Source organism: Curtobacterium sp. MCPF17_046 (assembly GCF_003224295.1).
GTDB lineage: Bacteria > Actinomycetota > Actinomycetes > Actinomycetales > Microbacteriaceae > Curtobacterium.
The window spans coordinates 1-115,343 of record NZ_QKLB01000002.1 but is presented as its reverse complement, the minus strand read 5'-3'; the positions used below and the strand labels follow the sequence as shown (position 1 = coordinate 115,343).

The window sequence follows — 115,343 nt, the reverse complement described above, 5'->3', positions numbered from 1 at the left end:
CCGAGGACCTCGAAGGTGGCCTCGTCCAGGGACTCGGTCGCGGTCGCCATCTCACCGAGGTGGAACAGCACCGTCACCAGGTTGCCGGGGCTCGCGTCGATCTTGTCCGCGAAGTCCGAGATGCTCGCACCGCGACGGAGGCGGATGACCGTGTTGCCGTCACCGCGCGGGACCTGCACGCCGCCGAGCGACGGCGCCTGCCGCATCTCGTACTCGGCGCGCTTCGTCCGCTTCGACTTGCGGGCACGGCTCTTGCCGCCACCACGACCGAACGCACCAGCGGTACCACCGCCGGGGCCACGACCACGGCCGCCACCACCTGCGGGGCGCGGACCCGTGAACGCGGGACGGGCGAAGCCGCCACCGGCGCCGGCACCGGCACCACCGGGACGGTTGAACCCGCCACCGGCGCCACCACGACCGCCACCGCCCTGACCCGGGCGCTGCCCGAAGCCGTTCGGTCGGTTGTTCTGGCCGGGACCGCCGGGACGCGGGGCACCCGGGCGGGGCGCACCGGGACGCGGCGGCTGGGGACGGGGGATGCCGTTCCCGCCACCCGCACCGGCGGCCGGGCGCTGGCCCATGCCCTGGTTCGAGGCGAAGGGGTTGTTGCCGGGGCGCGGCGGACGTGCGCCCATGCCCTGGCTCGACGCGTAGGGGTTGTTGCCGGGACGCGCGCCGGGCTTCGGGCCACCCGGCTTCGGGGCGGCACCGGAGGGCTTCGAGGCGCCGGGCTTCACGGCGTCGCTCGGCCCGGAGTCCTTCGGGGCGTCACCGCCCTGCTGGCCCTTCTGCTCGGCGGCCTTCTGCTCCGCGGCGGCCTTGCGGGCGGCCTCGGCCTCGGCCTGGCGCTGCGCGACCGACTTCGGTGCAGCGGGCACCGGCGCGCCGTCGACGGCGGGGGCAGCGGGTGCTGCCTCGACGACGGGCTCGGGCTCGGGGGCGGGTGCCGGACGCTTCGGGCCGGGCTTGGGGCCACCGGGCTTCGGGGCACCGGAACGCGGTGCCGCGGGGGCCTTGGCGGCGGGGGCTGCGGGCGTCGACGACGCGGACGCGCCCTCGGCCTGCAGGGCTGCACGGAGCTTCCGTGCGACGGGGGGCTCGATGCTCGAGCTCGGGCCCTTGACGAACTCGCCGAGCTGCTTGAGCTTCTCGAGTGCGGTCTTGCTGTCGACGCCGAGCTCGCTTGCGATCTCGTGTACGCGTGGTTTAGCCACTGTTCTCCTTCACGGGTCCCACCCCGTCAAGGGGCAGGACTCACTGGATGACGGGTCTCATTTCGAGCCGCTCATCAGTTGTCCATAAGCCGTTCAGCCTGTTCTGTCATGTCCGGGTGCTCGGGTTCCGTGCCGTTCGGGCTCTGCAGCCCGGCGAGGTACTCGCGCACCGCGGACGTGTCGGGATCACGCTCCAGCCGGAGCGCACGGCGGAATGCCCTGCGCTTGACGGCCAGTTCGTACGCTTCGACGGTCGGTGTGAGCCATGCCCCCCGGCCCGGCATGACTGCCTTCGGATCCGCCACGACGGAACCGTCGCTCAGGGCGACGACTCGGAGGAGGGAGGATCGGGTTGCACGACGACGACTGCCGATGCACGTTCTGACGGCGTCCACTCTACTCCTTGACTCCGACGACCGCGATCCGGCGCGCCCGAGGCCTCTCGCCACGAGCGAACCGGACCGCGTCGATGGGGTTGTCGCTCAGTCGTCGCCGTCGAGGATCGAGTCCGGCTGGATGTCGATCCGGGCGCCGGTGAGCTTCGCGGCGAGGCGGGCGTTCTGCCCTTCCTTGCCGATGGCGAGCGACAGCTGGTAGTCCGGCACGAGGGCCCGGACGGCCTTGGTCGAGGCGTCGAGCACGAACGCGCTCGTCACCTTCGCCGGTGACAGGGCGCTCGCGACGAAGGTCGAGAGGTCCGAGGACCAGTCGACGATGTCGATCTTCTCGGCGCCGAGCTCGTTGGTGACCGAGCGCACGCGGGCTCCGAGCTCGCCGATGCAGGCCCCCTTGGCGTTGACCCCGGGCTCGTTCGCCTTGACCGCCATCTTCGTGCGGTGTCCGGCCTCGCGCGCCAGGGAGGTGATCTCCACGACGCCCGACGCGATCTCGGGGACCTCGAGTGCGAAGAGCTTGCGCACGAGGCCCGGGTGCGTGCGGGACACGGTGATCTGCGGACCCTTGTTGCCGCGGCCGACGCTCGTCACGTACACACGGAGTCGCATGCCGTGCGTGTAGGTCTCCCCCGGGACCTGTTCCTCCGGGGGCAGGATCGCCTCGACGGTGCCGAGGTCGACCATGACCATCTTCGGGTTCGGGCCCTGCTGCACGATGCCGGCGACGATGTCGCCCTCCTTGCCGCGGAACTCGCCGAGGATCTTGTCGTCGCCGATGTCGCGGAGACGCTGGTTGATGACCTGCTTGGCCGCGAAGGCCGCGATCCGACCGAAGTCGCTCGGCTGGTCCACGGACTCGCCGATGACGTTGTCGTCCTCGTCGCGCTCGGGGACGAACACCGAGACCTCGCCGGACTTCCGGTCGAGCTCGACCCGGGCCTGGGCGTCGACGGGCTCGTCGTTCTCGGCGCGGTGCTTCTGGTAGGCGGTCAGGATGGCAGATTCGATGATCTGGACGAGCTCGTCGAACGGGATCTCCCGTTCACGCTCCATGAGTCGCAGGACTGCGAGGTCGATCTTCACCGAGGTGCCTCCGTATTCAGATGAGTCGCTCCCGCGGATGGGACCACGCGGAAGCCGTCGTCGATCGTACCGCAGGAACGACGCAAGGCCCGTGGCGGATCCGCCACGGGCCTTGCGTCGGGCGTCCGGCTGGACGCTGGCGCTCAGATCGCGCGCACGGCCTCCAGCAGGTCCGCGACGGGGACCTCCCGGCGGTCGCCGGTCGCCCGGTCCCAGAGTTCGACGATGCCGTCGGCGGCGTTCCGGCCCGCGACGACGACGACCGGCATGCCGAGCAGCTCGGCGTCCCGGAGCTTCACGCCGGGCGAGACCTTCGGGCGGTCGTCGTACACGACCTCGTACCGTTCCGCCTCGAGCTGCGCGACGATCGACTCGGCCAGGTCGAACGCGGTCGCGTCCTTGCCGGTCGCGACGACGTGCACGTCGAACGGTGCGACGTGCTTCGGCCAGGCCAGGCCCTTCTCGTCGTTGTGCGCCTCGGCCAGGATCGCCAGGATGCGCGTCACGCCGATGCCGTACGAGCCCATCGTGACGGTGGCGAGCTTGCCGTTCTCGTCCTGCACCTTGAGACCGAGCGCCTCGGCGTACTTGCGCCCGAGCTGGAAGACGTGGCCGATCTCCATGCCGCGGGCGGTCTCGAGCGGGCCGGAACCGTCGGGGGCCGGGTCGCCGGCGCGGACGTCGGACACCTCGGCGACACCGTCGGCGACGAAGTCACGCCCGGCGACGAGACCGGAGACGTGCACACCGCGCTCGTTCGCGCCCGTGACCCAGCTCGTGCCGTCGACCACGCGCGGGTCGACGAAGTAGCGCAGGCCGGTCGCGCTGTCGGCGCCGAGGACCTGCGGGCCGATGTAGCCCTTCACCAGGCCGCGGTGCTTCCGGAAGTCGTCGTCACCGGCGGCCTCGACCTCGGCCGGGGCGAACGCGACCTCGGCGCGCTTGAGGTCGACGTCGCGGTCCCCGGGGAGTCCGACGACCACGACCTCGCGCGTGCCGTCCAGGTGCGTCAGTGCGAGCACGACGTTCTTCAGCGTGTCCGCCGCGGTCCAGGGCGCACCGGCACGCGGGGCGACCTCGTTGGCGTGCGCGACGAGCGACTCGATCGTCGGGGTGTCCGCCGCGGGCAGGAGCACGGGCTCCGGGAGCCCCTCGGTCGACCGCGCCTCGGGCACCGGCGTCACGTAGGCCTCGACGTTGGCCGCGTAGCCACCGGCGCTCCGGACGAACGTGTCCTCGCCGACCGCGATCGGGTGCAGGAACTCCTCGGACTTCGACCCGCCCATCGCGCCGGCGTCCGCCTTCACGATGACGTACTCGAGGCCGAGCCGGGTGAAGATCCGCTCGTAGGCGTCGCGCATCACCTGGTAGCTGCGCTCCAGGCCGGCGTCGTCGAGGTCGAACGAGTACGCGTCCTTCATGGTGAACTCGCGCCCACGCAGCAGACCGGCGCGGGGCCGGGCCTCGTCGCGGTACTTGTCCTGGATCTGGAACAGCGTGACCGGCAGGTCCTTGTAGGAGGAGTACAGGTCCTTCACCAGGAGCGCGAACATCTCCTCGTGCGTGGGCGCGAGGAGGTAGTCGGAGCCCTTGCGGTCCTGCAGGCGGAACATGCCGTCGCCGTACTCGGTCCAGCGGTTCGTCGCCTCGTAGGGCTCGCGCGGCAGCAGCGCCGGCAGCAGGACCTCCTGCGCCCCGGCGGCGACCATCTCGTCGCGGATGATGCCCTCGATCTTCGCGCGGACCTTCAGGCCCAGCGGCAGCCAGGCGAAGATGCCCGGCGACTGGCGGCGGACGTAGCCGGCGCGGACGAGCAGCTTGTGGCTCGTCACCTCGGCGTCGGAGGGGTCGTCGCGGAGCGTGCGGAGGAAGAGGTGAGAGAGCCGTGTGACCACGCCGCAAGCCTAGCGGCGCGCGGTCGCGGTCCGCCGCGCCTGTGGACGGGAGGCTCCCCCGCCGCCGGTTCCGGGCCGTGCGTCCGGAACGGGGCCAGGACCTAGGAGGTGACGACGAGCGGCTTGCCGGTGCCCGCCGCCGGTCCCATCTCCGCGGCGAGGCGGTTCGCCTCGTCGATGAGGGTCGCGACGATCTCGGCCTCGGGGACGGTCTTGATGACCTGGCCCTTCACGAAGATCTGCCCCTTGCCGTTGCCGGAGGCGACACCGAGGTCGGCCTCGCGTGCCTCGCCCGGACCGTTCACGACGCACCCCATGACGGCGACGCGGAGCGGGACGGTCATGCCCTCGAGCCCGGACGTGACGTCGTTCGCGAGCTGGTAGACGTCCACCTGCGCACGGCCACAGCTCGGGCAGGAGACGATCTCGAGCTTGCGCTCGCGGAGGTTGAGCGACTGCAGGATCTGCAGCCCGACCTTCACCTCCTGTGCCGGCGGAGCCGACAGCGACACGCGGATGGTGTCACCGATGCCCTCGCCGAGCAGGATGCCGAACGCGGTGGCGCTCTTGATCGTGCCCTGGAACTCCGGGCCGGCCTCGGTCACGCCGAGGTGCAGCGGCCAGTCGCCGCGCTCCGCGAGCTGCCGGTACGCCTTCACCATGATGATCGGGTCGTTGTGCTTGACCGAGATCTTGAAGTCGTGGAAGTCGTGCTCCTCGAACAGACTGGCCTCCCACACGGCGGACTCGACGAGCGCCTCCGGTGTGGCCTTCCCGTACTTCTGCAGCAGGCTCGGCTCGAGCGACCCGGCGTTGACGCCGATCCGCAGGCTCACACCCGCGTCCTTCGCGGCCTTGGCGATCGCACCGACCTGGTCGTCGAACTTCCGGATGTTGCCCGGGTTCACGCGCACCGCGGCACACCCGGCGTCGATGGCCTGGAAGACGTACTTGGGCTGGAAGTGGATGTCCGCGATCACCGGGATCTGCGACTTCTTCGCGATGATCGGCAGCGCGTCGGCGTCGTCCTGGCTCGGCACGGCCACGCGGACGATGTCGCACCCGGACGCGGTGAGCTCGGCGATCTGCTGGAGGGTCGCGTTGATGTTCGTGGTCGGCGTCGTGGTCATCGACTGCACGGACACCGGGGCGTCACCACCGACCAGGACCTTGCCGACCCGGATCTGCCGGGACTTGCGACGCGGGGCCAGGGTTTCGGGGGCCTTCGGCATTCCGAGGTTCACTGCGGGCACGGTGGGAACTCTACGCGCTCGTCCACGGAACGCGGTGCGGCCTGCTCACAGGGAGTCGACGACGGTGACGAGCGGGGCGTACAGGCGCATCGCATCGAGCGCGCGGGCGTGGTCGTCGTCGCTCGCGCCGGCGCACGCCTCGGCCACGACCGTGACGCGGACGCCGGCGTCGGCCGCAGCGAGCGCGGTCGACAGCACACAGCAGTCCGTGGAGACCCCGGTGAGCACGAGGTGCGGCTGCTCCCCCGTCACCCGTCGGAGGTCCGTCCCCCACTTCCCGAAGGTCGGCACGGTGACGACCGGGGCGCCACCCGCCGCGAGTGCTGCGAACGGCTCCGTGAGCGCGTACAACGGGTCGGCGTCGGGAACGAGGGCGAAGGGCCAGTCGCGGTAGTACGGCTGCCACGCGCCGGACGGGTGCTCCGGGGCGACGAACCGGGTGAGCACCGTGCGGTCGCGGAAGCGCGGGAGGAGCCGCTCGACCGCCGCGGACGCCTCGGCGTAGCGCGGTGCCGCCCAGGGGCTGTCACCCGTGAAGACGTGCTGCATGTCGATGACGACGAGCCACGCGTCGGCGGTGTCGGGTGCGTCGGACGTGCCCGTTGCGTCGGCGGCGTCCGGACCGTCGGGAGCCGCTGCGTCCGCGCGTGCCGGTCCGGCCGTCACGGGCGCAGCTCGTCCGCGGGGACGCGGGACACCGGCTCGGTGACGGGCAGCGCCTCCTGGCGGCGGATCGCGCGTCGGCCGAGCAACACCGTCCCGAGGAACCCGACGAGCAGCGCGACGAGGACGCCGAGGTTCGCGTAGGCCCAGGCGCCGTCACGTCCCCCGAGGCCGAACGGGCCGAGCAGGAAGCCCTGCCAGTTGAGCCAGGCCGGGACGCCGTAGGTGTTCGTGACGAGCCCCCACCCGAGCACGGTGCCGACGACCACCAGCGCGATCGCGGTCCAGCGGACGTCGCCGTAGCGGCCGCGCGGGGTGTCCAGCTCGTCCTCCGCGTACGCCCGCCGCCGGAGCAGCACGTCCGCGACGAACACACCGCACCAGGCTGCGACGGGCACACCGAGCGTCACAAGGAAGGCCTGGAACGGCTGGATGAAGCTCGTCGCGAAGAACACCACGTAGACCGCGCCCGCGATCATGAACACGCCGTCGACGCCCGCCGCGACCGGTCGCGGGATCCGCACACCCGCGCTGAGCAGGGCGAGACCCGACGAGTAGATGTCGAGGACGGCACCACCGACGAGACCGAGGATCGCGACCACCGCGAAGGGGACGAGGAACCAGACCGGCAGCAGGGTCGTCAGCGCGCCGATCGGGTCGGCACCGATCGCGGCGTCCAGGTCCGTCGACGAGCCGGCGAGCATGACGCCGATGACGACGAGGACCGCGGGGGCCAGCGCGCCACCGAACGTCGTCCAGCCGACGACGCCGCGCGTCGAGGCGGACCGCGGCAGGTACCGGGAGTAGTCGGCGGCCGCGTTCACCCAGCCGAGCCCGAAGCCGGTCATCACGAGCACCAGGGCGCCGATGACGTTCTGGGCGCTGCCGGACGGCAGGTCGGCGAGGGTCCCGAGGTCGATCGACGGCGCGGCCAACACCACGTAGACCACCGTCAGCACCGCGGTGACCACCGTGATCCACGTCTGCAGGCGCATGATCACGTCGAACCCGGCGATCCCCGCCCCGATGACGAGTGCCGCGACCACCACCAGGGCGACCGCCTTCGTGACGACGCCGTCGTCCCACCCGAGCTCGCGGAACACCGTGGACGTCGCGAGGACCGCCAGCGAGGCGAGGGCGGTCTCCCACCCGACAGTGAGGACCCAGCTGAGGAAGGACGGCAACCGGTTGCCCCGGACGCCGAACGCCGCGCGGCTCAGCACCATCGTCGGGGCGGACCCGCGCTTGCCGGCGATCGCGACGATGCCACAGAGCAGGAACGAGAACACGACGCCGATGACCGACACCACCGTCGCCTGCGCGAGCGAGATGCCGAAGCCGAGGACGAACGAGCCGTAGGCCAGTCCGAGCACCGAGATGTTCGCGGCGAACCACGGCCAGAAGAGACCGCGGGGACGGCCCTTGCGCTCGGCCTCACCGATGACGTCGGTGCCCTGCTGTTCGACGGTCCGGGTCCGCCCGGCGGTCGACGCCTTCGACGGCTCCGGTCGGGCGACGGGTTCTGCGCTCATGCGCGCCAGCGTAGTGGTCCGACGCGCGGCTCCGGCGCTACCCGAACAGGTCCACCGGTCGGACCAGGTCGGCGTAGATGAGCAGCGCGCTCATGCCGGCGAGCAGGACGACCACGACCATCGTGAGCGGCATCGTCTTCGCCAGGTCGATCGGCCCCGGGTCGGCCTTGCCGAACAGCCGGAAGGCACGACGCTTGACCGCTTCCCAGATGGCGCCGGCGATGTGGCCGCCGTCCAGCGGGAGCAGCGGCACCATGTTCAGCACGAACAGCCCGATGTTGAGCGAGGCCAGCAGCCCCAGGATCGTGTACACCTTGTCGACCACGGGCACGCCGCTCATCGAGGACACCGTGCCGATCGCCCGGCCGACGCCGACGACCGACACCGGACTGTCCTGCGAGCGTTCCTGCGCCCCGAACGCGGCGTTCCAGACGGCGACGAGCCGCTGCGGCAGGTCGACGATGAGGTGCGCCGAGGCAGCGATCTGTGCACCGGTCGCGGGGAGCACCGCGGCGGGCGACTGCCGGACGAGCGTCTGTCCGATGCTCACCCCGACGACGCCGACGCGCTCGGTCTTCGTGGTCCCGTCGCTGTCCTTCGCGACGGTGCCGTCCTCCGTGTACACATCGCGGGTGGCGAGCTGCGGGGTGACCTGCAGGGTGCGCTCGGTGCCGTCCCGCTCGACGACCACGGTGACCTGCTCGCCCGCGGAGCGCTGGAAGAGGTCGGAGACCTGGATGATCGTGGGGTTGCGTCGGCCGTCGACGGCGACCACCACGTCGCCCGCGCGGATGCCGGCCTCCTTCGCCGGGGACACCGCGTCGCCGTCGGCGCAGGTCGTCCGGGCACTCGTGGGCAGGACGCAGTCGACACTCGAGGTGAACGTCGTGGTCGGTGCACCGAAGCCGACGAGCAGCACCCCGAACAGCAGGATCCCGATCACCAGGTTCATCGCCGGCCCGGCGACCATCACGATGATCCGCTTCCAGGGGGTGAGCCGGTAGAAGGCCCGGGAGTCGTCGCCGCCGGACTCCGCGATCTGCTCGGCACTCGCGGCCCGGGCGTCCTGCACGAATGCCGAGTACATGCCCGTGTTCGTGATCTCCCGTCCGGAGGCACGCGGCTTGAGCATGCCGACCATGGAGATGTACCCGCCGAGCAGGATCGGCCGGATGCCGTACTCGGTCTCACCGCGCCGGAAGGACCAGATCGCCTTGCCGAACCCGAGCGAGTACTGGGTCACCTTGACGTTGAAGAGCTTCGCGAAGGCCAGGTGGCCGAGCTCGTGGAGGCCGATCGACACCAGCAGCCCGATGACGAAGACGACGACGCCGAGGACGAAGAGCAGGACGGTTCCGACGGTCACCGGGAAAGGGTACGGGACGCTCGCCATGACGAAAGCCGTGAGCGACCTGGGTGGTGCTGCGTGCCTCCCGGTCGGAGCGACCGACGGGAGGCCCGACGCGCGTCAGCGGGCGAGGATGCGGTCGGCCTGCTGGCGGGCCCACCGCTCCGCGGCGAGGACGCCGTCGAGCGACGGCTCCCCCGCCGTGTGGTCGTCGACGACCCGCGCCACCGTGTCGACGATGTCGAGGAACCCGATCGCCCCCGCGTGGAAGGCGGCGACGGCCTGCTCGTTGGCGGCGTTGAACACGGCGGGGAAGGTGCCGCCGAGCGAGCCCACCCGCTTGGCGAGGTCGACGGCGCCGAAGGCGGCGGCGTCGAGCGGCTCGAACGTCCACGTGCTCGCGGTCGTCCAGTCCAGCGGCACGCCGACGTGCGGGACCCTGTGGGGCCAGGCGAGGCCGAGGGCGATCGGCAGCCGCATGTCCGGCGGAGACGCCTGCGCGATGGTCGAGCCGTCGACGAACTCCACCATCGAGTGCACGACCGACTGCGCGTGCACGGTGACGTCGATGCGGTCGTAGGGGACGCCGAAGAGCAGGTGCGCCTCGATGACCTCGAGGCCCTTGTTCACCAGGGTCGCCGAGTTCGTGGTCACCACGAGGCCCATGTCCCACGTCGGGTGGGCGAGCGCCTGCGCCGGTGTGACGTCCACGAGGTCGTTCCGCGAGCGCCCGCGGAACGGACCGCCGCTCGCGGTGAGGACGAGCCGACGGACCTCGGCGTCGGTGCCCGATCGGAGTGCCTGGGCGATCGCGGAGTGCTCGCTGTCGACCGGGACGATCTGCCCGGGTGCCGCGGCGGCCTGCACGAGCGGGCCCCCGACGATGAGGCTCTCCTTGTTCGCCAGCGCGAGCGTCGCGCCGGTCTCGAGGACCGCGAGGGTCGGACCGAGCCCGACGGATCCGGTGATCCCGTTGAGCACGACGTCGGCCTCGACGCTGCGGACGAGTCGTTCCGCGTCGGCGGCCCCGAGCGCGGTGTCGCGGACCCCGTACCGGTCGGCCTGCTCGGCGAGGGTGGCGGTGTCCGTGCCCGCGGTCAGGCCGACGAGCTCGAAGCGGTCGGGGTTCCGCTCGATGACGTCGAGCGCCTGCGTGCCGATCGACCCCGTGCTGCCGAGGAGGACGACCCGGCGGCGGCCCGACACCGGGCTCAGCCCTTGGCCAGCAGGTCGACGACGAACACGAGGGTCGCGTTCGCGGGGATGCCCGAGCCCTCCGGCGGGTTGGCGCCGTAGCCGTCCTCCGGCGTGACGACGATCATGACCTGCGAGCCGATCTTCTGCCCGACCAGTCCCTTGACGAACCCGGGGATGAGCCCGCTGTTCGAGATCGTGAAGGTCGTCGGCGAGCCCTTCGACCACGAGGAGTCGAACTCCTTGCCGCCCTTGTACGCGACCCCCTTGTACTGCACGAGCGCGGTGTCGCCGTCCTCGATGACGTCACCGTCACCCTGCTTGATGACCTCGGCCGTGGTCTTCGTGGGTGCGTCGGTGTCCGGGATGGTGATCTCGGGCTCGCCGTCCGCCTTGTCCTCGACCGTGGGGAGCGCCGGGTCCTGGTCCTGCGGCGTGCCGGTCGACTTGGTCGGGGTCTGCTCGACGACGTCCGCGACGACGACGATCGACCCGCTCGTGTTGAAGCCGAGTGCGGCGGCCTGACCGACGACGGCGACGCGGTCACCGACGTGCGCGCAGGCGAGGAGGGCGCCGAAGCCGGTGCCGCCCACGGAGAGGACCTGGGGGTTCCCCTGGTCGAAGCCGACGGTCACGAGGTTCTTCGCGTCCTTCGCGTCGTACGCGGAGTACGCGACCTGGACGAAGTCGCCCTCGGCGAGTGCGGCGCCCGTGCCCTTCACGGTGCGGGTCGCCTGCGGCGGGTCGGCGGTGAGGCCGTCGTCGAACGTCACCTTCGGCGCCCGGGAACCGCCGACGTCACCCGTGGCGTCGATCGAGTCCGACGCTCCGCCCGGCTTCGGGCACGACGTGATCGGCGCGGCCGTGGCCTTCGGGGTGGACGATGCGGAGGCCGAGGCGTCCGAGGAGCCGGACCCCGAGCAGGCGGCGAGGCCGAGGATCACGGCGGGCACGAGGGCGATCGGGAGCAGGCGGAGACGCTTCACACGGGTCATCCTGCCGTACCCACCGATGCGTCGGCTCCGAGGACGACGATCTCGGGCTCGTGGTGGACGGGGAACGCGACGGACCGCGCGATGAAGCACAGCCGGTTCGCTTCGGCGTGTGCCGCCCGTGCGTCCTCCACCCGGTCCGCCTCGCGGATCGTCACGACGGGGCGGAGGACCGCACCCGTGAGTTCGCCCGAGCCGTCGCGGTGGAGGTCGAGACCGGCCGCGGCACGGTCCTCGTACGCGACCACCGTGAAGCCCGAGGTCACGGCGACGTGCAGGTAGCTGAGCATGTGGCACTGGCTCAGGGCGGCGAGGACGAGCTCCTCGGGGTTCCACCGGTCGCGGTCCCCGCGGAACGTCGGGTCGGCACTGCCGGGGACGTCCGGCTTGCCCGCGGCGCTGACGACGTGCTCGCGTCCGTAGTCGCGGTGCCCGCTCGTGCCGGTCCCCCGGTCGCCGGTCCAGTGGACGGAGACCTCGTAGGAGTGGTCGTTCATCGCGGTCCTCTCGTCGTGTGGGTCGTCGGTAGGATCGCGCCATGCGCACGGCCACCAGCACCGACCGTCATCCTCTCACCGCCGACGGCTCGGTCGAGCTGGCCGTCCTCGAACGGTCCGGCTTCGACGAGAGCCGCCACGTCGGCGCGGGCGTCGTCGTCGGCGCGGACGGTTCCGTGCTCGACGCCGTCGGCGACGTGGGCGCCAGCATCTACCCCCGATCGACGATGAAGCCCCTGCAGGCGCTGGCGGTCCGACGTGCCGGGGCGCTCTTCTCGGGCGCGGAGCTGGTGATGACGACGGCGAGTCACGCCGGGACACCGTCCCACCAGTCCCTCGCGATGCGGATGCTCGAGCGCTTCGACCACGTCGAGGAGGACCTCGGGTGCCCGCCCGACCTGCCGTTCGACCGGGACACCGCCCGGAGCATGACGGGTCCCCGTCGGCTGGCGATGAACTGCTCGGGCAAGCACGCGGGCATGCTCGCCGCCTGCCGGGTGCACGGGTGGGACGAGGCGACGTACCTCGACATCGAGCACCCGCTGCAGCAGGCGGTCCGGAGCACGGTGGAGGACGCCACCGGCGAGGTCGTCGACGTCGTCGGGACCGACGGCTGCGGCGCACCGGTGTTCCCGCTCACCCTCACCGGACTGGCGCGGGGCATCGCCGGGGTCGTGGCGCGTGCCGACGAGGACTCCGCCGCCCTGACCGACGCGGTCCTGGCGGATCCGTGGGCGATCGACGGCGTCGGGCGGGCGAACACCGTCACCATCGAACGACTCGGTCTCCTCGCGAAGCTCGGGGCGGAGGGCGTCATGGTGATGGGTGTGCCGGGCGGACCGGCCGTCGCCGTCAAGGTGCTCGACGGAGCCCTGCGTGCCGGGACGCTCGCGGCCCTGACGTTGCTGGTCCGCAACGACCTGGTCGACGCCGTCGCCGCGGACGAGGTGCTGCAGGCGACCGGCGAGCGTGTCCTCGGTGGCGGTCTGCCGGTCGGCGCGGTCCGCGTCGGAGCGGGTCTCCGCTGAGCTGACCGGGGGCGACAAGACCGGCCCTCCGGACGCACCGGGCCGGATGGACACGTCCCGGACCGGACCGGGGAAGCCGATGCCCTCTCGGTCCCCCGCCCGGGCCCGCTGTGGTCGTCGGCGAGGGACGAGCGCTCGTCCGCGGAGAGCACGAGCAGCGGCAGCGTCGGCATGATGACCGTCCCGACGTCGTCGTCCTCGGCGGTGTCCGCGGTGCCCCCGGCCCGGTGTCTCCCGGTCAGCCGGCACCCGTAGCGCATCACGTCCACGACGGCACCCGTCCGGCGCGGGGTGGCCGCGAGCCCGGGGACCAGGACGACGGTCCCGAGCAGGGCACCGTCGTCGGTGACCGCCGCCGCCGCCGCGTGCCCCTCGGGGAGCCCGGCGCGGACGGTGCGGCGGCCGAGCACGCCCGTGTCCGACGCGACACGGAGCTCTGCGCCGGGCACGTCCGGTCCGGCGCGCGGCACGAGGCCCTCGAGCTGGTCGACGAGGGCTTCGAAGACGGCGCGGGCCAGCGCGCCGCGACCACGCACGACGACTCCGCCGGCAGCGCCGACCGTGACGATCCGGCCCGCGGGGTCCCGCCCGACGAGCAGTTCCCCACCCGGTGTCGGCGGGAACGAGCAGACGTCCGCGTCTGGCCCGGTCGCGCCGCACCGGTCGTCCGCGGGACCGGCCGGCGGCGCCTCGCCGCCGCATCGGTCGCCAGCGGCACCGGCCGCCTGCGCTTCGCCGCACCGGTCGGCCGCGGGACCGGCAGCCGGGCCCGGCGGGACGACGATCGTCGGTGCTCGCGGAGAACCGTCAGCCGGTCGCACCGCGAGACCGAGCACCGCGACGACGGCCGCCGCCACGAGCAGCACCGTCCGGTCGTCGCCGGTGGACACGACGGCCCAGACCGTCACGAGGATGGCGACGGCCGAGGCGACGCTCCGAGCGGTCCGCGGGTCCATGCACCCATCGCACCGCACCTGACCATCGCGCGGTGCTTGCTCCGGGCCGCTGTGGAGAACCGGCGCGGAGCAGGTCGGTCGTGGACGAGCGGTCCCGACACGAGGCGGTGCTGCGCGCGCACCGGCCCGACCTCACTGGACGAGGAAGAACTGCTCCCCGATGTCGACGCGTGCGCCGCGCTCGACGCGGTACCGCCGTCCGGGCTCGCACCGCCGGATCGATCCGTCGATGTGCCGGATCATCGTGCCGTTGCCCGAGTAGCGGTCGGAGACCCAGAGGTCGTCACCGTCCCGCCCGAGTTCCAGGTGGGTCTTCGAGACGGACTTGCCCGGGTCGCGGATCGTCAGCAGGCCGTCGAACTGCTCGTCGGCTTCGGGGCGCGGGAGTCGGCCGAGCAGCGCGGACCCGTGCACGCCGAGGCGCTCGCCCGTGCTGAAGTGCAGCAGGAACGGAGCCTGCGCGGGTGCGCGGGACACGATCCGGGTCTCCTCGACGTCCTCGTCCGGGCCCGCGTCGTGGTCCGTCCGAACGGCGGCACCGGTCGCCTCGGTCCCGCCGGACCGCGGCGGGGCGACCGGCGGGAGCGGGGCGGCGACCGGCGGGAGCGGGGCGGCGGCCGGTGGGACGGGAGCACCGTCGGTCGTGAGCCGGGGGCTCGTGCCGGGCAGGGCCTCCGCGCCGGGTCCGCCGGCATCGTCGACGGACGGCGCACCGACCGACTCATCGGGCTGTGCGCCGGACGCTCCAGCCGGACGGGCCGCACCGCGGTCGTCGGCGGCGTCGCCCGGCACGACGTCCGTCGTCCCGTGGGTCCCGGCCTGGCCGGCGCCGTCATCGTGACCAGCGCCGTCATCGTGACCAGCGCCGTCGTCGTGACCAGCGGCGCCGTCGTCGTGAGCGTCGTCGGAGGTGGAGGAGGGGCGACCAGCCGCATCCGAGTCCGCGGCGGCAGGGGCTCGCGGGGTGCTCGTGCTCACCGGACCGCTGTCCGGACCGCGGTCGTCGAGCTCCTCGTGGCCGTCGCGACCCGCCGACGCGTCCCGGTCGTCGGACGGGTCGACAGCACCGGAGGCATCGGGTGTCTCGGCGCCGTCGCGCCCACCAGGGGCGACGTCGTCCCGGCCGTCCGCGTCCGGACCGCTGCGGGCGGCGTCGTCGTCCGCGTCGGGGAGCTCGCCGGAGTCCGCGTCCGGCAGTCCGTCCGACTCCTCGGTCAGGTCGTGGGCGTCGGAGACGGCGCTGCGGAGGGCGTCCTCGTCGGCGGCCCAGTCCGGGCGGGCGAGCGGGAGGGGCATCACCGGCCCCGTGAAGGCGGCGGTCACGGCGGGGCGGACCGATCCGCACTCCTCACAGAAGATGTCGTCCGGCTCGAGGGTGTGGCCGCAGACGTGGCAGACCGTGCTCTGGCTGCCCGGGGCGACGAGCGGTGTGGGGCGCGGAGCCCGGCGCTCGGCCGGCAGCTGGAAGACCGCGGTGTCGCCCGGCCGCGGCGCATCGTCCGTCCGCTGCACGCCCGCGTCGTCGCCGGTCCCCCCGGGAGTCGTCTGCTCGCTCGTCGCCTCGGCGGACGGGGCGCGACCGATCCACCAGGACGGTCCGGTCGGAGGGGCGGCGGGCGTCGACGGCGGTGACCAGACCGGCTCGACGACGGCCGACCCGGCCCCTGTCGACGGGGGCGTGTCCCCCTGGTCCGCCGCTCCGCGCTCGTCCCAGGCGTCGGCGCGCTGGACCTCCGGGTCGTCCTGCGGCGCGAGCGTCTCGGCGGGGAAGGCATCGGGGTCGAGCGTCGGTTCGACGGGTTCCGCTCCGGGACCCTCGGTCGAGCGTCCGGTCCAGTCGCCGAGACCGGTTCCGGAACCGTGCACGTGCGACGGCGCGCTCCGCGGGGCGAGGTCGTCCGCTGCGGGAGTGCCCCGATCGACGGAGGCGGCTGGCTGCCCGGAGCCCGATCGCGGGGAGGCGGGAGCGTCGTGGTCCTGGTGCTCCGTCCCGGTCCGGTCCTGGCGACCCGCCGTCGTGGCGTCCGCGACCGGGGACGCGCCGTGGTCGGCACCGGTCAGCCATGCGCGCGTGGCCGGGTCGAGGGTGGACTCGGGCAGCCAGCCGTCGGCAGCGGGATCGACCCCGCGTCCGGGGACGCCGGGCTGCTGCAACGGGGGTGGGGTGCCACGGTCGACGGCTTCCGCGGGTGCGGTGCGACGCGCTGCCGAGGTCGTGACGGCTCGTCCGCACTCACCGCAGAAGATCGCTCCGTCCGGGAGCGTCGATCCGCAGTGTTCGCATCTGATCACAGGGTGCCTCTGTCCTCGTCCGACCGTCCGTCAGGTGGTTCCGGCCTCCCGACATCGTAGTCACCGCCGCTCCGAGCGCCCTCCGCTCGTCCGGAGTCAGCGGACCCAGCGGCCGGAGCGGAGTGAACGCAACGAGACGGCGGCGCGGAACCGCTCCCGTCGCGTCCGCCCGGACCGCAGCTCGGCCACGGCCGCGTCGGTCGCGTCCCACATCCGGTCCGCCGTCCGGTCGTCGACGTCCGACGGCCCGAAGACCGCCCGGTCCGCCAGGGCCGAGAGGCCGGTTGCGGCGTCACCCGGTGCCGCCACCGCGACCTCGCGCCGGGTGGCGGTGGCGGCGACCGCATGACCGTTGTCGAGCAGGGCGTCCCGGTACTCGTCCCAGGCGCCGACGACCCGGGCCCGTGCGGCCGGGGCACGGCGGCGACGACGACGGCGGAGGCGCTTCAGGACGAGCACGACGACGATCGGCAAGAGCACGAGCGCCGCGACCCCGAGCACGCCCAGCGCCCACGGCAGCACCGCGAGGAGCAGCTGCAGCCAGAACGGGCGCGCGGGCGGGGCGTCCGGGTCGGCCTGCGGCGGCGTCTGCTGCTCCTGCACCTGGGGTTCCGCGGGCGGCGGCGGGACGATGGTCTCGGGACGGGTGACGGGCTGCGGCGTCTGGTCGGACTCCTCGGGGATCTCCCGGACGACGGGGTTCGGGTCGAGCAGGACCCACCCGTACTCGGCCGTGTCCACCTCGATGCGTGCCGTGACGTCACTCCCCCGGAACGTCGTGCGGCCACCGGCACCGGTGGCGGGCGTCGTCCCGGAGTCACCGCCCGCCGTGAACCCCATGACGACCCGCGCCGGGAAGCCGATCTGCTGCGCCATGAGCGCGGCCGCGACGGCGTACTGCTCCTGGTCCCCCACCACGGGCTGGCCGGTGAGCAGCTCCTCGATGCGGTCGGCCCCGTGCCCGGACCGGCTCGCGCGGTCGTCGCCGACGCCGTGGCTCACGTACCCGGTGCGGGCCAGGGCCGAGAGCGCTGCGACGAGTCGGGCCCCGTCGGACGCGCCGGGCTCGGACACGGCCTGCACGGCGTCCCGGACCGCGTCCGGCACGGCCCGTGGCGTCGGCACCGACGCCGTCCCGGGCCGGGCCGCCGTGAGCTGGCGCTCGGTCGGCTGGGCGGGCAGGACCGCGGAGAGCGTGTAGCGGGTGCCCGCGGAGACGCCGCCGACGAGCGCACCCGTGCTGGTCGCGCGGTCGTAGAAGAACCCGGTGCGGTCCCGGTCCGCGGTGCGTCCCTGGAAGGTCACCGTCTCGAGGTCGCCGACGGTGGGCAGCCAGACGTCCCGGTACCCGTCGACCGTGACGCCCACCCTGACGCGCGTGCCGCGGACACCGGACACGTCGACCGAGGTCGGGACGCGCTCGAACGTCCCGGACGCGGTGGCGCCGTCCGGGCCACCCACGCGGTAGACGACGCCGTCGTAGGTGTCGAGGGTCGCGATCCGGACGAAGCCGCCGCGCGGCAGGCCGGTGACGGTGAGCTGCGGGACGTCGACCTGGTCGTCCTCCTGGTAGGCGCGGAAGCCGCTCAGCGGGCTGACGTGGTCGCGCGGGTCGAACGGCCGCACGACGTCGGTCCGTGCCACGGTCCGGCCCGCCGACGGCGGGACGAGGAGCCCGAGCCCGGTCGCGACGAGGGCCGCCGCCGCGATCGTCGCGGTCCCGACGAGCGCCGGCCGCACGACCGCCCGGAGCACCGGGACGGTCTGGCCGACGGTCTCGGCGACCGTCGTGGCCCGCCGGACGTGCCGGACGCTGAGCGCCCAGACCAGCGCGGCACCCACGAGCGCGACCGCCAGGGCGACCGAGGTGGCCAACCGGGTCGGTCCGACCGCCACCCCCGTGGCGAAGACCACGAGCGGTGCCAGCCCCGCCGCCTCCGGACGGGAGGCCCGGGTCGCGACCGTCACGCCGACCACCGTCGCGAGGAGGGCCGTCACGAAGTACGGCACGAGCAGCGCCTCGTAGGACCCGACCGGCAGGCTGACGGTCACGAGCTGCCGCCACCCGAGCGCGACGCCGGCGAGGAGGTCCACGACACCCGGTCCGGTCGGGAGGACCCCGTCCGCGCGGTCCGGGACGGCCGCGGGCACCCCGGTCACGACGAAGCCGACGACGGTGAGCACCGCCACCGCGGCCGCCGGCAGCCGGAGGACGAGGCCGAGGACCGCCACGAGGGTCCCGACAATCACGGCCGTCGTGCCGGCGACGACCATCGCACCGTCGCGGTGCACGGGCCACCAGGCGACGCTCGCCAGGGCGACGAGGACCCAGACGGCCCCGGTGCCCGCGACGAGGCGCACGACGGGACGACGACGACGCGCCGGCGGTCGACGTGCGGCGCCGCGGGGCCGTTCGCGGAGGGGCGTCGTCGTCATGCGGCAGCCGACCGGTGCAGCGCGTGCCGGAGGTCCTCGAGGTACCCGATCGTCAGCACGGTCAGTCCGGCGACCCGGACCGAGCGCGGGACGGCCTCGGGCGCGCACACGACGGCGACGACCTCGACTCCGACCGGGAACCGCGTCGCCGCGAGGCGGAGGGCGGGCAGGCCGACCGCGCTGCCGACGACCAGGAAGGCGACCGAGATGCCAGCCGCGTCCCGCCCGACGAGTCGCGCGACCTCGGCGACCGGCAGGCATGCCTCGGCGAGGCCGACGCTCGCGAAGGCGTCGAGCAGCCGCGTCGGCGTGACGGTCGGCAGTGACTCGAGCGCGTACACCGGCCGCTTCGCGAACTCGGGGGTGCGTTCGGACACCACGACGGTGACCTCGCGGCCGTCCCGGACCGCTCGAGTGCCGAGCGAGGCGGCGGCGCTGACGGCCAGCTCGAACTCGTCCTCGTCGCGGTACTCGGTGTCCGAGACACCGAGGGCGACGACGAGGTGCGACCGACGCGTGTCCTCGAACTGCCGCACCATGAACGCACCGGTCTTCGCCGTCGACTTCCAGTGGATGGTGCGCGGGTCGTCTCCGGGCATGTACTCGCGGACGGCGTGGAAGGCGATGTCGGCCGGGGACAGGTCGTTCGTCGCCTGCCCCTCGAGGTCCCGTACCAGGCCGGTGCTCGTGGAGGGGATCGCAACCGTGCGCGGGTGGACGATGACCTGTTCCTGCTCGGCCCAGACGAGCTCCCGTCGGACGAGCCCGACCGGGTCGGCACGGACGCCGGTGACCGGACCGACGTCGAGGACACCGCGGCGCGTGGTCGACACCGGCACCCGGCGGACGTGGGTCCCGTGCGGCGCGACGACCGGCACCGCCACGTCGACGAGCCCGTTGCCGACCGGCAGTTCGAGCGTCGTGGGCACGGACGGGAGGCGCGTGGGGTTCTCGGCGGTGACGGTCACCTCGGCGGGGTCGCCGACCGCGACGCGGTGCTGCGGGAGGGTCATGCCCACGACGAGGCGCGACCGCCCGACGAGCGCCACCGCCGCCACGACGGCGAGGACCGCGCCGGCCCACCCGACGACGACGACCTCACGGAGGCCGAACCGGTACCCGACGACGAACGCGACGACGGTCAGTGCGAGCACGGTCCAGCCGAGCCCGGTGACGACGGCGGCGACCTCGTCCCGGACACGCGTGACGAGCCTCCCGGCCGTGCGCCACACGCGGACGACACCGACGACCGCCTCGGCGGCGACGCCGTCACGGTCACCGACCAGACGCGTCCGGACGTTCGTCATGCCGGCGACCGTCCCGGTGCGACCGTCGACCGTGGCACGACGCGACCGCGTCGCGGACGGGCGACGCGAGCGCGTGGCGACGGGCCGGCGGTCGGTCACCGCGGCGTCCGGTCCGCGGGCGGCGGCGTCTCGACGAGGATCTGTCCGATGACGCTCGACGCGCTGACGCCGTCGAACTCCGCCTCGGCGTCCAGGACGAGGCGGTGGGCGAGCACCGGCTCGGCCAACGCCTTGACGTCGTCCGGTGTGACGTAGTGGCGCCCCTGCACCGCGGCGTAGACGCGTGCGGCGCGGACGAGGCCCATGGCACCGCGGACGCTGACGCCGAGTCGGACCTCGCCGGCGGCGCGGGTCGCGTCGACCAGACGGGCGACGTAGTCGGCGATGACCGGGTCGACGTGCACGGTTCGGGCGAGCGCGGCGAGCTCGGTGACGCTGGCGGCGGGGACGACGCTCGCGAGCGGGACGGCGGCGGACGGCGCCGAGGACGTCTCGAGGATGCGGACGGTCGCAGCGTGGTCCGGGTAGCCGATCGAGGTCTTCATGAGGAAGCGGTCGAGCTGCGCCTCGGGGAGCCGGTACGTGCCGGCCTGCTCGACCGGGTTCTGTGTGGCGATCACCATGAACGGCGCGCCGAGGCGGTGGCTGACGCCGTCGACCGTGACGGCGGACTCCTCCATCGCCTCGAGGAGTGCGGACTGGGTCTTCGGGCTGGCGCGGTTGATCTCGTCCGCGAGGACGACGTTGGCGAAGACGGGCCCGCGGTGGAACTCGAACTCCTGCGCGCGCTGGTCGTAGACGCTGATGCCGGTGATGTCGCCGGGCAGCAGGTCGGGCGTGAACTGGATGCGGCTCGTCACGCCCTGCACGCTCTGGGCGAGGGCTCGGGCGAGACTCGTCTTGCCGGTGCCCGGGACGTCCTCGAGCAGCAGGTGCCCCTCGCTGAGCATCGCGGTGACCGCCAGGCGGATCACGAAGGCCTTGCCGAGGAGCACCTGCTCGACGTTCGTCACGATGCGGGCGGCGACGTCGGCGAAGCGGGTGGCCTGCTCCGGGGTCATGGTCATGCGGGTCGTTCCTCGTCGGGTCGGGCGGGGTGCGGGCTGGCGGGGTGCGGACTGGCGGGGTGCGGACTGGCGGAGTGCGGTTGGCGGGGTGCTGCGGGCCGGGTCGGTGGGGTCTGGGTCGTCGCGGTCTGGATCGTCGCGGCCTGGCGGGGCACGGCTGACGAGCCGTGTCTGCCCGCGGGGCGGCCCGGCGGTCAGCCGGACGCGCCCTGGCCGGGCGGGTCGCCCGTCCCCGGTGGTTCGCCCTGTCCCGGGATCGGTGCGGGGTCGGGCGCGGGAGCGTCCGGGTCGGGGCCGACGTCGACGGAGTCGGAGTCGGTGCCTGTACGGGTCAGGTCCGCGTCGAACGACGTGGTCACGGACGCCCGGACCGACACCGTCGAGGCGTCCGTCGGCGGGGTGGGCCCGACGCTGGACCCGTCCCACAGGTTGCCGTCCCCTGCGGGCAGGACCGTGCCGTCCGCGTCGTACCAGGTGGCTGTGTAGCGGACCGATCCGACGGCGCTGCCGTCCGGGCCGCTCACCACGATCGGGTGCCCGTGCGCCGCCGTCGTCACGGACGCGGCCAGGTCGAGGGCGCCCGCGGTCGCGGAGGTCCGGTCCGAGCAGAACGCGTCACCAGGGGCACCACACGCCTGCAGGGCGACCTTCACGGCGGTGTTGCGCGACCCGGCACCGGGGACACCGGTCCAGGAGTCCCCGGGCGCCAGGTCGACCGTCCCGCTCCCGGTGTCGAGGCGGTAGTGGTCGACCTTCGTGGTCGGGGCCGTGACGCGCGCGTCGACGCGGTTCGGCTGGCCTGACGCGACGAGGCCGACCGACGGAGCGACCGGAGCCGCGGGCCGTTCGTAGGCGACCGTGTCCGTGACGGCCACGCTGCAGAACAGGCCGTTGTCGGCGACGACCGCGTACCGCGTCACGCCGGCCGGCACGCCCCGGTCGACGGCGCCGGACGCCGTCCCGACGGGCGTCTCCCCGGCGAGGCTCCGGCAGGTCGGCGTCGAGCCCGCCGCGATCCGGTACGCGGCGTACGACGGCCCGCTGCCACCTTGGCCGTCGGCCGCGCCCCAGGTCACGGTCACGGTGGACCGCCCGTCGGTGTCGGGCGTGCTGCCGGTCGAGGCGCTGAGGGCGGTGACGGTCCCGGGCGTCCCGACCGCGGCGCCCGTCGCGGAACCGGTGTTCCACTGCACGGCGGTGCCGTCGCGGGTCGCGTCGTTCCGTGCCGAGACCGTGACCGCGTACGTCGCACCGCTGAGGGCACCGTCGAAGGTCGTGGCGGTGGCACCGCGGACGGTCTTCGTGGTGCTGAGTCCCGGCCCGGCGACGGTGACCACGTACTGGTCGACGAGGCTCCCCCGCGACGGACGCGGCACGGCGTCCCAGCGGACGTCGAGCCGGTTCGGCGTGGTGCGGTCCGGGCCGACCGTCGTGCCGGTCGGTGCCGCGGGCACGAAGTCCGCGCTCATCGCGGCCGACTGCGCGGACGGGTCCGACCGACCGACGGCGTTCGCGGCGGTGACGGAGAACCGGTAGGACGCCATCGGGTCGAGCCCCGTGACCGTGCAGACGGTCGCGGTGCCGCAGTCCTGTGAGACGCCGTTCGTCCCCGTCACCCGGTAGCCGGTGATCGCCGAGTTGTTCGCCCGCGGGGTCGACCAGGAGAGCGTCACGCGGCCGCCCTCGGACGACCCGGTCCGGGTCGGGGTCCCGGGCGCGTCGGGCACGTCCTGCACGGAGATCGTGACGTCGCCCCACACGGACCGTGCCGTGTCCCCGGTGACGTCGGCGACGCGGTACTGCAGGTGCGCGTCGACCGGCCTCGCGTCACGCGCGACCGTCACGCGGAGGCGCGAGCGGTCGGCACTCGGGGTCACCGAGACGCCGGACGGCAGCCCGCCGCCGAGCCCGCGGATGTCGGTCACGCGGAGCGGCTCGCCGGGGAACGGGTTCGTCGGCCGGTCGTTCGCCAGGACGTCGACCGTCGTGGTCGTGCCACGGGCGACGACGGCGCTGTCCGGCGCGGGCTGCACGAGCGGTCGGGTCGAGGTCACGACGTCGACGACGATCCGGCCCGCGCGACCGGCGTTGGTCGCGTCCGCGACGCCGACGCCGACGGAGGTGCTCGTCCCGGTCCGTGCGGACTCCGGCACCCGCACGGTGAGGCGCTGCCCGGTCACCGAGGCGGTGGTGCCGCCACCCGGTCGGTCGACCACCGAGTACCGCAGCTCCGGCAGGTCGGCCGGGTACGGGTAGTCGGTGAGCTTCGTGAGGTCGAGTGTGCGGGTGTCGCCCGGCTGGAGCTCGAGCGTGGTCCCGCTCAGCGACGGCGGCTGGTTCGACCGGGGCGTGACGGTGATCGGCAGGACCAGGGTCGCCACCCGCCCCTTGCCGCCGTCGGCGTCCGAGCCGTCGGTGACCTCGAACGAGATCGACGCGTTGCCGTAGTACAGCTCGGCGGAGGTGAACTGCAGCGTCGAGCTGTCGACCACGAGCGAGCCGCCGCTGGCGTGGGTGGCCTTCACGGCACCGCGGTCGGTCAGCGTGGCGGTGCGGCCGGTGGCGGTCACGACGTAGCGGTCGAGCGGGATCCGCACCGTCGACTCGCTCCGCACCGTGACGGCGGGCGCGGACCGGTCGACCTGGGGCAGGGCGTCGTCGGTGCCGGGCACGTGGACGAAGCCGAGCGAGACGACGTCCGGCTGGTCGCGCAGGGCCACCGAGAACGGGATCACCTGCGACCGTGCCGTGATCCGCACCGCGACCCGGTCGTCGTCGGTGACGCGGGCGCCGCTCCGGTGGCCACCGACGAGGCCGACCCGGAGGTCCGCGCGCGTGCCCTCGGCCGCGAACACGTTCCGGAGCACGTCGATCGTGACGGAGTCGCGCCCGAGGACGTCCTGCAGGTCGAGCACGGTGTCGTCGACCTCGGGCCGGAGCGGCGACGCGTCGGGGTCCACCGTGACGGTGAGGAAGGCGGTGCTGGACCCGGCCCGCTCGTTCGTCACGGTGTACAGGACGGCGAAGTCACCCTCGCGCGCGGACGCGGGCGGAGTGACGCGCACCGTCTCGCCGCCGAGGACCCGGGCCCGCACGCCCGACCCCGTCGGCTCGGCGGACGCGACGCGGAGCCGCCCGCCCTCGGGGTCCGAGTCGTTCTGCAGGACCCGGACCGTCACGGTGCCACCGGGCCGGATCGTGACGCGATCGGCCTGCGCGACCGGGTCGGACGCCTGGTCGGCACGCGGCGCGATGCCGACGCGGACCGTTCCGGTGGCGCGGGCGCCGAGGGCGTCGACCACCGTGTACGTGAACTCGTCCGTGCCGGCGGAGTAGTCGCCGGCCTCGTACGTCAGCGCTTCCGTCGTGACCTCGGTGACAGCGCCCTTCTCCGGGTTCGACCCGACGCCGACGAGCTGCACGGAGTCGCCGTCCGGGTCGGTGTCGGCGAGGGGCACTGCGATCCGGACCGTCTGCCCGGCGACGACGCGGGCCGTCACCGTCTGGGGCACCGGGGCGCTGTTCGTCGTCCGGTCGCGGTCGCGGACCGAGATGGAGACGGTCGCGTCGGCGGTCTGCCCGTCCGGGCCGGCGACACGGTAGGCCGCCGTGTACGTGCCCGGCGTGGTCGGCGCGAGGTACCGGAGCCGGTCACCCGACACGAACAGCAGGCCGCTGCCGCCCGGGACGTCCTGCACCAGGTCGGGCAGCAGCGTCAGCGAGCCGCCCTCGGGCTGGGTGTCGTTCGCGAGGACGTCGATGTCCGTCACGTCCCCGACGCGGACCGTCGCCGTGTCCGGCTGGGCCACCGGCGGCTGGATGCGGTCCGGCTCCGGGATCTCGACGACGGTCACCGTGCCGGTCGCCGAGGCCAGTCCGTTCGACACCGTGTACCGGAAGGACACCGGGCCGGCCAGCGGGGCGGTCAGCGTCACGCGGACCACGTGCTGGTCGAGGACGCTCGCCTGCACGCCCGATCCGTCCGCGGGGCCGTCGAGCCCGGTCACGAGGAGGACGCCGCCGGACGGGTCGGAGTCGGTCGCCGTGACGTCGGTGTCCTTCGTGCCGAGGGTGTTGACGAACACGGTCTTCGGCGTCGTGACCGGGGCGCTCGAGGCGTCGGGCGGCGCGAGCACCGTGACCCGGACGACGCCGCTCGTGGTCTTGACGCCGTCGGTGACCGTGTACTCGAGCTGGGCGTCGCCGGCGGCCCGCGCGACGACCCGGAAGGTGCCGGCGTCGTAGGACGGGGTGACGGTCAGGCCGGACGCCGACGACACGCTCGTCAGCGTCACCGTGCCGTTCCCGCCGCGGACGTGGTCGAGCGGGTCGACCGTGAAGGGCTTGCCGGCGTACCCGGAGACGGGGAACGAGTCGGCGCGGAGCGGGACGTCCCCGGGCGCGGCGACGTCGACCGTGACCGAGCCCCGACCCTGGTCGCGGCCGTCGCTCACGACGACCCGCTGCGTCCGCTCGCCGGTGCGGCCGCTGTCGTTGCGGTAGTCGAGCAGCCCGTCCGGCGTCGTCGAGGCCGCGTCCCCGTCGGACGGCGTCGCCGAGCGGAGGAACACGGGGTCGCCGTCGGGGTCGATCCAGTCCCCGAGGACGTTCGTCGTGACGTGACCGCCGCGCACGACGTCGGCCCGCGTGTCCCGGACCTGCCGCGGCGGCTCGTTGACCGAGTCGGAGCGGACCGTGACGCGCACGGCGGCCGTGTCCGAGCCTCCGTTACCATCCGTGATCGTGTACGGGAAGGTCAGGACGCCGGACGCGTCGTCGGGCAGGGTGACCTGCAGCCGCTGCCCGTCCGACACGATCGCGACGGTGCCGCGAGCCGCCGGGACCGTGCCGACCTCGCTCACGACGAGCGGGTCGCCGTTCGGGTCGTGGTCGTTGAGGAGGACCGGGAGGGTCGTGGTGCGTCCGGGACGCGCCCCGAGGTCGTCGTCGACGGCGACCGGCGGCGCCTGGTCCTCCTGCACCTCGGGGTCGTCCTCGGCGATGCGCTCCTGCTGGCGGTCGTCGGCGCGGTCGACCAGGTCCGCCCAGTTGTCGATGAGCTGCCCGCTCCGCCCGACCGCCCACGTCCGGCCGCTTTCCGGGTCGTTCGCGACCACCGCGGCGCCGTTGTGCACGATCCGGAGGGCGGCACCCCCCGGGACGCGGTCGAGGTCCTGCACGGCCCGGCCGGCGCACGTGTCGACGGCCTGACCACCGTTCCAGGCGCCGTACGTGCACGAGCCGCTGACGAGGGGTCGTGCGGCCCGCCCGGAGACGGCGAGCGGGACGGCGTCGACGGAACCCGACGGCCCGACCCGGACGAGGCCGGTCGCACCGGCGACGGTGACGCTCGCACCGCCGTCCGACGACCGCTGGAGCGCGGGTGCCGCACCGAGACGGCTCGCGAGGTCGACCCGGCGCCCGTCCACCGCGAGCACACCGTCGGTCTGGTCGAGCACGGCGACGTGGTCGCCGAACGCGGCGACCTGCAGGTCGTGCGTGCGGTCCATCCGGACCGTCCACCGGTGCGCGACGGTCGGCGTGGCACCGAGGTCGACGAGGGACGCGGTCGACGTGCGGGGCGAGTAGACGGCGACGCGGTCGTCGGCGGCGTCGAACACCGCGTCGGCGCCGAGCGTCAGGTCGGCCTTCGTCGAGGCGTCGAAGTCCTCGAGCGCGGACGCGGGCGTGGTCCAGAGCTCGCCGGTGTCGCCGTTCCCGACGACCGCGGTGCGCCCCGCGAAGAAGACGTCCGGGCTGCCCGCGGGCAGCGTGACGGCGTCACCCAGGGTGGCGTCCGCGACGTCGACCCGTGCGACCGTCCCCTTCGTCCGGTCGACGCTGTACACGGTCGACCCGTGCTGCAGGACGTCGACGGCGTCGGAGGACGTCGACACCGCGGTGTTGAGCTCGAGCACCCCGGGGTTCGCGCGACCGACCGCGCCGTACTCCGCGGACGGCACCCAGACCGTGCCGTCACCGAGGTCGACACGCTGCGTGTGGTACCCGGTCGACACGAGAGCCGTACCGGTGACGACCGCGCCGACGACGACGGCGACCACGGACGTCAGCGCCGCCGACCGGTGCGCGCGGAACAGCCGCCGGATCACGAGGCGCCGCCGATCGTCGCGCACCGCTGGTCGCTCACGGCCCCGGTACGCCCGTCCCGGTTCACCGCGACGGTGACGCACTCCTCGACACCCGAGCGTCCGGTGACCACGAAGGACGTGCCGGACTGCTGGCTCGTCGACCCGCCCGAGGTGACGACGTACGTGTCCCCGGGGCGCAGGCCCGGGTCGTCCCAGCGGAACGTGACCGACGACCCGGTCGTGCTCGTGCTGATCCCGGCCACGGTGGGGATGGACGCGTCGGCGTCGCGGGTGACGACCACGACGGCCGTCACCGCCAGTGCGGCGACGACGACGGCGGACGCCACGGAGGCCCACACGACGGTCGTGCGCGGGCCGCGTCGGGCGCGGGCGGACGAGCCGGTGCGGTGCACCGTCCCGACGCTCCGCGAACCGGTGCCGTCGACGCCACCGAGGACGGCTCGGCGCCGACGCCGTCGGCGACCGGCACGGACGGGAGGCTGGAGGGCGCGGACCACGGTCCGGTCACCCTCTGCCGTCGGTGTCGTCACGGCCCAGCTCTCCACGGCGACGTCGGCATGCGTCTGCGGGAGGCCGAGCTCGGCCTCGACCTGCTGGAACCCACGCACGAGGTCGAGGACGGTCGCGGGGCGGTCCGCGGGACGACGGGCCATGCCGGCGGCGAGGACGCGCTCGAGGGTCGGGGGGACGTCCGGCCGTCCGGTGGGGCGTGGGCCGCCCTTGTCGATGCGGGCCATGAGGTCGGCGGCGCCGTTCGCACCGCCGGGCACCTCGAACGGGCTCCGCCCGGCGAGCAGGGTCGAGATCGTGGCCGCCAGCGAGTAGACCTCGGACTGGATCGACCCGCGGGACTCGTCGGACAGCACCTCGGGTGCCGACCACGGGATGGACATGCCGATCGGCTCGTCGGGGTCGGCCTCACCGAGGGACGCGGCGATGCCGAAGTCGCTGAGGACCGGGTTGCCGTAGGCCGTCATGAGGATGTTCGACGGCTTGACGTCCCGGTGCAGCACGCCCTCGCGGTGCGCGGTCTCGAGCGCGGCACCGATGCGCACACCGATCGAGAGGACCTGCGACACCGGGACCGGCTCGCGCCGGTAGCGGTCGCTCAGCGACGACGAGCACAGCTCCATGACGAGGTAGGGCCGTCCGTCCGCCGCGACGCTCGCCTGGAAGACGGTGAGGATCGAGGGGTGGGTGCTCAACCGGGCCATGAGGTTGGCCTCGAGCTGGAACATCTGGCGGACGCGGTCGTCGACGACCTCGTCGAGGAGGACCTTCACCGCGACCTGTCGACGCGGCATGTCCTGCTCGTAGAGGAAGACGTCGGCGAAGCCGCCCGACCCGAGCACGTGCACGGCGGTGAAGCCGGGCAGGACGGGAGGGCTCGACGGCAGCCGGCGGGCCATGGTCGCTCCTTCCCGGCCGGACGGCCTGCTCTCGACACGGTCAGGACAGTCTACGAAGCAGCGGTGACGGCTCGGGGCCGGTCGCCGGAGGCGGACACGCGCCGGACCCCCAGTTCGGGGGCCTGCGTGACCGGACAGGGCGCACCCGGGCCCTCGCGGCTCAGTGGCGCGGGAGGGTGTCGTCCACGTCGTCCGGACCCGCCGGTGCAGCGTCGACCTGCAGCACGACGACCGTGACGTTGTCACGCCCGCCCGCGATGACCGCGTCGCCCACCAGGCGCTCGGCGAGCTCCTGCGGGTCCGCGACCTTCGCGGCGATGCGCGAGATGCCGACGTCGCCGATCTCCTTGGTCAGGCCGTCCGAGCACACCAGGTACCGGTCGCCGGTCCGCAGCGGGATCGTCCACCAGTCCGGCTCCGGCGGCTCGCCGAACCCGACGGCGCGCGTGATGACGTTGCTGTCGGGGTGCGACTCGGCGTCCTCGGCGCGGAGCACGCCGGCGTCGACCATCTCCTGCACGACCGAGTGGTCGACCGTCAGACGACGCAACGGGCCTCCGGCCTCGCTCCGGTAGGTGCGGGAGTCCCCCACGTTGAAGACGAGCGCCGCGGGCTGCCCCTGGGGGGCGACGAGTGCGACACCGGTCACCGTCGTCCCCGCCCCGAGGGCGTTCCCGCCCGCTGCGCGCTCGATGTCCGCCGTCGCGAGCAGCAGCGCGTGCTGGATCGTCTGGCGCGATGCGAACGACTCGTCGGTCGACGCACCGAGCCGCCGGACGACGGCGTCACTGGCGCGGTCCCCCGCGAGGTGCCCGCCCATGCCGTCCGCGACGACGAAGAACGGCGCTGCGACGATGTAGCTGTCCTCGTTGTGGTCCCGGCGTCGACCGACGTCGGTCGCCGCACCCCAGGAGAGCGTGAGGGTCTCACCCCCGGCACCGGGGACGTCGATCGCGTGGGCGGAGGCTGCTCGGCCGAGTTCGGTCACGGTTCAGGATCGCTCTCTGGTGTTCGGGACGGACCGGGGTCCGGGGAGGGACCGGGGGACGACGTGTCGGACGGCCACCGGTCGGACGGGCGTGCGACGACGGGCGGCACCGCCCGCGTGAACGGCGACAGCACCTCGATCCCGTTGCCGTCACCGATGTCGACAACCGTACCGGTCAGCACGACCATCGACGCGCCGGACGGCATCCGGTGCGGCGGAGCGCCCGCGGGCCGGATGACCGTGCCGTTGGTCGACCCGAGGTCGTCGACGACCGTGGAGGTCCCGGCGGCGGAGAAGCGCACGTGTGACGACGAGACGAGGCCGGTCGGCGACGCCACCGTGACGAGCTCCGGCGCCGCGCCCGGGACCACGCGCGGCGATGTCGGGCGTCGCCCGACGACCACCGGTCGGTCGAGGCGGTGCACGCGGTCGCCGATGCGGACGGCGGGCACCGGGACGGACGGCGTCCACCGAGCTGCCGGGTTTGACCTCTGAGCGGACGCGGACGCCGATGCTCCGTCCGACCCGGCCGCCGATGCTCCGTCGGACCCGGCCGGCGCACCGGGGAGTCCGCTGCCGACGCTCCCCCAGGTGCCCGCAGCCGGGCGGGCAGCGCTGCCGACGGTGTCACCGAGGTCGTCCGGCTCCGCAGCCCGCCGGCGCGCAGGACGGACCACGGTGTCGTCGAGGTCGTCCTCGTGGTGCACGTGCGGCTCCTCCCGTCGGCACCCCCACCGTAGACGATGCGGTGCACCGGGGCTTCACCTCCGCCACGCCGCGCGGGCGCCGGCGCGACAGGTCCGCAGCACGAGCCCGGCGAGCGGGTCGTCCGCCCGGACCGCGAGGGCGTGGCGCGCCCGGGTCGTCGCCCGGAGCTCGGAGCCGAGGGCCCACGAACACCAGGCTCCGAGTGCGAGGGCACCGGCGACACCGATCTCGGACAGCCCGGAGTCCGATGACCGCGTCCACCGACGCCACGCCTCGACGCACCGGTCCCCCGCGGTCCGCACCCGGTCCCGATCCGGTTCCGGACCCGAACCGTGCAGCGCCGACGGCGTCGGCTCGCTGAACGGGTCGAGCGGCCGGACGTCCGCGGCGTCCACCGGACCCGGATCGGCGAGGAACCGGACGAGGGCGAGCCGGGTCGCGAGCGCCCCGCAGGCGGTCGTGACCGCGACTGCTCCCGACGCACTGAGGTCCTCCGGAGCGACGAGGGCACGGGCGGCTGCCGGCAGGGTCACGGCAGCGGCGATCTCGCGGGTGTGTCGTGTGTACGGGTCGGTCGTGGTGCTGATCGTGGTGGTCTCCATGCCGACAGCCTGCCGACCGGCGACCACCGCATCGTCACTCCCGGCCCGACCCGTGGACGTGCCTGCCGCGTCCGCACCCTGTGGACGAACGGTCGGGACGGCAGGGGACGGCGGTCAGGCCGTCGCCGGCTCGAGGCTCTCCGCGACGAGGTCCCATGCGTCCCCGCGGCGTTCGAGGTCGACCCCGTTCCCCGCTGCCCAGTCGACGAGGTCCGCCGTCGACGAGACCGCTGCACCGGTCCGACCGAGCAGCGCGACGAGCCGTCCCTTCGCGGTCTTGTTCCAGTGGTTCAGCGCCTTCCGCCGCCCGTCCGCGGTGACGGACACCACCCGCAGGACCACGGCGCCCTCGACCGGCCCGAGTGCCCGGTACCCCTCCGAGCGGAGGTCGAGCACGAGCCCCCCGGTGCGGCCCGTCAGGGCAGCACCCGCCGGGGCTGGCCAATGCGTCGCGAGCCGGAGGCCCGGCAGTCGGGAGTCGTGCGACAAACGGTACGCGGGCACCGGGTCCGCTGCCCCGACCGGCCCGAACATCGCCGACTGCACGACGACGTGTTCCGCCCACCACGCACGCGTGGTGGCGTCGGCCGCCGGCACGTCGAGCGGGTCGTAGAGCACGCCCGTGTAGCGCTCGATCGCCGGCATCGTCGGACTCTCGTGCAGCACGAGGTTCCGGAGCCGTTCCGCGACCGACCTCGGTCCGAGCTTGAGCGCCGCCCGCGCGGTGGACTCCTCGGAACTGACGGAGCGGGCCGCGGTGATCACCGCGGCCCGCTCTGTGGCCAGTTCCGGGAAGGAGAGCGCCCTCAGGTCGAGGGTGCGCTCCGGGTCCCCGCCCTCCCGCTTCGTCTCGGACGGCGGGAGGAGGACGGTCAGTCCGGTCAGGACGCGAGCGCGGCCTGCCGCGCCACGATCGTGACCGTGTCGTGCTCGACGGAGAGGAAGCCGTCCTCCGCGTCGACCGCGACGGTCGAGCCGTCGGCCCGCGTGATGCGGACCTGACCCTGCGCGAGGGTGGCGAGCATCGGCTCGTGTCCCGCGAGGATGCCGATCTGGCCCTCCGTCGTCCGTGCGACGACCATGGTGGTGTCGCCCGACCAGACCTCGCGGTCAGCCGAGACGACACTCACGGTGAGACCCGCCATCTCAGCGGTTCTCCTTCTGGATCTGTGCCCACTTCTCTTCGACGTCGTTGATGCCACCGACGTTGAAGAACGCCTGCGTCGCAACGTGGTCGAACTGGCCGTCGGCGATGGCGCGGAAGGACTCGATGGTGTCCTTCAGCGGGACGGTCGAACCCTCGACGCCCGTGAACTTCTTCGCCATGTACGTGTTCTGCGAGAGGAACTGCTGGATCCGGCGAGCACGCTCGACGGTGATCTTGTCCTCTTCGGAGAGCTCGTCCACACCGAGGATCGCGATGATCTCCTGCAGTTCCTTGTTCTTCTGCAGGATCGCCTTGACGCGGGTCGCGGTCTCGTAGTGGTCAGCACCCAGGTACCGGGGGTCCATGATCCGCGAGGTCGACGTCAGCGGGTCGATCGCCGGGTACAGACCCTGCGACGCGATCTCACGCGACAGCTCGGTCGTGGCGTCGAGGTGCGCGAACGTCGTGGCCGGCGCCGGGTCGGTGTAGTCGTCGGCCGGCACGTAGATCGCCTGCAGCGAGGTGATCGAGTGACCACGCGTCGAGGTGATGCGCTCCTGGAGCACACCCATCTCGTCGGCGAGGTTCGGCTGGTAGCCCACCGCGGACGGCATGCGGCCGAGCAGCGTGGAGACCTCGGAACCGGCCTGCGTGAAGCGGAAGATGTTGTCGATGAAGAGCAGGACGTCCTGCTTCTGCACGTCGCGGAAGTACTCCGCCATCGTCAGCGCCGACAGGGCCACGCGGAGGCGCGTTCCCGGCGGCTCGTCCATCTGGCCGAACACGAGGGCCGTCTTGTCGAAGACCCCCGCCTCTTCCATCTCACCGATGAGGTCGTTGCCCTCACGGGTGCGCTCACCGACACCGGCGAACACCGACACACCACCGTGGTCCTGCGCGACGCGCTGGATCATCTCCTGGATGAGGACGGTCTTGCCGACGCCCGCACCACCGAAGAGGCCGATCTTGCCACCCTGCACGTACGGCGTGAGGAGGTCGATCGACTTGATGCCGGTCTCGAACATCGAGGTCTTGGACTCGAGCTGGTCGAAGGCCGGGGCCTTGCGGTGGATCGGCCAGCGCTCGGTGATCTCGAGCTTCTCGTCCGTGTTCAGCACGTTGCCGAGCACGTCGAAGACCTTGCCCTTGGTCACGTCGCCCACGGGCACCGAGATCGGGGCGCCGGAGTCGCGGACTTCCTGGCCGCGGACGAGACCGTCGGTCGGCTTCAGCGAGATCGCACGGACGAGGTCGTCACCGAGGTGCTGCGCGACCTCGAGACCGATCTCCTGCGACGAGTCACCGATCGTGATCGTGGTGAACAGGAGGTTGTACATCTCGGGGATGGCGTCGTGCGGGAACTCGATGTCGACGACGGGACCCGTGACACGGGCGATCCGGCCGACACCGGGCGCCGACGACGTCTCGACCGCGGTGGTGGCGGTGTCGGTCATGGCTGGTGCCTTCCTGAGGGTGGGTTCTGTCCGCGAGCTGCGCGGACCACTACTTCTTCTTCGACGAGAGTGCGTCGGCGCCGCCGACGATCTCGGAGATCTGCTGCGTGATCTCGGCCTGACGCGCGTTGTTGGCGAGTCGGGTGAAGTCGCGGATCAGCGAGTCGGCGTTGTCGCTCGCCGACTTCATCGCCTTCTGGCGGGCGGCGTGCTCGGAAGCGGCCGACTGCAGCATGGCGTTGAAGATGCGGCTCTCGATGTAGACCGGGAGCAGGGCGTCGAGGACTGCGTCCGCGTCCGGCTCGAACTCGTACAGCGGGAGGGGCTCGTCGTTCGACGGGGCCTCGACCCCGTCGACGACCTCGAGCGGGAGCAACCGGACGACCTGCGGCTCCTGCGTGGCGAGGCTGAGGAAGCGGTTGAACACGATGTGGATCTCGTCCACGCCGCCCTCAGCCGTGTCCTGGAGGAACTTCGACACGACCGCGTCGCCGATCTCCTTCGCCGTCGAGAACTCCGGCTGGTCGGTGTTGCCGACCCACTGGCGCTCGGACGGACGCTCGCGGAACGCGAAGTACCCGACGGACTTGCGTCCGACCAGGTAGAAGACGACGTCCTTGCCCTCGCTGCGGAGCAGGGAGGCGAGCTCCTCGCCCTGCTTGAGGACGTTCGTGCTGAACGCGCCGTTCAGGCCCCGGTCCGACGTGAACAGCACCACGGCTGCACGCGTCGACGTCGCCGGCTCGGTGGTCAGCACGTGGTCGACGTTCGAGAACGTCGCCACGGCCGACACCGCCCGCGTCACGGCCCGCGAGTACGGGCCAGACGCGGCCATGCGGGCCTGGGCCTTCTGGATCCGCGACGCCGAGATCAACTCCATCGCGCGGGTGACCTTCTTGGTGGTCTTCGCCGACTTGATGCGCTGTCGGTAGACCCGGACCTGTGCCGCCATCTAGCGACGACCCTTGACGATCTGCTCCTGGTCGACGTCGTCGGCCGAAGCGGACTCGACGTTCTCGGAGCCCAGGGTCTTGCCGTCGCTGGTCTGGAAGCCCTTCGTGAAGGCGTCGATCTGCTTCGACATCTCGGCGACGGTCTCGTCGCTGAGCTGGTTCGTCTCACGCAGCGTGGTGAGCACGTCCGAGTTGCGACGCAGGTGCTCGAGCAGCTCGCCCTCGAAGCGCAGCACGTCGGAGACGGGGACCTCGTCGAGCTTGCCGTTGGTGCCGGCCCAGATCGAGACGACCTGCTCCTCGACGGGGTACGGCGAGTACTGCGGCTGCTTGAGCAGCTCGGTCAGACGCGCACCACGGTCGAGCTGACGGCGCGACGCCTGGTCGAGGTCGGACGCGAACATCGCGAATGCCTCGAGCGAGCGGTACTGCGCCAGCTCGAGCTTCAGCGTGCCGGAGACCTTCTTGATCGACTTCACCTGCGCGTCACCACCGACGCGGGACACCGAGATGCCCACGTCGACGGCCGGACGCTGGTTCGCGTTGAACAGGTCCGACTGCAGGAAGATCTGGCCGTCGGTGATCGAGATCACGTTGGTGGGGATGTACGCCGAGACGTCGTTCGCCTTGGTCTCGATGATCGGGAGGCCCGTCATCGAACCGGCGCCGAGCTCGTCGGACAGCTTGGCGCAACGCTCCAGCAGGCGGGAGTGCAGGTAGAAGACGTCGCCCGGGTAGGCCTCGCGTCCCGGCGGACGACGGAGGAGGAGGGACACGGCTCGGTACGCCTCGGCCTGCTTGGACAGGTCGTCGAAGATGATCAGGACGTGCTTGCCCTGGTACATCCAGTGCTGACCGATGGCGGAACCGGTGTACGGGGCGAGGTACTTGAAGCCGGCCGGGTCGGATGCCGGGGCGGCGACGATGGTGGTGTACTCCATCGCGCCGGCGTCCTCGAGCGCACCCTTGACGGACGCGATCGTCGAGCCCTTCTGGCCGATCGCGACGTAGATGCAGCGGACCTGCTTGTCGACGTCGCCGGACTCCCAGTTGGCCTTCTGGTTGATGATCGTGTCGATCGCGATGGCCGTCTTGCCGGTCTGGCGGTCACCGATGATCAGCTGACGCTGACCGCGGCCGACGGGGATCATCGCGTCGATCGCCTTGATGCCGGTCTGGAGCGGCTCGTGCACCGACTTGCGGGACATGACGCCCGGGGCCTGGAGCTCGAGGGCGCGACGGCCTTCCGCAGCGATCTCGCCGAGACCGTCGATCGGAGCGCCGAGCGGGTCGACCACGCGGCCGAGGAAGGCGTCGCCGACGGGCGCGGAGAGGACCTCGCCGGTGCGGGTGACCTCCTGGCCCTCCTCGACGCCGCCGAACTCGCCGAGCACGATGGCGCCGATCTCGTCCTCGTCCAGGTTCTGCGCCAGGCCGAGCGTGCCGTCCGCGAAGCGGATGAGCTCGTTGGCCATGACGCCGGGGAGGCCTTCGACGTGGGCGATTCCGTCACCGGCGTCGGTGACGTGCCCGACCTCGGCCGTGGAGGCCTTCGTCGGCTCGTAGTTCGAGACGAAGTCCTTCAGGGCATCACGGATCTCATCGGGGCTGATGGTGATGTCTGCCATGGGATTTTCCTTGTGGTTTTCCGGGGCCCTTCGGCTCCGAGAGGGTGATGCTGCCGCGGACGACAGTTCCCGTTGTGGACTTGGGTGGGGCGTCTTCGACCGTACGCTCAGCGCGCGAGCTGGAGACGGAGGTCGGCGAGCCGGGACGTGACGGTGCCGTCGATGACGTCGCCGCCGACCTGCACCCGGACCCCGCCGAGGACGGTGGGGTCGACGACCTGGTTGACGCTGATGTCCCGGCCGTACCGCTCGCCGATGCCGCGGGCGACGCGAGCCGCCTGTTCGTCGGACAGCGGGGCTGCCGTGATGACCGTGGCGACGAGCTTGTCCGCCTGGTCGGCGACGATCCGCGAGGCGTCACGGACGATCTCACCGATGCGGCGGCCGCGGGGCTGCTGCACGAGGTTCGACACGATCGTGATCGTCTGCACGGAGACCTTGCCGCCCAGGAGACGCTCGGCCAGCGAGCCCTTCTGGTCGGGGCTGCCGAGCTTGGTCCCGAGCGCGAGCTCGAGGCCGGCGTCCGAACGGACCGCGGTCTCGAAGGCGAACAGTTCGGCCTCGATGGAGGTCGACTGGTCCGCCGTCGCTGCCACGGCCCGGACGGCCGCGTCCTCGATGCCGGCGAGCAGGTCCCCCTGGGAGGACCAGCGCGATCCGGCCACCGCGCTCAGGACGGCGCGCGAGGCGTCGCTCTGACCGGCGAAGACGCGGTCGATGAGGACCTTCTTGCCGGCGGTGTCGGCGGTCGGGTCCGCGAGCAGGTTGAGCAGCTGCGGCGCACGGGCGATCGCACGCCCTGCGGCGAAGATCTCCGTCCCGACCGTGAGGTCGACGGCGCCGCCGAGGTCTGCGAGGGCCGCCCGGGTGGACGACATCGCTTCGCGGGTGGCGCTACGCATGCTCAGTGCTCCGTTCCGGCAGCCGTCTGGGCGCCCTTCGACGACTCGAGGTCGGCGAGGAAGCGGTCGACGACGGCGGTCGCCTTGGCGTCGTCCCGGAGGGACTCGCCGATGACACCCGACGCGAGGTCGAGTGCGAGCGTGCCGACCTCGGTGCGGAGCGACTGGAGCGCGCTCTGGCGCTCGGACTCGATCTGCGCCTGGGCGTTCGCGGTGATGCGTGCGGCATCGGCCGTGGCCTGCTCGCGGACCTCGTTGCCGATCGCGGTCGCGTCGGCACGGGCCTGCTCACGGATGCGCGATGCCTCGGCACGCGCGTCCGCCAGCTGCTTGTTGTACTCGTCGAGCGCAGCAGCGGCCTGTTGCTGGGCGGCTTCGGCCTTCTTGATGCCGCCCTCGATGGCCTCGGTGCGCTCATCGAGCATCTTCGTGATGCGCGGCGTGACGACACGCCACATCACGATGAAGATGATGACGAAGGCCACCGCGGACCACACGATGTCGTACACCGGTGGGATCAGCGGATTGTGGGTCTCCTCCGCCGCGATGATGAGTGCAGTCTGCATCGAAGAGCCTTACGCGGTGAAGATGAAGTACGTCGCGATGCCGATGAAGGCCAGGGCCTCCGTGAAGGCGATACCGATGTACATGAGGGTCGTCAGGCGGCCCTGGAGCTCGGGCTGGCGAGCGACGGACTCGATCGTCTTGCCGACGACGATGCCGACGCCGATGGCCGGACCGATCGCAGCGAGGCCGTAGCCAACCGTCGCGATGTTGCCGTTGATCTCCGCGAGAACGGTCGTTGCGTCCACGTGTTTTCCTTTCGAGGTGCGGGTCCGACGGTCGCCGGCCCCGTAGGGGGTCAGAAGGGTGTCAGTGCTCGTCAGCCAGCGCGAGCTGGATGTAGACGGCCGTCAGCAGCATGAAGACGTACGCCTGCAGGAGCGCGACGAGGATCTCGAAGAAGCTGAACGCGATGCCGAACGCGAGCGTCCCGACGCCGAACAGCTTGAAGAGGCTCTCCGCGTCGAAGAAGAAGAACCAGGTCGCCGAGAAGAACAGGACGAGGAGCAGGTGGCCGACGACCATGTTCATCAGGAGTCGCAGCGTCAGCGTGATCGGACGCAGGACGAAGGTCGAGACGAGCTCGATCGGCGTCACGATCAGGTAGAGCGGCCACGGGACACCGGGCGGGAAGAGCGAGTTCCGGAGGAACGTGCCCGGGTGCTTGCGCAGGCCCGCGTAGATGAAGGCGACGTACGCGACGATCGCCAGGATCATCGGCATCGCGATGCGGCTGGTGCCGGCGATGTTCATGAACGGGACGAGACCCGTGAGGTTCATGAACAGGACGCCGAAGAAGATCGTCGCGAGGAGCGGCAGGAAGCGCTTGCCGTCCTTCTCGCCCAGGTTGTCGAAGGTGTTGCGACGGACGACGTCGAAGGCGTACTCGATGAAGGCCTGTCCACGGTTGGGGACCAGCTTGAGCGCGCGGGTTCCGGCGAACGCGAAGACGAGGAGCACGGCCACCGCGAAGAAGCGGATGAGGACGATGCGGTCCATCTCGAACGCAGTACCGGCGAAGAAGATCGGGTCCGGGAAGAACTCGTTGATCGACGGACCATGGAACTCGGCGGCCTTGCTGCTCCCCGCCGCGACGGGGTTACCCGCAGCGATGAGGGACAGGGGAAGAGCGTGGGATAGCAGCGCTGTCTCCTGTGTCGGGGCGCGCACGCATGGCACGCGGAGGTGGACTGAAGTGGAGGCTTGCCCGTCCGAGCTCGTGCTCCGGCAGCGGGCTCCAGAAGCGTATCAGGTGTGCGCGGCTTCTCGGGCTCTCAGGCAGCCGGGTCGCGATCCCCAGCGTCCGTCCGGTCTCCGGGGAGGGACACCCCGATCGGGACCCGGGACCGCGCGATGACCGTGACGTCGATCACGAGGGAGCCGATGACGCCGACGATGATCGCGACGGCCAACACCGGGGTGTCCACCCAGTCCCGGTCCTTGAGCGTGACGAGGACGACGATGAAGAGCACGAACTTGACCAGGAACGTCCCCATGATCGTGCCGAAGAACGCACCAGAGACCATCTGTCCGCCCGAGAACCGGATCGCGAGGAGGACGCTCACCGCGGTCAGACCGCAGAAGACGACGCTCATCACGGCGCCGATGAGCCCGCCGGTCAGGCCGGGGCCACCGGCGACGAACCACCCGACGACACCGCCGACGAGCGCGAGGGCGGCGGCGAGGCCGGCACCCTGCACGAGGATGCGGCGGAACACCGGCCGGACGTGGTCGAGCGCGTTCGGTGCGGTCACGATGGGTCTCCAGGGGTCGAGCGGGGCCGGGGCCGCGGTCGCGGGTCCCGGACGGCGGCGGCACGGTCGAGCGGGTCGTAGCTGGCGTCGAACGGCGCACCGGCGGACGCGGTGGTCTGCGCCGCGATCTCGACCCGCTTCCGGCCGAGTGGGGCGAACGTCACGATGGCACACACCGTGAACCCGACCGCGACGAACGCCGCGACCCACCACCAGTTCACGAAGAGGAAGAGCAGGCAGCCGAAGGCGACCACTGCCGTCCACGCGTAGAAGATGAGCACCGCGTGGAAGTGCGAGTGCCCCATGTCGAGCAGGCGGTGGTGCAGGTGCTTCCGGTCCGCGGAGAACGGCGACTTCCCGGCGCTCACCCGTCGGATCACGGCCAGGCCGAAGTCGAGGATCGGCACGACGAGGATGGCGAACGGCAGCAGGATCGGGATGAACGCCGGCAGCAGGTCGGTCCGGGTCCGGACGGCTGCGGGGTCGATGTTGCCCGTGATCGACACCGCGCTCGTCGCCATCAGGAACCCGACCAGCAGCGCGCCGGCGTCCCCCATGAAGAGCTTCGCGGGGTGCCAGTTGAGCACGAGGAACCCGGCGCAGGCGCCGACGAGCACCGCGGTGAGCAGCGACGGCAGGTTGAAGAAGAACTCCGTCTCCACGACCACGCGGTTGATGAAGAACGTGTAGAGGAAGAACACCCCGCCCGCGATGATCGCGACCCCGGCCACGAGTCCGTCGAGCCCGTCGATGAAGTTCACCGCGTTCATGACGAGCACGACCGCGAGCACCGTGAAGATGAGGCTCATGTAGGACGAGCCGACGCCGAGCGTGTTGCCGATCGGCAGCGAGACGATCGCGACGCCCTGCCAGGCGAGGATCCCCGCGGCGATGATCTGTCCGGCGAGCTTCGTCATCCAGTCGAGGTCCCAGATGTCGTCCGCGACGCCGAGCACGACGATGATGGTCGCGCCCGCCAGGACGGCGATCACCCGCCCCGGCTCGCCGAAGACGAGCCGGAAGTAGTCCTGTCCCGCGATCGCCGGGAAGAGGAACCACGCGCAGAGCAGGGAGACGATCACGCCGAGGAACATCGCGATGCCCCCGAGACGCGGGGTGGGCGTCCGGTGCACGTCTCGCTCACGGACCTTCGGGTACCACTTGTACTTGATCCCGAGCTTCCACACGAGCCAACTGACGAGGAAGCTCACGACCGCCGAGATGACCCCCGCGAGCAGGTAGAACTTCACCGGACGAGGTCGTCCCCGACGACCCGTCTGATCTCGTCGTCCGGGATCACACCGTGGCGGACGATGCGGAGGCCCTCCCCCGCGGACAGACCGGTCGCGTCCACGATGGTGGAACCGGTCGACGCTGCAGCACCGTCGTGCGGCGCCAGCGCTCCGCCGTCGAGGTAGACCGCGACGCTGTCACCGAGCATGCGCTCAGCGTCGTCGACGTCCATCGCGGCCGGGTCGCCGGTGGAGTTCGCCGAGGAGACCGCGAGCGGACCGACCTCGCGCAGGAGCTCGAGGGCGATGCGCGAGTCCGGCATCCGGAGCGCGACGGTCCCCCGCGTCTCACCGAGGTCCCAGTCGAGCGACGGCTGCGCACGGAGGATCACGGTGAGACCACCGGGCCAGAACGCATCGACGAGCTGGCGCACCGGCTCGGGGACCTCGCTGGCGAGCGCGTCGAGCGTCGCGACGCCCGGGATGAGCACCGGCGGCGGCGACTGCCGCGTCCGGCCCTTCGCGTCGAGCAGGCGCTGCACGGCCGAGGCGCTGAACGCGTCCGCCGCGACGCCGTAGACGGTGTCGGTGGGCACGACGACGAGTTCGCCCCGACCGAGGGCGGTCCGTGCGAGCCGCATGCCGGTCAGGAGCCCGTCGGGGTCGGAACAGTCGTATCGGGAAGCCATGACCTGCACGATGATAGTGCGCGAGGATAGGAGGCATCGTGAACGAGACGCCCGCGCCCCCACTCCTGTTCCTCTTCGACATGGACGACGTCCTCGTCCGCTACGACTGGACGACCCGGATGGCCGGGCTGACCGAGCTGACCGGGCACGACTTCACCGAGCTCCGCCGCCGCTGGTGGGACACCGGGAACGAGCAGCGGGCCGAGGCCGGGCACTTCGCGGACGCCGACGCCTACCTCGCCGCCTTCGAGGAGGCCATGGGGTGCCCGGTCCCCGAGACGGAGTGGGCACGCGTCCGCGGAGCGGCGATGACCGAGCTGCCGGACCGGGTCGAGGCGGTGCGGATCGCCAAGCAGCACGGTCGGGTCGCGCTGCTCACGAACAACGGTCCGCTCGCCGGTCGGTGGCTGCACGAATGGGTCCCGTCGCTGCCGCCGCTGTTCGAGGAGCACCTGGACACCACGAGCGCGTTCGGCGCACGGAAGCCCGATCCGGAGGTGTTCCGGCGCGTGCTCGCCCACCACGGTGTCCCGGCCGAGCGCACCTTCTTCGCCGACGACATGCCCGAGAACGTCGCCGGGGCACGGAGCGTCGGCATCACCGCCGTGCTCGTCGAGCACGACACCGACCTGCGGGGTGCGGTGCGGACGTTCGTCGCGGCCCACGAGACGGCACCGGTCGTCTAGGAGCCGCCGCCCGGCACACGCCGGTCAGCGCGTCGCGGTGGTCGTGCGGTCGCGTCCGGTGAGGTCGACGTGCGTCTCCGGGGACCGGAAGCCCCGGCCGGCGAGCACCGCGCGGACGCCGGCGCCCTGCTGCTCGGCGTGCTCGACGACGAGCAGTCCGCCGGGCACGAGCAGGCGCCACGCGGTCTCGGTCAGGGCCCGCACGGCGTCGAGCCCGTCCGGTCCGCCGTACAGCGCGAGCGCCGGGTCGTGGTCGCGGACCTCGGGGTCGATCGGGACCGCGTCGTCGGGCACGTACGGCGGGTTCGACACGACGACCGACACCCGGCCGTCGAGCTCCGGCAGCGCGTCGGCGAGGTCGCCCTCGACGAGGTGCACCGTCCCGCCGTGTGCGTCCACGTTGCGACGCGTCCAGGGCAGGGCCTCGGGCGAGCGTTCGACGGCGTACACCACGGCGTTCGCCACCTCGGTGTCCATCGCGATGGCGATCGCACCGCTCCCGGACCCGAGGTCGACGGCGATCGGCTCGGGCACCGCGGTCGCCCGGAGCGCGTCGATGCCGAACTGGACGACCGACTCGGTCTCCGGCCGCGGGACGAACACGCCCGGGCCGACCGACAGGGTCAGCGCGCGGAAGTGCGCCTCGCCGGTGACGTGCTGGAGCGGTTCACGGGTGACGCGACGGGCGACGGCGTGCCGGAAGCGCTCGACGTGTCCCTCGGCGATCGCTCCCCCGGTCATCGCACGCGCCTGCACGGCACCCCGCGACGTGTCCGTCGCCCAGGCCAACAGGAGTTCCGCGTCGACCTGCGGCGTCGGGACGCCTGCCGCGGCCAGGGCCGCTGCCGCCTCGCGCAGGAGCCGGTCGGCGGCGAACGCGGGCCGGGGACCCGAGGTGGGGCGGGCCTCCCGGCCGGACACGCCGATCAGGCGTCCTGGTCGCCGAGGGCGGCCAGGCGCGCCTCTTCGTCGGCCTGGATGGCGGACTGCACGACCGGTTCGAGTGCGCCGTTCATGACACGGTCGAGGTCGTACGCCTTGTAGCCGGTGCGGTGGTCCGCGATCCGGTTCTCCGGGAAGTTGTACGTCCGGATGCGCTCCGAACGGTCCATCCCGCGGATCTGCGACTTGCGGGCGTCGGAGGCGATCGCGTCACGCTCCTCCTGCTGGCGCGCGAGGATGCGGGCCCGCAGGACGCGCATGCCGGCCTCGCGGTTCTGCAGCTGCGACTTCTCGTTCTGCATCGCGACCGTGATCCCCGTCGGGAGGTGCGTGATGCGGACCGCGGAGTCCGTCGTGTTGACCGACTGTCCGCCGGGACCGGAGGAGCGGTACACGTCGATCTTCAGGTCGTTCTGGTTGATCTCGACCTCCTCCGGCTCGTCCACCTCGGGGAAGACGAGCACGCCGGTCGTCGACGTGTGGATGCGCCCCTGCGACTCGGTCGCCGGGACGCGCTGGACGCGGTGCACACCGCCCTCGTACTTGAGGTGTGCCCACACGCCCTGCGACGGGTCGGTCGCGTTCGACTTGATCGCGACCTGCACGTCCTTGTAGCCACCGAGGTCGGACTCGGTGCGCTCGAGCATCTCGACCTTCCAGCCCTTGCCCTCGGCGTAGTGCGAGTACATGCGGAGCAGGTCGGCCGCGAACAGCGCGGACTCCTCGCCGCCCTCGCCGCCCTTGATCTCCATGATGACGTCACGGCCGTCGTCGGGGTCGCGCGGGATGAGGAGCCGGCGGAGGCGCTCCTGGCGCTCCGCCAGCTGCTCCTCGAGCCCCGGGACCTCGTCCGCGAACGCCTCGTCCTCGCGCGCGAGCTCGCGGGCGGCGGCGAGGTCGTCCCCCGCCGCCTGCCAGCCCTCGTACGCGGCCTTGATCTGGCTCAGCTCGGCGTACCGCCGGTTGACCTTCTTGGCGCGGGCCGGGTCGGCGTGGAGCGCGGGGTCCGACAGCTGCTGCGTCAGTTCCTCGTGTTCCGCCAGCAGCCCTGCCACCGACTCGAACACGCGTTACTCCTGGTGGCCGCTGCCGTGGTGACCGTTGGTCGCCGGCACCGACTTCTGGATCTGGACGAGGAACTCCACGTTCGACTGCGTCTCCTTGAGGTTCCGGAGGACGACGTCGAGCGCCTGCTGCGGGTCGAGCCCGGCGAGGGCCCGACGGAGACGCCAGGTGATCGCGACCTCGTCGGCGGAGAGCAGCTGCTCCTCGCGACGGGTGCCGGACGCGTTGATGTCGACGGCCGGGAAGATCCGCTTGTCGGCGAGGTGCCGGTTGAGGCGGAGCTCCATGTTGCCGGTGCCCTTGAACTCCTCGAAGATCACCTCGTCCATCTTCGACCCGGTCTCGACGAGCGCCGTGGCGAGGATGGTCAGCGAGCCGCCGTTCTCGATGTTGCGGGCGGCGCCGAAGAAGCGCTTGACCGGGTAGAGCGCGGCGGAGTCGACGCCACCGGAGAGCACGCGACCCGACGGCGGCGTGGCCAGGTTGTACGCGCGGCCCAGTCGGGTGATCGAGTCGAGCAGCACGACGACGTCGTGGCCCAGCTCGACCAGGCGCTTCGCACGCTCGATGGCGAGCTCGGCGACCGTGGTGTGGTCCTCGGCGGGACGGTCGAAGGTCGAGGCGATGACCTCGCCCTTCACCGTGCGCTGCATGTCGGTGACCTCTTCGGGACGCTCGTCCACCAGGACGACCATGAGGTGGGCCTCGGGGTTGTTCTTCGAGACGGCGTTCGCGATCGCCTGCAGGACGACGGTCTTGCCGGCCTTCGGCGGGGAGACGATGAGACCGCGCTGGCCCTTGCCGATCGGCGACACGAGGTCGATGATGCGGGTCGAGATCTTCGCGGGCTCCGTCTCGAGGCGCAGGCGCTCGTTCGGGTACAGCGGGGTGAGGTCCTGGAAGTCGACCCGGGCCGCGGCCTCGTCGGCGGTCTGACCGTTGATCGTGTCGATCTTGACGAGCGCGTTGTACTTCTGACGGCTCTGCTGCTCGTCGTTCCGCGGCTGCTTGATCGCGCCGACGACCGCATCGCCCTTGCGCAGGTGGTACTTCTTCACCTGACCGAGGGAGACGTAGACGTCCTCCGGCCCCGGCAGGTAGCCGGTGGTGCGCACGAACGCGTAGTTGTCGAGGACGTCGAGGATGCCGGCGATCGGGATGAGGACGTCGTCCTCGGTGACCTCGGGCTCGAACTCGTCGTTCTGGCCGCCGCGACCACGCTTGCGGTCACGCTGGCGACGGGTCCGACCGTTCTCGGCCTCCTGCTCGGCGGCGCGCTGCTGGTCGGCACGCTGCTGGTCGCCGCGCTGCTGGTCGCCACGCTGCTGCTCGGCCTGCTTCTGCTGGCCGTTCTGCTTCTGCTCGCCCTTGTCGGCGTTCTGCTGCTTGCCGTTCTGCTGCTGCTTCGGCTCGGCCTTGTCGGACTCGGGCTGCTGGCCGTTCTGCTCGGCCTGGTCGCCGTTCTGACCGCGACCACGACCGCGACCGCGACTGCGACGGCCGCGACGAGCGCCGCCCTCGGCCTGGTCGCCCTGGTCGGACTGGTCGGCCTGCTGGCCGTCGTTCTGCTGCGCGACGTCCTGGTCGCCCTGCTCGGCGGCGTCCGCGGCCGGGACCTGGACCTCCGCGGTGGCGCCCCGGGCCTCCTGGCCGTCGGCCTGCTGCGCCTGGCGGTCGCGACCGCGACCACGACGCTGACCGGTCTGGGCGGCCTCCTGCGCGTCCTTCTCGGCGCGGACCTGGTCCAGCCCGGCGAGGAGGTCCTCGGTGCCGGTGTGGCCGGCGTTCGTGTGCGAGGCCGCGGCGGTCGGCTCGGCGCTGACGGTGCCACCGGAGGAGGCACGGCGGTTGCGGCGGCCGCGGGCCGGCGCCTCGGCGACCGGTGCGGCGGGCTGCTCGTCGCGCTCCGCCGGCGCCTGCTGCGCGGGCTCCGCGGCAGCGACCTGCTCGGTGGTGTCCGCGACCGGGGTGCCGGTGCCGGCACCGTCGAGGGTCGGCGTGACCGTGGCGGGCGCCTCGGCCGGACGCTTGTCCTCGATCGAGGCGATGAGGTCGCCCTTGCGGAGCTTCGAGAGCCCGGTGATGCCGAGGGACGAGGCGATGCGCTGGAGCTCCGGGAGACGGAGCGCGCGCAGGTCAGTGGGGATCTCCACCGAACCGGTGGAGGTGGTGACGTCGGTCACGATGCTGATGGTTCCTTCCGACCGCAGAACGCGGAGAGTTTCCACCGTTCCCGTCGCGGATGTGCAACGGCCGTCGTTCAGACGACGGACCGGGAACGGTGATCTGGAGAGAGTGCCCCACGCACCGGATCAGCGTGGCGGTCGACCTGGGGTGGTCGACGCCTCCGCGAGTTCGGCTTCGAGCGTCGGGTGCGGCTTCACTGTAGCACCACCGAGGTCGACGGCCAGCATGAGCGCACGCCAGGTGGACTCGGCGTGTCGCTCGACCAGTCCGGCCGCCGCGAGCCGCTGTGCCGGGTCGCTCCCCATCACCAGGAGGCTCGGCCCGGCGCCCGAGACGACGGCCGCCAGACCGTGCTGCCGGAGGAGCCCGATCAGGGCGTCCGTCTCGGGCATCGCGCTCGCGCGGTAGGCCTGGTGGAGCCGGTCCTCGGTGGCCGCGAGCAGCAGTTCCGGGCTCTGGATGAGCGCCGCCACGAGCAGCGCCGACCGCGACACGTTGAAAGCGGCGTCCTCGTGCGGCACCGTCATCGGCTGCAGGGACCGCGCGAGCTTCGTCGAGAGCGTCGACGTCGGGACGAAGACGACGGGCGACACCCCGCGGTGCACGAGCAACCGCTTGTACGCCGGGCCGTCGGCGGTCATCCACGCGATCGTCAGACCACCGAAGAGCGCGGGGGCGACGTTGTCCGGGTGCCCCTCCATCTCGGTGGCGAGACTCAGCAGCGTGGACGCGTCGAGGTCGACCACGCCGGCGAGCAGCCCACGCGCGGCCATCAGCCCGGCGACGATCGCGGCGGCGGACGACCCCATGCCGCGGCCGTGTGGGATGGCGTTCGTGGCGCGCAGCTCGAGCCCGGGCTGCGGGACGCCGGCGTGCTCGAAACCACGGCGGACGGCCCGGACGACCAGGTTCGTGTCGTCGGTCGGCACCTCACCGGTGCCGACGCCGTCGATCGTCACGGTCGCGCCCGGCTCGGGCCGGACGCGGACGTCGACCTCGTCGTAGAGCGACAGCGCGAGTCCGAGGGAGTCGAACCCCGGGCCGAGGTTCGCGGAGGTCGCCGGGACGCGCACCCGGACCGCCCGTCCGGCCGGTACAGCTTCCAGGGCGGTCGCGCCCTCCCCCGGTCCGGACGAGCGGTCGACGCTCACCGCGCGCTGACCAGTCCGAGCACGTCCGCGATCGCGGCGGTGTCCACGGGCACGCTGGTCGGGGCGACCTCACCGCCGTCCTGCGTGCGGAGCGCCCACTGCGGGTCCTTCAGGCCGTGGCCCGTCACCGTGATGACGACGGTCGCGCCCTTCGGGACGACGCCCGCGTCGGCGCGCTCGAGGAGCCCGGCGACGCCGATGGCCGACGCCGGCTCGACGAACACGCCGACCTCTGCCGAGAGGATGTGGTGCGCAGCGAGGATCGCCTCGTCGGAGATCGCACCGAAGTAGCCGTCGGTCTCGTCCCGGGCCTCGAGCGCAGGCTGCCACGACGCCGGGTTGCCGATCCGGATCGCCGAGGCGATGGTCTCCGGGTGCCGGACGACCTCACCGTGCACGATAGGGGCCGAGCCGGCTGCCTGGAAGCCGAACATCCGCGGCATCCGCGACGAACGGCCCGAGGCGACGTCCTCTCGGTACCCGCGCGAGTACGCGGTGTAGTTGCCCGCGTTGCCGACCGGCAGGAAGTGGAAGTCCGGCGCGTCCCCCAGGACGTCGACGACCTCGAACGCGGCGGTCTTCTGCCCCTCGATGCGGTCGTTGTTGACCGAGTTGACCAGGTGCACCGGGTAGTTCGCCGACAGGTCCCGCGCGATGTCGAGGCAGTCGTCGAAGTTGCCCTGCACCTGCAGCAGCTGTGCGTCGTGCGCGACGGCCTGGCTCAGCTTGCCCATCGCGATCTTGCCCTCGGGCACGAGCACCGCGGCGGTGATGCCGGCGTGCGTGGCGTACGCGGCCGCCGAGGCGCTCGTGTTGCCGGTGGAGGCGCAGATGACGGCCTTCGCCCCGTGCTCGACGGCCTTCGAGATCGCCATCGTCATGCCGCGGTCCTTGAAGGAGCCGGTCGGGTTCATGCCCTCGTACTTCACGTACACCTGGGCGCCGGTGCGCTCGGAGAGTCGTCGCGCCGGGATGAGCGGGGTGCCGCCCTCACCGAGCGTCACGATCGGGGTCGCGTCGGTCACGTCGAGTCGGTCGGCGTACTCGCGCAGGACTCCCTGCCACTGGTGGGCCATCAGGCTTCTCTCTCTGTCCGGTGGGGCGGTCTGGTCTGGGTCGGCTGGTCGGTCGGGAGGCTCGGGGTCGCGTCAGGTGCCGACGACGCGCAGCACGCTGGTCACGTCGATGACGACGTCCTCGCCGCGGAGCGCGACGACGGTGTCGGCCAGGTCGGCCTCACGGGCGAGGTGCGTGCCGATGACGAGCGTCGCGGTCCCCTCGACGGCACCCGTGGTGGTCTGCTCGACGGTCTCGACGCTGACGCCGTGCGCCGCGAGCACCCCCGCGACGGTCGACAGCACGCCGGGGGCGTCCGACACGTGCAGCGCGATCTGGTAGCGGGTCCGCACCGTCCCGATCGGGAAGACGGGCAGTGCCGACTGCGTCGACTCCGCGACACCCGGACCGCCGATGACGTGGCGACGGGCGGCGGACACGAGGTCACCGAGGACCGCGGAGGCCGTCTCCACCCCGCCGGCGCCGGCGCCGTAGAACATGAGGTCGCCGGCGGCCTCGGCCTCGACGAACACCGCGTTCTTCGCCCCGTGCACGCTCGCGAGCGGGTGCGACTCGGGCACGAGCGCCGGGTAGACGCGGGCGCTGACGCCCTCGCGACCCTCGGCGTCGGTGAGGCGCTCGCACGTGGCGAGGATCTTCACGACGTAGCCGGCCTTGCGGGCGGCGCGGACCTGCTCGATCGTCACCGAGGTGATGCCCTCGCGGTGCACGGCGGCGAGCGGGACCGAGGTGTGGAACGCGAGCGACGCGAGGATCGCCGCCTTCTGCGCGGCGTCGTAGCCCTCGATGTCGGCGGTCGGGTCGGCCTCGGCGTACCCGAGCTCCGTCGCGGTCGCCAGTGCGTCGTCGAAAGTCGCGCCCTCGCGGTCCATCAGGTCGAGGATGAAGTTGGTCGTGCCGTTGACGATGCCCATGATCCGCTCGATGCGGTCCCCCGCGAGCGAGTCGTGCAGCGGTCGGATGATCGGGATCGCGCCGGCGACGGCGGCCTCGTAGTAGAGCTGTGCGCCGACCTGCTCGGCGGCGGCGAAGAGCTCCGGGCCGTGCGTGGCGAGCAGCGCCTTGTTGCCGGTGACGACGTCCGCCCCGGACTGCAGGGCCTGCAGCACGAGGGTGCGCGCCGGCTCGATGCCGCCGATGAGCTCGACCACGATGTCGGCCCCGAGGATGAGCGACTCCGCGTCCGTCGTGAAGAGGTCACGCGGCAGGTCGACGTCCCGCTGCGCCTCGACGTCGCGGACGGCGATCCCGACCAGCTCCAGACCGGCGCCGGCCCGGGTCGCGAGCTCCTCGCCGTGCTCGAGCAGGAGTCGGGCGACCTGGGAACCGACCGAGCCGGCTCCCAGCAGCGCGACGCGGACGTTGCGGTATTCGATCATCGGGTGGGTGTCTCTCCGGGTCGGGTGGTCAGCGTGCGGCACCGGTGTCGGGCACCGGCGCGACGCCGGTGTCACGGGCGAGGAGGTCGTCGACGGTCTCGCCACGCACGAGGATACGGGCCGTGCCGTCCGCCACCGCGACGACCGGCGGACGACCGACGTGGTTGTAGTTGCTCGCGAGACTCCAGCAGTAGGCACCGGTCGCGGCCACCGCGAGCAGGTCGTCCCGCTGCACGTCGCCGGGCAGGTACTCGTCGTGGACCACGACGTCACCGCTCTCGCAGTGCTTCCCGACGACACGGGTCAGCACCGGGTCGGCGTCCGACGTCCGGGCGAGGCGTGCGGTGTAGTCCGCGCCGTACAGCGCCGGCCGCACGTTGTCGCTCATGCCGCCGTCGACCGACACGTAGGTGCGCGTCGCCGACGTGCCCTCGTCCGTCTCGACCGTGACGGGCTTGATCGTGCCGACGCGGTACAGCGTGACGCCGGGCGGGCCGACGATGTAGCGGCCGGGCTCCACCGCGATCTCGGGCACCGGGATGCCGCGGGACGCGCACTCCTCGGCGACGATCGCGGCGAGGGCGTCCGCGACGTCCTCGGGCGCGAGGGCCGCGTCCGCCTCGGTGTAGTCGATGCCCCAGCCGCCGCCGAGGTTGAGTTCCGGCACCGGACCGGTGGCGACGAGCGTGGCGTGCACGTCCATCAGCCGGCGGGCGGCCTCGCGGAAACCGCTGTCGTCGAAGATCTGCGACCCGATGTGCGAGTGCAGCCCCACGAACGCCAGGGACGGCTCGGCACGGACGGCCGTCGCCGCCTGCACGGCCTCGGACAGCGGGATGCCGAACTTCTGGTCCTCGCGCGCGGTGGCCAGGAACTCGTGGGTCGAGGCGTGCACCCCGCTGTTGATCCGGATGCGCACGCGCTGCACGACACCGGCCTCGGCGGCGATGCGGGCGACGCGGCCGATCTCCTCGTGACTGTCGAGCACGACCGTGCCGAGCCCGATCGACACCGCGCGCTCGAGTTCTGCGTCGGACTTGTCGTTGCCGTGGAAGCCCATCAGCGCCGGGTCGACGCCCGCGGCCAGCGCGACGGCGATCTCCCCCATCGTGCAGACGTCGAGACGGAGGTCGGCGTCGGCCATCCACCGGGCGACGTGCGTCGTCCAGAAGGCCTTGGCCGCGTAGTAGACGTGCGCCCGGGTCCCGATCCGCGAGAAGGCGTCGGTGAAGGCGTTCCGTACGCGGACGGCGCGCGACTGGACGTCACGCTCGTCGACGACGTACAGGGGTGAGCCGTACTGCGCCACGAGTGCGTCCGCGGCGACACCGCCGATCGCCAGCATGCCGTCGTCGGTCCGCGTCGCGGACGCGGGCCAGATGCGGTCGACGAGTTCGGACGCGTCCGTCGGGAACCGCAGCCGCGGCGGCGCAAGGGGGTTCTCGCTCACGGGACCCGATCCTATCCGGCCGGGACGGGCCTCCCGGCGCATGTGACGCTCGTCGCCCGCGGGGTCCTCAGCAGCGGCCGGTGGTGCGCAGGCCGTCCTCGCTGAGCGGGAGTTCGTCCGCGGTGACGCGCACCGTCGCCGCCGACTCCGTCACCCGGAGCGACCGGACCCGGAGCTGCTCCGGCAGGAACTGCGCCGTGCAGACCGGGACGGGCACGTCCGAGACGCCCGGGATGTCGTCGAGGTCCAACCCGAGCGAGGAGTTGGTGATGCGGACGGTCTCGGGCGTGATCGTGACGCCCCGACCGTCGGACTGCACCGCGACCGAGCCGTCCGCCGCGTAGCCGATGTCGAAGCCGAGCACCGAGGTGGTGCCCCGCAGCTCGACGCCGCCGTCGATGAGCCTGAGTCGTTCGAACAGCGGTGAGTAGGCCGCCAGGTCCTTGACCGCCCCGGCCGCGAGCCGGACCGTGCCGTCGACGTCGTGCACGGCGCCCTGGCCGTCCACCGGCAGGTCGCGCGCGGTCACGTCCGCCGCGAGCGGGATGCCCGCCACCGTCAACCGGTCCGAGGAGATGTGCACCCGGTCGAAGGTCCCGCCGACCAGCTGCGGGATGACGACGCCGTCCACGTGCGCGTCCACCGTCCCGGTCGTGCCGTCGGGCAGCGACTGCTCGACCTGGTCCGCGATCGTCCGGTCGACGACCCCGCGGAGGACGAACTCGGCGACCACGACGACGACCGCCAGGAGCAGGAGCACGACGACCAGCACGATCGCCAGCGTCCGGCCCCGACGCTTCCGGCCCCGACGCTCCCGACCCCGACCGGTGGCGGGTGCGGACGTCACCGCTACATCCGTTCGGGCGCGCTGACGCCGAGCAGACCGAGGCCGTTCCGGACCACCTGGCCCGTGGCGTCGTTCACCCAGAGACGGGTGCGGTGCAGGTCCGACACGGGCTCGTCACCGAGCGGCGTGACGCGGCAGGAGTCGTACCAGCGGTGGTACAGGCCGGCGAGCTGCTCGATGTACCGGGCGATCCGGTGCGGTTCCCGGAGCTCCGCGGCCTGGCGGACCACCCGCGGGTACTCCGCGATCGCGCCGAGGAGGGCGCTCTCGGACTCGTGGGTGAGCAGCGACGCGTCGAACACCGAGCGGTCGACGCCGGACGCCGCGGCGTTGCGAGCGACGGACTGCGTCCGGGCGTGGGCGTACTGCACGTAGAACACCGGGTTGTCGTTCGTGCGCTTGGTCAGCAGGTCGAGGTCGATGTCGATCGCCGTGTCGCTCGCGAACCGCACGAGCGCGTACCGGCCGGCGTCCACGCCCACGGCGTCGACGAGGTCCTCCATCGTCACGACGGTGCCGTTGCGCTTCGACATCCGGAGCGGCTGGCCGTCCTTGAGCAGGTTCACCAGCTGGCCGATGAGGATCTCGAGGTTCACGCCCGGCTCGTCACCGAACGCCGCACACATCGCCATCATCCGGCCGACGTAGCCGTGGTGGTCCGCGCCGAGCATGATGAGGTTCCGCTCGAAGCCGCGTTCGCGCTTGTCGAGGTAGTAGGCGAGGTCGCCGGCGATGTACGCGGGTTCGCCGTCCGACTTGATGACCACGCGGTCGCGGTCGTCGCCGAAGTCGGTCGTCCGGAGCCACAGGGCGCCGTCCGCCTCGTACATCCGGCCCTGCTCCTGCAGCCGGGCGATCGCGCGGTCCACCGCCTTCGACTCGTGCAGCGAGTTCTCGTGGAAGAAGACGTCGAAGTCGACGCCGAAGTCGTGCAGCGACCGCTTGATGTCCGTGAACATGAACTCGACGCCCTCGCGCCGGAACAGCTCCTGCGCTTCGTCGCGCGGCATGCCCGTGACGTCGACACCCGGCTCGAGCGTCGCGAGCACGCGGGCCGCGATCTCGCCGATGTACGCGCCGCCGTAGCCGTCCTCGGGCGTCGGCTCCCCCAGCGCGGACGCCAGGAGGGAGCGGGCGAACCGGTCGATCTGGTTGCCGTGGTCGTTGAAGTAGTACTCGCGGGTGACGAGGCCGCCCTGCGCCTGGAACACGCGCGCCAGGCTGTCGCCCACCGCGGCCCACCGCACGCCGCCCATGTGGATGGGTCCGGTCGGGTTCGCCGACACGAACTCGAGGTCGATGCGGACCCCGTCGTAGAGGTCGCCGTGCCCGAAGGTCACGCCCTGGTCGACCACGGTGCGTGCTACCTCGCCGGCCGCGGCGGCCTCGAGCGTGATGTTGATGAAGCCCGGCCCGGCGATGTCGACCGAGTCCACGCCGTCGAGCTCGGTCAGCTCGCCGGCGATCTCCGTCGCGAGCTCGCGCGGGTTGGTCCCGAGGCGCTTCGCGAGCTGCATGGCCGCGTTCGACGCCCAGTCGCCGTGCGCCCGGTTCTTCGGCCGTTCCAGGGCCACGTGGGACTCCTGGACCGTCACGGTGTCGGCAGCGCCTCGGCGCTCGACGATGCCCGTGAGGATCGACAGGTACGCGGCGGAGAGTTCGGCAGGAGTCACGGCGATCGAGTCTACCGGGACACCCGGCGACCACCCGGACCACGCCGGGAGGGATGCAGCATCATGGTCCGTCATGACCTCCCGCAGCCTCCGGGCGTCCGGCCTCGCCGCACTCGTCGTCCCCGCCGCGCTCGTGCTCGCGGCCTGCTCGGGCACAGGCGGTGGTGCCCCTTCCGCCTCCCCCACCACCGGGAGCGTCGGCCGTCCGGTGCCGCAGGACTGCGACGAGCTCGTGCCGGCGACGACGTTCACCGTCTACGGGCGGGATTTCGAGCGGGTGCGGACACCGCGTCCCGCATCGGGTTCGGCCGTCGCGCAGATCGCCGGCCAGGACGGTCGCGTGTGCACCTGGCGGTCCACCGCGGACGAGGACGTCACCGTGACCGTCGCCGTGGCACACCTGCCCGCGGCGCAGATCACACAGCTCGAGGACGCCCTCTTCGCGCAGGGCGGGTCCGTCCCCACGTACACGGTGGAGGGCTACTACTCCCTCCGCTCCGGCACCGGTCGCGCCGACGCCTTCGCCGGTCCGTACTGGATCCACACCAGCTCGACGCTCTTCACCGAGCCCGGGACCGCCCAGCCCGTCGTCGACGCCGTCCGGCACGCGGTCGCGCCGGACGCGACCGCGCCGACCGGGTCACCGACGCCCTGACCGGCGCCACGGCGGACGGGAGGCCCGTGTCGGACCGGTGCGGAGCCTCCCGTCCGACACGGCACGCCCGGGGAGGCGCACCGGCGTTCAGGAGGCGGGCGCGGACCTGCTACGGTTGGTGACACCCCGGGCCCCCATAGCTCAGGGGATAGAGCACTGCCCTCCGGAGGCAGGGGCGGAGGTTCGAATCCTCCTGGGGGCACAGTCACATCCCCGCGCAAGCTGTCGTCCTCGCTACGCTCGGTCGGCAGCGCGCGACGTCGCCTGCGGCGACCTTCCCCCGTGGGCACCAGCACGACGTCCGCTGCGGGCACCTTCCCCGTGGGCACCAGCACGACGTCCGCTGCGGGCACCTTCCCCCGTGGGCACCAGCACGACGTCCGCTGCGGCGACCCTCCGTGGTCGCGGCCACGTGCGTTCCCGAGCAGGACACCTCCGGGCCCTAGGATCACGCGGCGTGACGACCTCCACGCAGCAGGAACTCGACCGCGGGGACCGCGCCGCACCGGCCAGGACCCTGCTCGACGTCCTCACCGCCACCGCCGAGGCACACCCCGACGCCCTCGCCCTCGAGACGCCGGAGGGTGCGCTCGACTACCGCGGCCTCCTCGCCCTCGTGCAGGAGCGCGCCGCCGACCTCGCCCGCCACGGCGTCCGACGCGGCGACCGGGTCGGGATCCGCATCCCCTCCGGTGGCCGGGACCTGTCCGTGTCGATCCTCGCCGTCCTCGCCGCCGGCGCCGCCTACGTCCCCGTCGACGCCGACGACCCCGAGGAACGCGCCACCCTCGTCTTCGGCGAAGCACGGGTGGTCGGCGTCATCGGTGCCGGCGGTGTGCTCCGCGACCGCCAGGGCGCTCCGCTGCCGGTCACCGACCCCGCGGCGAGCGCCGAGGCGCCCACGACCGAGGACGACGCGTGGGTCATCTTCACGTCGGGGTCCACCGGCGTGCCGAAGGGCGTGGCCGTCACCCACCGCTCCGCCGCGGCCTTCGTCGACGCCGAGGCCCGGATGTTCCTGCAGGCCGCGCCGCTCGGTCCGGACGACCGGGTGCTCGCGGGCCTCAGCGTGGCGTTCGACGCCTCGTGCGAGGAGATGTGGCTCGCCTGGGGACACGGTGCCTCCCTCGTGCCGGCGCCCCGGTCGCTCGTGAAGAGCGGGGTCGACCTCGGCCCGTGGCTCATCGCGCACGGCATCACCGTCGTCTCGACCGTCCCCACGCTCGCGGCACTGTGGCCCGACGACGCGCTCGAGTCCGTGCGGCTGGTGATCTTCGGCGGTGAGGCCTGCCCGCCGGAGCTCGCCGCCCGCATCGCGTCCCGGGACCGCGAGGTGTGGAACACGTACGGCCCGACCGAGGCGACGGTCGTCGCGTGTGGTGCCCTGCTCGACGGCAGCACCCCGGTGCGGATCGGCCTGCCGCTCGACGGGTGGGACCTCGCGGTCGTCGACGCCGAGGGGCAGCGCGTCGCGCCGGGGCAGGTCGGCGAACTCGTCATCGGGGGCGTCGGCCTCGGCCGGTACCTCGACCCGGCGAAGGACGCCGAGAAGTACGCGCCCTTCCCGCAGCTCGGGTGGGAGCGGGCGTACCGGAGCGGCGACCTGGTCCGGTACGACCCCGAGGGGCTCGTCTTCCAGGGTCGCGCCGACGACCAGGTGAAGCTGGGCGGCCGGCGCATCGAACTCGGCGAGATCGACGCGGCCCTGCAGTCCCTCGACGACGTCGCCGCGGGTGCCGCGGTCGTGCAGCGCACCCCGGCGGGCAACCAGGTGCTCGTCGGCTACATCGCCCCGGTCGCCGGCGCGGTCGTCGACACGGCCGCGGCGAACACCCGTCTCCGCGAGGAACTGCCCGCCGCGCTCGTGCCGCTCCTCGCCGTCGTCGACTCCCTGCCGACGCGGACGTCCGGCAAGGTCGACCGGGCGGCGCTGCCGTGGCCCCTCGAGGGCGCGATCGGGACGGACCTGCCGCCGACCGTCGCATGGATCGCCGAGCGGTGGTCGGCGATCCTCGGTGTCCCGGTCGCCGACGTCGACGACGACTTCTTCGCGCACGGCGGCGGTTCCCTGACCGCCGCGCAGCTCGTGTCGGCGGTCCGCGAGCGCTACCCCACGACCACCGTGGCCGACGTCTACGACCACCCGCGGATCGGCGCACTCGCGGCAGCGCTCGACGCGTCCGGGCCGGTGGCGGCGGCACGACGGGACGTCCGGCCGGTGCCGCCGCGCACCGGGCTGCTCCTGACGGTGCTCGGCCTGCCGCTCCAGGTGCTCCGTGGGCTGCGCCTGCTGAGCTGGACGGCACTCGTCGCGGCGGTGCTGCACGCCACCACGATGCCGTTCCTGCCCGTGCTGCCGTGGCCGCTCCTGGTGATCGCCCTCGTGCTGTTCGTCACCCCGGCCGGCAAGATGACGATCACGGTCGTCGCCGCCCGCCTGCTCCTGGCCGGGGTCCGTCCCGGCGACCACCCGCGCGGCGGCTCGGTGCACGTCCGGGTCTGGCTCGCGGAACGGATCGCGGAGGCCGTGGACGGTCCGTCGACCGCGGGTGCCCCGTGGATCAGCTACTACGCCCGGGCCCTCGGTGCGAGGATCGGCCGGGACGTCGACCTGCACACGCTGCCGCCGGTCACCGGGATGCTCACGATCGGGAAGCGGGCCGCAGTGGAGCCCGAGGTGGACCTCGCCGGACACTGGGTGGACGGCGACGTGTTCCGCCTGGGTCCCGTGCACGTCGGCACGGACGCGGTCGTGCACAGCCGCTCGACCCTGATGCCCGGAGCACACGTGGGCGACGGCGCCGAGGTCGAGGCCGGCTCGGCGGTGGCCGGCGCGGTCCCGGCGGGTGAGCGCTGGGCGGGCTCGCCGGCCGAGCGCATCGGGTCGGCACGCCACGGCCGGGAGGCCCGCCCCGCGTCCCCGAAGCGGTGGCTGCTCGCGTACGGGGCCGGGTCGGTCGCCGTCGCCGGGCTCCCCGTCGTCGGCGTCACTGCCGGACTGGCCGTCGCGGCGCTCGTCGTCGGGCGCCCGACCTCGCTCGGGGCCGCGGTCGGCCCCACGCTGCTGAGCGTGCCGCTCGCCACGGTCGTCGCGGGCCTCGTGTACGCGGGCCTCGTCGTCGCCGCGGTCCGGCTGCTCGGGCTCGGGCTCGTCGAGGGTCGGCACCCCGTGCGGTCCCGGACCGGGTGGCAGGTGTGGTGCACCGAACGGGTCCTCGACGCTGCCCGCACGCTGCTGTTCCCGCTGTACGCGAGCCTCGTCACCCCGCTCTGGCTCCGCCTGCTCGGCGCGCGGGTCGGCCGGGACACCGAGATCTCCACCGTGCTGCTCATCCCCGCGCTGACACAGATCGCGTCCGGGGCGTTCCTGGCCGACGACACCATGGTCGCCACCTACGAGCTCGGCGGCGGTCGGGTGAGGATCGGTCGGTCGAAGGTGGGCCGCCGGGCGTTCCTCGGCAACAGCGGCATGACCGGCGCCGGTCGGTCGGTGCCGCGCGAGGCCCTCGTCGCGGTGCTGTCCGCCGTGCCGAAGAAGGCCAAGCGCGGGTCCTCGTGGCTCGGCAGTCCCCCGGTCCGGCTCCGACGGGCGGCGGCGCACTTCGACGAGGAGCGCACGTTCCGGCCGCCGACCCGGCTGAAGGTCGCCCGCGGCGCGTGGGAGGTGCTGCGTCTCGTGGCACCCATGGTGTCCGCCGCGATCGGGGTGGCCGTCGCCGCCACCTTCCTGGCCCTGTGGACCACGGTGGGGCTCGGCTGGACGGTGCTGCTCGCCGGCCCGGTCCTCATCGCCGCCGGTGCGGTCGCGGCGGCCGTCTCGACCGTGGCGAAGTGGGCCTTCGTCGGGCGCATCACCGCCACCGAGCACCCGCTCTGGTCGTCGTTCGTCTGGCGCAACGAGGTGCAGGACACCTTCGTCGAGACCGTCGCACGCCCCTGGTTCGCCGAGCAGGCCATCGGCACCCCGGCCCTGGCGGCGTGGTTGCGGAGCCTCGGTGCGACGATCGGCCGCGGCGTCTGGTGCGAGACCTACTGGCTGCCGGAGGCCGACCTCGTCACGATCGGCGACGGGGCGACCGTCGCCCGCGGCACCGTGGTGCAGACGCACCTGTTCCACGACCGCGTCATGCAGCTCGACACCGTGACGCTCGACGCCGGCGCGACGCTCGGGCCGCACGGTGTGGTCCTGCCCGCTGCCGGCATCGGCCCGGGAGCGACCGTCGGGCCCGCCTCGCTCGTGATGCGCGGCGAGCAGGTCCCGGGCGGCACGCTCTGGGCCGGCAACCCGATCGGCCCGTGGGAGCACCCGCCGTGGCGCACCGCGGCGTCCACCACCGGGCACGACGGGGCGAGCGGGTCCGGCGACGCCGACGGACCACGCGACGCCAGTGGGTCCGGCGAGCGCACCGAGCACCCGGGGCCGGTCGGCGCCGTGGCAGACTGACCGGCACCGTGAAGCAGACCGACCCCACCGCCGACCCGTACACCCCGCACAGCGGCGACCGGCGGTGGACGACCCGCCACCACGACCTGCGACTCGACTACCGCGTCGCCACGAACCGGCTCGACGCGACCGCGACGATCAGCGCGACCGCCGACGAGCCGCTCGAGAAGGTCGTGCTCGACCTGCACGGGCTGAGCGTCGACCGGGTCCACGTCGACGGCGTGCGCGCGAAGAAGGTCTCGGTCGGGACACACAAGACGACCGTGACACCCGCCGCACCGATCGCTGCGGGCGACGAGTTCACGGTGCACGTGCGGTACCGCGGCGCACCCCGACCACTCCGGAGCCCCTGGGGCACGCTCGGCTGGGAGGAACTGACCGACGGCGTGATCGTCGCGAGCCAGCCCGTCGGCGCACCGTCGTGGTTCCCCTGCAACGACCGCCCTGACGACAAGGCGACCTACCGCATCGAGGTGACGTGCGAAGCGGGGTACGAGGTCATCGCGAACGGCGCGCTGCTCGGCCGGGAGCGCACTGCTCGTGGCACGCGCTGGACCTACGCCGTCACCGAGCCGATGGCGACCTACCTGGCCACCGTGCAGATCGGTCGGTACCGCGCGACGAAGCTGCGCGGCGGTGCGGTGCCGGTCACCGTGCACCACCCGTCCGACCTGACCGCCGCCGTGCGGACGGACTTCGGCCAGGTGCCCGACATGATCGCCCTGTTCACCGACCGGTTCGGGCCGTACCCGTTCGCCGAGTACGGCGTCGTGGTGACCGACGACGAGCTCGAGATCCCGCTCGAGGCGCACGGCCTCGCGGTCTTCGGGCGGAACCACGTCGACGGGGAGCACGGCACCGACCGGCTCATCGCCCACGAGCTGGCGCACCAGTGGTTCGGCAACTCGGTGACGCTCGGCGTGTGGCGCGACATCTGGCTGCACGAGGGCTTCGCCTGCTACGCCGAGTGGCTCTGGTCCGAGCACCGCGGCGGCCCCACCGCGGACGACCTGGCGGCGACGTACCGTGCCGGGCTGCTCGACCAGCCGGAGGACCTCGTCGTCGCGGACCCCGGCGCCCGGGACATGTTCGACGACCGCGTCTACAAGCGCGGCGCGCTCGCCCTGCACGCCCTGCGACGGACGATCGGCGACGCTGCCTTCACCGACGGTCTCCGCACGGTGACCGGACGGCACCACCACGGCACGGTGACGACGCCAGACGTCGTGGGCGCGTTCGCGACGGCCGCCGGCACCGACCCCGCGCACGTGCTGCGCGCGCTCGGACCCTGGATCGACGAACCGGGCGTCCCCCCGCTGCCCTAGCCCCGGCGCCGCCCTGACACGGCGCCGCCCTGGCGCCCGTGCCGTCGCGGCGTCGGCGTCGTCCCGGTGTCCCCGCCGTCCTGGGGTCCCGGTCCACGGAGGTCCTCGACCCGGACCGGAGCACCGCCCGCGGCGACGGCCACGACCAGGTCCGCGTCGAGCACGACGACCGTGACGAGCTGCTCCATCCCGTCGAACCGCGCGCGGTCCACCTGCCCGTCGCCGACTCGTCCGAGGACGGCCTCCACGCGTGCGGGATCGACCCGGAGCCCCCGTCCGTCACGCTTCAGCACCGCCTCCTTCACCGTCCAGCACGCGGTGAGGTGCACCCCCGCGCACTCCGGTCCGGACGCGACCGCGCGGTGCCGCTCCCCCGCGGTGAAGGCGTCGAGCGGGGCCGCCGTCACCCGGGACGCCCGCTCGACGTCGACACCGAGCGACGCCGGCCCGACGGCGAGGACGACGATCCCCGAGGTCCGCGCCAGACCGACGCCGACCCGACGACCGTCGACCCGGGCTCCCGGCCGACCGTGGTCCGCAGCACCGCAGTGTGGACAGCGCTGCTGCACGGAGACCAGGGCCGGGTCCGATCGGGTGACCTCGGCGACGAACGCGACCAGGGCCTCCCGGTCGGCCGTTCGCGACGCCCCTGCGGCGGCCACCCGCACCGACACGGTCTGGAGGCCCGACTCACCCACGCGAGCAGCCTACGGTCCGCAGTGGGACGGCCGGTGCGGGCACGACGACGGCCCCGGTCGGGACCGACCGGGGCCGTGCTGTCGTCCTGCGGGTCAGGCGTGGGTGAGGGCGATGAGTGCGACGTTCATCGTCGCGTACCGGCCCTCGGACCGGGTCGCCTGACGCACGCGTCCGCGGAGGACCTCGTACCGTCCGTCACGCTCACGCACGAACCCGATCACGCCGCTCGCCGGCGTGGACACGCGGTGGTACCCGTCCTCGAGTGGGACGACTTCTGCGGTGGTCGCTCGCTCCATTGCTGCTCCCCTTCCTTCATTGGCTCAGACCAACTCTACCCCGTTTCGGGGGACATGCCCGCAGCACTGTCCACTGTGTGCGGGCCCCGGGCGATCCCGGTGGGGTACAACCGACGCAGGCCCGCCCTCCCGCTCCACAGCCCCGGCTCGTCCAGGAGGTGCCTGGCTAGACTCCGGACGACGGCCACGGACCAGCTGGACGAGGGCCACGGACGGAGGACGGATGCGCACGGTCGAGGTCAGGACGGACTTCGGGTCGACGGGGGTGCCTGCCCGGGACGACGCGGCGCCACGTCCCCTGCTCGCGCGTCTGCTGGCAGGCGCGACCGCCGCCACCGTCGCCGCGCTGCTCGTCGTCGCCCCGGTCCCGGCCGCGCACGCCACCGAGCCGGTCGACCTCAGCGGCGCGTACGTCCTCGACGACGCGGACGCCCTCACCGACGCCCAGCAGGCCGACGTCGAGCAGGCCGTGCAGGACCTGTACCAGGAGACGCAGACACAGCTGTTCGTCGTCTTCGTGCCGTCCTTCACCGACCCGAGCGACCACACCGCCTGGGGTGCCGCGACCATGCAGCAGAACCAGATCGAGACGGACAGCATCCTGCTCTCCGTCGCGGTCGACGAGCGGAACTACGACGTCCAGCAGACCAACGAGACGGCGATCACCTCGAGCGACGTCGAGCGCGCGGTCGACGGCGACCTGCTCCCCCGCCTCAAGCAGGGCGACTGGGCCGCCGCGGCGACGGCCTTCGCCGGCGGACTCCAGCAGAGCCAGCAGCCCGCCGACCTCACCTGGCTGTGGGTGCTGCTCGGTGTCGCCGTCCTGGCCGCGGTCGTCGCCGTCCTCGTCATCCGGGCCCGCAACCGGCGGCGCACCGTCGCGGCCCGGCGCGAGCAGGAGCAGTCCCTCGCCGAACTCCAGCGACGCGCCGGTGGGGCACTCGTCACGATCGACGACGAACTGCGCACGGCCGAACAAGAGGTCGGCTTCGCTGCGGCGCAGTTCGGCGAGGACGCCGCCACCCCGTTCGCCGAGACCGTGTCGATCGCCAAGCGCGAGGTCCGCAAGGCCTTCGCCCTCCAGCAGCAGCTCGACGACGAGGTCCCGGACACGCCGCAGGAGCGCGCCGAGTGGGCGAACCAGATCATCGCCATCTGCGAGCAGGCGCACGCGGCCATCGAGTCGCAGACCGAGTCGTTCGACCAGCTGCGCTCGCTCGAAGCGGGCGTCGACACCGCCGCTGCCGAGCTGACCGCCGCCCTCGGGACCGCTCCCGCCGCCGTGGCCGCGGCCCGTGCGGCGCTGGAGCGCGTCCGGACGGCGTACACCGGTCGGACGCTCGCGACCGTCGCCGACAACGTCGACCAGGCCGAGCAGGTGCTCGCGTACGCCGACGAGCGTGCCGGTGTCGCTCGGACGGCGCTCGCCGCGGGCGACCGGGGCGAGGCCGTCGTCGCGGTCCGGGACGGGCAGCACGCGCTGGCCCAGGTGCAGCAGCTCACCGGCGCCGTCACGGCAGCGGAGCGCACCTTCGCCGACGCCGCCGAGCGTGCCGAGGCGATGCGCGCCGACATCGAGGGCGACGTCGCCGCGGCCGCCACCCTCCGCACCGGCGGCCCCGACCTCGCGGCCGCGGTCGCGCGGGCGCAGCGGGTCCTCCGTGCCGACGTCGACCCGCGTGACCCCGTCGGGGCGGTCGACGCGCTCACGAAGGCGAACACGGACATCGACGCCGCCCTCGCGACCGCCCGCACCGCCGAGGAGCAGCATCGTCGCGCGACCCAGGCCCTCGACGCCGCCCTCCGGGACGCCCGCTCCCGGATCGGCCAGGCGCGCGAGTTCATCACCGTGCACCGCGGAGCCGTCGGCCCCGCCGCACGCACCCGCCTGTCCGAGGCCGAGCGGGCCTTCGACGACGCCCTCGACCTCGCCACCACCGACCCGCAGCGGGCACTGCAGGCCGCCCGTGCCGCGGAGCAGTACGCGGCAGCGGCCATCGACGAGGCGAACGACGACACCACCGGGTGGCCCGGCGGCGGCATGGGCGGCATGGGCGGCGGCTTCTCCGGCGGCGGCCGCTTCTGACCGGTCAGACCCACCTAGACAACCAACCACGAAAGGGACACAGCAATGGCAAAGCAGACCATCTTCGGCCGGATCTCCTCGCTCGTCCGGGCGAACATCAACCAGATCATCGACGACGCCGAGGACCCGCAGCTGATGCTCGACCAGCTCGTCCGCGACTACTCGAACAACATCGCCGACGCCAAGAGCGCCATCGCGCAGACGATCGGCAACCTCCGCCTGCTCGAGCAGGACAACGAGGAGGACGTCCGCGCCGCCCAGGAGTGGGGCCAGAAGGCGGGCAACGCCTCCGCCGCAGCGGACAAGTACCGCGCCGAGGGCAAGACGGCCGAGGCCGACAAGTTCGACAACCTCGCCAAGATCGCCATCGGCAAGCAGATCGCCGCCGAGCAGGAGGTCAAGGACAACGCCGCACCGCTCGCCACGCAGAACGAGCAGGTCGAGAAGCTCAAGCAGGGCCTCGCCGGCATGGAGCAGAAGCTCGAGGAGCTCCGCGCCAAGCGCAACAGCCTCGTCGCCCGCGCCAAGACCGCGGAGGCGCAGTCGAAGGTGAACGACGCCATCGGCACGATCGACATCACCGACCCGACGAGCGACCTCGCGCGCTTCGAGGAGAAGGTCCGTCGCGAAGAGGCGAAGGTCATCGGCCAGCAGGAGCTGCAGGCGTCGAGCCTCGACGCGCAGTTCGAGAGCCTCGAGGACGTCGGCCGCGACGCCGAGGTGGAGGCCCGTCTCGCAGCCCTCAAGTCCGGCGGGGCGTCCGCGGTCTGACACCGCGCACCACCGGCAGCTCCGGACGACGTCGGACCCGGCTGACAGACTGACAGGATGCGCTTCCTCGTGGTCGGTCAATGGCAGGGTTCGGCGTCGTCTCGCGCCATGCGGCTCGCGGACGGAGCCGCCGCCGTCGCCGCGGACCTCCCCCGAGCCGCGACGACGACGATCGCCGTCCCACCCGGTGCGGGCGACCGGCTCGACACTGCGGTCGCCCGCTACACCTCGGTCCTCTCCGTCTCCGGATCCGTCGCCGAGGAGTGCGCCGTCGCGAGCGAACCCGTGCTCGTCATCGGCGGGGACGGCTCGACCGTCCTCGGTGCCTCGGTCCTCGTCGGCCCCGACACCACCGTCGTCCGGTTGTCCGGCTCGAGCGGCTACCGAGCGCTGAACCGCGCGCAGCCGGTCGCCGCCGAGACGGCCGCGCTGCGCCTGCTGGTCGACCGCCCGGCAGACCTGTTCCCGGAGCTCCCGGTCGTCCCCGCCGCGTCCGTCGTCGTCGCGGGCACCCGCGGGACCGAGGGGGCCGAGGCGGCCGCCCTCGAGCGCGCCGGCGTCGCACACCTCGACGTGGACGCGGCCACGCCCGACGCGCTCGCAGCCGCCGTCGAGCGGACCGGGGCCACCGGGGTCTTCGTCCACGTCGACCTCGACGTGCTCGACCCCTCCGAGGTCGACGGCCTGCTGGAACCCGTGCCGTTCGGACTCGACGGCGCCGCCCTGGTCGCCCTCGTCCAGGCGGCCACCGCCGGCCGACGGCTCGTCGGCGCCGCACTCACCGGCTTCGCACCCGTCGACCCGGAGCGGGCCGTCGACGACCTCGGCGTGATCCTCCGGATCGTCGGCGCACTCTCCACCGCAGCACGGGCCTCCTGACCCGCCCGTCCACACCGGACGCTCCACACAGCGCAGCGCTCCCGGCCGGGACCCCACCCCGGGCGGCTACGCTCGGCCCCATGACGGACTACGACCTCATCGTGATCGGAGCCGGCGCTGTCGGCGAGAACGTGGCGGACTACGCCCACAAGCGCGGCCTGTCGGTCGCGGTCGTCGAAGCCGAGCTCGTGGGCGGTGAGTGCTCGTACTGGGCCTGCATGCCGTCCAAGGCCCTCCTGCGCAGCAGCCACGCGGTCGCCGCGGCCAAGCGCCTCGGCGGAGCGGAGGAAGCCGTCACCGGCTCCGTCGACGCTGCCGCCGTCCTGGCCCGTCGCAACTCGTTCACGAGCAACTGGGACGACGCGTCGCAGGTGCAGTGGCTCGAGTCGTCCGACATCGCGCTGATCCGCGGGTACGCGAAGTTCACCGGCGCGAAGACCATCGAGGTCGACGGGACCTCGTACACGGCCGGGGCCGTCGCCGTCGCGACCGGCTCGCTGCACACGCTGCCGCCGGTCCCCGGACTCGAAGCGGCGAAGCCCTGGGGCACGCGCGAGGGCACGAGTGCGCAGGAGGTCCCGGAGAGCCTGCTCGTCATCGGCGGCGGTGTCGCCGGGTCCGAGCTCGCCACCGCGTGGGCGGCCCTCGGCGCGAAGGTGACACTCGTCGCCCGCCACGGCCTGCTCGGCGGGATGGAACCGTTCGCCGGTGAACTCGTCGGCGACGCCATGCGCGAGGCCGGCATCGACGTCCGCACCGGCGTCAACCCGACGCGCGTGGACCGCGACGAGCACGGCCTCGTCACGACGACCTTCGACGACGGCACGACCCTCGTCACGAGCGAGGTCCTCGCCGCGACGGGCCGCGCCCCGGGCACCGGCAACCTCGGGCTCGAGGCCGTCGGACTCACCCCGGGCGAGTGGCTCGAGGTCGACGACACCATGCTCGTCACCGGCACCGACTGGCTCTACGGCGTCGGTGACGTGAACCACCGCGCCCTCCTCACCCACCAGGGCAAGTACCAGGCCCGCGCCGCCGGTGAGGCGATCGCCGCCCGCCTCCAGGGGAAGCCCGTGCACGCGGAACCGTGGGGCGCCCATGTCGCCACGGCCGACCACGCCGCGGTCCCCCAGGTGACGTTCACCGACCCCGAAGTCGCGAGCGTCGGCCTCACCGAGGAGCAGGCCCGGCAGCAGGGCATCGACGTCCGTGCGGTCGAGTACGACCTCGGCGCCGTCGCCGGCTCAGCACTGCAGGCCGACGGCTACACCGGGCGCGCCAAGATGGTCGTCGACGAGTCCCGCGGGGTCGTCGTCGGCGTGACCTTCGTCGGGCAGGACGTCGCCGAGATGCTGCAGGCCGCGACGGTCGCCGTGGTCGGCGAGGTCCCCGTGGACCGGCTCTGGCACGCCGTCCCCGCCTACCCGACGATGAACGAGATCTGGCTCCGCCTGCTCGAGACGTACGGCCGCCCCGAGTAGCCGGTGCCGAACCCGCTCGTCGACTCGCCGGTGTCCCGCGCCGGGTGGGCGTTCGCGACGGCCGTCGGCCTCGCGATCGGCCTGACGCTGTCGACGGGGCCCGTGCGGGTCGTCGACGGGCTCGTCGTCTGTCGGGGCCTGCCCCGCTGGGTCTTCCGGCGTGGCGGGACCTGCGTCGGCTCGGTGTACCTCACCCGGGACAACGACGGCGACCGGGTCCTGCGGCACGAGCGGGTGCACGTCGACCAGTGGCGGCGGTACGGCATGCTCATGCCGCTGCTGTACGCGCTGGCGGGGCGCGACCCGCTGCACAACCGCTTCGAGGTCGAGGCCGGACTCGAGGACGGCGGCTACCGCTGAGCGCCGAGCGCTCAGCGCCGAGCGCCGGCCCGCGCCCGGCTCGGCGTCAGCCGCGGCGTCCGCCGGTCACGCACAACGGAAACCGGCTCGAACCACGGACTCCCGTGGTTCGAGCCGGTTTCCGTTGTGCGGCGCCGGACCGCGCCGGCCCCGTCGGCCCCGGACCGCGTCGGCCCCGGACCGCGCCGATGCGCGCAGCGCGCAGCGCGCAGCGCGCCCGTCAGCGCGCGCGACGCGGCACGACGAGCGGCGTGCCGGTCTCCGGGTCCGGCACGACCACGCACGGCAGGCCGAAGACGTCCTCGACGAGCTCCGCGGTCACGACCGTCGCCGGCGGCCCCTGCGCCACGATCACCCCGTCGCGCATCGCGATCATGTGCGTCGCGTACCGCGCAGCCTGGTTGAGGTCGTGCAGGACCGCCACGACCGTGCGACCGGCCGCGTGCAGCGTCGAGGCGAGTTCGAGCACGTCGTACTGGTGCGCGATGTCGAGGAACGTGGTGGGTTCGTCGAGCAGCACGATGTCGGTCTCCTGCGCGAGCACCATCGCGATCCAGACGCGCTGCCGCTGGCCACCGGACAGCTCGTCGACGCCGCGGTCGGCGAGGCCCACGATGTCCGTCTGCGCCAGGGCGGCCTGCACGACCTGCCGGTCGGTGCCGCTCGAGGGGTGCAGCAGGTCCTGGTGCGGGAAGCGTCCGCGGGACACGAGGTCGCGCACGCTGATGCCGTCCGGGGCGATCGGCGTCTGCGGCAGCATCGCGACGCGCCGGGCCACTGCCTTCGGGCGGTACGACGTGATCGGACGGCCGTCCAGGTAGACCGTCCCGGCGGTGGGCTTGAGCGTCCGCGCCAGCGCCTTGAGGAGCGTCGACTTCCCGCAGGCGTTCGGACCCACGATGACGGTGAGCTCACCGTCCGGCACGTCGACGTCGAGCCCGTCGACGACCACGCGGTCGTCGTAGCCGAGCCGCAACCCGCGGGCGCCGAGTGCGGTGACGGGCGCCTCGGGGGTGAGGACGCTGGCAGGGGTCAACACTCCGCCTTGCCGTGGCGCCAGTACCCCATGAACGCGACCTGCTTGCGGTCCAGGCCGACGCCGCGCACGAGGTGGCGTCGGAGCTCCTTGACGCAGCCGGCCTCCCCAGCGATCCAGGCGTAGACCGGCAGGTCGTCGTCCTCGCGCGGGACGTCCCAGAGCACCTGGTGGTCCACGTCGACGTCCGCGAGTTCCACCGGCACCGCCGCGCGCCCATCGGTGAGGACGGGCGCCGGCACCGCGACCGTCGATGCCCAGGCCTGCACGTGGTCGGTCATGCGGACGCCGTGCGACGCGCCGTTGCGGGCGATCCACCGCACCTCGACGCCGGCGGGCGCGGAGACGGGCAGGCGGTCGGCGTCGGTCGGGACCTCGATGAACACGTGTCCGACGGCCGAGACGTCGAGGGCCTCGAGGATCGCGCAGATCGCGGGAGCGGCCGTCTCGTCGCCCGCGAGGAGGATCCGGTTCGCCGACCCGGGCGCGAACTCCGCCGCGCCGGACGGCAGGTCCTCGGGCGACTCCGGCACGCGGGGGCCGACGATCCGCAGTTCGTCGCCGACACGGCACGCGGACACCCAGCGCGAGGCCGGCCCGCCGTCCCCGTGGGCGACGAAGTCGATGTCGAGCTCGTGCGCGTCCGGACGGAAGGAGCGGACGGTGTACGTGCGGATCGGGTTCCGGGTGGCGTCCGGCAGTGCGCGCCACGCCGCGAACCAGTCCTCGCCCTCCGGCAGGTCGGAGAACCCGTGGCCGTCGAGCGGCAGGAGCACCTTGATGCGCTGGTCCAGCCCGACGGCGGAGAACTCCGCGAGTTCGGCACCGGTCAGCGTCACGCGGACGAAGTGCGGGGTGAGCGAGGTGACGGCCGCCACGCGGACGGAGAAGACGCGGTACCGGGCAGCCACACCTCGAGTATGGCATGCCTTACCTAAGGAGAGAAGGACGGTCATCTCACAGCCCGCGTCGGCTGCGACACTGGGACGGTGTCCGTGCACGATGACGAGTTCTCCGACGTCCCCGCCCTGGCCGCCGCGAGCGGCGTGACGGAGCCACTCCGCGCCTCCCGGCAGGTGGTGCCGACCGTCCCCGGTGGTGACGTGTCGGCGATCCGTTGGTCGCGCACCGGTCCGCCGGTCCCCGCTCGGGAGGCCCGGATCACCTACCTGCACGGGCTCGGCATCGACGCGCACAGCTTCGACCAGACCGCGATCGCCGTCGACGAGCCGGCCGTCGCGCTCGACCTGCCCGGGCACGGGCGGTCCGCGTGGCGTGCGGACGCCGACTACGCCGCCACCACCACGGCCCCCACCGTCCTCGCCGCGCTCGACGCACTGGACGTCCCGCCGGGCATCGTCGTCGGGCACTCCCTCGGCGCGATCCTGTCCGCCCGCCTCGCCGCGCTCGCACCGGAGCGGGTCACCGGTCTCGTGCTGGTCGACATGTCCCCGGACTTCGCGCAGCGCGCCGTCGACCGGATCGCCCGCGCACTGGAGGCCGAGGAACCGTTCGCGGACCTCGACGAGGTCGTCGACCGGGCGATCGCGGCCCGCGTCGGCGACGACCGACCCACGCTGCTCCGCGAGGCCCGGCACACCACCCGGGTCGGTGCCGACGGTCGGCTGGTGCGACGCCACCACTTCCCGCACCTCGGCACCGGACGGTCGGCCTCGGTCGGGCGGTTCGCCGACGCCTGGCCGGACCTGGAGCAGCTCGACGTACCGCTGCTGCTCGTGCGCGGGGACCGCGGGTACGTCTCCCCCAGGTTGCACCAGGCCTTCGCCGAACGGCTGCCGGACGCGACGATCGTCACGGTCGCGTCCCGGCACGCGGTGCAGACACAGGCGCCGCTGCCCCTCGCCGCTGCCATCCGGTCCTGGGCGACCACGCACGGTTTGTCGGACCGCGTCGAAGAACCCCCCTCGACTTCGTCGGAGCCCTGACACCGCCGGTGCGACGCATCCCGGTAGCCTCGTCCGAGCGCCGCTGACGACCGTCGTCACGCCGCCCTCGTTCCGGACCCTGCGTGGCCCGGCTCCGGGAAGGAACCCAGCATGCGTCCGCTCCACCGCACCGCACTCGTCGCGACGGCACTCGTCGTCGCGACCTCGGTCGCCCTGGCCGGCTGCTCCGGCAGCCCCGACGAGACCCGTGGCGGTCCCGATGCGACGGTCCGGGTCGGCCTGGTGCTCGAACCGACGAGCCTCGACATCCGCACCCAGTCCGGCAACGCGCTCGACCAGGTCCTCATCGACAACGTCTACCAGGGGCTCGTCGGCCGGACCGCCGACGGCGGGATCCGCGACGTGCTGGCGTCCTCGCACGAGGTCTCGGACGACGGCCTGACGTACACGTTCACGCTCCGCGAGGGCGTCACCTTCCAGGACGGCGAGCCGCTCACGGCGGACGACGTCGTGTCCTCGCTCGAGGACGTCAAGGCGAACGACTCCTACGTCGACGCGGACGACCTCGCCTCGGTCGACACCGTGACGGCGACCGGCGACGACCAGGTGCAGCTCCGGCTCACCCGGCCCGACTCCGAACTCCTGTGGAACCTGACCGGACGCGCCGGGCTCGTGCTCGAGCAGGGCGCGGACGGCGACCGGACGAAGACCGCGAACGGCACCGGGCCGTTCGAGGTCGCGAACTGGAAGCAGGGCGACTCGCTCACCTTCAAGCGGAACCCGGACTACTGGGGTCCGAAGGCGAAGGTCGGCACGGTCGTCTTCCGGTACATCACCGACCCGTCCACGGCCGTCAACGCGATGGCCGGTGGGGACCTCGACGTCCAGACCGCGGTGGACGGCACGCTGAAGGGGCAGCTGGAGGGCACCTCCGGCATCACCCTGCACACCGGCAAGACCACCGACAAGTACACGCTCGCCTTCAACGACCGGAAGGCGCCCTTCGACGACGTCCGCGTGCGCAAGGCGATCCGGCAGGCGATCGACCCCAAGGCGGTCATCACGGCCATCGGCGGCGGCGGCGTCGAGCAGGGCGGCCCCATCCCGGCGCTCGACCCCGGCTACCAGGACCTGACCGACGTCGACGCGTACGACCCCGCGTCGGCGCGGAAGCTCCTGCGGCAGGCCGGCGTCACGAAGCCCACGCTCACCCTCACGTACGCGAACGTCTACCCGACGGCCATCGGCGACGTCCTGACCTCGCAGCTCGCCGACGTCGGCATCACGCTGAAGGTGCGGCGCGTGGACTTCGCCACCTGGCTCGACACGGTGTTCACGAAGAAGGACTTCGACCTCAGCATGGTCAACCACACCGAGGCGCGGGACTTCGGCAACTGGGCGGACCCGGACTACTACTTCGGCTACGACAACGCACAGGTGCAACGGCTGTACGCCGCGGCCCTCGCCACCACCGACCAGGACGAGAAGGTCCAGGCGCTGCGACAGGCCGCCCGGATCGTCAGCGAGGACGCCGCTGCCGAGTGGCTGTACACCGCGACGACGACGACCGCGGTCCGTGACGGCGTCTCGGGCTTCCCGTTCGACAGCACCACGACCCGGCTGGACCTGGCGGACCTCGCGGTCTCGTAGCATCGCACCGTGACCCGATTCCTCGTCGGGCGGGTGCTCCTGCTCGCCGTCGGCCTGCTCGTGGCGAGCCTGATCGTCTTCGGGACGCTGCGCGTGCTCCCCGGGGACGTCGCACAGGTCGTCGCCGGGGCCGAGGCGACGCCCGCGCAGGTCGCAGCGCTCCGGGAGCAGCTCGGGCTCGACCGTCCGGTCGTCCTGCAGTACCTCGACTGGATCGGCGGGCTGTTCCACGGCGACCTCGGGAACTCGCTCGTGACCCGCGGGCCGGTCGCACCGGAGATCGCGGAGAAGCTCGCGGTCACGCTGCCGCTGGCCGGCATGTCCCTGGTCGCCGCCCTCGTGGTCGGCGTCCCGCTCGGGGTCCTCGCCGCGGTCCTCCGCCGCCGTCCGGGTGGGGCGGTGATCTCGTTCGCCGCGCAGGCCGTCGCGGCGGTCCCGGTGGTCTGGGCCGGGCTGCTCCTGGTCGCGCTGTTCGCCGTGACGCTGCACTGGCTGCCGGTGCAGGGCTTCCCGCTCGACGGCTGGCGGACGCCGGGCCGGGCGTTCGCCGCGCTCGTCCTCCCCGCGCTGACGATCGGTGCGGTCGAGGGTGCCGTCATCCTGCGCTTCACCCGCTCGGCGACGCTGTCCGTCCTCGACGCCGACCACGTCCGGACCGCCGCAGCGGTCGGGCTCACGAAGACCCGCGCTCTGCTCCGGCACGGCCTGCCCAGCGTCGCCCTGACCGTGCTCGCCGTCCTCGGGGTGCAGATCGCCGGGCTGCTCGTCGGAGCGGTCGTCGTCGAACAGGTCTTCTCGCTCCCGGGCGTCGGCCGGATGCTCGTCACCGACGTCGGCCGGCGGGACATCACGAAGGTGCAGTCCGAACTCCTCGTCCTCACCGGTCTGGTGCTGCTCGTCGGGTTCGCCGTCGACGTGCTCCACCGTGCGCTCGACCCCCGGCAGCGGGAGGCCGCATCGTGACCGTGCTCCGTCGTCTGCTCCGCACCCCGACCGGGCTCTTCGCCGTGGTCGTCCTCGGGCTGCTCGTCGTCCTCGCAGCCGTGTCGCTCGTCTGGACACCGCAGGACCCGTTCCGCACCGACCCCGCGGCGCAGTGGGGTCGACCGAGCGCCGCGCACTGGTTCGGCACCGACGCCGTCGGCCGCGACATCGCCAGCTACCTGCTCGCCGGGACCCGCACCACGCTCGTCGTCGCGGTCGGCTCCGGCGTCATCGCGAGCGTCGTCGGCGTCGTCCTCACCGCGATCGGGTCGCTCACCGCCCGCTGGGTCCGCGAGGGGACGGCCGTGCTGCTCGACGTGCTCGTCGCCTTCCCCACCCTGCTCACGGCGATGCTCCTCACCGCGGTGTACGGCGGCTCCCTCGGCGTCGTCGTCGTGTCCGTCGGACTCGCCTCCGGTGTGACGATCGCCCGCGTCGCCCGCGGGGAGATCCGCCGCATCGCGCGGAGCGACTACGTCGTCGCAGCGCGGGCCTCCGGCGTCGGTCCGGCCGGCGTGCTCTTCCGGCACCTCGTCCCGAACGCCGCGCCCCTGTTCACCGTGCAGCTGTCCCTCGCGATGGCGACGGCGGTCCTCGCCGAGGCCGGCCTGTCCTACCTGGGCTACGGCGCCGACGCGGGCACGGCCTCGTGGGGACGGTTGCTGTCCGACCTGCAGACCTACATCGGTGTCCACCCCTGGAGCGCGACCTGGCCTGGTGCCGCGATCGCGGTCGTCGTCGCGGCGCTCTCCCTCCTCGGTGACGCCGTCCGCGACGCGACCGACCCCCGGCTCAGCGCCGGCCGACGGGACGGCGACGTCCCCGGTGCCCGCCCTGCTGACCGGGTCCCGGGCGTCACCGGGTCGGAGGGCGTCGCATGACCGCCGACGCCCCCACCTCGCGTGGTCTGGACGTCCGCGGCCTGACGGTCCGGATCGCCGACCGGACGGTGCTCGACGACGTGACGTTCGCCGTGCCTCCCGGCCGTCGCGTCGGCGTCATCGGCGCGTCCGGGTCCGGCAAGTCCATGACGGCGCTCGCGCTGATGGGTCTGGAACCGGCGGGTGCGGCCGTCACCGGCAGCATCCGCCTGGACGGGCGTGAGCTCGTCGGGCTGTCGGACCGCGAGCGCGCGCGGACCCGCGGCGCCGCGATCGGCATGGTGTTCCAGGAGCCCGGCACCGCACTCGACCCGATCCGTCGCGTCGGGAAGCAGATCGCCGAACCGCTGCGCCTGCACCGCGGGCTCGACCGCCGGGCGGCCGCCGAGGCCGCCGTCGGCCTCGCGCGCGACGTCGGCCTGCCCGACCCCGAGCTGCTCCTCCGTCAGTACCCGCACCAGCTGTCCGGCGGCCAACGGCAGCGCGTCTGCATCGCGATGGCGGTGGCGGGGGAACCGGACCTGCTGGTCGCCGACGAGCCGACCACCGCCCTGGACGTCACCACGCAGGCCCGGATCCTCGACCTCTTCGAGTCGCTCACCGCCTCCAGGGGGGCCGGCATGCTCTTCGTGACGCACGACCTGGCGGTGCTGTCCCGGATCGCCGACACCGCGGTCGTGCTGGAGGCCGGACGTGTCGTCGAGCAGGGCCGGGTCGCCGACCTGCTCGCCGCGCCCCGGCACCTCGCCACCGCGGCGCTCGTCGACGCGGCCCGCGCCACCGCCAGGAGGACCCCGTGACCGACCTCCCCGCACCGGCCGCTGCGGGCGCACCCGCACTCGCCGCCGCCGACCTGCACCGCACCTACCGACTCCCCCGCCGCGGACCGTTCGAACCCGGCGCGCTCCGCACCGCCGTCGACGGCGTCGACCTCACCGTCGCCGCCGGTTCCCGGCTCGGCATCGTCGGTGAGTCCGGGTCCGGCAAGTCGACCCTCGTCCGTCTGCTGGCCGGACTGGAGGCCCCCTCCACCGGCACCGTGCACGCCTCCGGCCGCCCCGTGGATGCCCGCGCATCGGCCGCCGCCGGCAGGTGGTACCGGCGGGAGACCGGCGTCGTCCTCCAGGACCCGGTCGCCTCGCTCGACCCGCGGATGCGCGTCGGCGCCATCGTCGCCGAGCCCCTCCGGGCGCTGCGGATCGAGGGCGACCACCGGGCGATGGTCGCCGCCGTGCTCGAACGGGTCGACCTGCCCGCCGACGCCGCGGACCGGTACCCGCACGAGTTCTCCGGCGGGCAGCGGCAGCGCATCGCGATCGCGCGGGCGGTGGTGCACCGTCCGCGGATCCTGTTCGGGGACGAACCGATGAGCGCCCTCGACGTGGTGGTCCGCGCGCGGGTGATCGACCTGTTCCGCTCGTTCGTCGACGACCTCGGCGCGACGCTCGTGCTCGTCTCGCACGACATCGGCGTCGTCCAGCGGCTGTGCGACACCGTCGCCGTGATGAGCGCCGGGCGCATCGTCGAGCACGGGCCGGTGTCCCTGCTCGACGCTCCCGCCCACGAGGTCACGCGGGCGCTGGTCGCGGCGGCACCGACGCTGCCGTAGCGGCGCGCTCCTCCCCCGGGTTCCAGAACCGCGGCATCTCGCGGCGCCGGATGCGACGATCGTGGAACCTGGACGGTGCGCGAGCGGCGGGTTGTGGAACCGCGACGGGCGGCGCAGGGCACTCGGCGCTCGGCGCAGGGGCGTCGACGGCGCTACCAGCCCGCCGGGTGCCTCCGCTGCCAGCGCAGCCGCCGTTCGAGCTGCGCCCCGATCGCCAGCAGCACCCGCTCGCCGCCCGGGCGCCCGATCAGCTGCACGCCCATCGGCAGGCCCGCGCCGTCGGGATGTCCCTCGGCCGTGATCCCGACGGGCAACGTGATCGCGGGCAGACCCGACACGTTCGCCATGGACGTCCACGGCGAGTACGCGCACTGGCGGCGGAAGTCCTCCTCCGGGTCGTCGCCGTACCAGCCGAGGGGCCGCGGGGTCATCGCGAGGGTCGGCGTGAGGACCGCGTCGAACCGGTCGAACGCCCGGATCAGGGCGATCGAGAACGCGTCGAGCCCGGCCATCGCATCGAGGACCTGCGTGCTCGTCAGCGCCCGCCCGCGCTCCACCAACCAGGCGACGAGGGGCGTCAGGGCACGCCGGTCGATGCCCGGGATCCGGGCGATCCCGGCACCGGACGACTCCCAGGCGACCTGGAACGGCTCGGCGTACGGCACGCGCGGCATCGCCACGTCCTCGACCCCGTGCCCGACCTCGCCGAGCACGCGGACGGCGGTGTCGGCCGCATCGCGCGCGGCCGGGTCTACGACCACGTCCACGGAGTCGTCCCACGGCGAGCCCTCGAGCAGGCCCACGACGAAGCGGCCCTCGCCCCGGACGGCGGCCGCGGTGAAGGGGCCGTCGCCGACGTCGGGCGTCACGAGTGCGTACGGCTGGCGCTCCGGCAGCCCGGTCGGTGCCACGAGCGCGTCGAGGAGCATCCCGGCGTCGGCGACCGTCCGGGTGAGCGGTCCGGCGACGGCCAGTCCGCCCAGCCCGGCGCGTCCGGGCATGGACGGCACCCGGCCGCGACTCGGCTTGAGCCCCACCAGGCCGGTGGCCGCCGCGGGGATCCGCACCGAGCCGCCACCGTCCGACCCGACGGCAGCCGGCAGCAGTCCGGCTGCCACGGCGACGGCGGCACCGCTCGACGACCCACCCGGGGCGCGTGTGGTGTCATAGGGGTTCCGCGTCGTGCCGAACCGCGTCTCCGACGAGGACGACATCCCGAACTCGGGCGTGGCCGTCTTGCCGAGGCTGATCGCCCCGGCGTGGTCGAGCGCGGTGACGAGCGGGTGGTCGGCCTCCGCCGGATCTCCCGGCAGGGCGGCGGTGCCCGACCGGGTGGGGACGCCGCGACGGTCCGTCAGGTCCTTGTCCCCGGACGGGAGGCCCCACAGCGGTCGCGACGTCGGCACCAGGTCGCCGAGGTGGTCGGCCCGGGCACGTGCAGCATCGGCGGTGACCGTGACGAACGCGCCGAGCTGCGGGTCGAGCCGCTCGATCCGGGCGAGGTAGTGGTCGGTGACCTCGCGGGCGGTGGCGTCGCCGCGGCGGATCCAGTCCCAGAGTTCCTGCGCGGACAGGTGGTGGAGTTCGAACACGGACCGAGCCTAGGCGGACGCGGTCGGACTCCGTCCTTGACCGTGCCGTGGTCCGGGGCCAGGCTCGCCGCATGGACTTCGGCGGAGTGCTCGGCGTGGACGCGCCCGACCCGGAGCTCGAGCAGCGGGCCGCGGTCCGTGCGCTCGGGTTCGACGTCGCCGGTCTCGTCGCGCAGCGGCACCTCGAGGACTCCGGCTCCCTCGGCGTGCAGACCAGCGAGTCCGACGGTGTGCTCGTCGGTGCGACCGTGTCCCGGCAGTACACGCTCTGGCGGAACCCCGACGACCGCGACGACCCGGTGAACCTGGCGGTGCTGGACGACGAGCGGCGGCGGTCGCTCGAGGAGGTCCCGCCGTGGCCGCGCCCGGACTGGCTCGTCGCGACCGTCGAGCGCCTGCGCTACCCGATGCTCTGGGAGGCGGTCCAGACGCACTGGTCCGCACCCGGTCCGACCCGTCCCACGGCGGCGGAGACCCTCGTCCAGCACGTGCAGAACGTCCTCGTCAACCAGTACCGCGACGAACACGCCCTCCCCGACCTGACCGCCGAGCACACCTGGCCCACCCTGGTCGACGAGCGGAGCGTCCAGTCCGGGCACCCCGTCCTGGTCGACGGCGCCGAACGCCCGGGACTGCTCCTCGACACGGACCCGTTCGTGCTCGGCCTGGCCGCGGAGCTCGACGACGGCCGTCTCCTGACCGCGGTGCTCCCGCGCGACGAGCTGTCCCTGCTCACCATCGCCTTCGACGCGGCGGTGCCGTTGGACGACACTGGTCCGGAACGGCCTGGTGTCACTCCACCCGGCTAGTCCGCGCGCAGCACCTCGAAGCCCCGCAGCACACCCGACGGGAGGCACCGGACGGGCGCGCACCGCGCCTCCCGTCCGGTCCATGGCCGGCCCGACGAGGTGGGACGATGGACGGATGACCGCCACGCTCGTCGCCAAGGGGCTCGCCGGCGGCTACGCCGCCCGCACGCTGTTCGACTCCCTCGACCTCACGGTCGCACCCGGTGACGTGATCGGCGTCGTCGGGGTGAACGGGGCCGGGAAGTCGACGCTGCTGCGCCTGCTCGCCGGGGTCGACGAGCCGCTGGCCGGGACCGTCTCGCTGTCACCGACCGACGCGTTCGTGGGGTGGCTGCCGCAGGAGCACGAGCGCGTGCCCGGCGAGACGGTCGCGGCCTACGTCGCACGACGGACCGGCTGTGCGGAGGCGGCGGCGGAGATGGACGCGACGGCCCTGGCGCTCGGCGAGCCGGACGCCGGTGATGCCGCGGCGGACCGGTACTCGGTCGCGCTCGAGCGCTGGTTGGCCTCGGGTGCCGCCGACCTCGACGAGCGGATGCCGGTGGTGCTCGCCGACCTCGGTCTGACGCTCGACGCGCGTGACGGCTCGGTCACGGCGGACTCGCTCATGACGTCGCTGTCCGGTGGGCAGGCGGCACGGGTCGGCCTCGCGGCACTGCTGCTCTCACGCTTCGACATCGTGCTGCTCGACGAGCCGACGAACGACCTGGACCTGGACGGCCTCGACCGGCTCGAGGAGTTCGTCCGCGGCCTCCGCGGCGGTGTCGTGCTCGTCAGCCACGACCGGGAGTTCCTCGCCCGCTCGGTGACGGCCGTCCTGGAACTCGACCTCGCGCAGTCCTCGAACCGGCTGTTCGGCGGCGGGTACGACGCGTACCTCGAGGAGCGCGAGATCGCCCGCCAGCACAAGCGCGACGCGTACGACGAGTACGCCGCGACGAAGGCCGACCTGGTGTCCCGTGCGCGGACGCAGCGCGAGTGGTCCAGCCAGGGCGTGCGCAACGCGATGAAGAAGGCGCCCGACAACGACAAGATCCGCCGCAAGGCCGCGAGCGAGTCGAGCGAGAAGCAGGCGCAGAAGGTCCGGCAGATGGAGTCGCGCATCGCCCGGCTGGACGAGGTGGAGGAGCCGCGCAAGGAGTGGCAGCTCGCGTTCACCATCGGCCAGGCCCCGCGGTCCTCCGCCGTCGTGGCGACCCTGTCGGACGCCACGTACGTGCAGGGCGACTTCACGCTCGGGCCGGTGTCGCTGCAGGTGAACGGCGGCGACCGGATCGGCATCACGGGCCCGAACGGCGCCGGCAAGTCGACCCTGCTCCGCGCGTTGCTCGGGCGCCAGGAGCCGACGACGGGCACCGCGTCCACCGGGTCGAGCGTCGCGATCGGCGAGGTCGACCAGGCCCGGTCGCTGTTCACGGGGACCGAGTCGCTCGCGGCCGTGTTCGAGGGCCTCGTGCCGGAGATGAACACCGCGGACGTCCGGACCCTGCTCGCGAAGTTCGGGCTGAAGGCGGACCACGTCGGCCGTGCCGCCGGTGAGCTCTCCCCCGGCGAGCGCACCCGCGCCGGACTCGCGCTGCTGCAGGCCCGCGGGGTGAACGTCCTCGTGCTCGACGAACCCACGAACCACCTGGACCTCGTCGCCATCGAACAGCTCGAACAGGCGCTCGAGTCCTACGAGGGCACGCTGCTGCTCGTCACGCACGACCGGCGGATGCTCGACACGGTGCAGCTCGACCGGCAGTGGCGGGTCGAGGCGGGGCGGGTCACCGAGGGCTGAGACCCGCCCTACTGTGGGCTCATGGACCTCGCGGAGTGGGAAGAGCGCGTCGACGCCCTGTGGGCGGACACGCAGGTCGACGACGAGGGCCGGATCCGGCGCATGCGTGCCCTCGCGGCGACGGCACCGCACCCGGCGCTCGGCGCGTTCGAGCTCGGTGGCGCCCACGACTCCGGTGGGCAGGAGGCCGAGGCGGACGTCGAGTACTCCCGCGCCACGGCAGCGGGCCTCGACACCGTCGACCCGACCCGTGCTGCACAGATGGTGATCCAGCACGCCTCGACGCTGCGGAACCTCGGTCGGACGGACGAGGCGATCGCCATGCTCCGGGCCGCACCGGCACACCCGGCCGTCGGCGATGCGCCGGCGGTGTTCCTCGCACTGGCCCTGCACAGCGCAGGACGGTGCGACGAGGCGCTGCGGCTCGCCCTCGAGACCATCGAACCGACGCTGCCGCGCTACAGCCGGTCGGTCCGCGCGTACGCGGCGGCGCTCACCGGCGACTGACCGGGCAGCGCCACACCGCGGTCAGTGTCCGCCGACACGGTGGAACGGGCAGCCGCCCGACCGGGTCGCGCCGCCGTCGGACCGGGAGGCCCGCACCTTCCCTCCGGACGCCGGCTTGGTGGGCAGGCGGCGTCGGTTCACCCCGAGCCCCTCGTCGAGCACGGTCAGTCGCGGGTCGCTGAGGGTCGCCACGGCAGCCGCGAGCCCCGCGATCGCGAGCTTCTCCCCGGGGCACCGGTGGCCGGTCGCCGGGTCCGCTCCGCCGTGCGGGATGAAGGTCGGGATCGCCTCGTAGTCGTCGACGCCGAGGAACCGCGTCGGGTCGAACCGCTCCGGCTCCGCCCAGGACGCCTCGTCGGTGTCGGTCCCGAGGATGTCGAGGACGACCCGACCACCCGCGGCGAGGTGCTCGCCGTCGAGCTCGACGTCCTCGGTCGCCCAGCCGGGCAGCATCGGGACGAAGGGCGCCGTCCGTCGGATCTCCTGCGCGAACGCGGTCGCCACCGGGCCGTCCACGAGGGACTCACGGCTGCGGGCCTCCTCGGCGATGCGCTCGTGCCACTCCGGGCGGTCGTGTAGCTCCGCGGCGGCGAACGCGACGAACCGGGCGACGGCGATCATCGGACGGATGCTGTTCTGCAGCTCGACGCCGGCGGTCGCCGCGGGCAGGAGCAGCGCGGAGCGGTCGCGGTGCCACGCCCACTCGTACAGCGCAGTGCCCTCCGCGGGCTCGAGCTCGCCGGCCCGGACCGCGCGGATGAGTCGCTCGGCGTGCCGGTCGGACCACCAGCGGTTGGCCGCGGCGAGCAGGTACTCCGGCGAGTACGGTGCACCGAACCCGTCGACGATCTGCGCGAGGCGGGCGGCCCAGCGGGTCTTCGCATCGGCGGTCCCGGGCAGTCCCGCCCACCGCATCGACGCACGGCCGAAGGCGCCCACCGCGGCGTCGTAGGCGGACCGGCGCCCACCGGCGAGCCAGTCGTCGAGTTCGCGCTGCCACTCCTCCGCGAAGAGCGGGGTCAGCCGCGCGACCTGCTCGTCCTCGTACGCGACGTCGAGGAACGTGGCCTTGCGGTGCCGGTGCTCGTCCCCGTCGAGGCTGTGCACCGACCCGTCACCGAACAGGGTCTGCTGAACGATCGCGGGCATCGCGCCGTGGCGGGCGATCCGGTCACCGTCGTAGAAGAGGTCGACGGCCTCGCTGCCGCGGACGAGCAGGGCGTCCTTGAACAGGAACCGCATCGGCACCGCCCGGGCGCCGTCCGACGCACGCCGCCAGATGTGGGCGCCGAAGCCGTAACCGCGGGTGAGCAGGGACACGGAGTCGTCGATCGCCATGCGCCCATGCTGCCGGGAGCCGCCCGGCCGTCCTCCCAAGGGCCGCCCAGCCTGCCCGGCACGCGCGGCGGCTCGGAGTGACGGGCGGACCGGTCAGCGCGTGCCGGAGCGCCCGCTGCTCACGCGGCCCGGGGCGCCAGCGCCCGCAGCACCTCGGCGCACTCCTCGGCAGGGGTACGGTCGGCCGCGACGGTGACGTGGACCTCGTCCGCCTGCGGCGGCTCGAGCGTCGCCAGCTGTGAGTCGAGCAACGACGTCGGCATGAAGTGCCCGGACCGTGACGACATGCGCTGTCCGAGGAGCGCCCGGTCCCCCGCGACGTGCACGAAGACCACCCCGGAGGCCCGGAGCACGTCCCGGTAGGACCGCTTGAGTGCGGAGCAGGTCACCACCCCGTTCGTACCGGCGGCGAGGTGTCCGCGGATCCACCCGGCCACGACGTCGAGCCACGGCCACCGGTCCTCGTCGCTCAGGGGCGTCCCGGCCTGCATCTTCGCGACGTTGGTCGCGGGGTGCATGTCGTCGCCCTCGGCGAAGGCCCATCCGAGCTCCTCGGCGAGCATCGCGGCGACCGTCGACTTGCCCGAACCGGACACGCCCATGACCACGAGCACCCGTGCGTCGAGCGGTACCGGCTGCTGGTCGGTCGCGTGTCCGCTCATCGGATGAAGACCCCCGCGACGAGCACACCGACCAGCCCGGTGACCGAGATGAGGCACTCGAGCACCGACCACGTCTTGAAGGTCTGCCCGACGGTCGTGTTGAGGTAGCCCTTGACGAGCCAGAACCCGGCGTCGTTCACGTGCGACAGGAAGACCGACCCGGCACCGATGGCGAGCACGAGCAGCGAGGTCATCGGGGACGAGAGGTCCTGCGCGATCGGGGCCATGATGCCCGCGGCGGTGACCGTCGCGACGGTCGCGGACCCGGTGGCGACCCGGACGAGCGCGGACACCACCCAGGCGACGAGCAGCACCGACACGCCGGACTCCTGGACGGCGTCGGCGATCACGCCGCCGATGCCCGTGTCGATGAGCACCTGCTTGAAGCCGCCGCCCGCGCCGACGATGAGCAGGACGCCGGCCACGGGCGGCAGGGCGCTCTCGAGGGACTTCGCGACGGCCGACCGGTCCATGCCACCGCCGACCGCGAAGAACACCATCGCGTAGACGGTGGCGATGCCGATCGCGATCATCGGCGTGCCGAGGAAGTCGAGCACGCCGACCCACGCGCCGCCGGCGTCCGGCACCGTGGCCTCGCGGATCGCCTGCGCGAGCATGAGCACGACGGGCAGCAGGATGCCGACGAGGGCGACCGCGAAGGACGGGCTGCGCGGTTCGCTGATGACCCGGGTGAAGTCGCTCTTCCCGTTCGGCAGGGACGCCGTGTCCTGCGTGGCGGAGCCGCGGCGTGCCTCCCGGCCGGAGTGCGCGGGGTCCGCGTCCCGTGAGCCGAACATGTCCGGAGCGGGGACGTCGACCCAGCGTGCCGCGAAGCGGGCGAACACCGGACCGGCGACGACGATGACGGGGACCGCGAGCACGATGCCGAAGGCGAGCGTCGTCCCGAGGTCCGCGCCGACCGTCGAGACGGCCACGAGCGGACCGGGGTGTGGTGGGACGAACGCGTGCATGGTCGACAGACCGGCGAGGGCCGGGATCGCGATCTTCATGATCGGGACGCCGCTGCGCTTCGCGACGAGCACGATGATCGGGATGAGGAGCACGAGGCCGACCTCGAAGAACATCGGCAGGCCGATGAGCGCGCCGATGAGCGCCATCGTCCAGGGCAGGGCGGCGGCCGAGGACCGGCGGACCAGCGTGTCGACGACCCGGTCGGCGGCGCCGGAGTCGACGAGCAGCTTGCCGAACATCGACCCGAGCCCGACGAGGATGCCGACGCTCGTCATGGTCGCGCCGAAGCCGTTGCCGAAGCTCGTGACCGTCTGTTCCGGGGCGAGACCCGCGCCGAGACCGACGCCGAGCGCGCCGATCGTCAGGGCGACGAACGGGTGCACCTTGAGCCAGGTGATGAGCGCGATGATCACCACGATGCCGACGAGGGCAGCGATGACGAGCTGTGGGATCGTGCCCGACGGTTCGACCGGCTCGGGGCCCGCCGCGAGCAGGGTGCCCGCCGCCGAGGTCTGGAGGTGAGGCATCTGCGCCCCTTCCTGGTGCAGCTCCTGCGCTGCGCCGTCCTGCTGCTGGTGGCTGGTCCGGGCCGGTCGCAGTCCATCCCGACCGTCGAACCAATAATCTGATTAATCAGACTACATCGTCGACGCCCGCGCGCCAGCTCGTCCTGCGCGCAGTCTGCCGCTGCAATGGGGTCCGCGTCACACACCCGTACCCGACGGTCCGACCAGGAGGAACGATGCCGACACCCCGCGGCCTGCACGCCCACGTGCTCGACACGCTCGGGCAGCGCATCGTCGACGGCGCGGTCGCCCCGGGGACGGTGCTCCGACCGGAGGACGTCGCCGCCGAGTTCGGCGTCTCACGATCGGTCGTCCGCGAGGCACTCCGCGTGCTCCAGTCGCTCAGCATGGTCCGGCCACGCCAACGGGTGGGCACCCAGGTGCTGCCGTCGTCGGACTGGGAGCTCCTCGCCCCCTCGGTGATCCGCTGGCGCGGGGCCTCGGACGCGTACTTCACCCAGCAACGCGAACTGCTCGAACTCCGGCTCGGGATCGAGCCGGTCGCCGCCGCCCTCACCGCGGACCGGGGCGGTCCGGCCGCCGACGCCGTGCTCGTCGCGGCCCGCGAGATGGTCGAGGCCGTCCGACGCGGGGACGGACGTGCCTACCTCGAGGCGGACGTGCGCTTCCACCGTGCCCTGCTCACCGGATCCGGCAACACGGTCTTCGCGCACTTCGCGCACACGGTCGAGGCGCTCCTCCGCACCCGGACGAGCGAGTCCCGTGACACCATCACCCGATGGACCGCCGAGGCCGCCGCCCGACACGAGGCCGTCGGCCAGGCGGTCGTCGACCGGGAGGCCCGACTCGCGTCCGACGCGGCCGCCGCCCTGGTGCGCACCACGCGCGACGAGTTCGTCGCCGAGGCCCGCTGACCGGTGCTCGCTGAGCGGTGCTCGCTGACCGGTGCTCGCTCAGCGCCCGCCGGAGGGCCGCCTGCGCAGACCCCGGAGCCGCAGGCGCATCGTCACCGTGCCGAGCCATCGGTCGTACTTGAAGCCGACCCGTCCCATCCGGCCGATCTCCTCGAAGCCGAGCCGCTCGTGCAACCGGATCGAGGCGTCCGCGGACCGGTCGGCGATCACGGCGATGACCTCGCGCACGCCGGCCGCCCGGCACGCCTCGAGCAGTGCCTCCATGAGTGCCCGGCCGAGGCCCTTCCCGCCCGAGGCCGCCCCGAGGTAGATCGAGTCCTCGACCACGTGGTTCGACCGGTCCCGCGGGTTCCAGGGCTCGACGAGCGCGTAGCCGAGCACCTGCCCGGACGGCGCCTGGGCCACCAGGAACGGCAGCTTCCGCCGCTGGAGGTCGTCGTACCGGCGCTTCCACGCGGCGAAGGTGAAGGCCGCCGCGTCGAACGTCACCGAGGAGTTCCGGACGTAGTGCGTGTGGATCTCGCGCACCTCGGGCAGGTCCGCGGTCGTCGCCGGTCGGATCGCGTACGTGAAGACCGGTTCCGGCGGGGCCGGGGCACGCAGGTGTCGCGGCAGGGTCCGCCGCTGCTGGTATTCCTCCTCGAGCACGGTTCGAGCCTACGGGAGGCCCGTCACGGCTCGGTCGGCAGGGTCCAGTCGACGGGGTCCGCGCCCTGGGCGGCGAGCAGGTCGTCCACGGCGGAGAACGGTCGGCTGCCGAAGAACCCGCGGGACGCGCTCAGCGGGCTCGGGTGGGCCGACGCGACGACCGGGGTGTCGCCGAGGAACGGCCGGACCGACGCCGCCTGCGCGCCCCAGAGCACGGCGACGAGGGGACGGTCGCGGGCGACGAGGGCCCGGACGGCCTGCTCGGTGACCGCTTCCCAGCCCTTGCCGCGGTGACTGGCGGGCGCGCCCACGCCGACGGTGAGCACCCGGTTGAGCAACAGCACGCCCTGCCGGGACCACGCCCGCAGGTCGCCGTGTGGCGGTGGCGTCACGCCGAGGTCGTCGGCGAGCTCGCGGTAGACGTTCTGCAGGCTCCGCGGGACCGGGCGCACGTGCGGGGCGACGGCGAAGGACAGGCCGATCGGGTGCCCGGGTGTCGGGTACGGGTCCTGCCCGACGACGAGCACCTTCACGCGGTCGAACGGGTCCTCGAAGGCACGGAGGACCGCCGGCCCGGGGGGCAGGTACGGTCGGCCCGCCTCGTGTTCGGCACGGAGCCACGCACCGATCCGGTGGACCTCGTCCTCGACCGGGGCGAGCGCCTCGGCCCAGCCGGGGTCGACGAGCTCCGCGAGGGGCTTCGGCTGCACGCTAGGCGCCCATGGTGGCGACCGAGACGAACTCCTCGCCCGCCATCACCCGCCAGACGCTCCCGGTGCCGCGGACCTCGAGCGCACCTTCGCCGACGACGAGCGCGGTGTCCTCGTCGATGGCGAGACCCGCGGTGACGAACTCGGCCTCGGCGCTCGCGACGAGGCGGGCGAGGGTGCCGGCCTGCGCGGCGTGCACGTCGATGGTGAGGTCGACGAGTCCGAGTCCCTCGCGGAGCTCGACCTCGTCCAGGCCCTCGGAGGCATCCTCGGGGCAGACCTCGACGCCGCCGATCCGGTGTCCGCCGACCAGGGCGCGGTCCGCGGCGATCATCGCACCGGCGGAGTACCCGAGGTACGGCAGACCGTCCGACACGAGCAGGCGGATCTGGTCGACGAGCGGCGTGACGGCGTCCAGGTAGTCCGGGGTCCGGCCGCCGCTGACGACCAGGGCGTCGACGTCGCTGAGGACCGTCGTGTCGAAGACCCCGCCGGCGGGGACCTCGGTGACGAGGACCTCGGCCGCACGGGCACCGCCGAGGACCTCGGCGATGTCGGCGGTCGAGCCGGGCGACCTGCCGTCGGCACCGGCGACGGACAGCAGCGCGATGCGGGGGACGGTGCGCCCGACCGCGGCGGAGCGAGCGGTGGCCTCGGCGGTGAAGGCGGCGGCGACGTCCGCGGCGACGAAGGGGCCGCCGCCGACCAGGTGGATGCTCACGACTCGGCCGTCACCGGCGCGAGGGCGCTCCACGGGAACGTGATCCAGCCGTCGACCCGGCGCCACACGTGGTCGGGCTCGAGCACCGTGCCGGGCTTGGAGTAGAGGCAGGCGCTGCGGACGTCGGCACCGGCGTTCCGGATGATGTCGACCACGAGCGCGAGGGTGCGGCCGGAGTCCGACACGTCGTCGACGACCAGGACCCGCTTGCCGGCGAGGCTCGACGCGTCGAGGGCCGGCGCGAGCACGACCGGCTCCTCGAGGCGCTGCTCGACGTCGGTGTAGAACTCGACGTTGATCGAGCCGCACTCCTTGGTGCCGAGCGCGTAGGCCACGGCACCGGCGATGATGAGCCCGCCGCGGGCCACGGCCACGACCACCTCGGGCTCGAACCCGGCGGACAGGACGTCCTTGGCGAGCAGGCGTGCGGCGTCGCCGAACTCGAGCCAGCCGAGCACCTCCGGTCCGCTCGTCACGGTCACGGTCGACGAGGCGGACGGCTCCGCTGGTTCGCTGCTGATCGGCATCCGCCCACGGTACCGGCAGGGATGCGCCGCCCGCGACCCGTCGTCACCGCCCGGGCGCTGCGGCCTGCCCCTTGGGCGTGAGCGGCCCGCGGGCGAGCTTGTGCTGCGCCGACTGCGCCACCGGACGGACCGTCACGAGGTCGAGGTTGACGTGCGGCGGCAGCTCCACGGCGTGCACGATCGCCTCGGCGACGTCGTCCGCCACGAGCGGCGCCTCGACCCCGTCGTAGACGGCCGCGGCCGCCGCGGTGTCGCCGCCGAACCGCACGACGGAGAACTCCTCGGTCTTCACCATGCCGGGGGCGATCTCCACGACGCGGATCGGCTCGCCGTTGAGCTCGAGCCGGAGCACACCGACGAGGGCGTGCTCGGCGTGCTTCGCGGCCACGTAGCCGCCGCCGTTCTCGTAGGTGACGAACCCGGCCGTGCTCGTCACGGTGACGACGTCCGCACCGCCCGTCGCCGCCGCACGGCGGCGCAGCGCCGGCAGCAGCGCCGCGGTGACCCGCTTCGTGCCGAGGACGTTCACCTCGAACATCGCGCGCCAGTCCTCGACGTCGGACTCCTCCACGGACGCCGAGCCGAACGCTCCCCCGGCGTTGTTGACGAGCACGTCCGCCCCGCCGAGCTCGTCCACGCGGGCGGCGAGCGCCGACACGTCCGCGTCCGAGGTGACGTCGACGACGAGCGTGTCCGCACCGGTCTCCGCGGCGAGCGCCTCGAGCCGGTCGGCCCGGCGCGCGACCGCGAGGACGTCCCACCCGTGCTGGCGGAAGCGCCGGACGGTGGCGGCCCCGATCCCCGAACTGGCTCCGGTGACGACGGCTCGACGGTTGCTCATGGTGCTCCTCGTGGTGGTCGGTGGTGCGGGGTGTCGTCAACGCTACCGACACGCCGGGGGCCGCCGGACGGTAACGTGCGGGAGATGACGACGGACGCCGCTCCTCCCGCGCCTTCGGTCCCGGCCGCTCCGCTCGAGGCGGGTCGGTCGAAGCGCCGCATCCCACTGTGGGACACCTCGCGGTTCGTCGCGGTGACCCTCGTGGTGATCGGGCACGCGATCCAGCGGCAGACGACGGGCAGCGAGCACGCTCTGGCGCTGTACACGTTCATCTACGCCTTCCACATGCCGGCGTTCGGCGTGATCAGCGGGTACTTCTCGTCGGCGGACACCCCGACCGCGCAGCGCATGCGGCGGACGTTCACGGACATCGTCGTGCCGTACATCGTCATGCAGACGATCTGGACCGTGGTGCAGGGGATCGTCGAGGGCGGCAAGGAGTTCAACCCGACGAAGCCGACGTGGACGCTGTGGTTCCTGCTCGCGCTGGGGATCTTCCGGCTGATCCTGCCGTACCTCGCGCAGCTGCGGTGGCCGCTGTTCTGGGCGGTGGTGCTGAGCATCGGCGTCGGGTACTTCGACAACGTCGACTCGACGCTCTCGCTGTCGCGCGCGATCAGCCTGCTGCCGTTCTTCCTGCTCGGGTGGCAGGTCAAGCAGTGGGGCGTGTTCGACCGCTGGTACGAGGCGCCCCGCCGGGTCGTGGTCCGGGTGCGGGTCGTCGCGGCGCTGCTCTTCGCCGCGTGGGCGGCAGCGTGCGTGCTGTTCACCCCGCAGTTCGAGCAGTTCGACCTGCACCACTGGTTCTTCTACGACGACTCGTACTCCGGGCTCGGCGAGGACACGTGGTGGGCCGGTGGCGTCCGCTTCGGGCTGATGCTGTTCGCGGCGCTGCTCACGGCGGCGTTCCTGCTGCTCGTGCCCCGCCGGACGGTCTGGCTGACCCGGTTCGGTGCGGCGACGATGTACGTCTACCTCCTGCACACGTTCGTGCTCTACCCCATCCGCGAGTCCGGGATCCTGGCCGGGGAGCACTCGGCGTGGCCGTACGTGCTGCTCATGGTGCTGCTCGCGTGCGCGGTGAGCCTGTTCCTCGCGCAGCCGTTCGTCCGGCGCGGGATGCGGTGGCTGCTCGAGCCGAAGGTCGACTGGTTGTTCCGCAAGGACCCGGCCTGACGCCTGTCCGACGACCCGGCGGTCGCGTTACGTCCGACGTCACGCACGCTGGTGCCTGCCCTGCGGCGTCGTTAGCGTGAGCCGCGACGACCAGGTGTGGTGGGCCTCCCGGCTGCTGCGGGTCGACCCGACGACCGACCGGACGGAACAGGAGCCACGATGACCACGAACGACGCAGCCGCCTGGCGGTTCGAGACCACGCAGGTGCACGCGGGTGCCGCTCCGGACCCGACGACGGGTGCCCGGGCGACGCCGATCTACAAGACGACCTCGTACGTGTTCGAGAACTCGGACCACGCCCGCGACCTGTTCGCGCTGGCGCAGCCGGGCAACATCTACTCGCGGATCATGAACCCGACGAACGACGTCGTCGAACAGCGGGTCGCGGCACTCGAGGGCGGCACCGGCGCCCTCCTCGTGTCGAGCGGCCAGGCGGCGGAGACCTACGCGGTGCTCAACATCGCGGGCGCGGGCGACCACATCGTCTCGTCGTCGTCGATCTACGGCGGCACGTACAACCTGTTCAAGTACACGCTCGCCAAGCTCGGCATCGAGACGACGTTCGTCGAGGACCAGGACGACCCCGAGGAGTGGCGTCGCGCGGTCCGCCCGAACACGAAGCTGTTCTTCGCCGAGACGATCGGCAACCCGCGGATCAACGTGCTCGACATCGAGACCGTCGCGGGCGTCGCGCACGAGTCCGGGGTGCCGCTCATCGTCGACAACACGATCGCGACGCCGTACCTCATCCGGCCGTTCGAGCACGGGGCGGACATCGTCGTGCACTCGGCGACGAAGTTCCTCGGCGGGCACGGCACGGTCATCGGCGGGCTCATCGTGGACGGCGGCACGTTCGCCTGGTCCGAGCACGCCGAGCGGTTCCCGGAGTTCAGCACCCCGGACCCGTCGTACCACGGGGCGGTGTTCTCGCAGGTCGTCGGCGACGCGGTCGCGTACATCGTCAAGGCGCGGGTGCAGCTGCTCCGTGACCTCGGTGCGTCGAACTCCCCTGACACCGCCTTCGCGCTCCTGCAGGGCATCGAGACGCTCAGCCTCCGGATCGAGCGCCACGTCGCGAACGCGCAGGAGATCGCCGAGTGGCTCGACCGGCACCCGGACGTCGCGACGGTGGCGTACGCGGGCCTGCCGACCAGCCCCTGGTACCCCGCCGCGACGAAGTACGCGCCGCGGGGTGTCGGTGCGGTGCTGTCCTTCGAGCTCAAGGGCGGTGTGGACGCGGGCCGCGCGCTCGTGGACGAGCTGCAGCTGTTCTCGCACCTGGCGAACATCGGCGACGTCCGCTCCCTCGTCATCCACCCGGCGTCGACGACGCACTCGCAGCTCACGCCCGAACAGCAGCTCACGACGGGTGTGACGCCGGGGCTCGTCCGCCTGTCGGTCGGGATCGAGAACGTCGAGGACCTCAAGGCCGACCTGGAGGCCGGGCTCGCCGCCGCACGGGCCGTCGCCCAGGCGGGCCTGCGCGCCTAGCCCCGCCGCACGGAACGTGGGCGGTTCCCCGCAGCGGTCCACCGCTGCGCGGAACCGCCCACGTCGCGTTCCGCGGCCCGTCGCGACGTAACACGGCGACGGTGCGGCGGGCCTCCCGGCAGACTGGTCCCCACGATGGACTGGCAGACGACCCCCGAGGACTCCGTGCCGTCCACCCTGGTGCCCGGCGCCGAACTCCGCACGCTCGGCAAACCGCCCGTGACGGGTGCGTGGCGACCGGGTGACCCGCCCGGGGCACGCCGGTTCGAGGACCTCGGCGAGCAGACCGTCCGCGGCGGGCTCGTCCCCGCCGTCCGCGTGGCGTACGAGACCTGGGGGACGCTCTCCCCCGCCCGGGACAACGCCGTCCTGGTGCTGCACGCCCTGACCGGCGACTCGCACGTCACCGGACCCGCCGGCCCCGGCCACCGCACCGCCGGCTGGTGGGGCGATGTGGTCGGGCCGGGGCGGGCGATCGACACCGACCGGTTCTTCGTCGTCGCGCCGAACATGCTCGGCGGGTGCCAGGGCACGACCGGCCCCTCATCGCTGGCACCGGACGGCGTCGAGTGGGGCTCCCGCTTCCCGTTCGTCACCGCCCGCGACCAGGTGGCGACGCAGCTGCGGCTGGCGGACCGACTCGGCATCGACCGGTTCGCGGCCGTCGTCGGCGGCTCGATGGGCGGCATGCACGCGCTGGAACTCGCGGTCACCGCCCCGGAGCGGGTGGCGCGCCTCGCCGTGCTCGCGACGACCGCGCAGACCACCGCGGACCAGATCGCCGCCAACTCCCTGCAGCGGGCGGCGATCCAGATGGACCCGGGCTTCGCCGGCGGCGACCACCACGACGCCGAACCCGGCGAGGGGCCGCACCGGGGGCTGGCGCTCGCGCGACGGATGGCGATGATGACCTACCGCGCCTCGGACGAGCTCAACGGCCGGTTCGCCCGGACGTGGCAGAGCGACGTCTCCCCGCTCGGCGACGACGGCCGGTTCTCGGTGGAGAGCTACCTCGACTTCCACGGCAACAAGTTCACCCGGCGGTTCGACGCGGCCTCGTACGTCGCGCTCACACACGCGATGGACTCGCACGACGTCGGGGCCGGCCGCGGTGGGGTCGCCGCGGCCCTGGCCCGTGTGACCGCACGGACCCTCGTCGTCGGCGTCTCGAGCGACCGTCTGTTCCCGGTCGAGGACCAGCACCGCATCGCCGCCGGGGTGCCCGACACGCTCGACGGTGACCGGGCCGCGGTGATCACGAGCGAGTTCGGCCACGACGGCTTCCTCATCGAGTCCGAGGCCGTCGGCGCGCATCTCCGGCGCCTGCTCGTCTGATCGGGGTGCAGCGCGTGTCCTCGGAAGACGGGACACCCGCAGACCGATCCGTCGACCCCCGCGCGCCGAACACCCCACAACGAGTGTCGCCCGTGGAATGATGCAGAGTGCACGGTCTCGACCAGTGCTCGGTTTCCCAAGACCAACCAGTTTCCCGAACCAGGAACAGCCAGGACCAACGATGGAACTCCTCGCGCAGGAACGCGACCGCCTCCTCCGGTCGACGACGCGTGTCGTGGGCATCGTCTGCGCGCTCGTCAGCGTCGTCGCCGTGGCCACGTCGCTTGCCGTGCCCGCGCTGCCGCTCGTGGTCGGGTTCACGTGCATCGCCGTCATGATCGGTGCACTCGTCGCCTTCGGGTGGAACGGGTCGACCTGGTGGACCGCCCTCACGGTGCTGAGCGGTCTCGGCGCCGTCGCGGTCCTCGCCACCGCCGTCGCCCCCGACGACCGCGGAGTCATCGCGAGCGCGCTCGTGCCGCTCGCCGGCGGCGGACTGGCCTCCCTCCTCATGGCGCAGCGCGGACACCCCGTCGGCCTCGGCATCGCGGCCGCCGCCGGTGTCGTCTCGGTCACCCTGATGTCGTGGGCGAGCGGCACGGTCCTCTCCCTGCCCGTCAGCGGTGTCCTGCTCGGCTGGGTGCTCGTCGCCGTCGTCGCGGTGTGGATCAGCCGGAGCATCCCCCGCGTGGCGCGACGCATCTACACGATCGGGACAGCGCACCGCGCCGAACGGCAGGCCAGCGAGACCGAGGCGCAGCGGCGGCAGGGAGCACGCCTGCTGCACGACACCGTCCTCGCGACCCTGACCCTCCTCGCGCACAGCGGTGTCGGCGTCTCCGAGCACGCGATGCGCGAGCAGGCCGCCGAGGACGCCCGCCTCCTCCGCCACCTCCGCCTCGGCGCGACCCCGCAGCCGCAGCAGTCCGGGGACTACTCGCTCACCCGCACCGAGGAGTCCCCGCTCGGGCAGACCCTCGAGTCGGTCAAGCAGCGGTTCGGCCGGATGGGGCTCGAGGTCGCCTGGCACGGCACCGGACAGGTCCTCCTGCCGACCCACGTCCTCGACGCCTTCCTGCTCGCGCTCGGCGAGTGCCTCGAGAACGTCCGTCGGCACGCCGGGGTCCCCGAGGCGCACGTCACGATCGTGCACGACGAGGCGATGGTCCGCGCCATGGTCACCGACTCCGGCGTCGGCTTCGAACTCGACGCCGTCAGCTCCGAACGACTTGGCTTCAAGGAGAGCGTCGTGAACCGTCTCCGTGAGGTCGGCGGCGACGCCCGGCTCTTCTCCGCGCCGGGCTCCGGCACCACGGTCGTGTTGGAGGCACCGCGGTGAGCCGCATCCCCGAGGACACCATCAGCCGGGCGCTCACCGGTGAACAGGACGCACCCCGTACCCGCCGGGAGGCCCGGGAACGGTACCGGGGCACCGAGCGTCGGCAGGCGCGCGGCCTCCCCTCCACGTCGACCGGTGCACGTTCGCTCCGCCAGGCCGCCCAGCCCGGCGCCTCCCTCGGAGCCGGCCACCTCGGGCTCGGTGCGGCCGTCCTGACCGGTCTCGAGGCACTCGGCGGCATCGTCTTCTTCCTCGTGCACTGGGAGGACTACGGCAACCCCTGGTTCACCGCCAGCGCGTGGCTCCTCTTCGTGGCCGCCGCGACCTGCGTCATCGCCATCGTCCTCACCTACGGCGAGCGGTTGACCGGTCTCGCGTTCGGCCTCATCTGCGTCGTGCTCGCCAGCGTCGTCGCGCTCGACTTCATCGGCATCTGGTCCCAGCACGACCTCGGGCACACCTCGACCGCGTCGATGGCGGCCGGGTTCGCCCTCCTGCCGATCACGACCCTCCGGCCCGCGCGCGAGGTCATCGCGGCGATCGTCGGCCTCGGGCTGGCCTTCGTCGTCTACGCGGTCGTCTCCACGCCGATCAACCCCGAGACGCTCCCCGGCCTCGTGACGCTCCTGTCCGTGACGGTCGTGCCGCCGTCGCTCGCGCTCTTCGTCGTGCACCGGTTCCGCCAGCTCGTGCAGCGCGAACTCGACCGGGTCCTCGTGCAGAGCAACGTCGGTGCGCCGCAGTTCGCCGTCGGGATGCTCGCATCGGACGAACTCGCCCGGCTCGACCTCGCAGCCGAGAAGCTCCTGGACGCCGTCGCGAACGGATCCGACCCGTTGCCATTGTCGGACGCGTCCGCCTCCGTCGCCGCCTCCCTCGCGACCGAACTCCGCCTGCACCTCATCGAGGGCCGTCGCGAGACATGGCTGTACCACGCCATCACCGAGTCGGATCGGCTGGGTCGCGCCGTCGCCGTCGCCGACCCCGGCGCCCTGGCCGGACACCTGTCCCCGGCGCAGCGCGACGGTCTGCTCCAGGCCCTCTGGCTGATGGTCGGCGACGGCCGGAGCCAGCAACCCGGCGCCCCCGTCGTGTCGGTCACCCTCGGACCGGTCGGGACCGACGGGCACCCGGTCAGCGACGACCGGATGGACGTCCCCGTCGTCATCGAGTCCCGCGGGGTCCCCCGTCGGCGCCTCGGGCCCGCAGCGTGGGCCGCCCTCCAGCGCATCGGCCCGTACACCGACAGCGTGCGGGACGGCGTGCTGCACGTCACCGCGCACTGCGTCGTTGACCGGCACCCGCAGATGTGACGCACCCCGCGCCTCCCGGCACCGTCGACGTGCGTCATGCGGACAACCAGGCCAGCCTCCCCAGACCGGACCACCGACCCTCCTAGGATCGGCAGGCCCCGGACGGACACCACGAGAAAGGACGCCGAGCATGGCGACTCCAGCGGAACCGATCAGACTCGCACTCGTCGACGACCACCGGATGCTCCTCAGCGCCCTGACCGAGTGGATCCGCAACGCCGCGGACGACATCCAGATGGTCACCGCGGTCACCACCTGGCCCGAGCTGCTCACCAGCCCGGGGTTCCCGGTCGACGTCGTGCTCCTCGACCTCGACCTCAAGGACTCGATCCCGGTCTCGCTGAAGATCTCGACGCTGAAGACCGCCGGCGTGAAGACCGTCGTGATGAGCACGTACTCGGAGCCGAACGTCGTCCGCGAGGCCCTCGGCGCCGGTGCCCTCGGCTACCTCGTCAAGAGCGAGGACGCGGCCATGATCGTCGAGGCGATCCGGACGGCGCAGCGCGGCGAGCAGTACGTCTCCGCCGAACTCGACCTGGCCATCAACTCCGGGGACGTCGGCGGCGTCCCGAAGCTCAGCGCGCAGGAGCGTCGCGTGATGGCGCTCTACGGCGGCGGCGAGCCCGTGAAGAGCGTGGCGTACCAGCTCGGCATCTCCGAGGAGACCGCGAAGAGCTACCTCAAGCGCATCCGCGAGAAGTACCGCGTCGCCGGCTTCGACGTGGGCACGAAGGTGGCGCTCCGGAAGCGGGCGATCACCGACGGCATCATCCTGCAGGACGGGTCCCCGCACGGGCTGTAGCAGCGCGCCGACCCGCCGCGCCCCGCCAGGTTCCGGCATCGCCGCGCCCTGCCAGGTTCCGGAATCTCGGCATCTCGAGCGTCGAGATGCCGCAATCGTGGAACCGGAACGGTGCACACGCGGCGCGTCGTGGAACCGCGACGACAGCAGCCGGATGCGTCGACATCGCTGTGCGCACGGGAGGCGCGGCACCAGTCAGCGCGCCCCGTCGAGCCCGACGGACGCCGGGTGGGGCCGGGGACGCGTCAGTGCGTGGACACGACCTCGCGGATCGGGCCGGTGCTCGCACCCGCCGTCCGGAGCGCCGCTGCGCGACGCTTCGAGCGGCCCTCCACCGCGTAGCTGATCACCGCGACGACGACGCCGAGCAGCGCCAGACCGATGCCGAGCCAGCCCGGCGCGAGGAACCCGAAGCCGGCCGCGATGACTGCCCCGCCGAGGGCCGCACCGAGCGAGTTGCCGAGGTTGAACGCCGAGTGGTTGAGCGCTGCCGCGATGGTCCGGGCGTCGCCGGCGATGTCCATCAGGCGGGACTGCACCGCCGGCGGGATCGCGGACGAGGTCGCTCCGAGCAGGAACGCGCCGACGAAGAGCCCGACGACCCACTGCGCGGTGAGCACCGTCACGAGCAGCGCGCCGATCAGGGCGAAGAGCCCCACGAAGATGGTGGCCTTCACGCTGTGGTCGGCCAGGAACCCACCGAGCAGGCCGCCGACGACCATCCCGAGCCCGACGACGACGAGCACCAGGGGGACGGTGGACTCCGACAGGCCGGTGACGTTCTGCACGAGCGGCGAGATGTACGAGTAGACGGCGAAGAACCCGCCGAACCCGACCGCGCCGAGGCTCATCACGATCCACGCCTGCGGCAGGCGGAAGACCCGGAGCTCACGGCCGATGGTCGCGTGGACATCCCGCGCGCTGCGGGGGACGAACGCGGAGACCGCGAGGAAGGTCAGGGCGAACAGGGCGGCGACGACGCCGTAAGCGACACGCCAGCTCGCGACCTGCCCGATCCACGTCACCGCGGGCACGCCGACGACGTTCGCGACGGAGAGGCCGAGGAGCACGAGTGCGATGCCCTTGCCCCGCTTGCCCGGACCCATGATGTCGCCGGCGACGATCGAGGCGATGCCGAAGTACGCGCCGTGCGGGAGTCCGGCGACGAAGCGTGCGACGACGACGAGCCCGAAGGACGGCAACACAGCGCTCGCGACCGTCGCGACCGCGAACCCGATCAGCAGCACCATGAGCAGGCCCTTGCGGGGGAACCGGGCCGACATCGCGGCGATCGTCGGCGCTCCGACGACCACACCGAGGGCGTATGCGCTCACGAGCCATCCCGCGTGCGCGACGCCGCCCTCGGGGTCGGCCGCGTACTGCCCGGGCAGGAGCGCCTCGGCGATGTTCGGCAGCAGGCCCATCGCGACGAACTCGGTCGTGCCGATGGCGAACCCACCGAGCGCGAGGGCGAGGATGGCGAGCGTGCGGCGGGCCGGCGTGAGCTGCGACATGGGACCTGTTCTCGTGCCGGAGCACGGTGGGATCGGAGGCGGTGGACGACCGAGGTCGCGGCTGGAACAGTGTAGACCGCTCCAACACGGCGACGGAAGACACCGGTCGGATCGATTCGACCCGCACGCGATGTGGACGACGACCAGACGGCAGAACGCGGCCCTGCCGATCGGGATTCCCGATCGGCAGGGCCGCGGACGCGGGCGCCTCAGGCTGCGCGCTGCTCCGGCGCACGGGAGGCGGTACGCGCCTCCGGCAGGTCGTCGCGGTGCACCCACCCGGAGCCGCACTCGGTGCAGCTCGCCCAGGCGTTGTCGCCCTGGTCGTCGACGTCGATCACGACCGAGCGGAGGTCACAGTCCGGGCACCAACCGTCGTGCATCATGAGCGGGCTCCTTCCGTCGTGGTGCCGGTGCTCGTGCACCGGCTGATGGAGACAGCACACACCCGACCGCCGACATCGCGTCGACGTCGGCGGCGTGTCGGACGGACCCACACCGGGCGCCCACGCGGGGCTGCTCTTCGCCTGTACGGATCGGTCCTCCGAGGGCGGTGCCGAACCTGCTGCATTAGGTTCGAGGTGTACGCGCCGCTTTCCATGGGCGGGGGGGGGAACACAACGGTGACAACTCGTCGGACGGGTATCGCTCGCCTGCTCGCGGCCCTGACACTGACACTGACACTGACGGGCTGCACCGTGCCGGCCGCGCCCGGTCCGCAGGACTACGTCGGGACGTGGCGGCTGCGACCGGAGAGCGGAGACTCTGTGGCGCGGTTCCAGCTCGCCGCCGATCACACCTACACCGCGCACGCCATCCCGGCTTCCATCGCCTGCGGCACAGAGGTCTCCGCGGGCAGCCCTACCGGTTGCGAGGACGGACGGGCTGCCGTGGACTTCTCTGGGAACTGGCGGTTGTCAGCGGACGACCCGCGGGAACTCCGCCTGTACTCCGCGGACCTCCTCGTCCGCAAGGCGTACCTCGACCGCGACGAACTCGGCTTCTTCGTCCGGACGCTCGAGGCGCCCCGGCCTGACTACGTCTTCACCCGCGACTCGTCGCCGGGCCGGACAGACCGGAAGGACGACCAGCAATGACCAGCCGGTGTTCCTGACCGTCCTCGCCGTCCTCGCCGGCTCGACGGCCGCCAGCTCGTGCGCTTCGGCCCGAACCGGACTCCCAGGCCGCGCCGCTCAGTCCCCCAGCGCCGCCTCGAGCCGCTCGAGCTTCCCGTCGATCTCCCCCGTGTGCCCCGGTCGGATGTCCGCCTTGAGCACGAGCGAGATGCGGGTGCCGAACGGTGCGACGGCCTCGGTCGCCCGCTTGACGACGTCGAACACCTCGTCCCACTCCCCCTCGATCTCGGTGAACATCGACGAGGTGCGGTTCGGCAGTCCGGACTCGCGGACGACCCGGACGGCCGCGGCGACGGCGTCGTGCACGGAACCGTCCTCGTTCGCAGCGGGTCCGCCGGACGGGGCGATGGAGAAGGCGACGATCATGCGCCCATCCTGCCCCGCTCGCGGTCCGCGTGCCCGGCTCCGGTGGCCGGACGGGAGGCCCGTGGCTCGATCCCGTCCCGCCACATCCGGACCAGGACGACGACCGACCACACGAGCACCGCGACCTCCAGCAGGTTCCGCAGCGACAGCACGACGAGGATCCACGGCTGCACACCGAGCACCTGGTCGTAGTACGCCGGGTAGACGAGCTGCGTGAGGAAGGCCATCGGCAGCATCGCCCCGGCGACCGGCAGGAACCGCCACGCACTGCCGCGCCCGGCGACGAGCCCCCAGACCACCGGCACGGCGAACCAGCCGATGTACTGCGGTGACCCGACCTTGTTCGTCGCGATGAGCGCCGCCACGAACAGCAGCGCGAGGACCGGAGCCACCCGCGCCCGCTGCGCGCCGGTGCGGACGGCGAGCAGGGCGAGGACGACGCCCACCACGACGACGACGGCCATGAGCGGGGTCGAGAGCGCTGCGACGACCTCCGTCCCGGCACCGGACACCTCGAAGGTCAGGATCTCCTGGTCGTAGAACACCGCGGCGCCCGGCACCCGCGCCGCTGCCGCCCACAGGTACGGCGTCGCGAGCGGCGACTCGATCTGCAGGCCGCGCCCGGTCTGTTCGCCGATGAACGAGAACAGGTACGCGGCGCCGCCGAACAGCACGTCCACGAGCACCACGAGCCCGGTGACCGTGAGTGCTCCCGCGACCACCTCGACACGACGCCCGCGACGGAGGACGACGAGCACGCCGACGAGCGCCGCCGGCCAGACCTTGACCCACGCGGCGACGGTGAACACCGCGGCGGCGATCCCCGGACGGGCCGCGACGGACGCGACCCCGACGAGCGCGACCGCGGTGGCGACGGTGTCCACGCGTCCGAGGCCGATCGGCCCGAGCGCGAGCAGGAACGCCAGCCACCACCAGACGACCCGGACGCCGAACGACCGGTAGCGCCAGAGCACCGCGCAGACGACCGCGTGCAGCAGCACCATGAGCAGCAACCAGCCGGTGCCGATCGCCGCGGTCCCGCCGAGTGATGCGGCAGCCATCGGCACGATCGCCAGGATCGGGTACACCCACGGGGCGTCGATCCCCACCCAGAAGTGCGAGGCGTGCCCGGACTCGATCCAGCGACGGTACGTGATCGTCACGTCGCCGATCGGCTGGTTCGGGACGACGAGGGTCAGGGTCCAGAGCAGCGCGTGCACCGCGGCGAACGCGACCACGAACGCGACGATCTCCGGCCACGGGTTCCTGCGCACCGGATGAGCGTACCGAGTCGGGACGGGCCGACCGCCGCTGTCCACAGGGCCGGTGACGCTGCCACCGCCGTCCGGGCACCACGGCGACCCTGGCCCACAGCCGAGCTGGATCCACAGCCGACCCGGATCCACAGCCGATCCGGAGAGTGACGTGTCACCGTCCTCCTGTGACCCCAGCACCGGACCGTCCCGCGCCCCGCCGCCCGCGCCGCCGTCTCATGACGTGGCTCGTCATCGCCGTCGTCGTCCTGGCCGTCGCGGTCGTCGCCGTCGTGGTCGGCACCCGCGCCTACACGTCCACCGAGAACGCGAAGGCCTCGGCCACACCCAGCGTCGCCGCCACCCGTGCGCCCTCCACGCTCGAGCCGGAGGACCTGTCCGGCGAGTGGACGATCGGCGACGGGTCCGAGGCGGGCTACCGCGTGCACGAGGTCCTCAACGGCTCCGACGTCACCGTCACGGGTCGCACGTCGAGCGTCACCGGCACGGCGACCGTCGACGGGACGACGATCAGCGCGGCCACGATCACGGTGCAGGTCGGCGACATCGCCACCGACTCGGAGCAGCGCGACTCGTACTTCCGCGACTCGGCGCTCGACACCCAGGCGTTCCCGACCGCCACCTTCACGCTCACGGAGCCGATCGAGGACGCGGTCCCGTCGGGCGACGCCACCACCGAGGTGCGGGCCACCGGCACGCTCGACCTGCACGGCGTCACGAAGCCGGTCACCGCGACGCTGCAGGTCGGACTCAGCGGTGACGGCGTCGACGTCTCCGGCTCGATCCCGATCACGTTCTCGGACTACTCGGTGCAGGCCCCGGACCTCGGGTTCGTCAAGGTCGACGACGCAGGCGCGGTCGAGTTCCTCGTGCACGCCACGCCCGCCTCCTGACCACCCGTCTCGAAGGTCGCGACGCGACCACCTGACGGCCGGGAGGCGCGGCACCGGTCGGCACCGCGCCTCCCGTCAGTCCCTCGGTCCAGACCGGCGGCCCGTCAGTCCGCCTGCGCGTCGCCCCGCACCGCGAGGTCCCGCACCACACCCGGCAGTTGCTCCACGAGTCCCGTCATCGGGAACGGGCCGCCACGCGACGCCCGACGTGCCGCGACCCCGTGCACGACCGCAGCGGCGGCGGCGAGGTGCGCCAGCTCCTCCGACCCGACCTCGCTCGTCCCGGCCCGCGCTGCGACGAGGGCTCCGAGCACCCCGCCGAGGACGTCCCCAGCACCGGCCGCGGCGAGCCACGGCGTCGCCGAGGACGCCACCAGCCGGACCCCGCCGTCGGGCGTGACGACGTGCGTGTCCGCACCCTTGAGCAGCACGACGCTCCCGGTCTGTCCGGCGGCACGCAGCGCCGCTGTCTGCGGGTCCCCCTCCACCTCGTCACGGGAGACCCCGAGCAGGGACGCTGCCTCGCCGGCGTGCGGGGTGAGGACCGCGAGCGGCCCGAGGTCGACGAGCGGGATCGCACCGGCGTCGACGACGACCGGCACGCCGTCCTCGGACGCGTGCGCGAAGCCGTCGCGGGTCGTCGCGTCGAGCTCGTCCAGCGAGGCCGCCGAGATGCCCGACCCGACGAGCCACGCCTGCACGCGGCCGACCCCGGCGACGATCTCCGGCCGTCGGGCGAGCACGAAGTCGGTGGCACGGTCGGGTCCGACGTACCGGACCATGCCGAGCCCGGTGTGCACGGCGGCGTCGACGCCCATGACCGCGGCACCCGGGTAGGCGGCGGAACCGGTGGCGACCCCGAGGACCCCGCGCCGGTACTTCGAGGTGTCACCGGTGGGCACGGTGATCCAGGCGGCGGCGTCGGCGGGTCGGACGGAGACGAAGTCGTTCATCGTCCCCACGGTACGGTGACGGGCATGAGCCTGTCCCTGCCCGGCCGTGTCGTCGTCTTCGACTACGGCGAGGTGATCAGCCGCACCCCGCACGCCGCCCGTGCCGCGCTGCTCGAGGCGACGGGGCTCGAGGCCGACGAGCTGTTCCCCGTGTACCAGGAGCTCCGGAACGACCTGGACCGTGGCGACCTCTCCGTGCTCGCCTACTGGCGGGCGATCGGCGAACGGACCGGGCGGTCCTGGTCGGTGACCGAGATCCACCGGTTCTGGGCGCTCGACTACACCGGGTGGTTCGACGTCGACCCCGAGGTCCTGGCGCTCGTCGAGGAACTGCACGACGCCGGCACGCGCCTGGCGCTCCTGTCGAACGCGGGGTTCGACTTCGGCGACCCCTACCGGTACTCGCCGATGGGCTCGATGTTCGAGACCGTCGTGGTGAGCGCGGAGGAGCACGTGCTCAAGCCGGACGCGTCCATCTACCGCGACACGTGCGACCGCCTCGGGATCGAGCCCGCCGCGATGGTGTTCGTCGACAACCGTGCGGAGAACGCCGCCGGCGCGGACGCGGTCGGTGCGGTCGGCGTGCACTTCACCTCGGCGGCGGCCCTGCGGTCGGCGCTCGAGGAACTCGCCGCCCCGACGGGGTGACGGCGACCGACGGAGTGACGGCGGGCCGGGATCGGCCGGGAGGCCCGGCGCACCGACCGGACGCCTCCTCGGTTCCTCCGAGCGAGCGCCCGGTACGATTCCCTCATTGTGGACGACCCTCCTAGTTGCGCTGACCATCACATGCCCGCCGCTCACACAGTGAGCTGCCCGACTCCGAGGTGTGCCTCGTGAGCCCCGTCGACGTCCTCATGCTGATCGGCGGCATCCTGCTGACGCTCGGCACCGGGGTCTTCGTGGCCTCCGAGTTCTCGCTCGTCAACCTCGACCGCGCCGACGTCGAAGCCCGCCGCGACCGCGGCGAATCCGGCCTGAGCCCCGTGATCGGTGCGCTCAAGGTCACGTCGACGCACCTGTCGAGCGCCCAGCTCGGCATCACCCTGACGACCCTGCTCACCGGGTACCTGCTCGAACCGTCGATCGCGAAGCTGCTCGAGGCACCGTTCCTCGCGATGGACCTGCCCGAGGGGGTCGTCGAGACCGTCGGGTCGATCGTCGCCCTCGTCATCGCCACCCTGCTGTCGATGATCCTCGGCGAGCTCGTGCCGAAGAACTTCGCCCTCGCGCTGCCGCTCCAGACCGCGAAGCTCGTCGTGCCGCTCCAGGTGGGCTTCACGACGGTGTTCAAGCCCGCGGTCGCAGTGCTCAACGGCACCGCGAACGCCGTGCTCCGCTCGATCGGCATCGAGCCGCAGGAAGAGCTGTCCGGCGCCCGGAGCGCCGAGGAGCTCACCTCGCTGCTGCGCCGTTCGGCGTCCGAGGGGTCGCTGGAACAGGACACCGCGACGCTCCTCGAGCGGACGCTGGCGTTCTCCGAGCTCAACGCGAGCGACGTCATGACGCCCCGGCCGCGACTGTCGACGATCCGTGTGTCCGACAGCGCCGACGCCGTCATCGCCCTCGCCCGCCGGACCGGCTTCAGCCGCTTCCCGGTGATCGAGGAGGACGCGGACGACGTCGTCGGACTCGTGCACGTCAAGCAGGCCGTCTCGGTCCCGCGCGAGAAGCGCGCCGAGGTCCCGGTCGGCGCGCTGATGACCGACGCCGAGCGCGTCCCCGAGACCATGCCCGGCGACACGCTGCTGACCGAGGTCCGCGGCCGTGGGTACCAGATGGTCATCGTCGTGGACGAGTACGGCGGGACGGCCGGTGTCGTCACGCTCGAGGACCTGGTCGAGGAGATCGTCGGCGAGGTGTCGGACGAGCACGACCGCGCCCGCATCGACGTCGTGCGCAGCCGCGGCTGGCTCACCTTCCCCGGACTGCTCCGTCCGGACGAACTCGAGGACCGCGCGAGCGTCACGGTGCCCGAGGACGGCCCGTACGAGACCGTCGGCGGGTTCCTCATGCAGGAGCTCGGACGGCTCCCGGTGGTGGGTGACGAGGTCGCGATCGACTCGGGCGTGTTCCGCGTCGAGCGCCTCGACGGCCGTCGGATCGACCGCATCCGCTACACGCCGAACCCGGTCGACTCCCCCACCGGGAGCGCCCCCACCCCGACGGGGAGCACCACGAAGACGACGAGCACGACGACGACCGACACCGCGGAGGCCGACCGATGAGTTCCGACTGGTGGGGCATCTTCTGGCTCTTCGTCCTCCTCGGGGGCAACGCGTTCTTCGTCGCCGCCGAGTTCGCCGTCATCTCGGCACGCCGCTCGCAGATCGAGCCGCGGGCCGAGCAGGGCTCCCGTGCCGCGCAGATGACGCTGTGGGCGATGGAGCACGCGACCCGCATGCTCGCGACCACGCAGCTCGGCATCACGGTCTGCTCGCTGCTCATCCTGAACGTGTCCGAGCCGGCGATCCACCACCTGCTCGAGGTCCCGCTGCACCTGACCGGGTGGAGCGCCGAGGTCATCGGCGTCGTGGCGTTCGTGTTCACGCTGCTGCTCGTGTCGTTCCTGCACGTCGTGTTCGGCGAGATGGTCCCGAAGAACATCTCGTTCTCGATGCCGGACCGGGCCGCGCTCATGCTCGTCCCGACGCTCTGGTACATCGGCCACGGCCTGCACTGGGTGGTCGTCGGCCTCAACGAGGTCGCGAACGGCGTCCTGCGGCTCTTCAAGGTGGAGCCGAAGGACGAGGCGGTCAGCGCCTACACGGTCGACGAGGTGCAGACGATCGTCGAGCAGTCCCGGCGCGAGGGCACCCTCGCCGACGACTCGGGCACGCTCCGGATGGCGTTCGAGTTCACCGAGAAGAAGGTCAAGGACGTCGCCGTGCCGATGTCCGGGCTCGTGACGCTGCACGAGGACGCCACCCCGGCGGACGTCGAGCGGATGGTGTCGCAGCGCGGGTTCTCGCGCTACGTGCTCGTCGACGACGCCGGTGACCCGACCGGGTACGTGCACGTCAAGGACGTCATCGACCTGCGGCCGGACGAGTTCGACGACCCGGTGCCGCCGAAGCGCATCCGGCAGCTCATCTCGCTGTACACGGAGATGGACCTCGAGGACGCGCTCGCCACCATGCGCGGGGCCGGGCGCCACGTGGCCCGGGCGTTCGACGCCGAGGGGCGGACGACGGGCGTGCTCTTCCTCGAGGACATCCTCGAGGAGCTCATCGGCACCGTCGAGGACGCCACCCGGCGTCGCTGACGCCGGTCGCTCCCGCGACCCGGGACGGACGGGAGGGTCCCACCTCCCGTCCGTCGTGGCGTCGGCGGCGCGACCGCGCTACCAGCTCACCGGCAGGGGCTTGCCCTCCTCGTACCCGGCGGCGGACTGGATGCCGACCAGCGCGCGGTCGGAGAACTCGGCCAGGCTCGTCGCGCCCGCGTACGTGGCGGAGCTGCGGAGCCCCGTCGTGATCATGTCGAGCAGGTCCTCGACGCTCGGACGCTCCGGGTCGAGGAAGATCGTCGACGACGAGATCCCCTCGGCGAACAGCGCCTTGCGGGCGCGCTCGTACGGGTCGAGTCGCTCGAACCGCTCCCGCACGGCCTTGGCGGACGCCATCCCCCAGCTCTCCTTGTAGGCGCGACCGGCTGCGTCGCGGCGGAGCACGCCGGGTGCCTCGAGCGTGCCGGCGAACCACGAGCCGATCATCACGGCGGACGCCCCGGCGGCCATCGCGAGCGCGACGTCCCGCGGGTAACGGACGCCGCCGTCGGCCCAGACGTGCGCGCCGAGCGACCGGGCGGCCGCGGCGGTCTCGAGCACCGCGGAGAACTGCGGGCGCCCGACGGCGGTCATCATGCGCGTCGTGCACATGGCACCGGGGCCGACACCGACCTTGATGATCGACGCGCCGGCGGCGACCAGGTGCGCGACGGCGTCGGCGGTGACGACGTTGCCGGCGACGAGCGGGATGCCGAGCTGCAGGGCCGACACGGCACGGAGCGCGCGGAGCATGCCCTCCTGGTGGCCGTGGGCGGTGTCGAGGACGAGCACGTCGACCCCGGCGTCGGCGAGGGCCGAGGCCTTCGCGGCGACGTCGCCGTTGATGCCGACGGCCGCCGCCACCCGGAGCCGACCGGACGCGTCCACGGCCGGTCGGTAGATGTCGGAGCGGATGGCGCTCGTCGGGCTCGTCGTGCCGACGACCTTGCCGTGCCGCACGACCGGGGCGAAGTCCACGCCGGCCGCGGTCAGCACGTCGTACACGTGCCGCGGGGTGCCGGCGTCCTCGGCGTCGATCGCGACCGTCGCGCCGTGCAGCAGGTCGCCGAGGACGGCGTCCGCGCCGGCGGTCGCGAGCCGGGTCGCCGGCACGCAGCCGAGGTACTCGCCCGCCGGGTCGCGTACGACGATGCCACGGCCCTCGACCGGCAGGAGCTGCTCGAGCGCCTCGGCCACGGTCGCGTCGGCGCCGAGCTCGAGTGCGGAGTCGTACGCGACCGGCTGCGCCTTCACCCAGCGGATCGCCTCGGCGAGGTCCTGCAGGTGCATGTCCTGCGGCAGCACACCGAGACCACCGCGTCGGGCGAGCGTCGCGGCGAGGCGGGGACCGGTCACCGAGTTCATGTTCGCGCTGACGATCGGGATGGTCGCGCCGGTGCCGTCGTCCGTCGCGAGGTCCACGTCGAAGCGGCTCGTCACGCTCGACCGACTCGGGACGAGGAAGACGTCGGAGTAGGTCAGGTCGTGGGTCGGCCGCGTCTCGTAGAACCTCATGGGGTCAATCGTACGGCGGCGGCGTCAGGCCCGGCCGAGAGGCCCCGCGACGCCCGCCGGGAGGCCCGACTCGCCCGCCCTCTCCCACCTCGCGGCCACGGAGGAGCGGCTAGGGTTGACGGCGTGCGGGACAGGGTTGCCCCGCACGACACACACGAGCATCAATCGACGGAGAGTGGGCGATCGGCTGTGTCGAGCCATCTGACCGGAACGGACGAGACCGCGGGCGATTTCGGCGCGAACGAGTGGCTGGTGGACGAGCTCTACGAGCAGTTCGTGGCCGACAGGAACAGCGTCGACGAGTCCTGGTGGCCCGTCCTCGAGAGCTACCACCGGACGCAGGCCGCCACGACGGACGCCGCCCCCGGTAGCCCGGCCGACACCGGCTCGAGCACCCCGGCCGCCGCCGGCTCGAGCACCCCGGCCGCCGCCGACTCGAGCACCCCGGCTCCGGCGCAGGCAGCCGCCGCGCAGGACGCCCCCGCCGGTCAGCCCGCCGCCGCATCCGGCCCCTCCTCCACGCAGCAGCCCGCCACGGGAGAGGCGAAGACCCCGCTCCAGGCCCGCACCACCTCGCGCCAGCCGTCCCCGCAGCCGATCCCCGCCGAGGCGAACGACGCGGCGGACGACCACGAGGAGACCCACGAGGACGTCGCCACCCCGCTGCGCGGCATGGCGAAGACCCTCGCGTCGAACATGGACGCGTCGCTCACCGTCCCGACCGCGACCAGCGTCCGGACCATCCCGGCGAAGCTGATGATCGACAACCGGATCGTCATCAACAACCACCTGCGTCGTGCCCGCGGCGGCAAGATCTCCTTCACGCACCTGATCGGCTGGGCCATGGTGCAGACGCTCAAGGAGTTCCCGAGCCAGAACGTCTCGTACGAGGAGCGCGACGGCAAGCCCTTCCTCGTCACCCCGGCGCACGTCAACCTCGGCATCGCGATCGACGTCCCGAAGAAGGACGGCACGCGCTCCCTGCTCGTCCCGAGCATCAAGCGCGCCGAGGCCCTGACGTTCGGCCAGTTCCTCTCCGTGTACGAGGACGTCGTCAAGCGCGCCCGGGACAACAAGCTCACCCCGTCGGACTTCCAGGGCACGACGATCTCCCTCACGAACCCGGGCGGCATCGGCACCGAGCACTCGGTCCCGCGTCTCACGAAGGGGCAGGGCTGCATCGTCGGCGCCGGCGCCCTCGAGTACCCGGCGCAGTTCCAGGGGTCGGCGCCGAAGACCCTCATCGAGCTCGGCGTCGGCAAGACCATCACGCTGACGAGCACGTACGACCACCGCGTCATCCAGGGCGCCGGGTCGGGTGAGTTCCTCAAGAAGGTGCACGAGCGGCTCATCGGCCAGCACGGCTTCTACGACGACATCTTCGCCGCGCTCCGGATCCCCTACAAGCCGATCCAGTGGGCGAACGACATCAACGTCGACCTGGCGCACCGGGTGAACAAGACCGCGCGCGTGCAGGAGCTCATCAACAGCTACCGCGTCCGCGGGCACCTGATGGCCGACATCGACCCGCTTGAGTACCGGCAGCGCACGCACCCCGACCTCGAGATCGAGAGCCACGGGCTGACCTTCTGGGACCTCGACCGGGAGTTCGTCACGGGCGGGCTCGCCGGCACGACGACCGCTCCCCTGCGCGACGTCCTCGGGATCCTCCGCGACGCCTACTGCCGCACGGTCGGCATCGAGTACATGCACATCCAGGACCCGGAGCAGCGTCGCTGGGTGCAGGAGCGCATCGAGGTCCCGTACTCGAAGCCGTCGAAGGACGAGCAGCTCCGCGTCCTCGGCAAGCTCAACGAGGCCGAGGCCTTCGAGACCTTCCTGCAGACGAAGTACGTCGGCCAGAAGCGGTTCTCGCTCGAGGGCGGCGAGTCGACCATCGCGTTCCTCGACACGCTCATCCAGCACGCCGCCGTGGACGGTCTCGACGAGGTCGCGATCGGCATGGCGCACCGCGGCCGCCTCAACGTGCTGACGAACATCGCCGGCAAGACCTACGGCCAGATCTTCCGCGAGTTCGAGGGCACCCAGCTCCCGGGCACGGTCTCCGGTCAGGGTTCCGGCGACGTCAAGTACCACGTGGGCACCGAGGGTGTGTTCCGCGCCTCCGACGGGTCCCGCATCCCCGTCACGATCGCCGCCAACCCGTCCCACCTCGAGGCCGTCGACGGCGTGCTCGAGGGCATCGTCCGCGCGAAGCAGGACCGGAAGCCCGCCGGCACGTTCGGCACGCTTCCCGTGCTCGTGCACGGCGACGCGGCGATGGCCGGCCAGGGCGTGGTCGTCGAGACCCTGCAGATGTCGCAGCTGCGGGGCTACCGCACCGGCGGCACCGTGCACCTCGTCATCAACAACCAGGTCGGCTTCACGACGCCGCCCGAGTCGGCGCGCACCTCGGTGTACTCGACCGACGTCGCGAAGACGATCCAGGCGCCGGTCTTCCACGTGAACGGCGACGACCCGGAGGCCGTGGCCCGCGTCGCGGACCTGGCCTACGCGTACCGCGAGGAGTTCCACCGCGACGTCGTCATCGACCTGGTCTGCTACCGCCGCCGCGGTCACAACGAGGGCGACGACCCCTCGATGACGCAGCCGCTCATGTACAACCTCATCGAGGCGAAGCGCTCGGTCCGCACGCTGTACACCGAAGCCCTCGTCGGCCGCGGTGACATCACGCAGCAGGAGTACGACGACGCGCACCGCGACTTCCAGGACCGCCTCGAGCGCGCCTTCGCGGAGACGCACGAGGCGCAGACGGGCTCGGTGTCGACGCCCGCCACGAACGACTCCGGTGCCGTGAACGGCCTCGAGCGCCCGACCTCCCAACGCGACGACTCCGAACTCGAGGTGCACGACACCGCGGTCTCGCAGGAGCTCGTCGAACTCATCGGCGACGCGCACGGGAACCCGCCGTCGGGCTTCTCGATCCACCCGAAGCTGCAGCAGCTCCTCACGAAGCGCCGCGAGATGACCCGGACCGGCGGGATCGACTGGGCCATGGCCGAGCTGATGGCGATCGGTTCGGTCCTGACCGAGGGCAAGCCGGTGCGGCTCGCCGGGCAGGACGCCCGTCGTGGCACGTTCGTCCAGCGCCAGGCGGTCTTCCACGACCGGACCAACGGCCAGGAGTGGCTGCCGCTCGCGAACCTCACCGAGGACCAGGCACGCTTCTTCATCTACGACTCGCTCCTGAGCGAGTACGCGGCGATGGCGTTCGAGTACGGGTACTCGGTCGAGCGTCCCGAGGCCCTCGTGCTCTGGGAGGCGCAGTTCGGCGACTTCGCGAACGGCGCCCAGACCGTGATCGACGAGTTCATCTCGTCCGCCGAGCAGAAGTGGGGCCAGCGCTCCGGCCTGGTGCTCCTGCTCCCGCACGGCTACGAGGGTCAGGGGCCGGACCACTCCTCGGGGCGCATCGAGCGCTACCTGCAGCTGTGCGCGCAGGACAACATGGTGGTGGCGCGCCCGTCGACCCCGGCGTCGTACTTCCACCTGCTCCGGCGCCAGGCGTGGGCGAAGCCGCAGAAGCCGCTCATCGTGTTCTCCCCGAAGGCGATGCTCCGCCTGCGACAGGCGACGAGCGCGGTGACGGACTTCACCTCCGGCACGTTCCAGGAGGTCCTGGACGACGACCGCCTGCAGGCGAACGGTGTCGACCGCGGGTCGGTGCGCCGGGTGGTCCTGCACTCGGGCAAGATCCACCACGACCTGCGTGCCGAGGCGGAGAAGCGCGGTGTGACGGACGTGGCACTGGTCCGGCTGGAGCAGCTCGCCCCGCTCCCGCTCGACCGCATCCTCGAGGTCATCGCGGGCTACCCCGAGGCCGAGGTCGTGTTCGCCCAGGAGGAGCCCGAGAACCAGGGCGCCTGGCCGTTCGTCTGCATGAACCTGTCCCCGCACCTGGACGGTCGGCCGCTGTCCGTCGCGGCCCGGTCCGCGAGTGCGGCGCCGGCGACCGGCTCGTCGAAGCGATCCGCCGCCGAGGCGGCCGAGGTCATCGACCGGGCGTTGAGGGCATGAGCGCTTGAGCGCGTCGGCCTGATGACGAGGGAGCGCCTCGTGCAGGAGTCCGTGGGACTCCAGCACGAGGCGCTCCGACGTCCGCGAGGGATCAGTACAGTTCAAACGAGCCTAGTGTAGCGGACGCCCGCCTCGTGGTAGCCGCGGCGCTGGTAGAACCGGTGCGCGCTGTCCGTCGCGGCGGCGCTCACGGCGCTGAGCTGGCGCGCGCCCTGCTCGACGGCCCACGTCTCGAAGGTGCCCAGGAGCGCAGAGCCCGTGCCGTGCCTCCTGGCCGTGGGGTCCACGACGAGCAGGAGCAACTGCGCGGTCGGCGCGTCGCCGGCGTACGTCCACGTGAGCTGCGCCCCGGCGACCGCGACGGGCCGACCGTCGTCCCCGCGCACGACCCACGTGCGGTGCCCGGCCTCGGCGGTGAGCCGGTCGAGGCGCGAGCGCATCGACGCGGGCTCGACCTGGTGGCCGAGCAGGCGCACCAACTCGGTCACCGCGACGACGTCGGGTTCGGTCCAGGTGCTGATCGGCTCGGCGTCGGTCATGCCCGCACCCTACCCGCTCCCAGCGGCGCTTCCGCCGGTGTGACGCGGCCGGGTGCGGTCAGTGTGTGGACTGCACTGCGCGGAGCCGGGCGAGGACCTCGCCGCGGAGCTGCTCGGGAGCGGTCTCCTGGCAGGCGCGCTTCACGGTCTCCATGAGCACCACGCCGACGCGGTGTTCCGTCAGGCAGTCCTCGCAGCCGTCCATGTGCTCGCGGATGTCCGCGGCGTCCTCGTGACGGAGCTCGTCGTGGAGGAACTCCTCGAGTTCCGCCTTCGCCTTCGAGCAGTCGCACCCGCTCATCGTGCGTCCTTCCGGGTCGTGCGGGCACCGGCCGTCGTGGCCGCCCGCGTACCTGCACCACGGCCTCGCCCGCGCATCGTCGCCGTCGACGCTGCGTCCGGGACGACACCGGTCTCGCGTGCGTGGTCCGCCAGCAGCCCACGCAGGAGCCGGCGTCCACGGTGGAGGCGGCTCATGACCGTCCCCACGGGGGTCTTCATGATGTCGGCGATCTCCTGGTAGGAGAACCCCTCGACATCGGCGAAGTAGACCGCCATCCGGAAGTCCTCCGGGATGGCCTGCAGCGCGTCCTTCACGGCGGAGGACGGCAGATGGTCGATGGCGTCGGCCTCGGCGGACCGGGCCGAGATCGACTGCGTCACGCTCTCCGCGCCGCCGAGCTGCCAGTCCTCGAGCTCGTCGATGGTGCCCTGGTACGGGTTCCGCTGGTTCTTGCGGTACGTGTTGATGAACGTGTTCGTCAGGATCCGGTACAGCCACGCCTTGAGGTTCGTGCCCTGGCGGAACTGCCGGAACGCGGCGAACGCCTTGACGAACGTCTCCTGTACGAGGTCCGAGGCGTCGGCGGGGTTGCGCGTCATCCGCATCGCCGCGCCGTACAGCTGGTCCATGAACGGCAGCGCCTGGTCCTCGAACAGGCGGCGCAGCTCGTGCTCCGAGACCGTCTTCGCGTCGACCGGCTCGTCGTCGGCGGTCGGGTCGTCCGACTCGTCCACCGTGTCCGACGCGGCGAGGTCCTCGTCCTCGACGGCGTCGAGCTGCGCCTCGGTCTCCTCGACCAGGTCGTCCGGTGCGTGCTGCGGTTCGTCGGTCGTCATCGCCCGCCAGTCTAGGCGGACGAGGACGTCCGGGCCCTGCGGCTCGGTCAACGTCGTGACGACCGTCGGCAGCTGGTCCGCGGCGGCCGGTCGTGACGGTGCGAGTGCGATCACCGTGCTCCTCCCGATGGGTTCAGTAGTGTGGTGAACCGATGGCAGCCACGACGCATTCCCGCCCCTGGACCGCCCCCGTCGCGCCGGGCCCGCTCGCCGGGGACGTCGCCCTGCCCGGGTCGAAGTCGCTGACGAACCGCGAGCTCGTCCTCGCCGCGCTCGCCGACGGCCCCTCCACGATCCGGCTGCCCCTGCACTCCCGGGACTCCGCCCTCATGACGACCGCGCTCCGCCAGCTCGGCGTCGGCATCGACGAGGTCGAGCCGGTCGCGGGTGACCCGGCGAACCCGTACGGACCGGACCTCCGCGTGACGCCCGCCGCCATGCACGGCGGTGTCCGTGTCGACTGCGGCCTCGCGGGCACCGTCATGCGCTTCCTGCCGCCCCTGGCGGCACTGGCCGAGGGACCGGTCACGATCGACGGTGACCCCTACGCCCGCAAGCGACCGATGGCTGCGATCATCCGCGCGCTCGTCGACCTCGGCGTGGACGTCACCGACGACGGCGGCGGCGCGATGCCCTTCACCTTCGTCGGCAGCGGTTCGGTCCGGGGTGGGACGCTCGAGATCGACGCCTCGGCGTCCTCCCAGTTCGTCTCCGGCCTGCTGCTCTCCGCGCCCCGCTTCGACGAGGGCCTGCACCTGCGGCACGTCGGCGACAGGCTGCCGAGCATGCCGCACATCGCGATGACGGTCGCGGTCCTCCGTGCCCGCGGCGTCCGCGTCGACGAGCCGGGCGTCGGCGAGTGGGTCGTGCACCCCGGACCCATCGCGGCACGGGACGTGACGATCGAACCGGACCTCTCGAACGCCGCACCCTTCGCGGTCGCCGCACTCGTCGCCGGTGGGACGGTCCGGATCCGGACCTGGCCGACCGAGACGACGCAGGTCGGTGCCGACCTCGAGACGCTCCTGCCGCTGTGGGGCGCGACCGTGACGCGGGACGGTGCGGACCTGGTGTTCGACGGCGGCGTCGGGGTCCGGGGTGGCGCCTCCCTGCCGGGTCTGGAGCTGGACCTGACCCGCGGCGGCGAGCTCGCCCCGGCACTCGTCGCGCTGGCGGCCCTGGCCGGCGGCCCGAGCGAGGTCTCCGGCATCGGGCACCTGCGCGGGCACGAGACGGACCGGCTCGCGGCGCTCGCGGCGGACCTCAACGGGCTCGGAGGCACGGTCACCGAGCGCGAGGAGGGCCTCCGGATCGACCCGGCGCGGCTCTCGGGCGGTGACTGGGCTGCGTACGAGGACCACCGGATGGCCACCGCCGGCGCCGTCGTCGGTCTGGTGACCGAGGGCGTCGCGGTCGACGACATCGGCTCCACCGCGAAGACGTTGCCGCAGTTCCCGGAGCTGTGGGCCGACCTGGTCGCCACGGCGGGCCGGACCGCTCCGGCAGACCGGGACACCGACGTCACGGGAGCAGCGGGTGCGGCCGAGACAGCAGAGGGGGCGCCGGCATGAGCTGGTGGGACGACACCGACGGCGGCGACGAGGACGAGCCGTACGGCCAGTACGACGAGTCGAGCGTCCGCGTCCGGCCGAACCCGAAGGGCAACCGACCCCGGACGAAGACCCGGCCGACGTACGAGGACGCGCCGTCGGGCTGGGTCACCAACGTCGACCGCGGACGCTTCGGCGTGCTCGTCACCGACGCGGACGGGGAGCACGTCATCACCGCGACGAAGGCCCGCGAGCTCGGCCGGAAGTCGGTCGTCACGGGCGACCACGTCTCGCTCACCGGCGACGTCTCCGGCAGCGAGGGCTCGCTGGCCCGCATCGTCCGGGTGGCCGAGCGGACGACCCTGCTCCGGCGGAGTGCGGACGACTCGGACGAGGTCGAGCGCGTCATCGTGGCGAACGCCGACCAGATGCTCATCGTCGTGGCCTCGGCGGACCCGGAACCCCGGCCGCGCCTCATCGACCGGTACCTCGTCGCGGCGTTCGACGCCGGCCTCGACCCGGTCCTCTGCATCACGAAGACCGACCTCGCCGACCCGGCGCCGTTCCTGGCGCACTTCGCCTGCCTCGACCTGCGCATCGTGACGAGCCGGGCCGACGATGTGCCGTTCGAGGCGCTGCACGAGCTCCTCGACGGCAAGGTGACGGTCACCGTCGGCCACTCCGGCGTCGGCAAGTCCACCCTCGTCAACGCGCTGACCGGCTCCACGCGGGCGATCGGCGTCGTCAACTCGGTCACCGGGCGCGGCCGCCACACGTCCTCGTCGTCCGTCGCCCTCCGGGTGCGGGACGGCGGGTGGGTCATCGACACCCCCGGCGTCCGGTCGTTCGGCCTCGGGCACGTGCAGCCGGAGAACGTGTTCCGCGCGTTCGCCTCGCACGCGGTGCCGGTGCAGGACGCCCCGGACGGCATCCCGCTGCACCAGGCGCACGACTGGGAGATCGTCGACCGGGTCGCGGGCGGCGAGCTCGGGCCGACCGGGATCGAGCGGCTCGACTCGTTCCGGGCGCTCCTCACCGGGATGGGCGCGGAGGACCCCGGCACGGCGTGAGCTACCCCGCACGGCGTCCCCCGGCGTCGGGTGGACCCACTCGGCCGGGTCGTGCGGGGGTCCGCCGGACCGCCGCTACGCTCGACCCGTGGACCTCAGCGCCGACCTGGCATTCGCCCGTTCCCTCGCCGACACCGCCGACGCGATCAGCCTCGACCGGTTCCGCGCCGCCGACCTGCACGTCACGGAGAAGGCCGACCACACCGCGGTCACCGACGCCGACCAGGCCGTCGAGCGCGCCCTCCGCGAGCGGCTCGCCGCGGAGCGCCCGGAGGACGCCTTCCTCGGCGAGGAGACCACGGCGGACACCGGCGAGGAGGCCGTGAGCGCCGGACACCGCCAGTGGGTCGTCGACCCGATCGACGGCACCGCCAACTACCTGCGCGGCGTGCCGGTGTGGGCGACGCTCATCGCCCTCGCGGTGGACGGCCGTCCCGTCCTCGGGGTGGTCAGCGCACCGGCCCTCGGCAAGCGGTGGTGGGCGGCGGCGGGCCTCGGCGCGCACTCGTTCGACGGACCGCTGCACGTGTCCGGCGTCGCCGCCCTCGGGGACGCGAGCCTGAGCTACAACTCGCTGCAGCAGTGGGACGACGACGACCGGCTCGACGCCCTCGTCACGCTGTCGCGACGGGTCTGGCGCACCCGCGCCTACGGCGACATGTGGTCGTACATGATGGTCGCGGAAGGGGTCCTCGACGTCGCCGGGGAACCGGACCTCAAGCCGTGGGACATCGCCGCCCTCGTCCCGATCGTGGAGGAGGCCGGCGGCCGCCTCACCTCGCTCGACGGCGACCCCGGTCCGTGGCACGGCAGTGCGCTCGCCTCGAACGGCCTCGTGCACGACGCCGTCGTCGAGGTGATCCGCCGGGCCTGACCGCTGACGGGGCACCTGCGACGCTGCTCGCCCCAGCGCCGCCGTCACCCCCCCCCGTTCTGGGGGCACGCCTATCGGCGCATCGGACTGACGGTTCCTCCAGCACGACCGATGGTGGGTTACCGTTCTCGTGGCGGCAGGTCAGTACTCGTCGGGATCCCTAGTCCCGGTCACCACGGACCCACCGTCATCTCGTCCGACTGCCCTAACCCGAGGGGTGACCACGACGATGGATTCATCGTTCCCGAGCGGGACCGAGCCCACCCAGGCTCGTCGTCCGCGATCCGTCCACACATCGACCCTGCCAGTGTCCCGGGCCACCCACCCGATGCACACCGGCACCTCCCACCGTGGGGCCACCCACCCCGCCGCGGGACTGTCTCTTATACACATCTCCGAGCCCACGAGACATCTC

The 115,343-nt window shown here is 72.8% G+C and carries 98 protein-coding genes, 1 tRNA gene and 1 pseudogene (1 of these 100 running past the window's edge); 36 read left to right on the top strand and 64 right to left on the bottom strand.

Features of this window, described 5'->3' with window-relative positions; translation table 11 throughout:
• From infB to DEJ32_RS02080, 11 genes are all read right to left on the bottom strand, one after another.
• A protein-coding gene (infB, locus tag DEJ32_RS02130) for a translation initiation factor IF-2 (RefSeq protein ID WP_110825087.1) crosses the window boundary here: on the bottom strand, positions 1 to 1,217 show its 5' end (the start). Its footprint begins 1,648 nt before the window's first position; the window shows 1,217 of its 2,865 coding nt (coding positions 1-1,217); the start codon lies at positions 1,215 to 1,217; the stop codon falls past the left edge of the window.
• Between the two features lie 74 nt (positions 1,218 to 1,291).
• Positions 1,292 to 1,612: a YlxR family protein gene (locus DEJ32_RS02125; RefSeq protein ID WP_110825088.1), complete on the bottom strand. Its 321-nt coding sequence runs from the start codon at positions 1,610 to 1,612 to the stop codon at positions 1,292 to 1,294.
• 87 nt (positions 1,613 to 1,699) lie between these two features.
• Entirely contained in the window at positions 1,700 to 2,695 is a 996-nt protein-coding gene (gene nusA, locus DEJ32_RS02120; protein WP_110825089.1) for a transcription termination factor NusA, read from the bottom strand.
• A 143-nt stretch (positions 2,696 to 2,838) separates the two neighbouring features.
• Complete coding sequence (locus DEJ32_RS02115) at positions 2,839 to 4,590, bottom strand: proline--tRNA ligase (RefSeq protein ID WP_110900173.1); 1,752 nt, start codon at positions 4,588 to 4,590, stop codon at positions 2,839 to 2,841.
• A gap of 101 nt (positions 4,591 to 4,691) precedes the next feature.
• Positions 4,692 to 5,822: a flavodoxin-dependent (E)-4-hydroxy-3-methylbut-2-enyl-diphosphate synthase gene (ispG, locus tag DEJ32_RS02110; RefSeq protein WP_110825091.1), complete on the bottom strand. Its 1,131-nt coding sequence runs from the start codon at positions 5,820 to 5,822 to the stop codon at positions 4,692 to 4,694.
• Positions 5,823 to 5,888: 66 nt separating this feature from the next.
• Positions 5,889 to 6,509: a cysteine hydrolase gene (locus tag DEJ32_RS02105; RefSeq protein WP_309146388.1), complete on the bottom strand. Its 621-nt coding sequence runs from the start codon at positions 6,507 to 6,509 to the stop codon at positions 5,889 to 5,891.
• The gene (locus DEJ32_RS02100) at positions 6,506 to 8,038 is read right to left on the bottom strand and encodes a cytosine permease (RefSeq protein WP_110890817.1); all 1,533 of its coding nucleotides are present in this window, start codon (positions 8,036 to 8,038) and stop codon (positions 6,506 to 6,508) included. Before DEJ32_RS02100 ends, DEJ32_RS02105 begins: the two co-directional genes overlap by 4 nt.
• 37 nt (positions 8,039 to 8,075) lie before the next feature.
• Complete coding sequence (locus DEJ32_RS02095) at positions 8,076 to 9,404, bottom strand: RIP metalloprotease (protein WP_181420559.1); 1,329 nt, start codon at positions 9,402 to 9,404, stop codon at positions 8,076 to 8,078.
• Between the two features lie 102 nt (positions 9,405 to 9,506).
• A complete protein-coding gene (locus tag DEJ32_RS02090) occupies positions 9,507 to 10,592 on the bottom strand; it encodes a 1-deoxy-D-xylulose-5-phosphate reductoisomerase (RefSeq protein ID WP_110825094.1) in 1,086 nt (361 codons plus the stop codon).
• Between the two features lie 5 nt (positions 10,593 to 10,597).
• Entirely contained in the window at positions 10,598 to 11,566 is a 969-nt protein-coding gene (locus DEJ32_RS02085) for an FKBP-type peptidyl-prolyl cis-trans isomerase (protein ID WP_110858046.1), read from the bottom strand.
• Positions 11,567 to 11,571: 5 nt separating this feature from the next.
• Entirely contained in the window at positions 11,572 to 12,069 is a 498-nt protein-coding gene (locus DEJ32_RS02080; RefSeq protein ID WP_110900171.1) for an OsmC family protein, read from the bottom strand.
• A gap of 41 nt (positions 12,070 to 12,110) precedes the next feature.
• Here DEJ32_RS02080 and DEJ32_RS02075 point away from each other — a divergent pair, with 41 nt between their 5' ends.
• Positions 12,111 to 13,097 carry an asparaginase gene (locus DEJ32_RS02075; protein WP_110900170.1) on the top strand — a complete coding sequence of 329 codons (987 nt, stop codon included), beginning with the start codon at positions 12,111 to 12,113 and terminating at the stop codon, positions 13,095 to 13,097.
• Between the two features lie 1,088 nt (positions 13,098 to 14,185).
• Here DEJ32_RS02075 and DEJ32_RS02065 read toward each other — a convergent pair.
• The 22 genes and pseudogenes from DEJ32_RS02065 to DEJ32_RS01965 form a co-directional block, all read right to left on the bottom strand.
• The gene (locus tag DEJ32_RS02065) at positions 14,186 to 16,207 is read right to left on the bottom strand and encodes an FHA domain-containing protein (RefSeq protein ID WP_220032986.1); all 2,022 of its coding nucleotides are present in this window, start codon (positions 16,205 to 16,207) and stop codon (positions 14,186 to 14,188) included.
• Positions 16,208 to 16,276: 69 nt separating this feature from the next.
• Positions 16,277 to 16,345 (bottom strand): annotated as a pseudogene (locus DEJ32_RS16640) (zinc-ribbon domain-containing protein); the annotation flags it as partial.
• Positions 16,346 to 16,441: 96 nt separating this feature from the next.
• Positions 16,442 to 18,781, bottom strand: a complete 2,340-nt coding sequence (locus DEJ32_RS02060) for a transglutaminase-like domain-containing protein (protein ID WP_110900167.1) — start codon at positions 18,779 to 18,781, stop codon at positions 16,442 to 16,444.
• Positions 18,778 to 20,088 carry a DUF58 domain-containing protein gene (locus DEJ32_RS02055; protein ID WP_110900270.1) on the bottom strand — a complete coding sequence of 437 codons (1,311 nt, stop codon included), beginning with the start codon at positions 20,086 to 20,088 and terminating at the stop codon, positions 18,778 to 18,780. Before DEJ32_RS02055 ends, DEJ32_RS02060 begins: the two co-directional genes overlap by 4 nt.
• A 95-nt stretch (positions 20,089 to 20,183) precedes the next feature.
• Positions 20,184 to 21,155, bottom strand: a complete 972-nt coding sequence (locus DEJ32_RS02050; protein ID WP_110825101.1) for a MoxR family ATPase — start codon at positions 21,153 to 21,155, stop codon at positions 20,184 to 20,186.
• 194 nt (positions 21,156 to 21,349) lie between these two features.
• The gene (locus tag DEJ32_RS02045) at positions 21,350 to 27,289 is read right to left on the bottom strand and encodes an Ig-like domain-containing protein (protein WP_110900166.1); all 5,940 of its coding nucleotides are present in this window, start codon (positions 27,287 to 27,289) and stop codon (positions 21,350 to 21,352) included.
• Positions 27,262 to 28,674, bottom strand: a complete 1,413-nt coding sequence (locus DEJ32_RS02040; RefSeq protein WP_110825103.1) for a serine/threonine-protein kinase — start codon at positions 28,672 to 28,674, stop codon at positions 27,262 to 27,264. The genes DEJ32_RS02045 and DEJ32_RS02040 overlap by 28 nt, the downstream gene beginning before the upstream one ends.
• Positions 28,675 to 28,834: 160 nt before the next feature.
• Positions 28,835 to 29,662, bottom strand: a complete 828-nt coding sequence (locus DEJ32_RS02035; protein ID WP_110900165.1) for a PP2C family serine/threonine-protein phosphatase — start codon at positions 29,660 to 29,662, stop codon at positions 28,835 to 28,837.
• Positions 29,659 to 30,369, bottom strand: coding sequence for a hypothetical protein (locus DEJ32_RS02030; protein WP_110900164.1), 711 nt, complete (start codon positions 30,367 to 30,369; stop codon positions 29,659 to 29,661). The genes DEJ32_RS02035 and DEJ32_RS02030 overlap by 4 nt, the downstream gene beginning before the upstream one ends.
• A 54-nt stretch (positions 30,370 to 30,423) precedes the next feature.
• Positions 30,424 to 30,972: a hypothetical protein gene (locus DEJ32_RS02025; protein WP_146234058.1), complete on the bottom strand. Its 549-nt coding sequence runs from the start codon at positions 30,970 to 30,972 to the stop codon at positions 30,424 to 30,426.
• Positions 30,973 to 31,086: 114 nt separating this feature from the next.
• Entirely contained in the window at positions 31,087 to 31,848 is a 762-nt protein-coding gene (locus tag DEJ32_RS02020) for a YaaA family protein (RefSeq protein WP_110825107.1), read from the bottom strand.
• 5 nt (positions 31,849 to 31,853) lie between these two features.
• Positions 31,854 to 32,117 (bottom strand): F0F1 ATP synthase subunit epsilon, encoded by a 264-nt coding sequence (locus DEJ32_RS02015; protein WP_110825108.1) that lies wholly within the window; start codon positions 32,115 to 32,117, stop codon positions 31,854 to 31,856.
• A 1-nt stretch (position 32,118) separates the two neighbouring features.
• Positions 32,119 to 33,573 carry a F0F1 ATP synthase subunit beta gene (gene atpD, locus DEJ32_RS02010; RefSeq protein ID WP_110825109.1) on the bottom strand — a complete coding sequence of 485 codons (1,455 nt, stop codon included), beginning with the start codon at positions 33,571 to 33,573 and terminating at the stop codon, positions 32,119 to 32,121.
• A 49-nt stretch (positions 33,574 to 33,622) separates the two neighbouring features.
• A complete protein-coding gene (locus tag DEJ32_RS02005; RefSeq protein WP_110825110.1) occupies positions 33,623 to 34,525 on the bottom strand; it encodes a F0F1 ATP synthase subunit gamma in 903 nt (300 codons plus the stop codon).
• On the bottom strand, positions 34,526 to 36,154 hold the full coding sequence (gene atpA / locus DEJ32_RS02000) for a F0F1 ATP synthase subunit alpha (RefSeq protein WP_110825111.1): 1,629 nt from the start codon (positions 36,152 to 36,154) through the stop codon (positions 34,526 to 34,528).
• A gap of 107 nt (positions 36,155 to 36,261) precedes the next feature.
• Positions 36,262 to 37,056, bottom strand: a complete 795-nt coding sequence (locus tag DEJ32_RS01995; RefSeq protein ID WP_110890829.1) for a F0F1 ATP synthase subunit delta — start codon at positions 37,054 to 37,056, stop codon at positions 36,262 to 36,264.
• Positions 37,057 to 37,058: 2 nt separating this feature from the next.
• A complete protein-coding gene (locus tag DEJ32_RS01990; protein WP_110900162.1) occupies positions 37,059 to 37,622 on the bottom strand; it encodes a F0F1 ATP synthase subunit B in 564 nt (187 codons plus the stop codon).
• A 9-nt stretch (positions 37,623 to 37,631) separates the two neighbouring features.
• Positions 37,632 to 37,868 (bottom strand): ATP synthase F0 subunit C, encoded by a 237-nt coding sequence (gene atpE, locus DEJ32_RS01985; protein WP_058729232.1) that lies wholly within the window; start codon positions 37,866 to 37,868, stop codon positions 37,632 to 37,634.
• A 61-nt stretch (positions 37,869 to 37,929) separates the two neighbouring features.
• Positions 37,930 to 38,790 carry a F0F1 ATP synthase subunit A gene (gene atpB, locus DEJ32_RS01980; protein WP_258367554.1) on the bottom strand — a complete coding sequence of 287 codons (861 nt, stop codon included), beginning with the start codon at positions 38,788 to 38,790 and terminating at the stop codon, positions 37,930 to 37,932.
• Positions 38,791 to 38,894: 104 nt separating this feature from the next.
• A complete protein-coding gene (locus DEJ32_RS01975) occupies positions 38,895 to 39,374 on the bottom strand; it encodes a hypothetical protein (RefSeq protein ID WP_110900161.1) in 480 nt (159 codons plus the stop codon).
• On the bottom strand, positions 39,371 to 40,624 hold the full coding sequence (locus tag DEJ32_RS01970; protein WP_110825116.1) for an MraY family glycosyltransferase: 1,254 nt from the start codon (positions 40,622 to 40,624) through the stop codon (positions 39,371 to 39,373). The genes DEJ32_RS01975 and DEJ32_RS01970 overlap by 4 nt, the downstream gene beginning before the upstream one ends.
• On the bottom strand, positions 40,621 to 41,295 hold the full coding sequence (locus DEJ32_RS01965) for an L-threonylcarbamoyladenylate synthase (RefSeq protein WP_110825226.1): 675 nt from the start codon (positions 41,293 to 41,295) through the stop codon (positions 40,621 to 40,623). Before DEJ32_RS01965 ends, DEJ32_RS01970 begins: the two co-directional genes overlap by 4 nt.
• A 38-nt stretch (positions 41,296 to 41,333) precedes the next feature.
• On the opposite strand from DEJ32_RS01965, the gene DEJ32_RS01960 reads away from it, so the two are divergent.
• Positions 41,334 to 41,981 carry an HAD family phosphatase gene (locus DEJ32_RS01960; protein WP_258367553.1) on the top strand — a complete coding sequence of 216 codons (648 nt, stop codon included), beginning with the start codon at positions 41,334 to 41,336 and terminating at the stop codon, positions 41,979 to 41,981.
• 24 nt (positions 41,982 to 42,005) lie between these two features.
• Here the strand turns inward: DEJ32_RS01960 and prmC are convergent, their stop codons facing one another.
• The 9 genes from prmC to argS form a co-directional block, all read right to left on the bottom strand.
• Positions 42,006 to 42,902 carry a peptide chain release factor N(5)-glutamine methyltransferase gene (prmC, locus tag DEJ32_RS01955; RefSeq protein WP_110900160.1) on the bottom strand — a complete coding sequence of 299 codons (897 nt, stop codon included), beginning with the start codon at positions 42,900 to 42,902 and terminating at the stop codon, positions 42,006 to 42,008.
• A gap of 5 nt (positions 42,903 to 42,907) precedes the next feature.
• Complete coding sequence (gene prfA / locus DEJ32_RS01950) at positions 42,908 to 43,990, bottom strand: peptide chain release factor 1 (RefSeq protein WP_110825118.1); 1,083 nt, start codon at positions 43,988 to 43,990, stop codon at positions 42,908 to 42,910.
• A gap of 3 nt (positions 43,991 to 43,993) precedes the next feature.
• Complete coding sequence (rho, locus tag DEJ32_RS01945) at positions 43,994 to 46,171, bottom strand: transcription termination factor Rho (protein WP_110900159.1); 2,178 nt, start codon at positions 46,169 to 46,171, stop codon at positions 43,994 to 43,996.
• Between the two features lie 129 nt (positions 46,172 to 46,300).
• The gene (thrB, locus tag DEJ32_RS01940) at positions 46,301 to 47,281 is read right to left on the bottom strand and encodes a homoserine kinase (protein ID WP_110900268.1); all 981 of its coding nucleotides are present in this window, start codon (positions 47,279 to 47,281) and stop codon (positions 46,301 to 46,303) included.
• A gap of 41 nt (positions 47,282 to 47,322) precedes the next feature.
• Positions 47,323 to 48,402, bottom strand: a complete 1,080-nt coding sequence (gene thrC / locus DEJ32_RS01935) for a threonine synthase (RefSeq protein ID WP_110890832.1) — start codon at positions 48,400 to 48,402, stop codon at positions 47,323 to 47,325.
• A 72-nt stretch (positions 48,403 to 48,474) separates the two neighbouring features.
• Positions 48,475 to 49,782 (bottom strand): homoserine dehydrogenase, encoded by a 1,308-nt coding sequence (locus DEJ32_RS01930; protein ID WP_110900158.1) that lies wholly within the window; start codon positions 49,780 to 49,782, stop codon positions 48,475 to 48,477.
• A 28-nt stretch (positions 49,783 to 49,810) separates the two neighbouring features.
• On the bottom strand, positions 49,811 to 51,232 hold the full coding sequence (gene lysA / locus DEJ32_RS01925; protein WP_110825122.1) for a diaminopimelate decarboxylase: 1,422 nt from the start codon (positions 51,230 to 51,232) through the stop codon (positions 49,811 to 49,813).
• Between the two features lie 67 nt (positions 51,233 to 51,299).
• Entirely contained in the window at positions 51,300 to 52,079 is a 780-nt protein-coding gene (locus tag DEJ32_RS01920) for a hypothetical protein (RefSeq protein ID WP_110890835.1), read from the bottom strand.
• Positions 52,080 to 52,081: 2 nt separating this feature from the next.
• A complete protein-coding gene (gene argS / locus DEJ32_RS01915) occupies positions 52,082 to 53,752 on the bottom strand; it encodes an arginine--tRNA ligase (RefSeq protein WP_110900157.1) in 1,671 nt (556 codons plus the stop codon).
• Between the two features lie 73 nt (positions 53,753 to 53,825).
• Between argS and DEJ32_RS01910 the strand changes: the two genes are divergently transcribed.
• The 4 genes from DEJ32_RS01910 (at position 53,826) to DEJ32_RS01895 (ending at position 60,176) form a co-directional block, all read left to right on the top strand.
• Positions 53,826 to 54,407: a hypothetical protein gene (locus tag DEJ32_RS01910; protein WP_110900156.1), complete on the top strand. Its 582-nt coding sequence runs from the start codon at positions 53,826 to 53,828 to the stop codon at positions 54,405 to 54,407.
• Between the two features lie 130 nt (positions 54,408 to 54,537).
• Positions 54,538 to 54,609 (top strand) — tRNA-Arg (locus tag DEJ32_RS01905).
• A gap of 255 nt (positions 54,610 to 54,864) precedes the next feature.
• The gene (locus tag DEJ32_RS01900; protein ID WP_110900155.1) at positions 54,865 to 58,851 is read left to right on the top strand and encodes a Pls/PosA family non-ribosomal peptide synthetase; all 3,987 of its coding nucleotides are present in this window, start codon (positions 54,865 to 54,867) and stop codon (positions 58,849 to 58,851) included.
• Positions 58,852 to 58,859: 8 nt separating this feature from the next.
• Positions 58,860 to 60,176 (top strand): M1 family metallopeptidase, encoded by a 1,317-nt coding sequence (locus DEJ32_RS01895; RefSeq protein WP_110900267.1) that lies wholly within the window; start codon positions 58,860 to 58,862, stop codon positions 60,174 to 60,176.
• Here DEJ32_RS01895 and DEJ32_RS01890 read toward each other — a convergent pair.
• Together DEJ32_RS01890 and DEJ32_RS01885 are read right to left on the bottom strand one after the other, a co-directional pair.
• Entirely contained in the window at positions 60,173 to 60,874 is a 702-nt protein-coding gene (locus DEJ32_RS01890) for a 4'-phosphopantetheinyl transferase superfamily protein (RefSeq protein WP_110900154.1), read from the bottom strand. The genes DEJ32_RS01895 and DEJ32_RS01890 overlap by 4 nt on opposite strands.
• 93 nt (positions 60,875 to 60,967) lie before the next feature.
• Entirely contained in the window at positions 60,968 to 61,171 is a 204-nt protein-coding gene (locus tag DEJ32_RS01885) for a hypothetical protein (protein WP_110825128.1), read from the bottom strand.
• 223 nt (positions 61,172 to 61,394) lie between these two features.
• Between DEJ32_RS01885 and DEJ32_RS01880 the strand changes: the two genes are divergently transcribed.
• The 5 genes from DEJ32_RS01880 (at position 61,395) to DEJ32_RS01860 (ending at position 66,748) form a co-directional block, all read left to right on the top strand.
• Entirely contained in the window at positions 61,395 to 63,257 is a 1,863-nt protein-coding gene (locus tag DEJ32_RS01880; protein ID WP_110900153.1) for a TPM domain-containing protein, read from the top strand.
• A gap of 45 nt (positions 63,258 to 63,302) precedes the next feature.
• Complete coding sequence (locus DEJ32_RS01875; RefSeq protein WP_110900152.1) at positions 63,303 to 64,028, top strand: PspA/IM30 family protein; 726 nt, start codon at positions 63,303 to 63,305, stop codon at positions 64,026 to 64,028.
• 57 nt (positions 64,029 to 64,085) lie between these two features.
• A complete protein-coding gene (locus tag DEJ32_RS01870) occupies positions 64,086 to 64,907 on the top strand; it encodes an arginase family protein (protein WP_110825131.1) in 822 nt (273 codons plus the stop codon).
• Between the two features lie 80 nt (positions 64,908 to 64,987).
• Positions 64,988 to 66,388: an NAD(P)/FAD-dependent oxidoreductase gene (locus tag DEJ32_RS01865; protein WP_110900151.1), complete on the top strand. Its 1,401-nt coding sequence runs from the start codon at positions 64,988 to 64,990 to the stop codon at positions 66,386 to 66,388.
• Between the two features lie 3 nt (positions 66,389 to 66,391).
• A complete protein-coding gene (locus DEJ32_RS01860) occupies positions 66,392 to 66,748 on the top strand; it encodes a Fe-S oxidoreductase (protein WP_110900150.1) in 357 nt (118 codons plus the stop codon).
• Positions 66,749 to 66,968: 220 nt separating this feature from the next.
• Here the strand turns inward: DEJ32_RS01860 and DEJ32_RS01855 are convergent, their stop codons facing one another.
• The gene (locus DEJ32_RS01855; protein WP_110825133.1) at positions 66,969 to 67,784 is read right to left on the bottom strand and encodes an ABC transporter ATP-binding protein; all 816 of its coding nucleotides are present in this window, start codon (positions 67,782 to 67,784) and stop codon (positions 66,969 to 66,971) included.
• Positions 67,781 to 68,695 (bottom strand): siderophore-interacting protein, encoded by a 915-nt coding sequence (locus DEJ32_RS01850; RefSeq protein WP_110825134.1) that lies wholly within the window; start codon positions 68,693 to 68,695, stop codon positions 67,781 to 67,783. Before DEJ32_RS01850 ends, DEJ32_RS01855 begins: the two co-directional genes overlap by 4 nt.
• A 78-nt stretch (positions 68,696 to 68,773) precedes the next feature.
• On the opposite strand from DEJ32_RS01850, the gene DEJ32_RS01845 reads away from it, so the two are divergent.
• The 6 genes from DEJ32_RS01845 to DEJ32_RS01820 all read left to right on the top strand — a co-directional run bounded on the left by DEJ32_RS01845 (position 68,774) and on the right by DEJ32_RS01820 (position 74,815).
• Entirely contained in the window at positions 68,774 to 69,730 is a 957-nt protein-coding gene (locus DEJ32_RS01845) for an alpha/beta fold hydrolase (RefSeq protein ID WP_110900148.1), read from the top strand.
• Between the two features lie 111 nt (positions 69,731 to 69,841).
• Positions 69,842 to 71,341 (top strand): ABC transporter substrate-binding protein, encoded by a 1,500-nt coding sequence (locus DEJ32_RS01840; RefSeq protein ID WP_110900147.1) that lies wholly within the window; start codon positions 69,842 to 69,844, stop codon positions 71,339 to 71,341.
• Positions 71,342 to 71,350: 9 nt separating this feature from the next.
• The gene (locus DEJ32_RS01835; RefSeq protein ID WP_110900146.1) at positions 71,351 to 72,304 is read left to right on the top strand and encodes an ABC transporter permease; all 954 of its coding nucleotides are present in this window, start codon (positions 71,351 to 71,353) and stop codon (positions 72,302 to 72,304) included.
• A 2-nt stretch (positions 72,305 to 72,306) separates the two neighbouring features.
• Positions 72,307 to 73,206 (top strand): ABC transporter permease, encoded by a 900-nt coding sequence (locus DEJ32_RS01830; protein WP_110900266.1) that lies wholly within the window; start codon positions 72,307 to 72,309, stop codon positions 73,204 to 73,206.
• On the top strand, positions 73,203 to 74,006 hold the full coding sequence (locus DEJ32_RS01825) for an ABC transporter ATP-binding protein (RefSeq protein WP_110900145.1): 804 nt from the start codon (positions 73,203 to 73,205) through the stop codon (positions 74,004 to 74,006). Before DEJ32_RS01830 ends, DEJ32_RS01825 begins: the two co-directional genes overlap by 4 nt.
• Positions 74,003 to 74,815 carry an ABC transporter ATP-binding protein gene (locus DEJ32_RS01820; protein ID WP_181420557.1) on the top strand — a complete coding sequence of 271 codons (813 nt, stop codon included), beginning with the start codon at positions 74,003 to 74,005 and terminating at the stop codon, positions 74,813 to 74,815. The genes DEJ32_RS01825 and DEJ32_RS01820 overlap by 4 nt, the downstream gene beginning before the upstream one ends.
• A gap of 152 nt (positions 74,816 to 74,967) precedes the next feature.
• On the opposite strand, the gene DEJ32_RS01815 is transcribed toward DEJ32_RS01820, so the two are convergent.
• The gene (locus DEJ32_RS01815) at positions 74,968 to 76,407 is read right to left on the bottom strand and encodes an amidase (protein ID WP_110900144.1); all 1,440 of its coding nucleotides are present in this window, start codon (positions 76,405 to 76,407) and stop codon (positions 74,968 to 74,970) included.
• A 71-nt stretch (positions 76,408 to 76,478) separates the two neighbouring features.
• On the opposite strand from DEJ32_RS01815, the gene DEJ32_RS01810 reads away from it, so the two are divergent.
• From DEJ32_RS01810 to DEJ32_RS01800, 3 genes are all read left to right on the top strand, one after another.
• Entirely contained in the window at positions 76,479 to 77,216 is a 738-nt protein-coding gene (locus tag DEJ32_RS01810; protein WP_110900143.1) for a hypothetical protein, read from the top strand.
• A gap of 115 nt (positions 77,217 to 77,331) precedes the next feature.
• The gene (locus DEJ32_RS01805) at positions 77,332 to 78,996 is read left to right on the top strand and encodes an ABC-F family ATP-binding cassette domain-containing protein (RefSeq protein ID WP_110891351.1); all 1,665 of its coding nucleotides are present in this window, start codon (positions 77,332 to 77,334) and stop codon (positions 78,994 to 78,996) included.
• 21 nt (positions 78,997 to 79,017) lie between these two features.
• A complete protein-coding gene (locus DEJ32_RS01800; RefSeq protein WP_110900142.1) occupies positions 79,018 to 79,503 on the top strand; it encodes a tetratricopeptide repeat protein in 486 nt (161 codons plus the stop codon).
• Positions 79,504 to 79,524: 21 nt separating this feature from the next.
• Here the strand turns inward: DEJ32_RS01800 and DEJ32_RS01795 are convergent, their stop codons facing one another.
• From DEJ32_RS01795 to DEJ32_RS01785, 3 genes are all read right to left on the bottom strand, one after another.
• Positions 79,525 to 80,841 (bottom strand): cytochrome P450, encoded by a 1,317-nt coding sequence (locus tag DEJ32_RS01795; protein WP_110900141.1) that lies wholly within the window; start codon positions 80,839 to 80,841, stop codon positions 79,525 to 79,527.
• A 119-nt stretch (positions 80,842 to 80,960) separates the two neighbouring features.
• Positions 80,961 to 81,503 carry a gluconokinase gene (locus tag DEJ32_RS01790; RefSeq protein WP_110891347.1) on the bottom strand — a complete coding sequence of 181 codons (543 nt, stop codon included), beginning with the start codon at positions 81,501 to 81,503 and terminating at the stop codon, positions 80,961 to 80,963.
• On the bottom strand, positions 81,500 to 83,002 hold the full coding sequence (locus tag DEJ32_RS01785) for a GntP family permease (RefSeq protein WP_110891346.1): 1,503 nt from the start codon (positions 83,000 to 83,002) through the stop codon (positions 81,500 to 81,502). The genes DEJ32_RS01790 and DEJ32_RS01785 overlap by 4 nt, the downstream gene beginning before the upstream one ends.
• Positions 83,003 to 83,217: 215 nt before the next feature.
• Here DEJ32_RS01785 and DEJ32_RS01780 point away from each other — a divergent pair, with 215 nt between their 5' ends.
• Complete coding sequence (locus tag DEJ32_RS01780) at positions 83,218 to 83,916, top strand: FadR/GntR family transcriptional regulator (protein WP_110900140.1); 699 nt, start codon at positions 83,218 to 83,220, stop codon at positions 83,914 to 83,916.
• A gap of 39 nt (positions 83,917 to 83,955) precedes the next feature.
• Here the strand turns inward: DEJ32_RS01780 and DEJ32_RS01775 are convergent, their stop codons facing one another.
• From DEJ32_RS01775 to DEJ32_RS01755, 5 genes are read right to left on the bottom strand one after another with little or no spacing between them, the layout of a single operon-like run.
• Complete coding sequence (locus tag DEJ32_RS01775; RefSeq protein ID WP_110825149.1) at positions 83,956 to 84,564, bottom strand: GNAT family N-acetyltransferase; 609 nt, start codon at positions 84,562 to 84,564, stop codon at positions 83,956 to 83,958.
• A 23-nt stretch (positions 84,565 to 84,587) separates the two neighbouring features.
• Positions 84,588 to 85,274: a uracil-DNA glycosylase gene (locus tag DEJ32_RS01770; RefSeq protein ID WP_110900139.1), complete on the bottom strand. Its 687-nt coding sequence runs from the start codon at positions 85,272 to 85,274 to the stop codon at positions 84,588 to 84,590.
• A gap of 1 nt (position 85,275) precedes the next feature.
• Positions 85,276 to 85,995, bottom strand: a complete 720-nt coding sequence (locus DEJ32_RS01765; protein ID WP_110900138.1) for a Type 1 glutamine amidotransferase-like domain-containing protein — start codon at positions 85,993 to 85,995, stop codon at positions 85,276 to 85,278.
• Complete coding sequence (locus DEJ32_RS01760) at positions 85,992 to 86,522, bottom strand: phosphoribosyltransferase (RefSeq protein WP_181420556.1); 531 nt, start codon at positions 86,520 to 86,522, stop codon at positions 85,992 to 85,994. The genes DEJ32_RS01765 and DEJ32_RS01760 overlap by 4 nt, the downstream gene beginning before the upstream one ends.
• Positions 86,523 to 86,565: 43 nt before the next feature.
• The gene (locus DEJ32_RS01755; protein ID WP_110825151.1) at positions 86,566 to 87,363 is read right to left on the bottom strand and encodes an SDR family oxidoreductase; all 798 of its coding nucleotides are present in this window, start codon (positions 87,361 to 87,363) and stop codon (positions 86,566 to 86,568) included.
• Between the two features lie 84 nt (positions 87,364 to 87,447).
• Between DEJ32_RS01755 and DEJ32_RS01750 the strand changes: the two genes are divergently transcribed.
• From DEJ32_RS01750 to DEJ32_RS01725, 6 genes are all read left to right on the top strand, one after another.
• A complete protein-coding gene (locus DEJ32_RS01750) occupies positions 87,448 to 88,539 on the top strand; it encodes an acyltransferase family protein (protein ID WP_110900137.1) in 1,092 nt (363 codons plus the stop codon).
• 159 nt (positions 88,540 to 88,698) lie between these two features.
• On the top strand, positions 88,699 to 90,030 hold the full coding sequence (locus DEJ32_RS01745) for a bifunctional o-acetylhomoserine/o-acetylserine sulfhydrylase (RefSeq protein ID WP_110900136.1): 1,332 nt from the start codon (positions 88,699 to 88,701) through the stop codon (positions 90,028 to 90,030).
• Positions 90,031 to 90,165: 135 nt separating this feature from the next.
• Positions 90,166 to 91,365 (top strand): homoserine O-acetyltransferase, encoded by a 1,200-nt coding sequence (locus tag DEJ32_RS01740; protein ID WP_110825155.1) that lies wholly within the window; start codon positions 90,166 to 90,168, stop codon positions 91,363 to 91,365.
• A gap of 181 nt (positions 91,366 to 91,546) precedes the next feature.
• Positions 91,547 to 92,704 carry a sensor histidine kinase gene (locus tag DEJ32_RS01735; protein ID WP_110891339.1) on the top strand — a complete coding sequence of 386 codons (1,158 nt, stop codon included), beginning with the start codon at positions 91,547 to 91,549 and terminating at the stop codon, positions 92,702 to 92,704.
• Positions 92,701 to 94,017 (top strand): hypothetical protein, encoded by a 1,317-nt coding sequence (locus DEJ32_RS01730; protein WP_110900135.1) that lies wholly within the window; start codon positions 92,701 to 92,703, stop codon positions 94,015 to 94,017. The genes DEJ32_RS01735 and DEJ32_RS01730 overlap by 4 nt, the downstream gene beginning before the upstream one ends.
• Before the next feature lie 130 nt (positions 94,018 to 94,147).
• Entirely contained in the window at positions 94,148 to 94,819 is a 672-nt protein-coding gene (locus tag DEJ32_RS01725) for a response regulator transcription factor (RefSeq protein ID WP_110825158.1), read from the top strand.
• A 245-nt stretch (positions 94,820 to 95,064) separates the two neighbouring features.
• Here DEJ32_RS01725 and DEJ32_RS01720 read toward each other — a convergent pair whose 3' ends face one another.
• Together DEJ32_RS01720 and DEJ32_RS16105 are read right to left on the bottom strand one after the other, a co-directional pair.
• Positions 95,065 to 96,333 carry an MFS transporter gene (locus DEJ32_RS01720; RefSeq protein WP_110825159.1) on the bottom strand — a complete coding sequence of 423 codons (1,269 nt, stop codon included), beginning with the start codon at positions 96,331 to 96,333 and terminating at the stop codon, positions 95,065 to 95,067.
• A 209-nt stretch (positions 96,334 to 96,542) separates the two neighbouring features.
• Positions 96,543 to 96,719, bottom strand: coding sequence for a hypothetical protein (locus tag DEJ32_RS16105; RefSeq protein WP_181420478.1), 177 nt, complete (start codon positions 96,717 to 96,719; stop codon positions 96,543 to 96,545).
• A gap of 504 nt (positions 96,720 to 97,223) precedes the next feature.
• Here DEJ32_RS16105 and DEJ32_RS15955 point away from each other — a divergent pair.
• The gene (locus tag DEJ32_RS15955) at positions 97,224 to 97,430 is read left to right on the top strand and encodes a hypothetical protein (RefSeq protein ID WP_146234057.1); all 207 of its coding nucleotides are present in this window, start codon (positions 97,224 to 97,226) and stop codon (positions 97,428 to 97,430) included.
• Between the two features lie 96 nt (positions 97,431 to 97,526).
• On the opposite strand, the gene DEJ32_RS01710 is transcribed toward DEJ32_RS15955, so the two are convergent.
• Together DEJ32_RS01710 and DEJ32_RS01705 are read right to left on the bottom strand one after the other, a co-directional pair.
• Positions 97,527 to 97,835 (bottom strand): thiamine-binding protein, encoded by a 309-nt coding sequence (locus tag DEJ32_RS01710; RefSeq protein WP_110900133.1) that lies wholly within the window; start codon positions 97,833 to 97,835, stop codon positions 97,527 to 97,529.
• Complete coding sequence (locus DEJ32_RS01705) at positions 97,832 to 99,109, bottom strand: glycosyltransferase family 87 protein (protein WP_110900132.1); 1,278 nt, start codon at positions 99,107 to 99,109, stop codon at positions 97,832 to 97,834. Before DEJ32_RS01705 ends, DEJ32_RS01710 begins: the two co-directional genes overlap by 4 nt.
• 167 nt (positions 99,110 to 99,276) lie before the next feature.
• On the opposite strand from DEJ32_RS01705, the gene DEJ32_RS01700 reads away from it, so the two are divergent.
• A complete protein-coding gene (locus tag DEJ32_RS01700) occupies positions 99,277 to 100,002 on the top strand; it encodes a YceI family protein (RefSeq protein ID WP_258368866.1) in 726 nt (241 codons plus the stop codon).
• Positions 100,003 to 100,106: 104 nt separating this feature from the next.
• Here the strand turns inward: DEJ32_RS01700 and DEJ32_RS01695 are convergent, their stop codons facing one another.
• Positions 100,107 to 100,955: an ADP/ATP-dependent (S)-NAD(P)H-hydrate dehydratase gene (locus DEJ32_RS01695; protein ID WP_110900130.1), complete on the bottom strand. Its 849-nt coding sequence runs from the start codon at positions 100,953 to 100,955 to the stop codon at positions 100,107 to 100,109.
• A gap of 24 nt (positions 100,956 to 100,979) precedes the next feature.
• On the opposite strand from DEJ32_RS01695, the gene DEJ32_RS01690 reads away from it, so the two are divergent.
• The 3 genes from DEJ32_RS01690 to DEJ32_RS01680 all read left to right on the top strand — a co-directional run bounded on the left by DEJ32_RS01690 (position 100,980) and on the right by DEJ32_RS01680 (position 104,220).
• On the top strand, positions 100,980 to 101,603 hold the full coding sequence (locus tag DEJ32_RS01690) for an HAD-IA family hydrolase (protein WP_146234056.1): 624 nt from the start codon (positions 100,980 to 100,982) through the stop codon (positions 101,601 to 101,603).
• 209 nt (positions 101,604 to 101,812) lie between these two features.
• On the top strand, positions 101,813 to 103,183 hold the full coding sequence (locus DEJ32_RS01685; protein WP_258368398.1) for a hemolysin family protein: 1,371 nt from the start codon (positions 101,813 to 101,815) through the stop codon (positions 103,181 to 103,183).
• Positions 103,180 to 104,220, top strand: a complete 1,041-nt coding sequence (locus DEJ32_RS01680; RefSeq protein WP_110891332.1) for a hemolysin family protein — start codon at positions 103,180 to 103,182, stop codon at positions 104,218 to 104,220. The genes DEJ32_RS01685 and DEJ32_RS01680 overlap by 4 nt, the downstream gene beginning before the upstream one ends.
• Before the next feature lie 78 nt (positions 104,221 to 104,298).
• Here DEJ32_RS01680 and DEJ32_RS01675 read toward each other — a convergent pair whose 3' ends face one another.
• Positions 104,299 to 105,738: a GuaB1 family IMP dehydrogenase-related protein gene (locus DEJ32_RS01675; RefSeq protein WP_110900128.1), complete on the bottom strand. Its 1,440-nt coding sequence runs from the start codon at positions 105,736 to 105,738 to the stop codon at positions 104,299 to 104,301.
• A gap of 189 nt (positions 105,739 to 105,927) precedes the next feature.
• Here DEJ32_RS01675 and DEJ32_RS01670 point away from each other — a divergent pair, with 189 nt between their 5' ends.
• Entirely contained in the window at positions 105,928 to 109,776 is a 3,849-nt protein-coding gene (locus DEJ32_RS01670) for a multifunctional oxoglutarate decarboxylase/oxoglutarate dehydrogenase thiamine pyrophosphate-binding subunit/dihydrolipoyllysine-residue succinyltransferase subunit (protein WP_181420555.1), read from the top strand.
• A gap of 101 nt (positions 109,777 to 109,877) precedes the next feature.
• Here DEJ32_RS01670 and DEJ32_RS01665 read toward each other — a convergent pair whose 3' ends face one another.
• The 3 genes from DEJ32_RS01665 to DEJ32_RS01655 are packed head-to-tail and all read right to left on the bottom strand — an operon-like array spanning position 109,878 to position 111,434.
• Complete coding sequence (locus DEJ32_RS01665; RefSeq protein ID WP_110825166.1) at positions 109,878 to 110,315, bottom strand: GNAT family N-acetyltransferase; 438 nt, start codon at positions 110,313 to 110,315, stop codon at positions 109,878 to 109,880.
• Between the two features lie 58 nt (positions 110,316 to 110,373).
• Positions 110,374 to 110,616 carry a zf-HC2 domain-containing protein gene (locus DEJ32_RS01660; protein WP_110825167.1) on the bottom strand — a complete coding sequence of 81 codons (243 nt, stop codon included), beginning with the start codon at positions 110,614 to 110,616 and terminating at the stop codon, positions 110,374 to 110,376.
• On the bottom strand, positions 110,613 to 111,434 hold the full coding sequence (locus DEJ32_RS01655) for a sigma-70 family RNA polymerase sigma factor (RefSeq protein ID WP_110825236.1): 822 nt from the start codon (positions 111,432 to 111,434) through the stop codon (positions 110,613 to 110,615). Before DEJ32_RS01655 ends, DEJ32_RS01660 begins: the two co-directional genes overlap by 4 nt.
• Positions 111,435 to 111,586: 152 nt before the next feature.
• On the opposite strand from DEJ32_RS01655, the gene aroA reads away from it, so the two are divergent.
• From aroA to DEJ32_RS01640, 3 genes are all read left to right on the top strand, one after another.
• Positions 111,587 to 113,005 (top strand): 3-phosphoshikimate 1-carboxyvinyltransferase, encoded by a 1,419-nt coding sequence (gene aroA, locus DEJ32_RS01650; RefSeq protein WP_110900127.1) that lies wholly within the window; start codon positions 111,587 to 111,589, stop codon positions 113,003 to 113,005.
• Positions 113,002 to 114,054 (top strand): ribosome small subunit-dependent GTPase A, encoded by a 1,053-nt coding sequence (gene rsgA / locus DEJ32_RS01645; RefSeq protein WP_110825169.1) that lies wholly within the window; start codon positions 113,002 to 113,004, stop codon positions 114,052 to 114,054. The genes aroA and rsgA overlap by 4 nt, the downstream gene beginning before the upstream one ends.
• Positions 114,055 to 114,142: 88 nt before the next feature.
• Complete coding sequence (locus tag DEJ32_RS01640) at positions 114,143 to 114,928, top strand: inositol monophosphatase family protein (RefSeq protein WP_110825170.1); 786 nt, start codon at positions 114,143 to 114,145, stop codon at positions 114,926 to 114,928.
• The last annotated feature ends 415 nt before the right edge of the window (positions 114,929 to 115,343 follow it).

What these genes read in the sequence shown, in the direction of transcription:
- DEJ32_RS01810 (WP_110900143.1), top strand. Translation starts at nt 76,479, where the DNA reads ATGGACTTCGGCGGAGTGCTCGGCGTGGACGCGCCCGACCCGGAGCTC.
- DEJ32_RS01870 (WP_110825131.1), top strand. Translation starts at nt 64,086, where the DNA reads ATGCGCTTCCTCGTGGTCGGTCAATGGCAGGGTTCGGCGTCGTCTCGC.
- DEJ32_RS16105 (WP_181420478.1), bottom strand. Translation starts at nt 96,719, where the DNA reads ATGATGCACGACGGTTGGTGCCCGGACTGTGACCTCCGCTCGGTCGTG.
- DEJ32_RS02075 (WP_110900170.1), top strand. Translation starts at nt 12,111, where the DNA reads ATGCGCACGGCCACCAGCACCGACCGTCATCCTCTCACCGCCGACGGC.
- DEJ32_RS01690 (WP_146234056.1), top strand. Translation starts at nt 100,980, where the DNA reads ATGAGCCTGTCCCTGCCCGGCCGTGTCGTCGTCTTCGACTACGGCGAG.
- DEJ32_RS02025 (WP_146234058.1), bottom strand. Translation starts at nt 30,972, where the DNA reads ATGGAGACCACCACGATCAGCACCACGACCGACCCGTACACACGACAC.
- DEJ32_RS01795 (WP_110900141.1), bottom strand. Translation starts at nt 80,841, where the DNA reads ATGGCGATCGACGACTCCGTGTCCCTGCTCACCCGCGGTTACGGCTTC.
- DEJ32_RS01780 (WP_110900140.1), top strand. Translation starts at nt 83,218, where the DNA reads ATGCCGACACCCCGCGGCCTGCACGCCCACGTGCTCGACACGCTCGGG.
- DEJ32_RS02015 (WP_110825108.1), bottom strand. Translation starts at nt 32,117, where the DNA reads ATGGCGGGTCTCACCGTGAGTGTCGTCTCGGCTGACCGCGAGGTCTGG.
- aroA (WP_110900127.1), top strand. Translation starts at nt 111,587, where the DNA reads ATGGCAGCCACGACGCATTCCCGCCCCTGGACCGCCCCCGTCGCGCCG.
- DEJ32_RS01885 (WP_110825128.1), bottom strand. Translation starts at nt 61,171, where the DNA reads ATGGAGCGAGCGACCACCGCAGAAGTCGTCCCACTCGAGGACGGGTAC.
- DEJ32_RS02055 (WP_110900270.1), bottom strand. Translation starts at nt 20,088, where the DNA reads ATGACGAACGTCCGGACGCGTCTGGTCGGTGACCGTGACGGCGTCGCC.
- DEJ32_RS02050 (WP_110825101.1), bottom strand. Translation starts at nt 21,155, where the DNA reads ATGACCATGACCCCGGAGCAGGCCACCCGCTTCGCCGACGTCGCCGCC.
- DEJ32_RS01675 (WP_110900128.1), bottom strand. Translation starts at nt 105,738, where the DNA reads ATGAGGTTCTACGAGACGCGGCCGACCCACGACCTGACCTACTCCGAC.
- DEJ32_RS01740 (WP_110825155.1), top strand. Translation starts at nt 90,166, where the DNA reads ATGGACTGGCAGACGACCCCCGAGGACTCCGTGCCGTCCACCCTGGTG.
- DEJ32_RS01990 (WP_110900162.1), bottom strand. Translation starts at nt 37,622, where the DNA reads ATGCAGACTGCACTCATCATCGCGGCGGAGGAGACCCACAATCCGCTG.
- DEJ32_RS01745 (WP_110900136.1), top strand. Translation starts at nt 88,699, where the DNA reads ATGACCACGAACGACGCAGCCGCCTGGCGGTTCGAGACCACGCAGGTG.
- DEJ32_RS01660 (WP_110825167.1), bottom strand. Translation starts at nt 110,616, where the DNA reads ATGAGCGGGTGCGACTGCTCGAAGGCGAAGGCGGAACTCGAGGAGTTC.
- DEJ32_RS01685 (WP_258368398.1), top strand. Translation starts at nt 101,813, where the DNA reads ATGCTGATCGGCGGCATCCTGCTGACGCTCGGCACCGGGGTCTTCGTG.
- DEJ32_RS01725 (WP_110825158.1), top strand. Translation starts at nt 94,148, where the DNA reads ATGGCGACTCCAGCGGAACCGATCAGACTCGCACTCGTCGACGACCAC.
- DEJ32_RS01875 (WP_110900152.1), top strand. Translation starts at nt 63,303, where the DNA reads ATGGCAAAGCAGACCATCTTCGGCCGGATCTCCTCGCTCGTCCGGGCG.
- DEJ32_RS01710 (WP_110900133.1), bottom strand. Translation starts at nt 97,835, where the DNA reads ATGATCGTCGCCTTCTCCATCGCCCCGTCCGGCGGACCCGCTGCGAAC.
- DEJ32_RS01655 (WP_110825236.1), bottom strand. Translation starts at nt 111,434, where the DNA reads ATGACGACCGACGAACCGCAGCACGCACCGGACGACCTGGTCGAGGAG.
- thrC (WP_110890832.1), bottom strand. Translation starts at nt 48,402, where the DNA reads ATGGCCCACCAGTGGCAGGGAGTCCTGCGCGAGTACGCCGACCGACTC.
- DEJ32_RS01825 (WP_110900145.1), top strand. Translation starts at nt 73,203, where the DNA reads ATGACCGCCGACGCCCCCACCTCGCGTGGTCTGGACGTCCGCGGCCTG.
- DEJ32_RS01735 (WP_110891339.1), top strand. Translation starts at nt 91,547, where the DNA reads ATGGAACTCCTCGCGCAGGAACGCGACCGCCTCCTCCGGTCGACGACG.
- DEJ32_RS02100 (WP_110890817.1), bottom strand. Translation starts at nt 8,038, where the DNA reads ATGAGCGCAGAACCCGTCGCCCGACCGGAGCCGTCGAAGGCGTCGACC.
- DEJ32_RS02040 (WP_110825103.1), bottom strand. Translation starts at nt 28,674, where the DNA reads ATGGCCCGCCGGCTGCCGTCGAGCCCTCCCGTCCTGCCCGGCTTCACC.
- DEJ32_RS01750 (WP_110900137.1), top strand. Translation starts at nt 87,448, where the DNA reads ATGACGACGGACGCCGCTCCTCCCGCGCCTTCGGTCCCGGCCGCTCCG.
- DEJ32_RS01880 (WP_110900153.1), top strand. Translation starts at nt 61,395, where the DNA reads ATGCGCACGGTCGAGGTCAGGACGGACTTCGGGTCGACGGGGGTGCCT.
- rsgA (WP_110825169.1), top strand. Translation starts at nt 113,002, where the DNA reads ATGAGCTGGTGGGACGACACCGACGGCGGCGACGAGGACGAGCCGTAC.
- DEJ32_RS02005 (WP_110825110.1), bottom strand. Translation starts at nt 34,525, where the DNA reads ATGGCGGCACAGGTCCGGGTCTACCGACAGCGCATCAAGTCGGCGAAG.
- DEJ32_RS01720 (WP_110825159.1), bottom strand. Translation starts at nt 96,333, where the DNA reads ATGTCGCAGCTCACGCCGGCCCGCCGCACGCTCGCCATCCTCGCCCTC.
- DEJ32_RS01930 (WP_110900158.1), bottom strand. Translation starts at nt 49,782, where the DNA reads ATGATCGAATACCGCAACGTCCGCGTCGCGCTGCTGGGAGCCGGCTCG.
- DEJ32_RS01680 (WP_110891332.1), top strand. Translation starts at nt 103,180, where the DNA reads ATGAGTTCCGACTGGTGGGGCATCTTCTGGCTCTTCGTCCTCCTCGGG.
- DEJ32_RS01665 (WP_110825166.1), bottom strand. Translation starts at nt 110,315, where the DNA reads ATGACCGACGCCGAGCCGATCAGCACCTGGACCGAACCCGACGTCGTC.
- DEJ32_RS01800 (WP_110900142.1), top strand. Translation starts at nt 79,018, where the DNA reads ATGGACCTCGCGGAGTGGGAAGAGCGCGTCGACGCCCTGTGGGCGGAC.
- DEJ32_RS02060 (WP_110900167.1), bottom strand. Translation starts at nt 18,781, where the DNA reads ATGACGACGACGCCCCTCCGCGAACGGCCCCGCGGCGCCGCACGTCGA.
- DEJ32_RS01695 (WP_110900130.1), bottom strand. Translation starts at nt 100,955, where the DNA reads ATGAACGACTTCGTCTCCGTCCGACCCGCCGACGCCGCCGCCTGGATC.
- atpD (WP_110825109.1), bottom strand. Translation starts at nt 33,573, where the DNA reads ATGACCGACACCGCCACCACCGCGGTCGAGACGTCGTCGGCGCCCGGT.
- DEJ32_RS01840 (WP_110900147.1), top strand. Translation starts at nt 69,842, where the DNA reads ATGCGTCCGCTCCACCGCACCGCACTCGTCGCGACGGCACTCGTCGTC.
- DEJ32_RS01965 (WP_110825226.1), bottom strand. Translation starts at nt 41,295, where the DNA reads ATGGCTTCCCGATACGACTGTTCCGACCCCGACGGGCTCCTGACCGGC.
- DEJ32_RS01910 (WP_110900156.1), top strand. Translation starts at nt 53,826, where the DNA reads ATGACCTCCCGCAGCCTCCGGGCGTCCGGCCTCGCCGCACTCGTCGTC.
- DEJ32_RS01790 (WP_110891347.1), bottom strand. Translation starts at nt 81,503, where the DNA reads ATGAGCGGACACGCGACCGACCAGCAGCCGGTACCGCTCGACGCACGG.
- ispG (WP_110825091.1), bottom strand. Translation starts at nt 5,822, where the DNA reads ATGCCGAAGGCCCCCGAAACCCTGGCCCCGCGTCGCAAGTCCCGGCAG.
- DEJ32_RS01785 (WP_110891346.1), bottom strand. Translation starts at nt 83,002, where the DNA reads ATGCCTCACCTCCAGACCTCGGCGGCGGGCACCCTGCTCGCGGCGGGC.
- DEJ32_RS01995 (WP_110890829.1), bottom strand. Translation starts at nt 37,056, where the DNA reads ATGCGTAGCGCCACCCGCGAAGCGATGTCGTCCACCCGGGCGGCCCTC.
- DEJ32_RS01805 (WP_110891351.1), top strand. Translation starts at nt 77,332, where the DNA reads ATGACCGCCACGCTCGTCGCCAAGGGGCTCGCCGGCGGCTACGCCGCC.
- DEJ32_RS02080 (WP_110900171.1), bottom strand. Translation starts at nt 12,069, where the DNA reads ATGAACGACCACTCCTACGAGGTCTCCGTCCACTGGACCGGCGACCGG.
- atpA (WP_110825111.1), bottom strand. Translation starts at nt 36,154, where the DNA reads ATGGCAGACATCACCATCAGCCCCGATGAGATCCGTGATGCCCTGAAG.
- DEJ32_RS01865 (WP_110900151.1), top strand. Translation starts at nt 64,988, where the DNA reads ATGACGGACTACGACCTCATCGTGATCGGAGCCGGCGCTGTCGGCGAG.
- DEJ32_RS01755 (WP_110825151.1), bottom strand. Translation starts at nt 87,363, where the DNA reads ATGAGCAACCGTCGAGCCGTCGTCACCGGAGCCAGTTCGGGGATCGGG.
- DEJ32_RS01760 (WP_181420556.1), bottom strand. Translation starts at nt 86,522, where the DNA reads ATGCCGATCAGCAGCGAACCAGCGGAGCCGTCCGCCTCGTCGACCGTG.